Genomic DNA, 115,343 nt, shown 5'->3' with positions numbered 1-115,343 from the left:
AGAGAATGCCTCAAATCCAGAGTATTTAAAGACCTGGTAATGGGTTAGTGATCTGTTACACTATTTCGATTGTTTTAATATGCCGGCATTTGGGAAAGCTGCTGCAGCCGTAGAATTAACCCTTTGAGAACCCTGTTGGATTTCGCCAGATCATACGCAGTCGCTGTATAATCGCTGATCGATACAACCCAAGCTTCCGACGCTCCATAATGCACTCTGGTTGCGGCACTTTTGCTCAGCATCCAACACAAGCCATCTTGGTTGGACAAACTGAATCAATAGTGCACATTCCTCCAACCACTTTGGACATAGTTCCACCTTTTCACGGTTATCATTATTTTTTTCTTTAAGTTCACCTGCTCGCTCCTCAAGAATTCAATGAATTAATTGTTCTGATACCTGCCTGAGTTGTGGGAGCTGAATGATAAAAAGTCACTTCAATATCCTTTTAATGTTAAAGCGTTTTAACAATATCAACAGATATTTTCTCTGTTTGAACTGCATGTGTGGCAAATCCATGTTTTAACAAATGGGGCCTTTTATAATAACTTAGCTACCCTTTGAAGGCTGAACAACCAACCCGTGTAAAAGAAAACGGAGGATTACATTAACGGAAAACACATTAATGTGTTTCAGGCTGTCGAGAAAGTCTCGACAGCTGAATATATTAATTTAAGATGACACCGCGTTAATGCCATACAATCTATTCATAGAACGGACGATAGAGCGAAGCTTCGCGGATGCTAAAGAGCTCCATAGGTTTCGCTATTGGTGTTTATTTTTATATTGAAAAATGTATTTTCCATTTAAAAGCAATTGTTTTCTTGCTTCTACATCATACTTTACTTCTGGATTAGTGTCTGACCAATATGATTCTTTTAACGATGTGCTGCTTTTTCAGAAATAAGTATGCAGTTAAAATTTTGTTTATATTCCTGCGACTGCATGGGAATATACGTATCCCACATTAGTATAAAATCCAATGCGTCGGAAAATCTAAGGTTGAAGAATAAGGAGGTGATAATATCTCAATGAATACGCCAACACTAGCGCCGCACGAATCGATGGAACTTCATGAAGCCTTAAACTTTAAAACACTCTGCCTCGCTAAGTCAAAACTTATGCAAGGCTTGGTCTTTGACCAAGAGCTAAAAGCCTTAATGCAGAAAGATGTAATTCAATCCATACAACAGATCGCCGAGCTGCAAACAATCTATGCAAGAGCTCCTTTCCAAGCGCCTGTTCCTAATAGCCCGACACCTATAACACATTAAAGGGGAACGCCAATGAATGCTGATTATTTAGACCCGATTAATTCATTAAATATGCCGGAAATGGCAGACATGACTTTTGCAATGGACTTCCTTCTTCGTGCCAAGGAAGGTGTGCGGAATTTGTCCATCGCCCTGACAGAAACGGCTTCTCCGGATGTAAGAGCGCTGCTGCACAATCATCTTAAGCAGGGGATTGCAATGCACCAAGAAATCACAGAGCTCATGATTCGTAAAAAATGGTTCCATCCTTACAAGCTTAACGAACAGTACCAGCTCGACCAGCTTTCAGCGAAAAATACGGTGATGATCGGTCAGATGAATTTGTTCCCGGATGATACATCACGTAAAGGGATGTTTGATCGGACCCCAGATGAACATATTGGAGGACATAAAGCATGAAAGCTGTAACGTATCAAGGGATTAAAAATGTCGTGGTCAAAGAGGTACCGGATCCGAAGATTGAGAAATCGGACGATATGATCGTAAAGATCACCAGTACCGCCATTTGCGGTTCTGACCTTCACCTTATTCACGGGATGATCCCTAACCTTCAGGAGAACTATGTCATCGGGCATGAACCGATGGGGATCGTAGAAGAAGTAGGCCCCGGCGTGACAAAGGTAAAGAAGGGTGATCGCGTCATTATCCCATTCAACATCGCTTGCGGAGAATGTTTTTTTTGCAAAAATCATCTTGAAAGCCAATGTGACAACTCAAACGAACACGGGGATATGGGCGCATATTTCGGCTACTCCGGAACGACCGGCGGATACCCTGGCGGGCAAGCCGAGTATTTACGGGTTCCGTTTGCAAATTTTACCCACTTCAAAATTCCCGAAAGCTGCGAACAACCGGACGAGAAGCTAAGCTTGATCGCTGATGCCATGACGACGGCATTCTGGAGCGTAGATAATGCCGGCGTAAAGAATGGAGATACGGTCATCGTGCTCGGCTGCGGTCCGGTTGGACTTCTGGCCCAGAAATTCTGCTGGCTGAAAGGAGCAAAGCGGGTCATTGCTGTCGACTATGTCGATTACCGCTTACAGCATGCGAAGAGAACGAACAATGTGGAAATCGTAAACTTCGAACAGGATAAGAATATCGGCAACACTCTCAAAGAAATGACCAAAGGCGGAGCCGATGTCGTAATTGATGCTGTAGGGATGGACGGTAAGATGAGCGATCTTGAATTTCTAGCCAGCGGTTTGAAACTGCAGGGCGGCACTATGAGCGCATTTATCATTGCATCTCAGGCTGTCCGCAAAGGCGGGACCATCCAAGTCACTGGGGTATACGGCGGACGCTATAACGGATTCCCGCTCGGCGATATCATGCAGCGCAACGTGAATATCCGTTCTGGACAAGCTCCGGTCATTCACTACATGCCGTATATGTACGAGTTGGTTACTTCGGGCAAAGTGGACCCTGGAGACATTGTTACGCACGTCATTCCGCTCAGCGAAGCCAAGCGCGGCTATGAAGTGTTCGATACGAAAATGGACGATTGCATCAAAGTCGTCTTAAAGCCTTGAATATGGAGAGATACATGGGAGGACAATCCAAATGAATTTCAATTATGCTTTGCATGAGATGCTGGAGGTTCATGAAATAGCTGCGTTCAAGACCGTTTGTATGACCAAATCTAAAACCATGCAAGCTCTGGTAACCGACCCAGGGCTCTTACAAATTTTGCAGCAAGATGTGCAATTATCACAGCAGCAGCTTCAAGAGCTCGGTGGAGTGCTTTCTAAAGTGAACCCATAGGAGATGATAACATGAACCCAATCTTAGAACACGTGACAGGGCTTCATACGTTAACCGACGACGTGATCGCAATGGATTTTCTGATGAACGCAAAGAGCGGGGTCAGAAACTACGCCATGGCCGTGACCGAATGTGCCACCCCAGAAATCAAGCAAATCTTGATGAAACAGCTCGACGAAGCCATAGACTCCCATGAAAAGATAACAATCTACATGATGCAGCGGGACCTTTATCATCCCTACCATATTCCAGAGCAAATTCAGCTCGATCTGAAAAACATTCAGACCGCTATGAACATTCCGTCCTGACACCGTATTTCGTTCCGACAAAACGCGCAAAACCACCATGGTTCAGGCGCGTTTTTGATTTATCCGGAGACTTGGCAGAACAGAATGCTCCCCGTATAGTCTAACAGGATCACGTCAAAGACTGGTGCACCCGCCAAGGTATCAAACTGGAGATAGATGCCAAATTACATTTTATTTTGAAATGGTCCCTATCACAGGTATGCGGAAGGGGCTGTTGTGTGTGGATTGTGCTTTAATCAGCTTCAATCTATAACGGATTTAATGAAAATCAAATTAACCATCTAATAAATAAATATTCCCGACGCAGCTATTGATCGTGGATCACAGTTTACAGTTGTATCCAAAACAAAGGGTAGTGTATGGTCATGGGGAGCAAACATTAAGGTCAATTAGGGGATGGAACTACATCACAACGGGGAACCCGGGTTCAGATTCCCGTTAAGCGGATCTTCCCGGTAAAGATGTCATCTATCGTTTTTTGAATCAAGCTTTTTTTGCTTGGCGGTGCTTTTTGCAGACCTTAAGTCTTCAAACTGTGCAGGGCTTTTTGAATTGTTGGGTGACATGTTAGGCTACTACAATTCCAGTCGTCGATTACAGATGATACATATCAATAACACTGCCTCTCAGCAGGATCAACGTTTCACTTGTGCTCATGAATTAGGGCATGTCATTTTACATCCGAACGTGAACACTCCTTTTCTCCGAAGACTCACTCTTATTCTGTGGATCGGATTGAACGGGAAGCCAATCAATTTGCAGTGGAGTTGTTAATGCCGGTTTGAACATTTAAAGAAAATTCCTGATTTTGAATTATAAATATATCTAATTGTTATCACCGAGAAAGAAATACTTTTTTAATAGAACAGGCCACGGCATGCGACTTCCGTCACATACCATGGTCTTTTTTTTAGAAAATCATACCTAAAATCCAGAGAATTCAAAGAACCTGGAAAACTTCTACATCCATAGAATTGACCCTTAGAGCTACCACACTTTGCAACCCCCATGGTTTGCACACGCCAAATTAAAATTCATATTATCTATAATAATATCTTAGGGCACTATCACTTACATAATAAGGACATGTGGTATAGTAATGTTGAACAAGTCCCAATTGCCCCCATTTAGAAGTCACATAATATCCAGTTTTTCTTCCTAAACTGGTTACTACACCTGAATGTTCATTTCCAGCTGTACTATAATAGACTTTGCCTCCCACGGATGGAGAAGAACTTTGATCATAGCTCCCATCAGTCATATAAGAATTCGGATAATTCATCCAATATGGATTACTTGTCGATTGGCTATACCATGCGTAGGAGTGGCAGTTATAAATTGATGTAGCAGAGCTTAATAGGGTAGCGCTTGAATAATTAGTTGCCACATAATTATTAGCCGCTTTTTTTTCAGCAGAAGACAATTGCTCAGCATTCTTATCAACCTGTACTGCCGTACCTTTTGGTGTATACACAGTATAACTTGACATTGTACCTTCGCTTATTCCTTGTTTTTCTGCCATTACCGAATAGGAACTTGCTGCAGTCAAGCCATAAATATTCTTTTGGGATTGTTTTTGGAAATATTTATTCTCCACTTCTTTTTCTAACTTTTCAGTCTCAGATGTGTTGAGTTTTTGTTGTATTTCATCTTGTCTTAAAATTATTTCCATATTAGATAAATCAAATATTTGTTTTGAAGTAACTGTTTTCGCATCATTTGCTACAGGCATTTGTTGATACTTTTCAATAAGTTTATTAGGTGCATCCTCTCTTTGGTATAACTCTTGAATTCCGTTAAACGTTTTCGATACCGCATCAATACCTTGTTGAAGAGTATCATACGCATAAATATCCATTAAAAGCGGATAGTTCAATACTGTTTCTATTAACTCGTTTGTTGTTAATTTCTTCAGAGTATCATCGGGAATTTGAGATACCTCTATCATTTTTGTGTGATCAGTTAATTCATTCCATGAACTTGTTCCAGGTTTTATAGGATAATCATAACCTATTGCTGCTGTATGTAATTCATTGGTCTCGTTGGCATAGGCAGGAATTGAAAACAAACTAACACAAACTAAAACAGATAGAATTACAGAAAGGAAAGAAATAGATTTTTCTTTAATTTTCATTTGAATCCCCTCTCAAATTGTTAGTTTTTCGTGATTTGTTATTACAGCATGACAAGAATGTTAATTATCTCTATAGCTAAACTCTAATTTCTTATGTTTCCCACCTCCCTCAGTTAATAGCTGATTATTCTTCGCTATACCGTATGATAGATATGGTTTGATAGGGTATTGGCACAATTGACATTGAGAGCTCAGATTGCAGTGGTATTCTCAAAATCCAAGAAAAACAAGGATTTTGCATCACCGGATTACTTCTCCCCCTTGCCCTTCCTAAATTTCACGTAATAAAACAGCCTTCTTAGAGCGCGTTTGATTCGATAACAAATGCGTATTTATATTCACCATTCCCCCAGAATGCATCTATTATAAAACCTCTAAATACAGTTTTATCTTTCTTATAGTAGGAACTCAATCGAGATGCAATGTGTGTTTCTAATTTAAAGCTATAAATTCCTTTCTTTTTGACGTATGGAACCTCGACTATTTCTTTAGGAGTATATAAATAATCTCCATTCGAATTAATTAATCCATCACTTATGGAAAGTTTGTCAGGTGGATTCGATCCAAAATCCAGCGAAATTTCATCACCACTTTTTAAAAATTTAATTTTTTTTGAATTCCCTCCCTCAAAGGCAAATAAAAATATTTTTTTTGTGTCGTTTAATGAAGAACCTTTTTCGGTATTATTCAATGTTTTAAATTCAATTTTCTCTTTCCCACCCATGATCTCAACAATTCCAGTATGACTGTCATCACACCCGCTAAATGTTATAAACATTGAAAGTAAGAATATATTCAATAATATTTTTTTATTTTTATTAATAATGATCATTCCCCTCTTTATGTTCATACAAAATATGCTTTAAATATCACCACATCAAAATCGTACAACAATTATCTATTTATGTAAATATTTTCTTTTTAAAAGGATATAATTTGAATATAGCCCATTTTATTCATAATTTTAGGATGGTATTATAGATGGCTATCACAAAATCCACGCATGGAGCAAATTACATTCGAGCCTTTTGACTTATCCAATGGTTTAAAAAGCCAATGGTCCCACCTGTGAGAAGATGCACACCACAACAAAAAGACCTAACAGCACTGACTGCCCAGCATGCGGATCTGAATATAGAGCAAGAGTTGCTTACTGCGGGATAAGTTTCGAATTGTCTAACACACAGGTGTAGACGATTGTAACGAAGCCGCTCATTGACTACAATATGCGAAATAAAAAACTAATCAAAACCAAAAAAGAACACTTCCGGCCATTATGCACCATGCGTCCGTGGAAGAAAGATGGCTGTCAGAAAGTATTCAAGATTAAAGAACGATACGGACTGACTTAAGTACACGTTCCCGACTAGAGGAAGCCGGGGCTACAAAGAGCTGTATAAACAACGAACAGCGGTGGTGCTGGTGAATGCATATACATAAGATTTTTATCAGTTAAACAACATTCGCCATGTAGGTTGGATGTTAGCCAAGGAAGATTCAAATGTCATCACTGAGAAAGACATGCTATTGCAAAAAACAACACCTCAAATCCAGAGAATTAAAATAACTTGGCAACAGGATTACTGCTCTGTTATACTACTTCGATTGTTTTAATATGCCGACATTTGGGAAAACTGCTGCAGCCATAGAATTGACCCTTTGAATATCCTCACCTTCACCTTTATCGGGTGTCTAAGATAAACGTAGCTCATAGACGTGATTGCTGCGAATGGTGTGAGCGATGTATCTTCAGAAGCCTTAACGAGTCTACATTCTGCGGTGATGGCACAGTTTGAGCGGCAGGAGAATTATAACCGCACGCTCATAGAAACCATGCAACGTGAGCGAGAGGATAATCAAAAGCAACGTGAGCTGGGATCGCCAAAAGTTCGAACGTCTCAGGGGGAAGTTAGCTGATGCACGAGGCGAGGCGGCCTCTACTAATGAGAGGCTCAGTGATGAGATCCGGAAAGGCCAGCAGGAGACGAGCAAACAGCTGAGCGAGATTCTCTCTCGCATGGATACATATGGAAAACGTAAGTCGTTTTTTTGAAATATTTGTTATTGATACGTCCAACCCCATTGGGGGTACCGTGACAGGAGGCGCAGTTGTACCAAAAACCTTTACTATAAATGAGGGATATGGCCATATTAAACTGCTTATGAAAAACTATAGTAGCAGTTCAGTTACTGTTAGCCTAACACACAAAAATTCAGGTTGGGTATATTTTTCCGAGGTGATTCCAGGAGATGGATCTATTACATGGAAAAATTCCCAACATGTTTACGAACAAGGCATGCTTGGTGGAGACTATACGCTTCAATGGAGTGGTGGCGGTAGTAACGTTAATGGAGAATTTTTCGGAAAAACTAGTTCATCTATTTCCGATGTTACAAATTAATTCAAGTTTTGCTGTTGAGAAGCTCCCGATTCCCGGGGGTTTTTTTATGCTATAGCACCTCCTGCTAGAGATCGTCTGAGAACGCTAAATTAGTACATTTTCAAAACTCCCTGTTTTTATGATTGTTCCACGAAACTCTAATCCGTTGTTATGCGCTAAAAAGATGGCCGATTTTGAAGATCAAAAGCTCAGACCTTCACAAATGCAACATGGGTGATCTATATTCACCCTTTATTTACGCATGCCCAATTCTCCATCTCCCGGCCACCGGCTCCTTCATCATCCTCTTCTTCTCTTTAACTACAGGATGAAATCCTGCCAATTCATGAGTCAGAGTGAGAAAACTGAATCATTTCGAGGGAGTGTAACAGAAATTGCTTGATTATTGGCAAATCGGGTGGATTTATCTCAAAAGGAATTTCCTTATAATTAAAAAAAACGTAATTCTATCACTTCTTCTCTATTCTTTTCTAAAGTGCCGATATAATCATTACATAAATAAGCAGTCACAACATTATACACTTCGTCTCCATGAGGATATTTGTAATAAAACTCGTCGCCTGAAACACATCAAACAATGTTAATGAATTTGCGATTAAACCTGTCTCCTCTAATAGTTCTCTCTTAGCTACCTCTGGGAGGGTCTCTCCTAACTCTAATGAGCCACCAGGTAACCCCCATAAGCCATTGTCGGTTCTGCGTTGTAATAAATGCATCCGCATCACAAAAAGCCGCCATAGGATTCAAGATCAAGCTGACCGTTTCCTGTCAGCAAGGCAACGATATTTCTATTCTCATATTGACGACACATTTTTTTAATCGCATTTATTGTATAAGAGCTTTCCGGTGAAGCGATGATCCCTTCATTCCTAGCGAGTTCAATAGCCGAAGCCATGGCCTCCGTTTCATCAAAGGCTTGAGCCTCAATGATGCCTTGATTGACAAAGTGGGATACGATCGGAGCCGCAGCATGATAGCGCAAACCAGAAGCGTGCATTGCTGGTGGTCTAAAATCATACCCCAAGGAATACATCAGCAGTTTACTGCCCCCTCCTTCTCCATCTGCATAATCGTAACCATATTCACCTTTGGTAAGCGTTGGAATGGCTGTAGATTCAGTACAAATCACACGTTCCAACCGTTCTCCATAATAATCTACAAGTGGTAGGGCAAAGCCGCCAAAAGAACTGCCACCGCCTACACAGCCAATCACGATATCCGGTTCTATATTGTGACTGGTAAGCTGGTCTATTACCTCTAATCCAATTACAGTATTGTAGGTAAGCACGAAATCAAATAATGAGCCTGCAATGTTAATACTACCATTCGCTTGTGCAATTTCTTCCAGTACCTCAGATGTTGCAAATGCGATAGAACCGTTTCTTTCACCTCTAGCCAGAAATACCCTTCCTGCCTCTGTTTGATCACTTGGCGAAGCTATAACGTCCGCTCCGTACATTTTCATCATAAGGACCCTTAGCTTCTTTAATTCATAAGAACTGCGGACCATATAGACTTTACAATTTAAACCAGTCAGTTTTGCAGCAAGTGCCGCTGCAACACCTGTTTGACCTGCACCCGTTTCGGTAATTACAGCCGTTTTACCCTCCACTGAACCATAGTAAGCTTGCGGTAAAGCTGAAGTGATCTTAAAGCTCCCATTGCTTAAAGTATCTTCACGTTTGATATATATCCGATTAGTTGTCCCCCAAGCTTTTTCTAAGCGGTATGCACGCTGCAATGGCGTTTGGCGGCCAACCATACGGTAGCTTTGTTTAACTGGTTCTGGGATGCCGATCCAACGCTCCTTAGATATAGCATGTTCGATAACCTGAGCCGGGTGATATTTCCGGTACTCTTCGACCTCTTCATATTTATATATTTTCTGTAACTGTTCTTCCGTGAGCAAACTCCTTACATTAAGCCACTGATTGATCATTAGACATGAGCTCCTTTTAATGAACCCGCACAAGCGCACCTGCATTGTTCGGGTTCGATTTTAGTCAGTACAACTCCCAGAACTGCAGTCATTCTTTCTACGGAGGCTGCAAAGTTGTTAACAACGTCTTCATGTGTAGTGGGAAGATCTGGATGGTCCTGACTATTCAGCACACAGGCCATATCTGTAACAACTCCAAGTGACATATAGCATATTCCACGTTCACGGGCCAATACTGCTTCTGGATATCCAGTCATAGAGATGACATCATTTCCTTCGTGATAATAAATCCGGTTCTCAGCACGCGTGTTGAAACGCGGCCCTTGTATAACCAGCATTACCGCTTCATTGTGAAAACGGTATTTAGATGATATGAGGCTCTCTTCCGCAATAACTCTCAAATCTTCACAAAAAGGGTCACTGGCTGAAACATGAACCGTTTCCGGACCGTCAAAAAAGGTATCCTGTCGTCCCCATGTTCTGTTCACAAACTGATGGGATAGCACAAAATCTCCTGAGACCATAGCAGGATTCAAGCTACCCACTGCGTGTGTCGCTATCAATTTTCGTACACCAAGGTTATAAAATGCCTGGATATTGGCTCTGTAATTAACTTTGTGCGGGGGAATCTCATGCTTTATTCCATGCCTGGCAATGAAATATACCTGTTTGCCAGCAATAACACCAGACTGAATGGCCGAGGATGGATCTCCATATGGTGTTGTCATCATAAAAGAGTCATGATGCTCCAATAATTGATAGAGCCCGCTTCCCCCAATAATCCCAACTGCATTATCCATTATGTGTTAACTCCTTAATATTCACCGATTAAAACAAGCGGAAGCCATTCTACGCCGAATTGTTCGCGCAAATTGTGACCAGCCTGTTCTTGACGGTCAACGATTGATGAATACCCTTCCACTTCTATGCCCAGTTCGTGTAATATTTCACAACATCTTGCCGCAGCTGAACCTGCACCCGTCACATCGTCAATCAGCAGCACTCGACTGCCTGAAGGTAGATTTCCTTCAATAATGCTGGATTTTCCGAAAGGTTTAAGTTCTTTGCGAATCATGAAGCCGTGCAGGCCCTTTCCTCTTAAAAAGCTCAAAGTCATAATCGCGCCAATAAGCGGTAGGGCAGCGCTGCAAGGGTAATTAACTCAGGCTGGTACAGCAAACATGCGGTTCCACATAGACATCGCAAGTCCCACCTGATCGACGACATTTGTAGAGCAGGCTCAATAATCTCTCTATAATGCTGCAAGCGGTCTGCGAACATGTACATTTGCAGGGCGTTGTAATCAACCAGATGACGTTTTTCAGGTTCATAAATAAAAGTTTTAAAAATATGAAGCTGACGCATTTCTGGCGTTGGCTACATAGTTAAAAGAACCTCCTTCCCTTCATTACGTAACTTTTCCGCAAGCATTTCTATCATTGTGGTTTTGCCTACACCATTATTCCTAGTTTTTTATTCATAGCCAGACCGATCCCTGCAATCCGATTGTATCCATTAAAATCTCCTGTAAAGAAGCATTGGAAGCTCCAAGAGTACAAAATTTTTGCTGAAGAGTAATTTCGGTGATATTTCCTTGTGTAGTCAGTAGTGTGATGGAAGTCCCCTTCTCAGTAGTAACCCAACCTCCCGCTTCCTCAAGAATCAGGGATGAAGCAAGAACATCAACCAGTTTCGCCGTATAGCTGATATCAACAAAAACCGAAGCAGCACCACTCGCCAAACAGCAGAGATCCAGTGCCGCACATCCCATAGCCCTGTAGCTCTTAAGCTGAAGAATTACCCTTTTCATGGCTTGCAGCCCCCATTCCGTCTTTGCTAATCCAACAAATATGCCGTCTCCCTGATTCAGCCGTTGCTGCATCAAAGTATGGATCGGCTGTCCGTTTCGAAATGCGCCTTTTCCTTTGATAGCAGTGTATTCATGACCATTAGCTAAATTAATTACATATGCCCCACATACTTCGCCATTCTCGTCCAAAATAGCTATTGAACAGGCGTAGTAAGATAAACCCATAGTAAAATTTTTAGTACCGTCCAGAGGATCAAGGATTACAGTAAACCTCCCCCGGTTAAAGTCCAGATAACCACTTTCTTCACTGATAATATTACGGACAGCCGGAATACCCTTAAAAAAGTTTAGACAAAGTTCTTCAAGTACGAGATCAATCATCAAACTTCTTTCACCATAAGCATTAACCTCTTGAACGCTAAATAATGTTTTTTGATTTAGACAAGCCACTTGTTTGAGTGCATAACCCAATTTCGTACATTCCCTTATAATCTCATGAACTTGTTCAATGCTGTCAGCCATGATCTCACCTTCTTTTATTAATGTAAGAAACACCTTTCCTTTGAGAAAAGAAGGGTACAGTCAGTTTCCACCGCTAACAATTACTGTACAATTAGTCTTTACTGAGCATGCGATATGCCAAGCCATAAGTACATCCTCTTCCAGCAATTTGGCATGATGATGGCAGAACCATGGATGTCCAGCAACTATGATTCCGAAAAGAAACTAACTTTATTAGTTGTTATAAGAATTATATAAATTTTATAACTCTAATAAATCACAGATAATGTCCTCATCAAAACGCATAAAAGCGGAATTCCATAAGGAATCCCGCTCAATAAAATTCATAGCCTAAATTTAGACACAAGAACATGATGAAAGCACACTGAAGAAAATCTCGTGAACAAACAAAGCATGGTTTTATATTGAAGTTAGATCCCCCATAGTCAGATAATCCGGTAGAAATGCTCAGGCCTTATTTCTGAGCATATATGAGAGCTATTGAATTTATTTACATTATATTAGCACTATATTCTTTCATTTGTAAATAGATTCCACTCATTGTACAATTTTACCTATCGTAACAAACGCCGGGCATCCTTCATCAAAGATCATCCGTACTTGTTTCACTCTGAAAGAAGTGGCTCACTTGAACTTCTGAAAACCGTACATGGGACGTGGTCATCTAAGCAATTGGCGAAGCCGCCGCGTAACATGATTACACTATTGTAGGATTGGGTGATATAAGGGATAGTATGAATAGCGCACCTACCCATCCTAACAAAGCACCGCTGACTCTATCAATACTCATGATTCATGACTCTTTTCCATTCTATTCAAACGTGAATTCTCAAAAGACCACTCTACGACTTGATCTTCAAACTGTCTAAATACGTCCTCCTGCAATCCCATATGAAAAAAGCTCTGGAAATACATGGGCTTTAACTATTCATCCTTTCTGTCCTTTAGTTGAGATCTATTAAAGTCCTGAACCGTCTCTAGATAATCCGTAAGGACTGAGCCAGAAATCCGTTCCACTTTTTCATCGCAAGCACTGAAAGATGATTTACCCGTTTTCTCCAAGTGCTCCCTAATGATCATCAGTTCTTGTTCTACGGCAGCTGTTATTTTCGTTGATTTCTTCAACTTCCGGTACACCATATCCTCCTTCATTTGCTCTTGCTTTAAGTACATACATTCAAGCCTTTTAAACTCCATTTTGTAATGCATTTGAATGATTTGCTCTTCATTGGCTTCTATTTTTTGAAAACAACGAATGTCGCTCTTCTTTAATTGCGTCAATTTCTCGTGCCTTTTTCACCAGACGCTGGGCAATGCTTAATAATTTCCCCATTCCACTTGCTCCTATCTTCTTTCTAATGACTTCCAGACTCTGCTTCAGAATATTTCAATTTGAATGAGTTCAGATTATGAATTTGTTCCTTATATACAATTTATAAAGGCTATAATGATAATGTTTGCTTCATTCCAGATCTACTTTGTCTTGTAGGCATGCCCAAGCAGCATCAGCAATCGCAATTTCTACTCTCTCCCGTTCATCCGGGTCTGTAACAAGATGGTCATCGCAGATATGAACCTTTGTCTCACCAAATGTATAGGTTGCAACAATCATGCCAGCACCCCCCTGGCCTTATGTGTATGCCGGGATGATCGAGGGACAACCATGATTTCTCACCCCCTTTTTTTAATTTTTTGAATAACAATAATTCAAAATTAAATTGTTCATTTTACGAACATCTTAATGAAGACGGTTGGGCAGTGGTGAGCTGATCGACCAAGTAAAAAAAAGGAGAGTGAAGAAGAAAGCCTAAGTAAGAACAGCGCTAAGGCTTACTACAATCTCACTGCCAAGACGAAAAAGACATCGGCAAAGACCTTGAACGCATGCTTACTGATCTCGAATCAAACGAGGCATTAGCTTTTAACGGGGAACCAATGGATGAAGAAACCAAGCGGTTAGTTGCGATTACACAGCCCCTCAGCAGGATCAACGTTTCACTTGTGCTCATGAATTAGGGCATGTCATTTTACATCCGAACGTGAAGACTCCTTTTCTCCGAAGACACTAAGGCATTAAATTGACTACAATATAAAAAACCAAAAGCAGTCTTGAACTGAAAAAAGTCCTAGACTACCTTTGGTTTATTGAACTAACGTTTCCCGTTAGAGTGCAACAGGAATTGCTTGATTATTGGCAAATCGGGTGGACTTATTTCAAAAGGAATTTCCTTAAAATCAAAAAAGCGTAATTCTATCACTTCTTCTCTATTCTTTTCTAAAGTGCTCATTGGGGAATTCTGCAACAATTGGATTAATCCCTTTTATTAATTTTGAAGCTAAGAATCCTCCGCTATCCTGCTCGTTAGATTAATACCCTCGACAGTCTAGGGCTTTATTTCCCCAGTCTACAACTTCATTTTCTTTCTGCACAATCCACGAAAATCAGTAATTTTTTATACTCATCCCCGTATAATACATCCATAAATATTTTCCTATAACTCAAAGGGGATGTACATAATGGATGTAGCTCTCTACTTGCGAAAATCCAGAGCAGATGAAGATGCTGAGCGGCGCGGCGAAGGCGAGACTCTGGCTAAACATAAGACAGCTTTACTTAAACTTGCCAAACATATGAAAGTAAATATCATTCGGATTCGGGAAGAGATTGTCAGCGGTGAGACCCTAGTCCACCGTCCCGAAATGCTGCAGCTGTTAAAAGAGGTCGAATCAGGTGAGTATGATGCTGTACTGGCTATGGATATTGACCGTTTTGGACGCGGCAATATGCAAGAGCAAGGATTAATCCTGGAGACGTTCCGCTCATCCAAGACTAAAATAATAACTCCACGGAAAACGTATGATCTAATGGATGAATTTGATGAAGAATACAGCGAATTCGAAGCCTTTATGGCCCGTAAAGAACTTAAGATTATTACCCGCCGGATGCAGGGAGGCCGGAAGCGTGCTGCTGAGGAAGGGAATTTCTTGGGGACTCGCCCTCCTTTCGGATACCTGGTCGAGAATCTCCCGGATAGCCGTGGCCGTACTTTAACCCCTCATCCGGAACAGGCTGATATCGTAAGACAAATTTTCTCCTGGTACACCCATGAAGATCCGGAGCAACAGAAAGGCGGCAGTAAAATCGCCTCGGAATTAGAACGTCTTAAGATACCCTCATATAAGGGTGGTAGTTGGTCAGCTTCTTCCGTCTTAACTATTCTTAAGAACGAAGTTTACATTGGAAGAATTCAATGGGGAAAGAAAGAACAAATGAAAAGCAAGGATGGAAGCAAACACCGAACCTCACGCCGTAGGAGCCGCGAAGAGTGGGTTGATGTTCAAGGGAAGCACCAACCCATTATCGACAACGAAACCTTTCTGAAGGCAAATCGGAGGCTCTCAGAACACCACCATTCTCCGCACCAGTTCAACATCGACGGCAAACCACGAATGACTTCAGCACTGGCCGGACTGGTAAAGTGTTCCGAATGCGGAATGACAATAGTTTACCGGTCGTACACCAAACAACCAGCTCATTTCCGCTGCAGTACGGTCGGTTGTCCTACACGCAGCAGCCGTTATGATTCTGTTGAGGCCAGGATTGTCGAAGGACTTGAGGTATGGCTGAACGATTACAAGATCAAGTGGGGTAAGCGCAAGCTTGAAGGTTGTTTCTGGTGTAATCCGGACTTCTCAGACCTAACCTTTTGTTTTTCCTTTTCCTCCTTTATTGTAGTTCGAGGAGATTTTTTTCACGATCAACCCAACAACCTTCATAATTTTATATAGAGACGTAAAATATACATATCATTACAGAAAGCAGAAACGAAACAATACAGTAAAGATAATACTTCGACCAAATTAACGATGAAATGAATAACATTAAACTTATTATTGATATCCCTAAGCTGATCATCCTTGCTTCATCATTACCTGAAAGATACCCATTTAAATTGTATCCTAGAAATCCAGCGCAACTGAAAAATCCCGAAATAAGATTAACTAAAATAGAAATAATAACCTTTATGTATTTCCTAATTTCAAACACCCTTTCACATATATATTGAACATTCATATAGGGAGTTTGATCGTGATAGCGGAAAATGCTTGTACTTTCATTCACGTCTCCAAAGAACCATAGTGAGTTACTTTGAATAAGTTACCTCCACCAATTGAAATTTCCACCTATAACTAAAAACCTGCGTACCTACTCTAATTGGGCTTAAAGCAATAAAAAATATAGTTAGTTTACACCTCCAAATAAACTTTACTTCTTCCCTTGTATCTATCAGCAGATTGAAAATATAGGGATTTATTTCAAATATCACCTATAAATAGGATCATCGGATTTTCACCTTGCTTTATGTATATCTGTTCAGTTTAATTCATATTAATCCATCCTGATAACCATTTTGATTGCATTGGCTGGAACACCGACTTTGTAGCTCCAAAGATCAGATACACGGCCCTCGTCTACAATGGAAAAGCGGAACATGGTCGCACAAGTGGCGCTCCCTTTCGAATATGATCTATGACCGCTGCCGGATCTAGCGCAGCCAGCGGTTCCAGCAGCTGTATCCAGCTCAATTCATAGCTACATTTAGTAATTAGTAGAGATAAAGAAACAAAATAATTATACTGATCGAAAAAATCCTTTTCTAGTACTAATTCCCCCAGGAAGCAGAATAAACATTTCTGCATAATATTCCGGAAAAAGTTCAATAGAAACAACAACCAACAAAGATCAGATTCACGGAGTTGTTCCAAATTCAATAATGATTCTATCACCCAGCTTAAGGACTCTACGGCAATTACCCCTTTTTGGGCCGGCGGGCAATGAGCCTTACCAGCTCCAGCAGAAGGATCGGCAGCGAAACCGAAGAAGGATACGCGAGATAGCGGGGCTCCCAGACTGGAGAGAACTTTTCTTTGTATTTTCTAAGGCCCAGGAATCCATACCAATGGCCTCCATGCTTAAAAACTAAATGGGCAAGCTTCTCTTCCCGGATGGCGGACTGAGTTTGCCCTACGCTTGATAGCGGGGCCATGCCTAAATTAAAGTATGCATACCCCTGTTCCTTTGCCCATTTTAATAGGCTGACAAATAAATGATCCATGGTTCCGTTAGGCGTAACCGGGAGATGGCGCATGAGATCCACTGACAGTGTGTCGCCATTATCATAGCTGGGTGCCAAAGAGGCAAACGCAATGATCTCACCACTTGGACTATACAATAAACTGAGTGTGGATTGCTGCAAGTAGTCCGCATCGAACCAGCCGAGCGAAAATCCCTTTTCCTTTTTTCCATCCAGCCACTTTTGCGAAATTTCATACAGCTGTTTCATTAAATCCTCTGGATGAGGAGGTTGTACGACCTCAAAGCGGAAGCCCTCACGTTCGAACCGGTTAGTAACGCTACGCAGATTTGCGCTTGGTTTACCGCTAAGGGTAAAGTGTTCCAAAGAAACCAAAGCCTCTTCACCCAATTTAAAGAAACGGTAGCCATTCTCATGATAAATTGGAAGGTAATGCGGAGAAACCTGGTAGAACACAACCGTTAAATCATAAAGATCTGCAAAGCGCTGACTTTCCTGAATGGCTTCACTGACCAAATTCTCTTTACCTATGGGATCACCAAGAACGACGAATTCCCTGCGGACAATGGCATAGGGGATCAACACCTGATCGTTGCATGCCCAAAAAAAGCTTTTATCTCCGGCAAATAATACGTGGGTCAGCAGGTTGCCTTGTTCGTGCTCAAGGAATCTGTGCAATCTGGCCCGTTCTGCAGCAGAAGCCCCTTTATTGGCTAACCGGTTTGGCCTAAGAATGAAAAAAAGTGTGATCAGCAGCCAAGCCATTACCAGACCTGCAATTGCAGCCGCAGCATGCTGTTTCGGATTAATAAGCCACATTAGCTTCGCACTCGAAGACCAATGCTTAAGGATCGCAGGCGGAATCCCCGTAGCAATCAAATCGTAGACATAGGCAGCCAGAAGCGTTACAAGCCCCCAAAGGGCTGCTTTTCCTTGATCAAAGGGTGTAGCGACTCTGAAAAACCGGTTTCGTGATATCCAAAGCAGCAATGCCACGATGAGCAGGAAGATCGCTTCCTCAAAATCAAACGCCTTGGTAAATGTGAACAGTGCACCGGCACAAAGAAAGAATAGAGTCAGCCGGTACGCCCGCTTTACCCGATGCGAAATCCCCCAGGAAAGTACGAGCAGCAATAGGCCAATGATTACACTTAATTGATGGGACAACCTCATCAGTGGAGCCGACAGCAGCTCCTCGGTAAATTGCAGCCGATTGAGCAGACCGGGTGTAGCGGCAGAGAGTAAAAGCACGATGCCACTTGCAAATACAAGCTTGCCCAGCGACCAAGCCCCGATCTCCCCGACAACTCCGAGCCGGGTTGGAAATTGCCATATCTTTTGCCAGTTGTTCAACACGCTCTCGAAGCCCACATTGTCCCGCCCGCTCTCTCCTTCACGCTCCCTGGCAAAATCAAATGCAGCTAGAATAAGACCGATCACCCAAGGGAAAAGGTAGTACAGCAAACGGAATAGAACAAGGACGGCAGCCGTCTTGTCGGATGGGTAACCCAATTGTTGGAGTCCCAGCAGAGCGGTTAAATCGAAGCCGCCGATACCGCCCGGAGCCATACTGAGCAGGCCGGTAATCGCTGAGAGTGTATAGATGCCAAGTGCCTGAGCAAGAGAAAGTGCAGGAAGAAAGCAGGAGCCGATGAGCCAGAAGGAAATTCCCGCAAAAGCCCACTCCAATAAGGAAGCGCCAACAGAGGCTACGATTGTAGCTGCATTCATCCGGGGCAGGTTCCGGTTCAACCACTTTGCGTAAAATGACGTACGCTGCAATATCAAGTACCCAGGTAAATACAAGGCGGTTGCCCATACCGCATAGATCGTCCAGGGATGCGATTGTAGGACAGGCTTCATAGGCAATACGCCGAGAATGCCAGCCCATGAGAGTACAGAAAGTCCGGTTATTGTAATTGTGGAGAGGAAAGCGATGGATGCAGTAATGGTCTTCGCAGGAATTTTCCGCTTTCGGTATAGGAATGTCCGCAAAGCGGCTCCGGCAATCCCGGAGAAGCCGATGACACTATTGGAGGTATTAGCGATCCATGAATATCGAAAGGTCTCCCAGAAACGGAGTGGAATACAGAAATGACGCCGGAGAACAAAATCGTATAGACTAACCGCCGCAACCGAGATCAGCGCAAATCCAAACAGTAGAAGTACAGTCGCCGGCTTCATACGGTGAAGAATGTGAAGAGTGCCGACCCAGTCAATTCTTCGGAATTCCTTCTTCCCCTCCCAGTAAATGAACAGAATCACCGCTGCAGGAATAATGATCTGAACCAGCTTATAGCGGTAAAGAGCTGAGAAAAGCTGTACAATCTGCAATCGTCGAAGAATTTCCCCGAACCTTTTCATAGGCACCCCTCGCTTTCTCCACCTATGCTTCCCATTTTTATAGTGCTTAATCCACATTACCAGGCAGCTTCAGCCGCAGATCAGCGGTGAAGAACAGCCGGTAGATCAGCATGCTCAGCAGCATGCTCGTAATTGCCGCAGACGCGGTGAAGGAGAACACAATAAGAATCTGGTAACGCACGGCTATTACCGGATCGGCTCCGGCAATAATCATCCCGGTCATCATTCCGGGGAGCTGAACAAGGCCCACCGTCTTCATGCCGTCAATCGTAGGGATCATACTGAATTTCACGGCTCTCGCCCTAACCTTCTGCATGGCCTGCTGAGCCGTGGCTCCAAGCGACAGCAGCGTTTCGATTTCTCCCTTGTTCTGCTGCATTTCATGCTTGAGGTGGTTGATGAACAGCCCGGAGACGACCATTGCACTGCCGATGGTCATTCCGCTGATTGGAATGATATACTGCGGTGTGGCTTTGATAATATGCAGGCCAAGCAGTATCCCCATCATCAAAAGCTCCATAGCTAAAATCGCCACAGCAATTCTCCAGACCAGTCCGGGCAATCCCTTCCCTCTCTTGGCTGCATTCCATGAGGCGACACCGATCATAAAGACAATAATCAAGACGACATAAATCATATGCTCAGCCTGGAAAATAAACTGCAGCACGTAACCAACTGCCAGGAGCTGAATCGCTGACCGTATGGTTCCAACGGCAATATCTTTTTCCAGGCCGAGCTTTTGCCAGATGGAGACCAGCATGGTTCCCATAACAAACAGAAGGGTAAAGCTTAGTGCGGTTAGTGTCATGAATGCACGGCTCCTCCCACGGGCTGATCAAAGAAAGCAGCACTGCTGTATTCCTGCATCCCGCCTTTGTCTATAACCCAGGTTCGATTGCTGATTCTATGGGCCTGCTCCAGATCATGGGTGACCCAAATCAGGGTTGTTCCTTCTTCCTTATGCCGGTTCATCAACAGTGCTTCGACCTTCCTTGTACTGTCTATATCCAGTGAGGCTGTGGCCTCATCCAGCAAAAGAATGCTTGGCCGAAGCAGCAGCGTGCGGATCAATGAGATGCGTTGTTTCTCCCCGCCGGAGCAATCCTCTGCTTTTTTGGCAAGGTCCAAGTGGTCAAGTCCAAGCTGTTCCATAAGCTGTGTACCAAGTGCAGCATCATAGGGCTGTCCATGCAGTCTGCTGATCGTACGCAAATTATCCTCGATGCTGCCTGGCAGCATTACCGCTTGTTGGGCCACATAAGCAACCGCCATTCGCCATTCACGCGGATTTGAATTTTTAAATGAAGCGCCGTTCAGCAGCAAATCTCCTTCATCTGGTATGTCCAGCAAGGCCAATATCCGCAGCAGTGTGCTTTTCCCCTGTCCAGAAGCGCCGATAAGCGCAACCCGCTCCGGCTTGGTGATTTCAGCAGAGATACGTGAGAACAAATACCTGCTCTCCCCCTGCGCTCCAGCCTCCCAATTGAATTTGGCCAGATTATGTATTTCAAATACAGCACTCACAGTGCATCTCTCCTCTCATTAAATCTATCAATAATCAGCACCCTATATTATAAGCATTCAGTCCATCACATACATGAGGCTAGTTAATAAAGTTTTAATAAATGGAGTTTAGTATGAAGAGTATTCCAGTAGGCTGCCCAGAAAAGAGGAGGAAATATGTTTAAATCGAAATTAATCATAGCTTCAATAGCTTTATGTACTTTGGGAGCGAGTTCCCTCGTTCATCCCAGATCAGCAACTGCTGCCCAGCCGGTCCCGGCTTCAAAATCTGCGTATGATCATATTGTCATAGTAATCGAAGAAAATCATTCCTCACGGAAAATTCTGAATAACTCTTCAGCTCCATATATGAACAGCTTGGCTAAACAAGGATTGAGCCTCACCAATCACTATGCCATCACGCATCCAAGTCAGCCGAATTATATTGAGCTGTTCTCCGGCTCCAATCAGGGTGTAACAGACGACTTGTCCCATCCCCCGACGAACCATGCCAATTTGGCTTCTGAGCTTATTAGTCACGGGTATACCTTTGGCGGCTATTCAGAAGGCCTGCCCGAGGTGGGATATACCGGTCCTTATGACCTGAGAACAAAATATGCAAGAAAACATAACCCTTGGGTCAATTTCTCCAATCTGCCGTCCAGCATCAACATGCCGTTAACCAGCTTTCCCAAGGATTTCAATCAGCTCCCGACCGTTTCTTTTGTCATACCGAATCTAAATAATGACATGCATGACGGCAGCATTAAGACTGCGGACCAGTGGCTCAAGAGTCATCTGTCTGCCTATGCCGGCTGGGCCGCTAACAACAATAGTCTTCTTATCGTTACCTGGGATGAAGATGATATGAGTGAGCATAACAAAATACCAACCTTTATAGTTGGCGCTAAGGTCAAGAAAGGCTCTTATACCATAAAAACTAATCATTACTCATTGCTCCGCACCCTTGAAGATATGTATGGACTGAACACCCTTGGGAAAAGCAAAGATGCCCAGCCCATCAAAATAAGGTAAGAATGCAGAACAAACCTTAAATTATTTGCTGATCAGATAGATTAAAAATACTGCAGCAAGCACAAACCGGTAGTACGCAAACGGTGCGAGCTTCAGCCGTTCAAGCAGCTTCAGGAAGGTAATCACGGCGAGTAGGGCAAGGGCAAAGGCGACAATAAATCCGGTGATAAAAAATCCGGCGTCGGCTGCCGTTAGGGTATGGTAGCTTTTTAGCAGCTCATAACCGCTTGCGGCTACCATCATCGGAATGGCAATGAGGAAGGAGAAATTGGTTGCCGCTTTGTAGCCCGCACCTGCCAGCAGGCCCCCGGCAATCGTTGCTCCCGAACGGGAGAAGCCCGGCCATAAGGACAGGCACTGGAACAAACCGATGGTGATCGCTTGCTTGTAGGATAGCTGATCAATATTCTCTGCCTGTACTGCAGTGCGTTTGTATTGACCAAGCAGCATGAACAAGCCTCCCATAACAAGTCCTGCGAGCACTGTATAGGGAGAGAACAAATACGTTTTGATGAAGGAATGCAGGACGAGTCCCAGCACCATAGCAGGCAAGCAGGCCAGGATAACATGGATCAGGTTCAATTTCTGCTTCGCATTCGTATTTCCATTCTCGGAATCCACTTTTACTAATCCCAGCAAGCCAAGAATCCGCCGCCAGTAAATGACTGCCACGGCAAGAATGGCTCCAAGCTGAATAATGATTTCGAAGGTCTCTGCTTTTTCTCCTTTGAATCCAAGGAGCTCTCCGCTTAAGATGAGATGGCCTGTGGAGGATACCGGCAGAAATTCTGTAATCCCCTCGACAATGCCTTGAATGATAGCAATGATGTAATCATGCATGTATAGCTGGCTCCTCTCTGCTGTAATTATTGATAGGGCTATTCATAGAAGCGCGGATAAGAACAATACTGCTCTTATCCGCGTCTTTCTAATATTTTCACAAAAAAGTTGTCAGCTACTCCGGCTTATTCGTGATGTCTGCCCTCATGATCGTCCTTCACCTGCACCACTTGCTTACCTGTTAAGTCAACCGAATCAGGAGTTGTTCCATTAATAGCAGACAACTGGACATCCAGGCTAGCAGTTAATGTATGTGAAGCTCCTTGGGCATCCTGTCCGGTAAAAGTGATGTCAAATTGCTGGCGCTGAATTTCATTGGCAGGACTAATTACCGCATGCAAGCTGAGGCTTTGAATCTGGACGCCATTTGTCAGAGCAATATCCTTGGCGTTAAACAGACTTTGCCGAAACAGCTTCTCAGGATCGCTTGGCTTCGCTGCTCTACCGCTCTCAGTGGAACGCTCCCATTTGGACTGTTCCGAAAGATGTTTGAAAGCAACCGGTGCGAGGGCTTGCACCACAGCCGGGATTTGTGCGTTGTCTAGCTGGAGTGAAATATCCTTGGAACCGTCCTCTCCCGTAGTGGATGTGATCTCATTCTTCAAATTTCCGATCAATGCATCAATGACCGTCTCTGCCTGGGAGCTGAACCAAGCCTTGTCCTTGGTCTCCATCCCTGCTTTCCGATGATCCTCCCTATCCTTGTCCTGCTTCACATAATAAATATCCGAAGCATCGCTCTTCCAGACTTGCCCGTCAGGCTGACTGTAAAGACTGATAGTCTGGGCATTTGTTTTCCCGCTGATCTTGACGGTTCCGCTCACGGCTTCATTTTGCCGACTTGCCTTCAAGTTGCTCTGGGCCTGGCTAATCAGGGAACCATTGTCCTTAAGAACCGCATCTGCCTGAACCGTAACACTTGTCAGATTCTGCGTGGTATTCTTGAGCGCAGCCTTGTAATCATCATAACCCGAGGTCCCTGCAAACGCAGTAAGTCCAGTAGCTAACATTACAGCACCGCTAATCCCAACTGCACTTCCGGTCAATAGCCACTTCTTCTTCATTCTTGAACCTTCCTTCCAATGCTGAATTTTCTTGCAATCCAAGCCTAAGCGATAATCCTAAATTCGCAATGAAGAGACTATTAAATAAATCTTAAATTATTAGGCACTACAGGATTCAGATTGGAATTCTTAATTCCATATGAACTCTGAGAATCTATAGTAAAACCTGGTCTTTCTTGGTTTTCGTCAAGTAAAGGACCAGTCCCAGGATGATTGCGATAAAGATGATACTGGTACCGGTAGTACCCAGCTGGAGTCCGCCTTCGCTGCGGGGCTGCGACAGATAATCACCCAGCGACGCTCCCAAAGGGCGGGTCAGTATATAAGCCATCCAGAAGGCTGTGACAGCGTTCAGCTTGAGGCGAAAGTGCGCCAGCGTTACGGCACCAATCAGTGCGGCAAAAATGACTGCCGAAATCCAGTACCCGAGATCCAGACTTTCGGCAACAAGATCTCCGGCTGCGGTACCCAGGGCAAACGTAAAGAGAATGGCCAGCCAGTAAAAGGCTTCCCGTTTTTTTGTGGTAATCGAATGGATCGACAGGGTCTTCTCATTGGCGTACCAAGCCACAAAGGTTACAACCAGCGCCAGTGAGAAGTAAATTGTCGTTGATTCCAGTGGCACTCCGAGATTGTCTACAAGGTTGTCAGTAATCAGTGTCCCCACTACGCTGATCAGTACGACGGCCAGCCAATATAACGAGGGTACGTATTTGGTAGAGGACATCTGAAAGAAGAGTGAGATGATCAGCAGGCCGGTGATCACCAGGGTGGTGAGCGTTAAGCCCCAATTCAGGTTGAAATTCAGAAAGTCTGCTGCTGTTTCTCCCACCGTGGTGGCCATAATTTTAATGATCCAGAAAAAAATCGTAACCTGTGGAACCTTGCTCCATATTTGGCGTTCATTCATATCCAATGCTTCTGCTCCTATCATTGAAGGACTCCCCTTTCATTTGTAACCTGAATTGTGGTATTTCCACCTGCGCAACTTCCTGGCTATACCTCCTTCCGGTCAAAAAAGATATAGCCCAGCGTTACAAACAAAAACAAGCCGGACAATAAGAATAAGGTGGTGGTGGCAAGTCTGCCCGTGGAAACGGTATGGCTTAACCATAGTGAATACCAGTCTGTATAGGATGTTATTGAAAAAAAAGCGAAGCCGTTAATCAAGTAAGGAACCGTTTTGGCCCCGGTGTATAACAGAATGGAAAAAACAAGAAATCCTGCGGCACTGCGGAAAAATTGAGCCGTAAATACGAACAAGGCTGCAAGAGACCACATAGACAGGAACGCAGCAGCGTAGGCTTTCAACAGACTGAAGATATGGAGACTGCCCGTACCCGGAGTCCCGAACAGCAGGTTGCACAGTGTGCTTGCCGTTCCCAAGAGCAATAGCAGAATGCCGATGGCTATGCCAAGAACAAGAAATTTGGCAGTGTATACTCCGAGTCTTGTGACTGGCCGCAGCAGCGCCAGCTTCAAGGTACGTGATGAAATTTCCTGTGGGAATAAATCAGCAATCTCCACCATCATGAACAAGGGGATCAAGAAGACGGTGTATATCTCCAGCATTTGAACCGGATAGGAAGGACTGACGGCAACAATCCCCAATATCGGCTGCAGAGAATGGAAAAGTAAAATCAGCAGTACTGGAAGGATGACGGATACCAAGATGAAGATGATAGTTTTTTTGCGGTAGATCATGAGCTGCAGTTCGTTTCTAATTGCTGCTGTTAAGCCCTCCATTATCCATCAGCTCCTTTCCCTTTTGCAGCTCGGCAATGTAATATTGCTCGAGAGAAATATTGTCCGCAAGCAGTTCATGCACATTCCCTTCACGTACCAGCACGCCTTGATGCAGAATGCCCACTCTGTTGCAGAGCTGTTCCAATTCATGAATCATGTGGCTGGAAATCAGAAAGGTGATTCCCTGTTCAGCCGATAATTGCTTAACCAGAGCACGAAAATGAACTACGCCTTCAATATCCAGTCCATTGGTTGGCTCATCCCAGATCACAAATTCCGGGTAGTGCAGGATGGATGAGGCCATGGCCAGCTTTTGCTTCATACCAGTGGAGAAGTGTCTTATTTTCTCTTTGGCAAAAGCGGCCAGACCCACGGCTTCCAGCACTTCATCCAGCCGCTGGGGCGGCAGCTCCGGATAGAAGCTTGCATTCAGCTTTAAATATTGGCGTGCTGTGACATAATCGTAAAAATCGGCGGATTCGATCATGCAGCCTACCTTCCTCATACTCGATGCGAAGGATTGATCCAGATCTTGTCCAAACAATGAAATGCTCCCAAAGCTCGGAGTAAGCAGTCCGGTCAGCATTTTCAGAAGCGTAGTTTTACCTGCACCATTGGGTCCGAGTAATCCGTAGATATCTCCCTTGCTCAGTGTCAAATTCACACCGCTAATCCCTCTACCGCTATGGAATTCTTTGCTCACTCCTGTCAGCTTGGCTATGCTTTCCATGCCTTCTCCCCCTTGGCGTAACCTTTTATCCTTTTCCAGTAAGCTTTCACGCTAATTTAGAGTAAAGGATAAATCTAAAATACCTGTGAACAGACCCTTAAATAATTCTTAACTCCGGAGCACACAAAAAAAGCCAAAGCATCCCGAAGGCTTTGGCTTTTTTGCTTATATTCAGGAGCGGAACCGATATCCGGCGCCCCAAAGTGTTTCGATGTATAGCGGATTGGCAGAATCCTCTTCGATTTTCTCGCGGAGCTTGCGGATATGCACGGTTACCGTCTGGGTATCTCCGAGAGAGTCAACTCCCCATAGCCGCTCAAAGAGCTGATCCTTGCTGAATACATGATTGGGATGTAATGCAAGAAAGTAGAGCAGATCGAATTCCTTCGTGGTGAGCGACACCTCCTCATCCCGGACAAAAGCACGGCGGGAGTCCGGATTCAGTCTGAGCCCCCTGATTTCCAGCTCACTCGTGGATGATCCCCGGCCCTTGAGGCGGTCATATCGGGACAAATGGGCTTTTACTCTGGCAACCAGTTCAGCGGGTTTAAAGGGCTTGGTCATATAATCATCCGCTCCAAGACCCAGCCCGCGCACAATGTCGATATCCTCCCGTCTGGCGGTGACCATCAGGATAGGAATATCAAGCTCGCCGCGAATCCTTTTGCATACCTCGAAACCGTTCAGCTTGGGCAGCATGACATCCAGCACAATGAGCTCGAACTTCCCGCTAAGGCTGAGCTCCAGGCCTTGTTCTCCGTTTACGGCGATTTCGGTCTGATATCCATTCATCTCCAGATAATCCCGCTGAAGCTCGGCAATCGAAGGCTCATCTTCCACAATCAATATCGTCCGCTTCATTCTCCTGCGCCTCCTTCTTCGATCGGTAAAACAATGCGGATCTCCGTCCCTGCGCCTTCCTTACTGTCCGCATGAATCGTTCCCCCATGCTCCAGAATAATCTGTCTGGCGATGGCAAGGCCCAGTCCGCTGCCGCCGGTATTCGTATTCCTGGACTGTTCCGCCCGGTAAAACCGTTCAAAGATATGCCCGGCCGCTTCCGGGGGAATGCCCGGCCCATTATCACCAATGGCCAACGTAAAGTTCTTTCCCTCAACCAGAGTCTGCACCGTGATTCTTTTCTCAGGCTTATCCATATACTTTAGACTGTTCTGAATGATGTTGCCTAGCACACGCTTGAATGAGTCACGGTCTACCGATATCCGTGCCGCTTCCCCGCCGTTCATATCAATTTGCAGATCAACCTCCTGTTTCTCCAGCTCCACCTCTAGCTCCTCAGCCCAGTCCTTCAGGAAGGGCAGAATGGGTACAGATTCAAAAGAAAAGGGCAGCTTCTGCATATCCAGCTTCGAGTACAGAAACAATTCATCAATCAGATGATCCATTTCACCGGCCTTGGCGGCAATCGTACGCATGTATTTTTCATTTTTTTCCGGCGAATCCGCCACGCCTTCCAATATTCCGTCCACATAGCCTTTAATGGCAGTGATGGGTGTCTTTAAATCATGGGAAATATTCGTGATCAGCTCTTTGCGATTGGATTCATATTGCTGCTGCATGAGAAGTGATTGCTGAAGTCTTGATCTCATTTCTTCAAAAGCCATCCCAAGCTGACCCAGCTCATCCTTGCTGTCAATTTTCACCCTGAAGTCCAAATTCCCCTCAGTCACTAGCCCCGCCGCTTCGCGCAGTTCCAGTAAGGGACGGATAATCTTTCTGGACATATAGGTGGTCAACAGCGTATGCGTCAGCAGCAAGATGACTACGGTAGAAAGGAACAGAATCGGAAAAAAAGTCCTCACGAAGTGAACCAGAGGATCCGTTTTGTTGATCAGAAAAATACTTACGGGCTCTGATGCTTTCGATAATAAGTCAAATTGAGCGATTTGATACCAGTCATTATTATACTTCTTCCGAAAAGGTTCTTCATGAACCCCTGCATTCTTGAAAGCTGGCAGTTCATCCAACAACCCCTGTTCAAGCAGAAGACCCTTTGAAGCATACAGTGTCTTCTGGTCAGAGCGGATGAATAGTGAAGTGTTCTTCTTGAGCATATCCGCTGACAAATCGTCCAAAAAAGCGGTGTCCGTAAGCAAATCTGTATTTTGCATAAAGGTGTGCTTGATCAGATTGCGGGTATCCCTCTCTTCAATACCTTCAAATTTATTCTCATATGTGCTTTTCAGGCTTTGTACATCACCATGATAGACGATTGTCAGCAGCGAGGCCGTCAGGAGAAGCAGGAGCAGCGGAACGATCAGCATTGCCGCATAAGACAGCCGAAATTTCAAACGAATGGACATATCCGGTAATCACCCTGTCTCTTATAGTTCCAGAATGTACTTATCATACGACATTTCATGCAGCATACGAAAGTACAAGTCGGAAACCTATGCCGCCCGTTCCTTTTTTCTGCGCAACAGCCACCATGCCAGCAGCAGCACCACAACTCCGCATATAGCATAGCTCACCGGATGTAAATACTGCTCTACAATGCTCCAGTTCCCTCCCAGCCGGTATCCGAGATATACAAGGGCGATGTTCCAGGGAATACAGCCAAGAAAAGTGAATACTACAAATTTCCAGGATTTCATGCCGGCAACCCCTGCAGGTAAAGAGATAAACGTCCTTATAAAAGGCAGCATCCGTGTGAAAAATACAGTTCCCTCCCCAAATCGCGCAAACCAGCGTTCCGCCTGTTCCAGATGATGTGCATTCAAAAGAATATATTTACCGTACTTATCGAGCAGCCTCCTGCCCCCGGCTCTGCCGACATAATAGGCAAGGATTGACCCGATGAGATTCCCAACGACTCCGGCAACAACAACTTCTGCAAACGATAGTGATCCCTGGGCAACCAGAAAACCGCCGCTGAGCATAATCACCTCACTGGGAATGGGAATGCAGGCGCTCTCCAGGATCATTCCGATCCAAATTCCCCAGATTCCCATTGTATCCACAAGGTGGAGCGCCGTTTCAGATATTGAGGCCAGCAGTTGCTGCATTGTTTCCCCTCCGTTTCATTTAGAAAATAGTATTCAATATAAAGCTGATTGCGACCCCCAGCACCAATCCGGCCAACACTTCAAGCGGTTGATGGCCGAGAAGCTCCTTGAGTTGTACTCCTGGCGTCTCATCTTTCGTGATCTGCGAAAGATTATTGCTTATCCGATTTAATAGAGCAGCATGCATCCCTGCATGACGGCGGACACCCGCGGCATCATACATTGTGATTGCGCATACGACCGAGGCAATGGCAAACAGAGAAGAATCAAAACCGTTAATAATCCCTACAGACGCTGCCAGAGATGCCGCCGCTGCAGAATGCGAGCTTGGCATTCCTCCTGTACTAAAAGCCAGAGCCGAATTCCAGGTTCCGTTACGAAAAAGGTTCAAGGGGACCTTGATAACCTGGGCCAGGATCATAGAGATTAAGGCGGATACAAGGGGGAAATTATAGATCGTATTCGTATGCAATGTCGGTAAACCTCCTGTTATCAACTGGGTCCGCTTAATCGAAGTGTAATGCCTATGTATAAACTGGTCATGAAACAAATCTTAAGCGTTTATTAACTTATTCATAACGGAAAATCCACCCTATGCTAAGAAGTATCTGTTATAGTGGAACAAAAAAATAAAGGGAGTTCAACCATGCTGAAGTTTAATGTACCCAAATGGTTATACTGCATATGTATTATTGGTATCGTACTGCTGATGATCCCCAAGTTTTCTTTTAATGATCCAGATACCTTCTGGCATATAGAGGTTGGCCGTTACATGATTGATCACGGACAGATTCTGCACTATGCAATCCATACTTTTTACGGAGACAAGCTGCCTTATGTGCCGCATGAATTCGGATTTCAAATTCTGGTAGCCCCGCTTTATTCAGCGTTTGGCTGGCCGGGGGTATACCTCTTGACTGCAGTTTGTTTGTTCTTTCTAGTGCTTGGACTATACCGGCTTGGCAAAGTATCGCGTAAAGAGCTAGGGCTCAGGAAGAGCATGTTCTCTTGCTTCCATTTGCATTACTGATCTCCATCTGGATTTATTACAATTATTTTAAGGGCCGTCCGCAAATGATCTCTTCATTTATGATCGTCTGGTTTTTCGTTTATTTAAGGGAATACCAGCTGAAAGCCAAAGGGAAGTATGCCACTGCCATGATCATCCTTTCATGGATGACGGCCAATTTTCATGCGGGAGTATGGCTTGTTATTGCTGTATTTACAGGGATGGCGCTGTTTGAATCCTTACTAGATCAAACGATAAATTTGTCGTATTGGGCTGGACGGCCTTTGAGCGCTCTATGTATGGTTTTTCTGAATACCTTCCCGAAATTGTTGCTTATGATCATCCGGATTATGTGATTGTAAGCAATGGAATCTCTCGAAAGCTTTTCGAAGGATGGGTGAACCAATTTGGACAGCCTGTTTATAAAGGAGAAAATGGCAGTGTATTCGATTTCACAAAAACCACTGCCGGATCTGCTCAGTAAGGGTAGATCAATGTCCGAATATGTCAATAAGAACCTGATGTGAAAATTCTCATCATACTCTAATAAAAGGCGGAAAACCCTTACGACCACAGTTATCCATCAACGCTTAGCAATTTATGTTAAATTCAAGTGTGATAATGTTGGTTCAGGTGATCACCCAAACACAACAATGGGAGGTAACAGATGAACACAACTTACAAAAAAAACCGTTTCCGCAACTTTGGTATTGGAGTCAGCTTAGGTATAGCTTTACTTTCTGCCGGTACGGGCTTTTTGGATAACACGAATACAGCCTATGCTGCCACTGCTGCAACTACTGCAACTACTGCAGATCAAGTCATCTCAACTGGCCTGAAATATCAGGGGGTTCCTTATCAATTCGGTGCCAAAACAGGAAGAACCGATGCTTTCGACTGCTCCTCTTTTACACAGTTTGCCTTTAAACAAAATGGGATATCCATTCCCCGCTCTTCCAGACAGCAGTCCACAGTCGGAACATTCGTACCAAGAGATCAGCTCCAGCCTGGAGATCTGGTTTTCTTCTATTCCCCTATTCATCATGTTGCCATTTATATGGGCGATGGAAAATTGCTACACACGTTCGGAAAAGGGGGAGTTACAATTACTCCACTGAATACAGGCTGGTGGAATTCCCACTATAGAACAGCACGCCGGGTTTTGCCTTCGAATGGACAAACCGTTGTGAGCCCTGTTACGGACAGCAGCTTAGCAGCAGCTCTACCAGCCGCCCCTGCTTCAACACCTAATGTTCATCCTTCCTTCGATGATGAAGGCGGGCCGAACGAAAATTAATAGTACAACAAACAAGCCGTTTCTGAACCTCAGAGACGGCTTGTTTGTTTAGCGAATAACAATTCTATCCGAATACCTGTCTCTTGCAGTCAAGTATTCCGGATGGATAGAGCCGTCGGTAGTTTCACTATAACCTCAGTTCCTGCACCCTCGTGGCTCTCAATCCGGATTTCCCCATGATGCTCTTCCACTATTGATTTTGCAATGGGCAGCCCAAGGCCGGTTCCGCCCGTCTTTCTGTGACGTGAGCTGTCGATACGGTAAAAGCGTTCAAACACTTGCTTTACCTCCCCTTGGGGGATCCCGATTCCGTAATCTTTAATAATGAATTGAACATATTCCTCTTGCTTGGTTAGATGTAATTCCACCTGGGCTGTGCTGTATTTCAAGGCATTGTCCAGTAAAATAATCAGCAGTTGTTTTATTTTACTGTGATCCGCTTGTATAACATTGTCCTTCTCCTTAGAATGTAGAATGATTTTCCTCGTGCTTAACTGGCTGAAGTGGGCGATCACCAGTTTACAGGTTTGTATCAGATTCACAGACTCTGGTGTAAATTGTCCGCCTTGCTGCGAGGAAGCCAGATTAAGCAACTGCTGTGTCATTATTCGCATGCGTTTGGTTTCCTCATATATGGACTTCACAGCTTCCTCTTGCACCTTCTTATCATGAGCTCCCCAGCGTCTCAGCATGTTCGAGTACCCCTCTATGATCATCAGGGTCGTATTGAGCTCATGGGAGGCATCGGAGACAAACTGCTGCTGATTCCAGAAGCTCTCCTCCAGCCTTTCCATCATCCGGTTAAACGTCTCTGTCATTTCATAGAGCTCATCACGGTTTTTCCCCTTGTAGGAAATCTTCATGAAGGCGAGGCTGCGTTCAATCTCCCTCATCGTTCTTATGCTGCTTGTAATCGGCCGGACAACGGTGCGCGAAAGCATGCTTCCACCCAGCATACAGAGCAGGACAGCTCCGAAGGTGGTTGAGGTCAGGATCGTCACAAGGATTTTAAGATTAGTCTCCAAATCATCCATTTTCTCTGCAATCTCAAAGCCTCCCATGTCTCCGCTCGCGGTCTCCACTGGAATATAGACCATGAGTATCCGTTCGTCATCCTTTTGTAAAAGCTTGGTGCCTTTAGTTCTGTTATCGGTAACTGGCACCTCGTTCAAATCAAAATCTGCGCCGTTCGTAATCGTACGGACAGAACCAGGGATGGATATTCGAATGAGCGTATCTTCCGTTAGTGACTTGTATAGCAGAACATCTTGAGCCTCCGTGCTCATCGATTCCCCCTGTTCGATAAAGGGCTCCCATTTGCTCAGGAGAATTTCACCCGCATTTTGGGTGGCACTCTTGATAAAAAGCGAATACACAGCAATATCCACGCATAATAAAATGCCGATAAGCAAAAGTGAGGTCAATAAGGTGATTTTCGTTCTAAGCTTCACCCCTCTTCCTCCTTGATGCAATAACCGATGCCGCGTATGGTTTTGATTAGCTTGTTCTTAAAGCCTGAATCGATTTTCTTTCTAACATAAAGAATATACACATCCACTACATTGGTATCTCCGACAAAGTCAAAACCCCAAACATGATTAATGATTTGTTCCCGGTTCAGTACATGGTTCTTGTTCTCTGTCAAAAAAACCAATAGGTCGAACTCTTTAGGGGTGAGCTCAATCTTTTGTCCTTCACGGACCACATCTCTTGTCTGTTTGTTGATCATCAGATTATCGATTTGGAGAAGATTAGACTCTTCTGCTGGATTCGGCAGGTTGCCGTGAAGCCTGATGTTTGCTCTAATTCTGGCCAGCAGCTCCTCTATTTCAAACGGCTTGGTAATATAATCATTTGCTCCCTGATCTAACCCTGTTACTTTCTCAGAAGTGGTATTTCGTGCGGTTACCATAATGACCGGAGTGAATGCATCCACTTTCCGTAGTCTTCTCAAAACTTCCACACCATTAAGTTCCGGAAGCATGATATCCAGGATGATGAGATTCCAGGCTTGTCCGAGCGCTTTATCCAACCCCTCCCTGCCGGTTTTGGCAACCTCAACATGGTAACCCTCATGAGTCAGCTCCAGTTCCAAGAGCCGGGAGATTTTTGCTTCATCATCTATAACCAGTATAGACTGCTCCACATTCATTTCTCCTTTTCCGCTGCGCTAAACCTAAAAAATGGACAGGAACTATCCACTTGGGAGTAGTATCCTGTCCAATATTATTTATTATTCATCAGCGGTTTCTGTATCTTCCGCTTGATTGCTGTCCGAATCCGAAGCGTCGGCTTTCTCTACTTTTACGATTTTCCCGGTTACCGCATCTACCTTCACCTCAGTGACTTCCTTCTTGTTGTTCGTAATTTCCACACTGTAGACAATAGCACCATTTTCGTCTTCAAGCTCTGTCTGGTTTACCGTTCCCTTCACCTGTTCGAGCGCAAGAGCATTACTTTTCTCTTTTGAAATTTTAGCCTGCTTCGCCAAGCCAGCTTCTTCCTTAGCGTCAGCTACCTCACCGTCTCCATCGGATACTTCCTGATCATCAAGTTAAAGTCTTATTAGAGACACATTAGAAATCAGTTAGTATCCATTTTTAAGATTTATTTAAGAGATCATTAATAATTTCAGATTATAATTTTAAAATAAAAATAGAAAAGCGAGGATGAGAACCTTAATGAACTATCAGTTATTTCAAATCATAAATCACTTTGCTGGGAAATGGGATCTTATTGATGATTTAATGGAGTTTTTTGCACAGGATATTATATGGCTAATGATCGCTATGATCGGTGTTTTATGGTTCACTCATAAGGAACAACAGCAGCAGTCGGCATTCTATGCTCTTCTGTCCGCAGTAGTTGCTCTAGGAATAGCAACTGTATGGATATCTCCTGATGTCAATCAACCTCGTCCATTTGTACTCCATGTTGTACACCAGTTGATCCCACACAATGCGGATGCTTCATTTCCAAGCGATCATTCCACGCTCGCTTTTTCGCTTGCGTTCAGTCTCTTGTTCACAAACCGGAAATGGGGAACTGTAGCCTTGGTACTGGCATGCTTAACTGGATTTGCTCGTGTGTATGTGGGAGTACACTACCCCGGAGATATTGCAGGCTCAGCAGCACTCGCCGCATTAATCAGCTTTTTGGTGTATACAATGCGCGCCCGCTTGAATCCTGTTCCAAACCTGTTAATCCGAATTTACAACAAAATCATTTCTTCTCTACCTATAGTATCCCGTAAATAAACGGCGAAAAACAAACGGCATGACTCCTGGATTGGACCCATGCCGTTTTTCAATTATGAATTGGATTGATGTTAACTATCCTTTTCCCTTCTTCGTTTTGTCACCTCATTAATCCGGCAATGGATTCTCTTTGAATAACGTCGTGATATATTTTTAAATAATTGTCAGTCATCTTCTTATTTGTGAAACGCTGAAGTACATACTTCCTCAACACGTTCGGGGATGGATATTTCTTCTCTCTAACTTTTAGTGCCATCTCCCTGACGTTGTCACAGATCAGATTTGGAAAACCCGATAGCACTTCCGGCACAGCACCCCTTCTGAACGCCAGCACCGGTGTGCCGCAGGCCATACTTTCTACCATGACAAGTCCGAATGGTTCGTCCCATAGGATCGGGAATAGTACGCATTCCGCATGTTTGATCAGCCGTTGCTTCACTTTCCCTCCTACGGGTCCAATATAATGAATATGAGGATTTTTCTGAATGAGCGGCTTTACCTCTCTCTGAAAAAACTGAGGAGCTTTAACGGGTCCGGCGATAATCAGCGTTTTCCCGGTCTTTTTAGCAACTTCAATGGCTTGCAGAATCCCCTTGTTGCGAATGATTCTGCCTATAAACAACAAGTATGAATGTTTCACTGCGCTAAATTCATATTCATTCGTATTTATCCCATTATAAACGCAGGTGCCTCTGTTATTCCCCATCTTTTGGCGGGCACGTTTACTTACATATACAGGGTATTTGACTCGCCGCTTGACCGGAATATGCACGGTACATACGGTTGGAATCTTTGGATTAGTTACGCCAAGTGCGGAACGGAATGTATGATCATGGATAATGTCAGTACTGTCGGGTAATTTATTCAGTACATATCTTGCCAGGTTCTCGTGCCGAAGCCCCTTGGGATAGGTGATAAGCTTTGCCTTGCTCCTGCTTCCCAAAGCTGCATATAAAAAGACTCTATGTCCTCGTCTAACCAGTTCTTCCGTCAGCTCATACACAATTTTCTCAGTCCCCCCTTTAATGGACGGTACGGGCTGAGCCTTTGGGTAGTTCGAAATCACTTGTACAATTGTTAATTTTTTTCTTTTTGCAGGGATACTCAACTTTTTCATATAACCACGGTCCCTCCAACTCTTACTTTTTATCATATCTGGTTATCGAACAGAACATCGTTTTTTTCATAATATAGCTTGTCATTTAACTTATTCACAGGGTAAGACCAGAGATACAATAAGTTATGCCATAAAAACAAATAAGGAGTGGGCACAAACAGACATTAAACTTCGAGGAGCATGTTTCATACAACAGACCATGTACCTGTATTGAATATATAAAATGACCGAATATTTCACTTGGGGAACCGATTCCTTGATCTCCAGAATCTTTGGCTTTTCTGACGGAGCTGGCGGCCCTTTTTCTCATATGTAGAAAAGAAAGAGGGAGAAGTGATTCGCCCTCTTTCATCCTTCTATTCCGTTTGTTCACTTGCACCGCCAAAACCGGATTTTGGCAGTTCGGTTGCTTTTGTTTTAGTTCCCTTTGCTTTCAGGCTTTTTTCCTTAATGATTTTCCCCTCAGAGCTTTTCGCTTTGATTCCTTTGGACTCATGTTGCTTCATGTGCAATTTCTTTTCATGCTCTTTATGCATTTTTTCCTTATGAAGGTTCTCAGCATGGAGCTTCTTTTCATGTTTAACCTGGGTTTCACTAGGTGCTGCTTGTACCGCCGAGGCAACAGATAGCATGAGACATACCGACATAATCGTTACTGAAATTTTTTTCAATTGACATCCTCCTTAAAATGTTTTCCTCGAATGATAATATCTCCATAATGATTGTTTTTAATGAAGTAAATTCATCCCATACTTATAAAATTTTCACTTTGGTATCGAATCCATGTAAAAACGGCTAGGCCGCGTGGTCTTCACCCGCTCCAGAGGAAAAAAAAAGTGGCTGGACATTCTGCAGAAGTCCACCCACTTGTATTTCATTTTTTAACAAAAATTCCTTACAGCGATGCAATTGGGTTACGGAGGAAGATCGGCAACGGACCGGGAATCAAGGATTTCATCATGTCTGGCGTACGGGTAACCTGATGATCATCGTCGTTCCCTCTCCAATCGCACCGTCCACCTCAATACTCCCCTGATGCAGGGAGACCATTTTTTTAACGATCGCAAGTCCGAGACCGTTCCCATTGTTACTTGTGTTTCGCGACTTGTCTATTTTGTAAAATCTTTGGAATACGGCGGTGAACTCTTCCGGGGAAATCCCGATGCCATTATCGCTGATGGTGACAAGTACTTCTGCTGCACTGTTGACTATACTGATGTGGATCTTCCCGCCTTCAGGCGTGAACTTAATGCTGTTGCTGAACAGATTCATCCATACTTGCTTCAGCTGATCTTCATCGGTTTGGCTTTATCATAGCGGTGAATGATCTCCTTACCCACTGCGATCATTTCGTTCTGTCCCTTATCACTGATTTGTTGCTGGAAAACATACAAGCCAATGAAAAAGGAACAGATTATAGTAGATCTAGCTTCCAATTCAGGATTAGAACTTTATTCAGCCTTTTGAATTCCGCTTATGCAGATAAACTCAAGTAAAGCTGAACAAGTTCACGTTAGATAATTATCTTTCACCTCAGTTATGTACTACTTACATTGCTTCTTCATCTATGTGTATAATGCACGTGTTATTATGTTCACCCCGTCAATGTGCTCGTCAGCAAAGATCAGATTCACGCCCATATCTATGATGTTATAAGCGGAGCATGGTCGCCCAAATGGCGCCCGTTCCAAAGATCTATGACCACTGACGTATTTAGCGACGGTTGAGGTGTAGCGCGTGTTCCTCACAGAACAACAGCCCCTCCACAGGTAAGTGGAAGGGGCTGTTGTTCTGGGGATAATACTATCAACCTTTAACTAAATATTGCGATGTTGCCCTTATTCATTTCTTCTGTTGAGCCAATAATTTCAACAGAACCGTCACCGCCTCAGCTCTTGTAGCAGAGTCTTGAGGAGCAAACGCATTCTCCCCTTTCCCTTGCACGATTTCCGCTTCCTTCACGAAATCCACGCTGGATTTCGCCCACGCTGGAATATCCTTATCGTCGGCGAAGCCCGTTACAGTCTTGAGTTCGGTAGTCACACCCAATGCTTTGGCGAGGATAACCGCCATCTCAGCACGGGTAATTTCTGCATTCGGACGGAAACCGCCATCCTCATACCCTGTAATGATGCCTGCTTGCACCGCCTGAGCAATTGCACTCTGCGCCCATGGTCCGATTGTTGCTGTATCCGTGAAGGTCAATCGCGCTCCTGCGCCTTGTGGCTTCAGCACATTCATCAGCATCACCGCGAATTCCGCACGCGTCACCGAATGGTTCGGCCGGAATGTTCCGTCCAGGTAACCCTTAACCATTCCCATGCTTAGCGCTTGCTGGATACTTGCTGCTGCCCAATGTCCAGCGACATCCCTCAGGGTAATTTCCGTAGGACTCTCCGTGACCGGAGCTCTCACTGGCAATCCCGTCACTTTATCCACACTGAGTACAGTATATTTTCCTACCCGATTAACCTCTACAATAATGTGGTTTCCTTCGATCTTGCCACCTACGACTTCAATCCAGGCTTTCTTCACTTCATCATAGTAGAATACCGCTGCTTGTTGGTTGCTTGTCACAAGGGCTGGATCAAACGCAATGTTCAATGTGACCGGTTTACTGAAGTCCTCCGCAAAGTTTTTCGTAATCTCGTACACGGGACTGAGCAGGATTTCTTTATTCGGGAAAAGCTTTTGTGGCTCCAGCACCTTTTCGATCGATACGGTCAGTTCCTTGGCTGCTGCTCCGGCGGGGATCGAAATCTTGACCCCATCCTCGAAGCTAACCTCGCCCGCCTGGTTTACCGGAAGCGTTATTTTACCATTTGTGCTGGTAATGATGTTGTTGGTCGATGGTGTAAAAGCAGTGCCAGTTCCCGTGCCCATGTCGGTGATCACAGGCGCTGTCGCCGGGAATTCGGCGGTTACCACACCTGAATTCGCTGTATTCGTGGTGCTTGCTCCGGGTACGGTGAAAAAGTAGGCTGGCACTCCCCTTAAGGTATAACCCGGCTTGGGCGTGATTGTAATCGTTGCCGTATACGCCGTGCTTGGAACAAATACGGTTGTCGCTGGCGACCAGCTAACCGTGGCCGTATATTCTGGCGAGTAGGTCGCCGTTGTTACTGGAACGGCACCGATAACTGGAACAGTTACACCCGCTACCCTTGCTGCTGTGATAGGAATAGCTGTCACAGGGGGTTCCGTGTCGGGCACGGTTGCTGTTGCCGGGAATTCGGCGGTTACTACACCGGAATCTGCTGTATTCGTGGTGTTTGCGCCTGCGACGGTGAAGAAGTTGGCAGGCACTCCCGTTAAGCTAAATCCTAGTTTGGGCGTAACTGTGATCGTTGCCGTATACGCCGTACCTGGGGCAAATACGGTTGTCGCTGGCGACCAGCTAACCGTCGCGGTATATTCTGGCGAGTAGGTCGCTGTTGTTACCGGCGTAGCCCCGGTTACCGGTAACGTTACACCCTCAATCCCTGCTGCCGTGATGGGAACGGCTGTCGCTGGTATTATTGCCGTCGCCGGAAATTGGGCGATTACTACACCGGAATCTGCTGTATTCGTCGTGATTGCTCCAGGTACGCTGAAGAAGTATTCAGGCACTCCGGCTAAGGTGTAACCCGGTTTGGGCGTAAGGGTAATCGTTGCGTTGTAGGCTATTCCTCCAGCAAAGGTTGCGTCTGCCGGGGTCCAGGCTACTGAGGCTGTATACTCTGCCGTCTCTGGCAAAGTTGCGACTGGTGTTCCCCCTGCTACCGGCAACACCACTCCGGCTATCACTGCGGTTGAAATAGACGCCGCTGCCGTTGCAGGGAATACAGCGGTCACAACACCTGAATCCGCTGCATTTGTCGTTGTCGCTCCCGCTACCTTGAAGAAGTCTTTAGCCACTCCGGCTAAGGTATAGCCCGGCTTGGGCATGAGGCTAATCGTTGCCGTATAGCTGGCTGCTGCCGCAAACTTCACGTCTGCCGGGGTCCAGGCTATCGCCGCAGTATACTCTGCCGTGTCCGCTATCGATGTTTTCGGCGCTGCACCGGCTACTGGCGGAATCACTCCATCAATCGCCGCCGTCGTGATAGGCACCGCTGATGTCGCAGGGAATACGGCGGTCACAACGCCCGAATCCGCTGCATTTGTCGTTGTCGCTCCCGCTACCTTGAAGAAGTCTTTTGCCACTCCGGCTAAAGTATAGCCCGGCTTGGGCGTGAGGGTAACTTTCGCTGTATAGCTTACTTCCCCGGCAAACTTCACATCTGCCGGGGTCCAGGCTATCGCCGCTGTATATTCTGTTGTGTCCGCTATCGATGTTTTCGGCGCTGCACCGGCTACCGGCGCTATCACTCCATCAATCGCCGACGTCGTGATAGGCACGGCTGCCGTCGCCGGGAATACCGCAGTCACAACGCCCGAATCCGCTGCATTTGTCGTTGTTGCTCCGGCTACCTTGAAGAAGTCTTTAGCCACTCCGGCTAAAGTATAACCCGGCTTGGGCGTGAGCGTAATCTTCGCAATGTACATCGTTGCTCCTGCAAACTTCACATCTGCCGGAGACCAGGCTATCGCCGCCGTATACTCTGGAGCGGGTGCTAGAGCTGTAACCGGTGCTCCCCCTGCTACTGGCACTGTAACTCCCGCTATCGTTGCGGTTGAGATAGGCACCGCTGCCGTCGCCGGGAATACGGCGGTCACAATGCCTGAATCCGCTGCATTTGTCGTTGTTGCTCCGGCTACCTTGAAGAAATCTTTAGTCACTCCCGCTAAGGTGTACCCCAGCTTGGGTGTGAGGCTGATTTTCGCGGTATAGATTTCTGCCCCTGCAAACTTCGCATCAGCCGGGGTCCAATCTATCGCCGCTGTATACTCTGTTGTGTCCGCTAGTACCGCAACCGGAGCTTCTCCGGCTACCGGCACGGTCACTCCCGCTATCGCTGCGGTTGAGATAGGCACGGCTGCCGTCGCCGGGAATACGGCGGTCACAACACCTGAATCCGCTGCATTTGTCGTTGTCGCTCCCGCTACCTTGAAGAAGTCCTTTGCTACTCCCGTTAAGGTGTACCCCTGTTTGGGCGTCAGGCTAATCGTTGCCGTATAGCTGGCTGCTCCAGCAAATTTCGCAGCTGCCGGAGACCAGGCTATCGCCGCCGTATACTCTAGAGCGGGTGCTAGAGCCGCAACTGGAGCTTCCCCTGCTACTGGCGCTATCACTCCATCAATCGCCGCCGTCGTGATAGGCGCTGCTGCCGTCGCCGGGAATACGGCAGTCACAACGCCCGAATCCGCTGCATTTGTCGTTGTTGCTCCGGCTACAGTGAAGAAATTCGCTGGTACTCCCTTTAAGGTATACCCTGCTTTTGGAGTAATTGTAACCGTCGCCGTATAACTGACTGCTCCGGCAAAGGTCACATCTGACGGGTTCCAAGCTATTGCCGCTGTGTACTCTGGTGTGTCCGCTATTGCCGCAACTGGCGTTGCCCCTGTTACCGGCACTGTCACTCTATCAATTGCTGCTGATTGGATAGTTACAATCTTGATATCCTGAGCACTTACGCTCCGCGTTTGTTCAGCGGAGGCCGGTTGAGCACTTCCCTTGACTCGAACATAAATCTTATCGCCTACTCCGACTACAATGTTGTCCACACTTGTATCCACTATCGGCGTGTACGAGCCTGTGTTGACTTTATACTCCATCCCACTTGCTACGCCGGTTAACTTCGTTGTTCCAGCATTCGCTCCTGGTGTCAAAGCAATAAACGCCCATAATTGAGGATATTGACCTGAAAGCATATACCAATCTCTGCTGAAATCCCAATCACTAAATGTGGCTGGATCTTGCATTTCTGCGGTTGTTTTACCCGTACCTTTCCCGGTATCTGTCTGTCCTGTGGTGTTGATATCGTAGAAGTTACTTCCGCTTAGGTTTGAACTGTAACCAACCAAGCCACCCATTAGATAATTTCTAGTTCCACTCACATTTCCTGTGGCGTAACTATTGATAATGGTTCCATCGTTTCTACCAACCAGTCCACCTGTTATTCCAGCTCCAGTAACACTTCCTGTGGCATAACTGTTGCTGATGCTTCCGCTGCTATTATTATTACCAACCAGTCCACCTATTGTTCCAGCTCCAGCAACACTTACCAACGCGTAGCTGTTGCTGATGGTTCCGTAGTTTTCATTAACTAAACCGCCTGAATTAATTCCATTCACGATTCTTCCGGTGACGTAAGTGTTGCTGATGGTTCCGTAGTTTACAGATAACAAGCCACCCGATGCCAATGGGTTAGTTCCTTTCACCTCAATATCTTCCAGAATCATATTGGTAATATTCCCTGAAGACCTCCCAAACAATCCGACATCAGTAACAATAACAGGTTGATCAATTTTCAGATTTGTGATCTTATATCCATTACCGTCCATGTTCCCACGAAACGTAAACCCGCCGGAGCTATTAGCAGTATAAATTTCCACTCCTATCGGCATCCAATTTGCATAACTACTCAAATCAATATCAGCTATCAATTTAAAATATAGACCTGGGTCTAAATGATTTCTAACCTCATTCAGCTGATCCGCCGTTGCGATCTGATAAGGATCGCTTGCTGAACCATCTCCTCCAGCGAAACTCCCCGCAGCATGAGCCGTCCCCCCGCTAGGTACAATAACTCCTGAGATTCCACCCCATACCATTAACAACACCAGGAAAATCGACAATCCTTTTTGATACACCCTATCCATCGCATTCTCTCCTCCAACGCTTCTCAACTTCATATATTTCTCACAAATACTTCCGTTCTCCAAGCTCCACTGTGTCATTATTCATTGCGTTCTTCCCACTATAAGCCTTTCTATGCAAAAAAGTACCTCCCCATTTGGGGAGGTACGGGCAAAAAATATAGGATAATTAATCCATTATACTCAATTCTTTGGCACGCTGCAGCGCTTGTATCCGATTGTTCGCCTCAAGCTTTCTGTACACATTCCGAATATGGAACTTTACGGTTTCACCTGTGATGTTAAGATCTGACGCGATCTGCTTATTCGTCAATCCGCCCGCAATCAATAATAGGACCTTCGTTTCCTGATCGGTCAGTAATTCTTTACGAGGCTGTTCAGCGGGTAAGACGACCTGGCTCGTGACCTGTATAACCTGGAGCAGTTGCTGTACATAACCAAGAGAAACAAGGGTGGCGTCTCGCAAGTGACTGACTTGCAGCCTCTTCGCATAAACCGCCAGCAGTTCAGCCATCGCAGGGCCTTCATCTATAAAACTGCGGATATACCCCTCCGGCTCTGCCAAATGCAGGGCTGTCTCTAACTGAAGCAACGCTTCCTCCAATTGACCAGAGCGTTGAAGTACCATACTGCGCAGAATGAGGACCTGAATCCGATCCCGCAGACGGTCTTCCTTATCCAACATGCGAATTAACTGTTCCAGCAGGTACAGTGCATCCTCCATCCGTTCACAAGCAGCCAGTATTCTGGCAAAAGCAAGATACTCTGAGACCCGGTTCAGCGAAACCTCATCCGTATGGGCCATACCGCATCTATGCAGCCAAGCCTCAGCATCTTGCACCGAGCCTTGCCGTAGGGACAGACAAGCCTGTTCCGCTTCGATTCTGTACATAAATAATTCGTTATCCGGAGAGTTAATCTGCGATTTCAACTCGGTTAACAGCGCTGTGGCCCGTTTCGGATTCCCAGTGGCTTGCTGGATTCTTGAAGCACTAATGGATATTTGGATCAAAATCCGCGCAAAAGGCAACATATCCTGGCGCCCAAGCACCATAGCAGCAACCCGCTCCGCCTCTTCCAGCCGGTTCCACTCATACAATAACTTGCTGTAAGAGGCACATAAGAAGCCGAGAAAAGGGTATTCCTGCTTGCTCTGCCACAGTGTAATCCATCTCAACAGAAAAGCATCCGCTGCCTGAAGATCGCTGATATGTGAGAGCAGATTGTCGAATGAATCATAGCCCTGGTATCTGTTGCGGCCCACCGTTTGAAAGAAACTTCCCTCCGGCATATACTGTTCAACCAACCCGAAATAGGCTGACGTTTGTTCCAAGTCTTTTTGAAGATAAGCGGTGATCGCATGGAAAAAGTAGATATTGCCCATGGCCTGCTTCCATTCCACCTCAGCCAGTTTTCCCTCCAAAGCTTGGAACCGGATGGTAGCTTGTTTCACTCTGAGGAATGCTGCTGTCCATTCTCCAACGCCCAATAAGACGGATATCACAAACAATTCGATCATCGGCTTCTCTGCAAAGGAGTTTTCTGGTAACACGGAGACCCAGCGGATCAATACCACACTTTTTGTCTGTACTAGCATATGTAAATTTTTCTCAATTAACCGGACGGCATCCTGAAACTGTTGTCCCTCTAAATAATGCTCTACCGCTTCTTCGTCAAATCCCAGATGCTCCAGCTCGTTTGCTGCGCGGATATGCACCTGCACCCATCGGTCCGGGTCCATTCGGAACAATTGCTGCTGCAGAAAATCAGAGAGCAAATGATGATACCGGTACCATTTCCTATGATCATCCAAAGGGACAATGAATAGATTCATTTGCTCCAGTCTTTCCAATTGTGCCTGAGCATCCAGTTGACCGCTTACCGCCCCGCATAATGAAGCGTTCATACGGTTTAAAATCGAAGTATCCAATAAAAAGTCACGTGTCTGCTGCGGCAGATGTTCAAATACCTCTTGCAGCAAATAATCAGAAATATGATGCTGATGACCGCTGAATTGCTGAAGGGTATCCGCAATATTCTCACTTTGTTTCAAAGAAAGAGCTGCCAGCTGTAAGCCGCTGATCCAGCCTTCCGTCTGCTGGAACAGCATCTTCACTTGCTCCGGGGATAAGCCTAAATCCGTTGTTTCGCGAAAAAAGATAAGTCCCTCGTCCAATTGAAAACGCAAATCCTGCATTTGAATCTGATGTAATTCACCTTTGGCCAGAAGCCTCGCGGTCGGTATGGACAGATCTGTACGGCTGGCAATATAGAGATGAATATGAGGTGGTAAATGCTCTAGCAGATAGATCATGGACCGATGGATAGCTGGAAGTTCAATCACATGATAATCATCGAGAATAATAACCAGATCGTGGGGATAGCCGTTCAATTCATTCAGCAGTTCTATGATTGCAGGCTCAGAAGACGTTGATGGCCCTATCTCAAGCAGGGATTGAACCCCCAAGCCAAACCCCGGCTCTCTCTCCTGAATGGAGGCGTTGAAATAACTCCAGAACTGAATCCAATCATTATCCTGCGGGTCCAGCGACACCCAGGCCACAACGCTGCGGCATTGTTTGACCCATTCACTTAACGCTGTGGTTTTCCCATATCCAGCCTGCGCGGAAACCAGTGTCAATTTGGCCGTTCTTCCTTCATTCAGCTTATGAATCAGCCTCGGCCGGGATACCAGAGATTTACGCACATGGGGGATATGAAGTTTTGTGCTCACCAACAATAAATATCCCTCCGTAATATGTATAGTAAATTGAATTTGTACAAGTAATGCTGATATTTGCTATGCGTTAGCGCTGTCTCTCCAATCTCATTATTATACCAGACACGATACTTTTAAAATATGGAAAAGACTCTCCGAAGCAAAAAGGAACCGTGTAAAAACACGGTTCCCCCACATGCAAAGTCTATTATTGAACCCCTTTTTTCTTCATATCCTCCAAATGGCGCTGGTACATGACTTTTTCGGCCTTCTCCGCCCCCACCTTATCCATCTGTCCGATGAAATCGTTGTAGGTGTTGTCGAATTCAACATCTGTCTCCGAAAGGATCAGCTTGGGAATCGTTTTATTCCAGAGATCCTTCACTTTTCCGTTAATGACTCCTTCAGGTGTGGATCCGTCAGGCTCCAGGTTGTCCATGCCCAGGGAGTAGCTGTCGAAGTTATACTTCTCGAGCAATTTGGCTGCGGCAAATTGTTCAGGCTGCTGTGCCTGGAAGTCACGGGCAGATGCATCGTCCCATACTTTACCAGCCCGCATCAAGAGTGTCGAATCATTGAATCCGTACTGAGCGTTAAAGGCGTTGTTGTCCTTCAGCGACAAATCCATGATCTCCTGCTTGTATTTCGGCAGTCCGTCAACCATGTCATACGTCTCGCCTTCCTTGCCGTAGCGCGCACATGGAATTCAATTATTTATCTGGCAGCCATTGCAGGGATTGACCCCTATATGCCTCAACTCCACCCCATCGTAACACCGGCTCTCCAAATAGTAAATTGTTCTAACTGTTCATTTTCATGATAACGGCTTAACTCTCTTTCTGAAAATCCACTGTACACTAATGCCAATTGAGATCATCAGGAGAAGTACGAAAAGAATAAAGCCAACAAAAGGGATATTAACGAACGCAGTTAAGATAGCTGCACCAACCAGTACTTTCATCCAATCTGACATTTGTCCAGCTCCGTGAAACAGCTCACCGATCCGGAAACTAACTACTGTCGATCCAAATGCCAGGGCAATCACCATCACCAGCAGGAGCAGAATAATAACCGGGATGCCAATTACGGTGACCAGCAGCAGTGCACTTAACGCTGCGAGGATCAAAGTGCCCAAGAATCCGATTACCAGCAATCGTCTGACGGAGGATAGAGGGTATCGATCTGTAAATGCGGCTATTTTTTGTTTACCGGCCAACCTGAGCAAGATAGGGATCAAGACCATCAGCAGACTGGCGCCGAGCTGCAGCACCCACAAACCCAGTGCAATCCCCCCTCCGATCAACAGGCTGTTTTGAGTGGAGGTATCCAGTGAAATGTTATAGATATCATCTCCCAGCACCGCTCCCTGATCCTGCTTGACCAGACCGCCTATCACTACAACCAGCCCTTTAATGTCAGCAGTACTGCCCAGATGGAGATCTCCGTTCACGACAACCGTCACACCCGTCACTTGGCCAAAAATCTCGGCATTGCCCCCGACGACGTACACATCATCTACGGTTTGCCCTACAGGTACGGATATATTCTGATGCTCAAAGATCCCCCTTGCAGACGCCATACCGGGAATGAGGAGCATGAGGAGCGCAAAACAACATAACGTATAAAGAGTCCTTCTCAAGTTTTTCATCCCTTTCAACTGGTTGACGTTTGAAGCAGGCGCCGCAGTGAGTATACAGAAGCCGTAATGATAAGTAAGGACAGTAGAACCGTCAATCCGGATAAGACAGGCACGCCCGACAGGAGATGCGACCCCATATATACCAAGGCGATCATTAATTTCAAGAATCCATGCAGCACTTTTGCGAATATAGCACCGGCGGCGAACCAGAGAATAACAAGGGAAACGAAAGCTGCAAGCGGAACTAAAAGCCAGCCCTTTTCTGCTGTTGCCCGTTCCTTTTTGTCTGAGAGCGCCTGTAATACCCGTATTTCCAGATCCTCCGGTTCTTGAATCCTCCCGAATGCATGGATGACGGTACTCTGTACCGATAATAATTCTTCCAACAGGACCTGACAGGACTCGCAGCTTTCCAGATGGGATTCGACCTGTTGTCTCTCCTCTACTGTTAATTCACCATCCATGTAAGCTGACAGCTGATCCTCCAAATGGTAGGTCATTCCTGGTCCTCCTTTGCTAATTCTTTACGCAATGACATCCGTGCCGTGAATAATCTTGACTTGACCGTCCCGATGGGAACATTCAGCAGCTTGGCGATTTCTTCATACTGGTAACCTTGTACATCATGTAACAGGATGACCTCCCGGTGATCAACGGACAGCCTGGCCAAGCTCTCCTCTACAGACAACTTGGCAAGCGGGTCGGATACGCTTGAATCGGCTATACACTCATCGGGCTCATCTCTGAAGTCCTGCTCTTTATTTCTCTTTTTCAGCCGATCCTTGCACAGGTTAGATACAATGGTCATCATCCACGATGAGAACGCATATTCATTATCCAAGCCGGACAAGGAATAAAAAGCTTTGACAAATGCCTCCTGGGAGACATCCTCAGCATCCATCCGACTGTTTAACATCCCTACCGCATAACGATAAACATGACCCTTGTAACGGCGGACAAGTTCAGCGAAAGCTTCCTGATTCCCGTCCTTGGCTCCGTGGATAATATGATAAAGCTCAGCATCTACCACTTATGTTCAACTCCTACCGGAACGGCAGCTTTGTCACTATCATGCCATAACTGAATTCGATTCGTAAATCATTCCCTTCCCCTCAGGCGGCAAACCTTTTATTCGCGGAAAGCATCCTGAGGATCTCAAGCAGCAGTACGTTCAGACTGATCCAGACGCCGCCGAATACATAGCCAGCGACCACGTCACTGGGAAATTGTACTTGAAGATAGATCCGGCTGACTCCAATCAGTAGACAGATGAAGATTACGGCTGCAACTACCAGTACCCGAACGAGTCCATTCTTATAATGCCGAAGGATTAAGAACGCAGAAAACCCGCATACCGTGATGGAGGTCAAGGTCTCTTCACTGGGGAAGGTATTAAAGAGTTGGAATCCGGCGGCAACAGGACCCGGACGGTGAAAAAGCAGACGCAAGCCATCGTCAAGCCATTCCCCGCCAATGACGACCCAGAACAAAAAGGAGAGCTCCAGCAGCTTTTCGCGCGCGCCCACAACGATCCAAATAGCAGCTGTGGCAATCAAAGGACCGTACAGATAGATCGAGCCGAGCTGGGTGAGATGATTCATAAGATTGTGCCAATCCGGCCCAAAAAGAGATCGGACGATGTAAGTGGTCACTTCATCAAATTGATTAAATTCATGGGCGAAGAAGTCCTGAATCAAGCCCAGCATCAAGGAAACAAACAGGACAAGGGCTGCAAACGCAGACAGCACCAGGAATCTGACTTTGCCCAGCGAGTGAAAATGATGTATGCCCTTGGTAAGCAGAACGATAGAACCTGACAGCAGTCGTTGTCTGTATTTCTTCAGAACATAAATCATCACGGTCAGCAAAGCTGAAGCTATCGCAAAAATGATCATATAGCGATTTACACTTTGGTGATAAATTTCCCATTTGGGTCCCAGGACTCTACCGAGTGAAATGAACAGGCAGACCCAAAAAATGGCTCCTGAGTAGGCATATATCGCATATTTTCGGAAGGGCATACGGGTTGCGCCACAGAAGTATCCTGTAATATGTCTGACTCCGGGTATGAAATAGGCAAAAAACAGCAGCTTGTCGCCATATTTCCCAAACCACACATTCATTCTTGCCAGCTGTTCTTCCCCCAAATGAACACGATGTCCATACTTGCGCAGGAAAGGCTGACCCAGCTTATAGCCGATCCAGTAAGAAAGTGTAACGCCGGCAGTTACACCGGCACTCGCTGAGATCATACTAAGCACTAAATTCAGTTTTCCTTCATACACGAACAAACCCGTATAGCTCATCATCATTTCACCCGGAAGAGGCAAGGCAAGCATTTCAAGAAACAAGGCCATAAAAATCAGGCCATATCCATACTGCTCAAGCCATGTAGTTATGCCCATTGAAACCCCTCCTCTTCTTTATAGTGTTTACGTACAGCTATAGAATTACACTATTTCTCCATTCAGGGAGTGATCGGCATTCTTGGCCGCTTTGCCCTGCATCCATTCATAGATAATCGGGATGACCACATAGCTGTTGAGTGTGGAGGTAACCATCCCGCCGATCACCACAATACCCAGCACCTGTGAAATGACGGTATCGGCGCTATGGGATAAGGCAAGGGGAATCAAGGTAAGCACTGTAGTGCCTGCTGTCATCATAATCGGCCGTACCCGTGACAGGCTTCCCTGAACAACCGAGTCCCGGAGACTCATTCCCTCTTTACGGTTGCGTTCAATTTTATCAATGAGAACTATTCCATTGGTTACTACGATACCGGTAAGCATCAATATCCCAATCAATGCGGCAAGATTCCATTGACCATGGACCCCGTACAAGGCGATCACCACACCGGATAAAGCCAGAGGAATGCTGATCAATACGGCAAAGGGTGCTTTCCAGCCCTTGAAGACAAAGCTGGTAATAAGCAGAACGAGAAGTATGGATACAACTACTGCTATAGCCATCTCGAGAATCATTTGCTTGACTTGCTGCGTAATGCCCCCCAGGGAGTAGGTCACCCCGTCCGGAAGCTGCAGCTCCTTCAAAGTCTGATTTACGGTACCCGACACTTTGCTCATGTCACTGGAAATGATCTGCGCACTCACCACAGCGAAAGGCTGACCGTCTCGTTCCTGGATGGACGACACCGCATCGCTTTTCTGAATGGAGGCCAATTGATCAAGCCGGTACGTTTGACCGCCCCTGCCGGTAAAGGTCTCCGCAGACAGAGAAGCAAGCACCTCTTCCGGTGTATAGACGGGTAATGTCTTATCATTGACAGATTTCGTTTGAACAGGATCGATGTATACGTCAACCGGAATGATACCTGTTCCTGTTGATGTCATAATATCAAAATCCTTCCCCTTGGTCGTGTACCGTTTCAGCAGGTTGTTCATATCAGCCTCTTTAATGCCTGCCTGCTGCACTTTTTCCCGATCCATAACGATGGCGAACTTGGGAATGCCATTGGTCATATCCGTTTTACCGGAAACGCTTAGTCCCTGGATATCGACCAGTTTGGTTCGGACCTGATCAGCGGCCTTCTCCAGGGTTTGCTCATCTGCGCCCATCAGCATGATTTTGATCGTCGAATCATCGCCTGCGATGTTCTGGTTGGTTACCGTAATAGCAGCCAGTTCAGACAGGCTGGATAAATCCGATTGCAAAGCGGGTATGAACGTATTGACCGCCTTTACGTTTTTTAATTGGATGGAAAGATTGGCTATGTTGGGCTGCTGAATAAATCCACCGCCTTGGTCAAATACATCATCTGCCTGCGGCGTGAACGAAGAGCCGAAGGTAGCGGAATAAGAAGCGATTCCGGCGTTATTATGGAGAACATCTTCCACCTTTTTGACTTCCTTATCCACCTCCGAAAGCGGCGTTCCTTTCGGCAGCTCCACTTTGACCGCTACCTGACCGCTGGCCGTGCTTGGCAGCAGGCTGAACGGAAGCCGTGCAGCGAACAGCCCGGCGACGACAAAGAGGAGAAGTGAGAGGCTGATCACTGTTTTTTTGTGCTTCAATGCGGACATAAGAAATGGCTTCATCAAGGGTTCGAGCGTGACCGCCTGATTCTTCGGCTCTCTCCAGCCGATAAAGGCGAAGGACGGAATGACCAGCATAGCAACCAGGAACGATACCCCTAGCGCGATGACTACGGACCAGGCAAAGCCTGAATAGGAAGCGCCGATGATGCCGCCAACCAAGGCAATCGGAACATAGACGGCAACGGTAGTCGCCGTAGAAGCGAATATGGCCGGCAGCATTTCTACTACTGCAGAAGCCAAGACATGAAGTACAGGCTTGTCTTTATTTTCCTGCACGCGGCGGTAGATGTTATCCAGAATCACAATCGCATCGTCCACAATCCGTCCCATGGCCACAATCAGGCCGGAAACCGTCAAGATGTTGAGCGTAACGCCCATCCATTTGAGCACAGCCACCGTAGCCAGCAGCGAAATAGGAAGCGATACGGCAATCAGAAGCGTAGACCGCACATTACGGAAAAAGAACAGCACACAGAGCATGGAGAACAGGCAGCCCAGTAGACCCTCGCGAATTAGCCCCTTTAGGGAGTTGTTCAAGTCATGCGCACGGTCCGTCAGCAAATTCATCGATACATCACCGTTTTTCACAGCGGAAATTCCGGAGACACGATCTCTCACATGCTTGGCCACATCCGTGATGGTTGCCGTAGGCGTCTTGATGACATTAATAAGCACACTGGCTTTCCCATTGGTCCGTGAGACGGTTTTGACATCGGTCAGCGACTGGGATACTGATGCAACAGCCGATAAGGGGACGCTGTCCCCATCTTTATTTTTAATCGCCAGGCCGTTCAACTGCTGTTCCGTGAGATCCCAGCCTTCTACTCGAATGGGAAAGGAAGCTTTGACATTGGCAATGTTGCCTTGCAGGGTGGGGAGATCCAGTAGAATAGATTTGTTAAAATCGTCCACAGACATGCCGTTAGCCACCAGATCCTTCATCCGAAGCGCAACGACGTATCCTTTATTCGCCCCGCCGACTGTCTGCACATCCGCCACTCCGGGAACGGATTTCAACTGGTTAACAATATCCGTTTGCAGGGAGGATTGCAGGGTCAGATCATCGACTTGGCCACTCGCAGCTGTCAGGCTGTAGCTCAGAATCGGGAAGGTACTGGAGGTCAAGCGGGTGACCACCGGCTTGTTAACGCCGTCCGGCAAGGCTGCATCATTCAACGCTTGTTTTAGCGCATTCTCCGCTTGTTCCATATTGTAATCCATCGGGTAATACAGATTCATCAGGAGCCCGCCATCGTACGAGGTGGTCTCCAGATTGGTAAGTCCATTCGTCTTGCGGATGGCTTCCTCCAGAGGGGTTGTAATATCGCGTCTGACTTGATCTGCCTGGTAGGAGGATGCCCGCAGGGATACCATTAACGTGGTGTTATTGATGCCGGGGAGATAATCTCTTTGCATTTGATAGGCGGATACCGCTCCCCAAGCCAAGATGAGCAGGACGCAAACCAGAATAATCGTCGCGCGCTGCATAACAGATTCTATGATACGTTTCATTGTAAGTCTCCTCTCAAGTCTATATAGAGAAAAGACTATGAAATAGGCAGGATTGTTCATTCAATAAAAAATAAATTTACAGCGCGGATGCACCTTGTCCTAGTACATCAGATCAGTGTACAGATGCAGTGTCCCTCTCCCTTCCTGAGAGTACAACGCAAAATCCGCTGCACCGCTGAAATTTCGGGATTTATCCGAAAATCTGTATTCGAAGGGATATCCCTTAGACGTCAACACGGGTGCCCTTAACGCCGGTTATACGGCGATAATGACACCCGTGTGGATTTGCCTTTGACTATTTGGACTGTCTTGCCAGCTGGATGGATTACTTAGCTTACTCCGTGCTGTTATCGTAAAGTCCGATCAGCTCATCGAATGCGGAGATAATGACATCTGAGCCATTCAGCTCACCCTGGCCTCCGAACCCTGCGTAGGCGCAGCCGATGACCGTCTGCCCGTTGCCTTTGCCGGCCTCCACATCCGAGGAGCGGTCCCCGACCATCCAGGCTTCTTTAATACCATGTTCCTCCAGCAGGATGCGCAGCAGATCGGTTTTGGTAGCGGTACCTTGTCCGCCTGCACTGTAGAGACCCTCAAACAGCTCTTTCAGCTTATGCACCACAACAACGTTGTGAATATAATCCTCCAGCCCGTTGCTCGCTACGAACAGCTTGACTCCACGCTCATGCAGTGCCGTAAGCGTCTCGGTTACCTTGGGGTACAGAAGGGTGCTGCCTGCCTTAAGTCCCTCAATTTCCTGTTGCAGCAGCAGCTCATCTGCGCGTCGGTGAACAGCCTCATCGGCATCCGGCATCACATTCTTCCAGATCTGTGACAGCACCATGCCCAGGCTGCTTAGCATTAGCTCTTCTGGTGGAGTAGGCCCGGAATATAGCCCCTCTGCCCGCAAAACATCAAACATTTTATGATAAGCGGGTAACAGCAAACTTTCGGTCTGAAACAACGTTCCATCCATATCAAAAATGATCGCTTCCGGTTTCTTCAATTTCGTACTCATGAGATGACCCAACCCTTCTCTATGGTTCAGTAGTTGCTGCCTTCTGCAGGCAGTATGCTTCCATCTTACACCCTATAATATAGGATAGCAGAAGGTATTGTCTATGTACATGCCAGTACAGCTTGTGATAAGTATATCAATATGTTATATTTCGTTTTGATATATAATTCAGATCCTCGTCAATGGATTCCAACAGGGGGGCGGCAGATATTCATGAATATACAAGATGTAATACTCGGAATTCTATGCAAACAGCCACACTCAGGCTATGAGATCAAGCGGCATTTCGAGGAGTACTTTTCCTTTTTCTTCGATGCCAGCTTTGGCACCATCTATCCTACACTCAGCAAGCTTGAAGGGCTGAACCTGATTACTAAGGAAGCCGTACGGCAGGAAGGCAAGCCGGATAAAAATGTGTACACCATCACAGAGGCAGGTAAAGAGCATTTCCGGAGCTATTTGGTTCAACCTGCGGAAAAAGAAGTGCTGCGCTCGGACTTTCTGATGCATCTCTACTTCGGGGATATGGCGGATGAAGAAACCATGGATACGTTGCTCCGCGAAGGCCTCCAAAACAAGCGGGACATGTACACCGATCTGGAACAGAAGATGAACCAGCTGGACGGCAAACTCAGTCCCCACCAGAAGCTGTGCATTGAGCTGGGTTTGGTGCAATACAAGGCCTTCATAATGAAGCTGGAACATGTGCTGGAATCCAGTGGAGAGGGCCCCGCCCCTAGCTGATTTACGAGAAAGCCACAGGGCTTGCGGGAGGCCGTCTTCTTGCTGTACCAATCAAAAGGGACCGTAGGGCAAGCCACCATTATGGTGTACGCCCTACGGTCCCTTTTGTCTAAAATGTAATGCTGCTGGTTACTGGTTTATATGTGGTCGAAGCTGGCAATCAATTCGTCAAGCACATCTTTGCTGACCATTTTGCCTTTGAAGTTAATGAGGTTTTCCGCACTGCCGGAGAAGATGCAGGTAGGCTCATATTTTCTGAGAATGATCTTTTCCCCATCAACGAAAATCTCGAGCGGGTCCTTTATGTCAATTCCCATCGTTCTGCGTAGTTCAATTGGAATCACGATTCTTCCCAGTTCATCCACTTTTCTTACAATTCCTGTTGCTTTCATCACTATGCATCCTCCCTTGAAATAACACTTAATAATCATTGGTGTTAAAAGCTATCAAAGCTTCTAAATAGTAGAAATGATTAACCTATATCTGCATTGTAAAGTGCTACTTCTTTCCTGTCAATTTTATTTCTACATCTTTTGATATATATCGACAAAATATTCGACAAAGTTTAGAGCGAATTCGACAAAATATTAGGTTAAGCACTATTTTTTCCAAAATTCATAGCAATAAACAGTTTTTTATTTTACAAAATTAATATATCCGCTTATAAAACTAAATAGACGCGTTTACAAAACAAAAAACCTCCATCAGCAGAAAGACGGTCTCTGCTAATGGAGGGCTGATTTGGATTTCATAATATTAGTTCATGTCAGAGTATCAGACGTGAATTTCGAATAGGCGGGCGGTCTTGCCCTGCGGGATCGAGACAGTCAGCACGCCAACTAGCTTGTCCCAGCTCCATTCCGAATGATGCTGCTTCGGATAAGCACAGCGTACTTCTGCAGCCTGGCCCTGCAGCCCGGGAATCGGAAGCTTAACCTCTGCTTCTTCTCCGGCAATCCGCCAGACCGCGAGATAGCGTGTATCGCCATGGCGCAGCCCCAAGCTGACCCATTCGCCTTCACTGTCAGGCAGGCCCAGCGGCCAGAACGGCGTCGCCTGCGGGATGTAGGCACGGATGGACTTGTAATAATCCAAGGCTTCCTTCACCAGTTCTCTGCGCCGGGGCTCAAGCTCCGCCAGATGTCCGCTCTGGTGCACACGGAGCAGCAGTGCATTGACCATGTTGAAGATGACTTCTTCATCATCACCTTCACGCAGCGGGTAGGACCAGACGGCCGATTGCTCCGGCGTGAGTGCTGCCGGTGAACCTGCAGCAATGGCCGCGTACTGCACATAGTCCTCCTGATCGCTGGTGGACTGGATGCTGTGCCGGCTGAGCATGGCATAGTCCATTCGCATGCCGCCGCTGGAGCAGTTCTCGATCACCAGATCCGGGTAACGGGTGAAAATGCTGTCCAGCCAGGCCAGATAAGCCCGGTTATGCTGTAGCAGTCCATCGCCGAAGCTGTCAGCATCCGTCTCCGTCCCTATGCCTGCATTGATGTTATAGTCCATCTTGATATAGCCGACACCATACTGCTCCACCAATCTGGCGATGACTCCGTCAGCGTGCGCAATAACCTTAGGACTCCGGTAATCCAGCTGATAGCGGCTGCGGTCCTTCACCCGTTTGCCATGGCGCATGAAGAACCAGCTGTCATCGGTCTCAGCCAGCTTCGGACTGTTGATCCCCATCACCTCGAGCTCCAGCCAGAGGCCGGGAATCATCCCTTTGCTGCGGATATAATCCAGCACATATTTAATTCCCTCCGGGAAGCGCTCAGCGGAGGGCTCCCACTGCCCGACGCCATCCCACCATTCTCCCGGTGCATACCAGCCGGCGTCGATGCAGAAATATTCACAGCCGACATCGGCGGCGGCATCAATCAGGGGCAACAGCTTCTCCGTCGTCGGACTGCCCCACAAACAGTTCATATAGTCATTGAAAATAACCCGCAGCAGCTCGTTATCCTCATTCGGACGGCGGATTATGCGCCGGTAGGCGGTAAGCTGCTCCGCTGCTCCCTGAAAGCCACCCTGCACTGCACCGACGGCTACTGGAACCGAGGTGAATTCCTCGCCCGGCTCAAGCTTCAGCCACCAGTGGTTGTCATGCTCGGTCGGTCCGCTGACCAGCAGTGTGAGCTGGTCCACTTGATCGGTCAGCTCCCAGTGCCAGGAGCCGTTATGCTCAATCTGCCAGAACAGGCTTGTCCCGCTCTCCTTGTTGTGCAGGACAGCCATGGGGAGCAGTTCTGCTGCCGACCAGGAGCCGGTGTTGCTGGCGGCGATACGCCTGGAGCCACGGTCCGCCAGATGGGACATGCCCAGCTCCGGCAGGCGGTAGGTCCGCCATTGCAGCTCACTCTGCCATCCGCTGTGGGCAAGGGTGACCTCTATTTTGTCGTTACGGTCTCCGCTCCCTTCCTTATCTAATCCAGTAAGCGCAAAAGTCGAAAGATATTCAACAGCGGCCATTTCCGTGCCTTCGTTCTTCAGCACCGTCCAGCAGCGGACCGTCTGTACGCCGGTATAAAACTGAATATGCTGTTCAGCTCTAATTCTGGTAACCGGGTCAACCAGACCGATCTCCAGCTTGCGGCCAAGGGCATTTACGCTATCCTTATGGCCTGCATATTCCATCCGCAGCCCCGGGTAGGAAGCGCGGTGCGTGCGCCCGTGATACTCATCCCGGTCCTCCCCTGAGAGCTGTAATTCCAGTAGCCGGAACCCCGGTTTGTTCTTCTCTGCAATCACTCCATCCTGCAAGGGCGCTGCGCCAAAATGCAGCAGCCGGACATCCTGCTGCTCCGTAATTTCAATCGTAAGATAAAGTCCGTTTTCGGCAATTTCAATGAGCTTGCTGTCCATATATCATTTGGCCTCCTGACAAATGTGGTTGTCTCTACCCTGTTTTGTGTCTCCTATAATTATAAGGTCTTCCTTTGTATTCGTAACTCTTGATTTCTAGCGTGCCGCAGAAGTGGCGAAGTAACGAAGGGGAGGTTTGGAACTGGAAGAGCGATAGCGATCGCCTTTATGGTTGGATTTCCACTGCGAACAGCAGATTAAATCAAGAAATCCAACCATAACAGCGGCTGGAAGTCCAAACATTCCCCGCAGTTACGTCAAGCCACTGGTGCTTCCCGCCCCGAAATCTGTGTTACATAAAAAAGACGGCTTATCCGGTAAATGAAATCTTACCTTCAAGAGCCGTCCCGGGATGGAAGCGATTCAAATCTTATTGTTCAGCCGATCCGAATTGAATCCAGGCTTTTTGAATTTCATCGATGGCCTGATCCTTGGATTTGCTGCCGCCGATGTATGCCTGCATCAGCTCGCCGAATTTCTGGTGGAAGGTATCCAGAGAGTAGTTAACCGACAAGTCGCCGGATTTTTCGGTTTTAAGGATTTCTACCATTTCCTTAGGCATTTGCAGGTCAGGCATTGGGGCATCCTTGATTGGCGGAATTACTTTTGCCACCGTGGAGAACCAGTTTTTACCGTACTCGGAGGTATACAGCCAGTTGAAGAATTCAATGGTTTCCTTAGCTACAGCGGAATCCTTGTTAATGCGCAGCGCCTGGTCAGCACCGGTAATAATCTGTGCCTGCTCTGGCTTGTCGCTAACCGGATATCCGGCGATGCCGAGATCAAAGTCAGGGGTAATCTTTTTGATGGCTTCTTCATCCCATGCGCCTTTACCCGTCATAAACGCTGCTTTGCCAAGAGCGAAGTCACTGACTTCTGCATTACTATCGCGTTCCAGCGGCTTGTCCGTTCCGTGTTTGACCGTGGTGTCAATGAAGTTGAAGAAGTTGTTGTACAGTACAGGATGATCCTTGAAGGTAGTATCTCCGGCGATGAATTTGCCTACCAGCGTCTTGGCATCCATGCCGGCATCCGTAGCGGCCGCATCCACGAAGTGTTGGAAGATGTGTTTCCAGACCCACCACTCTTTATAAGCGTTGGCAAAAGGGGTGATTTTTTTGGCTTCGAGCTTGGTGATGGCATCATCCAGCTGGGCTGTAGTTTTTGGAACTTCGGTAATGCCTGCATCAGCAAGCAGCTTTTTGTTGTACATCAGGACGAACAGGTTGCCTTTGACCGGAAGTCCAAGTACCTTGCCATCTGAGGAGGTCATGTTGGAGCGGACCGCATCCGTCATCGCGCCTGCCAACGGTTCATTGGTCAGATCGGCACTGTATTCAGCAAAAGTGTCGATATCTCCGCCGGCTGTAGTCTGGAAGACGTCCGGTGTGCTGCCTGCGGCAATTTTCGATTTGAGGACCGTATTATAGTCGGCCTGCATAATTTCCAGGTTGATGGTAACGTTCGGCTTTACCTTTTTGTATTCGGCAATGTAAGCATTGAAAGCATCAGTGTATTCAGGAGATGCGGTGAACATATTAATCGTGACAGGCTTAGATGAATCTGTAGCCGTATTAGCTGGCGCATTGGTTGCACCTGTGTTGTTAGCGGCATTATTGGTATTATTCCCGCCACAGCCGGCCAGCAGTCCTCCTGCGAGCAGCAGACTCGCGGATAGCGCCATAAATCTTTTTACCTTCATGATGTGTTGCCCCCTTTTCCTCATGTTTCTTGTGGTCTTGGTGTTATTTTAAATAAAAAGAAAAAGGATAAGAATGTACATAAGTGATCTTATGAGGGTAAAAAAGTGTGCTGATGTAACCGGTTCACTTTTCTCCCTCTGTGAGCAGCAGCCGAAATTCAGAAGGTGAACATTCATAGTAATTCCGGAACGCCTTGCTGAAATAGTTCTTGTCCTTATACCCCAGCCTCTCCGAAATATCCTGGATTTTGAGAGCAGGGTCCGACAGCAGATCTTTGGCTTTGTCCATTCTCACCTTTTGCACATACTCATGAATGCCATATCCATATTGGCCCTTGAACAGCTTCATTAAGTATTCTCTGCTCAGGAAGTACTTATCCGTGAACATCGATATTTTAATATTCTCGAAATAATGGTTATCAATGTATGCTTTAATATTTTCCAGCACACTGCCCCGGTCTCCGGCAAGCGATCTGCTGATTTCTCCGGCATACACATCCAGAATTCGGCTAAGCACGGCCTCGAACTCTCCAAAGGTGGCAAAATCACTGCCAATCCCAAGCCCCCGCAGCCCTTGGCGCTTTGTACTAAGCAAACGCTCCGGGACCGCATTCAGCTCCTGGGCGATATCCCCCAGTAAAATAATAAATTCCTGAATGGTCCGGTCCGCTTCGCCCAGGCTGAACTTCTCCGAGGTTTTCCATTTGCGTGTAAAATCGCTGAGGATGCTCTTCGCATGGCCCGTATTTCCGCTCTCCAGGCTGCTTCGGATCAGCGGCATCCGCCCTGTCAGGGAAGGGCTGTCCTTGGCGGCTGGTTTCGTATATCCCACATTCGAGACTACGCTGCTCTTCAGGCTCAGCAGATCGATCCCATCCAGTGCAGCCGTAGCCAGCTCATAGGACTGCGCAATGTCCAGACAATCACTGTAAGGCTGTCCAAGCCCGCTCGCACAAATCATCCCGAACAGTTCCTTCAGCGTGGATACCGCCTTCTTCATATGATGAAGCGAGAGAAACGCCGCATCTTCCCCATAGCTGCCTTTCAGGGTGAAAATGACGATGAATTCCCGCTCGCTTCGGGGACTGGCAAAGCTAAAGGCCTCAAAATGGCCGTCACTGTTCTCGCTCATGACATTAGTGACGGCAAAATGCAGCAAATCCCGGTCCTCATGGAACCGGTGATGACGCACCTGCTCCAGATTGAGCATCCGAAGAACGCCTACAGCGAAATGATTGCCGGGCTTGTCCGCGCCGATCAGCGGCAGAAATGCCTCATTGGACTGGTTCTTGAAGCTGCGTTCAATGATCGACAGATACATCTTCTCCTTCAGCTTCGGAAGGGACATATTCAGTGTGATATTACGGTTAATGAACTCGCTCTCCTTCTTACGTTTGGCCTCGAGCACATCGACAGCCTTCCGCAGCGCACTGTTCAGATCCGTACGGTTGACCGGCTTCAGCAGATAATCCACAACCTTGGAACGGATAGCCTGCCGGGTGTATTCAAAATCGTTGTAGCCGCTAATTACAATCAGCAGCAGATCGGGGAATTCACTTTCAGCGATTCTAAGCAGCTCGCTTCCGTTCAGCTCCGGCATCTTCATATCCACCAGGGCCAGATCAATCTTATGCCCGCGAAGCATTTCCAGCCCCATTTTTCCGTCTGTTGCCTCAAGCACCTGGTCAACGCCCAGGCCCTTCCAATCGCCAAGAATATTGATCGCTTCGCGCAGCGGCTCTTCGTCGTCTATGATCAGAACTTTATACATGTTGTCCCAGCCCTCCCCGCGGTAACCGCATATCCATTTGTGTTCCGTGCTCATTGCTGGCAATAGTAAGCCCCGCTTCGTCACCGTATAAAAGCTTCAGGCGGGTATTCAGATTCTTAAGGCCGATGCTCTCCACATCCCCTTCTTCTGCTGAGCCTCCGCCGCGGTCATCCCACTGAATCTGTAAGGTGCTAATTACCTGCTGCAGCCGCTCTTCCGTTATACCCGGTCCGTCATCCAGTACAGAGATCACGCTATATTCGGGTGTAATATGAGCTTCAATCCGGATAGTAACCGTACTGGATACCTTCTCCAATGCATGCTTGATACAGTTCTCCACCAGGGTCTGAATCGACAGCTTGGGAATTCTCAGCTCCAGGAGACTGTCATCCCAGGCGTATTCCACCTGCATGCGGCTGCCGAAGCGGGCTTTTTGCAGGGCCAGATAACGTTCAATATGCTTCAGCTCCTCCCGCGCCTGCACCACATCTCTGCCGCTGATGCAGTACCTCAGGGTGAGTGCCAGATTATCAACCATCTCGACAATATCATCATTATTGTTTTTGAGTGCCTTGGTGGAAATGGCCTGCAGCGCATTATAGAGGAAATGCGGATTAATCTCCGCCTCCAGTGCCTTGAGCACAGCGTTTTTCTCGACAATTTTCATTTTATAACGCTCATTGATCAGCTCATTAGTTTTTTCCACCATCTTGTTGAAATGGCGTGACAGGTAAGCGATCTCATCACTGCCCTCCACGGTTGCTTCGGCATCAAAGCTCCCGGTACTGAAGCGTTTCATCTGCAGCGACAGGTTCTTCAGGGGACTGGTGATCTTATTGGAAGTGAAGCTGACGAGAATGACGGACACCATCAAAAAGAGCAGACCAATCGAATAGCTCAGTTTACGCGTCGTCGTCGCCGCTTCATAGATCTGCTTGTAGGGAATCGGCTTAATGAGCTTCCAGCCTTCCTTTTGGCTGATGTCATACATGACCAGATACTTCTGCCCGCTGTCAGACCAGGTCAAACGTCCGCCTTGGGCCGGAGTCAGCTTCTCCAGCAGCCCCGCTTTTTCACTTTTGAGAACAAATTCACGGTCATCTACCACAAACGGTTGATTGTCGGGACTGACATACATCAGATGCTCCCCCTCATTAAAGGGAATATCCTTCATAATCTCATCCGTCACACTGGAATTGAAATACAGGGACAGTACAGCCTGCGGCTCCCGGGTCACAATGGAACGCAGCAGCCGGTGATAACCCATGAAGCTTTTCTCAGTATTGATAGGGTAATCGCCACTACTCTCCTCAGGCGACCGATCCATCACGAAGGACTGGTACGAGCGGTTGAAGGGGCTGGCCAGCGCACGCTTGTACCACGACAGATTCTCGATCGGCGGATGCGGTGCCACCCGGACGGTAATATTATAGTTCTCCTTGGTCACATAATAATATTTGTGCTCCTTGATGACGTACAGGTAAATCGCTTCCAGATCATTGCGCGAAAAATATAGATTCTTCAAATAATCCTCTACATACATCTTGGACGCATAGTCCCCGGATTCATGCAGGATCGCGTAGTTGAACTCATCATAGGAGATCTGCGGCAGTGACAGCTGGCTGATCCCGTCCAGATAACTCTCCAGATTACGCCCCACCAAAAGCAGGTTGTTACGGGTGCTGGAAATGCTGCTGTTCACCGATTCTTTGCGCAGCATACCGTAGGAAATGAACGTCAGTGAGGTCACAACCAGAATAATGATGATTGTGAACAGCAGGATCAGCTTGTTCGCCAAACGCCGGGAAATCCGCTCCAGCAAAGGCTCAAACAGCTTATATAGGGTTCTCTTGATGATGCCATCCTCCTTCTTGCACGGACTTTGCGGGGAAATGTTCAGTTCACCTTTTTACCCCTAACTGTACTCTTAAATCCATTTTTGAGTATAGGGGTCTGCTCTATAATACACAATATAGACTAACCGGAATGGTTATGTGTGGCAAGCCAGTACAAGACTCCCACCCTATAAATCAAGAAGAGGTGCTTCCATGTTAAAAACACTCGGCAGAAGATGGCGCGAGAAATTAGACTTTGGGCTGTTCACACTCCCCGTTCTAATCTGTATCGCTGTTGCGTTCTACATTCCATTTGTCATGACCATCCGGTATTCCATGACGAAATGGAACGGAATATCCAAACATCCCAAATTCGTCGGCCTGGACAATTTCAAAATGATCTTCTCCGGCGATACTAACTTTTCCAATGCGGCCTGGTTCACGATCAAATATGCAGTGCTCTATATCGTAATCGTCAATGTCTTGGCGATACTGCTGGCCGTACTGCTCGATATGAAGCTGAAGTCCACCTCATGGCTGAGAGCGGCCTTCTTCATCCCTTACATTCTCAGCCTTGTTATCGTCGGCTTCATCTGGAAATTCATCTTCATGCAGGGCTTCAACTCGCTGGGTGACAGTACAGGCTGGTCGATCTTCGGACTGAGCTGGCTGGGAACGCCGGGGCTGGCATTTATCTCGATTCTGGGCGTTTCAATCTGGCAGTCCATCGGGTTCTACCTGGTAATATATATCGCTGGTCTACAGTCTGTCCCTGAGGATCTTAAGGAAGCAGCCACAGTTGACGGTGCAGGCGCCATGAGAAGATTCTTCAGCATCACACTGCCGCTGCTCGCTCCATCCATAACGATTTCAGTATTTATGGCGCTGACGAACTCGATCAAGGTGTTCGATGTGATTCTGTCGCTGACCGGCGGCGGTCCCGGAGGAACTACCTACAGTATCGCTTACGATATTTACCGGGATACCTTCCAGAATAATCTGTACGGATACGGAACAGCGAAAGCGCTTATCCTGTTCTTGGCTGTACTGGTCGTTACGATCATCCAGCTGACAGTCTTCAAACGAAGAGAGGTTGAGGCATAATGAAAACAAACAACAATAGAGCAGGCCGGATCATTCTCGAAGTGGTTCTGGTTATCCTCTCTCTTCTGTTCCTGTATCCGCTGTTCCTGACCATTATCAACTCGTTAAAAAACTTCAGTGAGGTCATGACCGACGTAATCGCACTTCCGAAGCATCTGACGCTCAGCAACTACTCGTATGTCTGGAAGTTTATCAACTATCCGAGATTGTTCCTGAATAACTTCGTGATTACCGGCCTTGGTCTGCTAGGCATCGTATTCGTCTCATCCATTGCCGCTTATAAGCTGGCACGGACCAAATCCAGACTGAGCGGAATCATCTACTTCCTATGTATCATGCCGATGCTGATCCCTTTCCAGTCCATCATGCTAACCGTGCTGCAAACCGCCAAGAACCTGAACCTCTCTGAGAGCACCTGGGGACTGGGACTGCTGTACTGGGGATTCGGCGCACCGCTGGCTGTGTTCATCTATCATGGTTTTGTAAAAGGAATTCCGCTGGAAATCGATGAGAGCGCCACAATCGACGGAGCCTCCAGCTTCCGGCTGTTCTTCAGTGTCATTTTCCCGCTGCTGAAATCCGTAACGACAACCATCGTCATCATTGACGTGATGTGGATCTGGAATGACTTCCTGCTCCCGCTCCTGATGGTCAATGGTTCACCGGATACAAAGACCCTGACGCTCGCTGCCTACACCTTCGTTGGACAATATACCTCGGACTGGCAGTATGCGATGACAGCGATGGTAATGGCCGTACTGCCTTCCATCATCGTGTTCATCTTCCTGCAAAAGTATATCGTCAAAGGCGTTGTAGCCGGAGCCGTGAAAGGCTGATTCGGATTCAACCTGGAAGCTGCTGCTGACAGACAAAAGCCCCGCCCAACAGAGAAATCTGCTTGGGCGGGGCTTTTGTGGTTCTTTTTTGCTTGATGAGTGGTTGAAGCGGACACAGATGACTTTATTTCATGCCGCCGGGCTTAGAATGGGGCGAATCAGGCTGGCCTACTACTGCATAGCAGAAAATTGACCCACTCTAACGTCCGCCTATTTCCGTAGTGCCACCCGGTACACCGGAATCGCTGTAATGCTGTGGAACACAGCGGTCGCTTCCCCGGTAAACTGCTTCTCGACCGCCATCGCGGCATCTGCCGCCACAGTCGTGACCCCCTTACGTAGCGGTGTAGTCTCGAGGATGATCTCTCCGCTTCTCAGCGTATCCCTGAAGCGGGACAAGCCGATCTCCCATGGCGCGCCGTTATAGAAATGATCGTGGAAGAGTTGGCCGGCCGCAAAGGCATAGCCGACATTACCGGTGTAATCGATGCTTAACAGCACCTCTTCCACACCCTCCAGGAGGTCCGGAGCAAGTTGAAGCGCGATTTTGTGGTCATGAATCCGGTGGATACCCAGCCGGATCTCCTTGGCCGGGAGTTCCAGATCGAAGCTGTGGAACCACTCCCCTCTATGCTGCGCAATCGAGCAGGCGGCGTGCGCCGTTGTCCACCGGGCAGGCGCCGCCGGACCGCCGGCATATTCCCGGAAGGAGAAGCTGCTCTGGCCGCTGCTGAAGAATTCAATGCCATCCTGCGTCTGTACAGGCGGAACCTCCGAGAAAATAATCCGCTGCTGCCCTTCATCCTCCATCTCCCACAGCATGGCGGCTTCTCTGGCATTCATGGCGTATATCCGGATCTCCCGGGCTCCGTCCTGTATAATCCGGATCATTCCCGGGCGGTCATGCGGAATAAGAACCGAGTACTCATTCCCCGCACCCTTTTCGACCGTTCCGGTGTCTGCTGATATGCCGGTAATGGCCGCATGTGCATCAATCAGAAACTCCCCGTCCACACCCTCCGGCATCGAGAAAAAGTAAGTAGACGCTTCCGCAGACTCCACCCGCGTCACCGGCTGGGCTGTAGCAAAGCGCAGGTTCAGTCCGTCCAGTGCAAAGTTGAAGGGAAAGATGAACGACGCGTTTTTGCGGACGGTTAGCGAGCTTTTTCTTGGGAATTCAATGGATTCGTCAGCCAGCAGAATGGCGAACCGGACACCCTCATGCGTATCCATCACTACATGATCCTGATAGTTGTTCACGAACAGGAACCCGGCTTTGCCGTCTGTGCGGACGGCATACCGCAGCGTATGTGCGTCTTCAGGAGTAATGGTCTCCGCACCATCCGGCAGGACGGTGGCCATTGGCGCAAGCCGTTCCCCGAACCGGTGCAGGAAATAATGCAATGGCCGCAGCAGATGGCCCGAATCCCGGATCTGCCCGAACTCTCCGATCGGTGCCTGGAAATCATACGTGATTCTTGGCGTGGTGCTCTCATTCAGGTAGCCCGTTTTCCCTATTGGATTCGTACCGCCATGGAACATATAATAGCCGACAAAATTGCACCCGCCCCCAATCTTCATCAGGCTCATTGCCATCACACTTTCCGGCTCCACCTGGAACCGCGACAGATACCAGGTCTGCATCCCTCCGCCCATTTCACAGCAGGCAAACGGATATTTAGTCTTGGGATAGGGAGGATTGAATTCACCCGTCTCAGCAGCTTCATTATGATAATTCACAAATACATACTCCGGTGTCGGCTTCTGGTCAGGATTCTGCTCGCTGATGCTCCACGGCGTATAGGCATAGCCGCCGTACAGCGGTAGCACCTCATCCTCCAAAAATGGCGCAGCGCCCCAGCCTGTACTGGTATAGAAAGGCGCAACCATTCCTGCCTCCTCTGCATACTGCTTAAGCAGACGCATATGCTCGGAGCCGGCTTCGCCGCCAAGTCCGCCGCTCAGGTATTCATCCCCTTGCTTCGCAGTCAATTCCCACAAGGCGGCAGCAGCATTGAATTCGTTCTCCAGCTGAATGCCAACCACCGGCCCTCCGTCTTTGAACATCTGCCCTGCGACCTGTATTCCAATCTCATGGAACAGCCTGTGGACATAATGCAGATAACCTTCATCGTTGGAACGCACATCGAAGGAACGCCCGAACAGCCAGTCCGGCAGCCCGCCGTTGCGGACTTCCCCATGGCAGAAGGGACCCACGCGCAGGATGACATATATTCCATTCTGTGCGCACAGCTCCACGAATTTCCGCACATTACGGTTGCCCTGCCACTCGAAGACCCCTTCGATTTCCTCATGATGATTCCAGAAGATGTAGGTAGCCACAATATTGATTCCGGAACTTTTCATCTTACGGATCTCCGTCTCCCAGCAGTCTTCCGGGTAACGGGAATAATGGAATTCGCCGCAGATGGCAAAATACGGCTTGCCGTTCAGTTCCATATAGTAGTTGGTGAAGCTGATGTGATCTCCCTGCGGATGGGTTCCGCCCAGCCGTAAGGTCGCCGGATAAATGTCTTTCGGGGCAATGCCCGCATGAATGGTATAACTCATATTTTGCAGCTCCTTTTCTATATAAATAAGGGCTGCCCCAAAGCAAATGCTTTGGAGCAGCCCGGAAGCCGTTACATAAGCTTCACTCTTATTCAGCTATTATTTTTTTGCAGCCAGGAAAGCATCGATTTGGGCTTGCATTTCCGTCTGAACCTTGTCAATACCAGCGGCTTTCAACTGCTTGATCAGGTCAGCCCGGCCTTTATCGATATCATCAATCAAACCATATTCCAATGGAATAGCGTAGCGCAGCATTACGTTTCCGATATTCGCCACTTCGTTCTTCACTTTTGCGGAGTCGAAGACAAAGGTTTCCAGCGGGAAGTGGTACACGCTTGACTGCCAAGTGTTGAACATATCGTCAGCTTCTTTCGGATAAGCCGCATCTTGACGGTTCAGCGGGGAATTCCAGCCCCAGTTCGAGAAGCCTGTGTAATTCGCAGCCGCAGGGCCGGCAGTGAACTTGTCATCGCCCTGAGGAACATAGTTGGTTCCGGCAATACCGTACATCGTCAGATCGTGGATTTCCTTGTCATTCTGCAGCAGATCAATCAGCATCAGGGAACGTTCAGCGTTCTTCGAGGTCGCATGAATGGACATCCCGTTCTGGGTTGCGATGGCAGCAATTTTCTTCTTATCTGGAGTAAGGTCGGCAATGGCCAGCTCCACATCCGGTTTGTCACGGCGCATTTCAGCAAGGTTAGCTGCTACAGTACCCAGGTTGTGGGCATAAGAGGAAACCTTCTCTGCTTTGACATCCTGCCATACATCATTTTTGTTACTCACTACGTTTTTGGACCATGCACCATTGTCGGCCAGATCTTTATAGTATTTCAGCAATGATGTGAATTCTGGAGTGTCATAAATGTCGAATACTTTGCCGGTTGCATCATCCAGCTTGTAAGCCAGTGGCAGCAGGTTCGCATCCACCAGGTTGAAGTTGTTGTTCTGCTCCAGCAGAATTTGATCCAACTCATGGAACTTCCAGCCATCGGCAGGTTTTGCTCCGAACGCATTCATGCCTTTTTCATTCTTAGCAATCGTTTTCAAGTAATTGGCATAGGTTTCAGGACTGTTGATTGCCGGAAGATTGTATTTCTTGCGCAGGTCTTCACGATACAGGACAACTTTGTCGGTAACTTCCACATTATTGTTCGGAACCATGTATAGCTTGCCGTCCACTTTCGCTTGTTCCCAGTTCACTTTAGGCATCGCTTCCCAGGTTTTTGGCATATATTTGGACAGCATATCATCCGTCAGCTCCAGAAACCCGCCTTTGAGTGCCTGATCGTTATAGAAGGCCCAGTTCGCTGTATACACGAGGTCAAAATCCTCATTCGCTGCGAATTTCAGCGGGTACTTCTGGGTCCAGTCCGACCAGTCCAGGAATTCTGTTTCAACCGTGGCATTGATTTTTTCTTTCAATTTGGTGTTGAGCTCTCCGAATACCTTGTCGTAATCGCCAGGCTGGCCGCCTATCAGAAGCATTTTGAGCTTGACCTCTTTGGAAGTGTCAGGAGCGCCGGAATTCGTGGCTGCCCCTTCTGTAGCTTTTGCTCCGGCGTTTGTGGCTTCCGCAGCTGTATTGTTGTTGTTGCCGCCTCCGCATGCACTGAGGATTGTACCCAGTGTCATCATCGTTGCCAGCGTAACTGTAAGTTTCTTTTTCTTGTTTGTCATGGCAGATAGTGCCCCCTAATGAATTAGTATTGGGTTTATATTGTATTGATAACCGGGTTGCCCCGGAATTATCCTTTGACAGCACCAACAGTGAGCCCTTGCACAAAATACTTTTGAATGAATGGATAAGCAAGCAGGATAGGTCCTGTAGCTACAATCGTCATGGCCATCTTCAAGCTTTCTGTAGGCAGATCGGAATTTACTACCGCACCCGAAGCCATCATGGCCTTACGCATGCCATCCATGTTACCCAGCATTTTGTAGAGATAATATTGCAGCGGCATAAGCTCGGACTTGGAAATAAAGAGCAATGCATTATACCAGTCATTCCAGTAGGCCAGTGCGATGAACAGGCCGATGGTCGCCAGCGCAGGCTTGGACAAAGGCACTATCAGCTGCATGAAAATCCGGAAGTCACCCGCTCCGTCAATTTTGGCAGATTCCGTAATGGCATCCGGGATGCTGCTCATGAACGACTTCATTACGATAATGTAGAATACATTCATCATCATGGGCAGAATCAGTACGAGCAGCGTGTCTTTCAGATGCAGGTAGTTGACGATCATCAGATACCAGGGCACCAGACCCCCGCTGAACAATGTGGTGAAGAAGAAGAAAAATGAGAAGCGTCCACGCCATTTAAAATCTCTCCGCGACAGCACGTAAGCTGTCATTGAAGTCAGGAACAGTCCGAACAAGGTGCCGATTAAGGTTACAGAGATCGTTACGCCGTAAGCTCTGAGCATATCAGCCGGATACTTAAACAGCAGGCTGTAGGCATCTGTGGAAAAATCAGTCGGGATTAGCTGGAAGCCTTTCTCGATAATCGTACTCTCCTCGCTAAGAGAGGAGGACACCACCAGAATGAAGGGAAAGATACAGAATATTGCAAGCAAGGTAAGTGACACATATCCGATAATCGACAATAGCAGACGGTCCGTATTAACACGCTTGCGCACCTTTGTGGTTTGAATCTTTGCAGTAGTACTCATGGCATTACCTCCTTTTCTTAGAATAGGGCACGGTCTTTATCGTATTTGCGTACAGCATAGTTGGCCAGCATGATCGTTACAAAACCGAGCAGGGATTGATAGAAGCCTGCCGCAGCGGACATTCCAATCTCATTCGAGGTTGTGAGCGACCGGAAGACGAAGGTATCAATAACGTCCGTGGACGAGAACAGCAGCCCGTTGTTACCGACCATGTTGTAGAACATCCCGAAGTCACCCCGGAAGATGTTGCCGATAGCCAGCAGAACCAGAATGATCACTGTAGGCATCAGGTTCGGAACCGTAATCTTCATAATCCGCTGGAAAATATTCGCACCATCAATTTCGGCTGCTTCGTACATTTCTGTATCAATGCCTGTGATCGCCGCCAGATACATGATCGTTCCATACCCCAGTGTCTTCCAGGCAGACACAACCACGAGAATAACCGGCCAATAAGAGGCAGTATTGTAAATGTCCACCGGCTGCATACCGAGACCCTTCAGCAATACGTTCACGGTACCCACATCGAAGTTGAACAGGTTGTATGCGATGGCTCCAACCACAACCCAAGAAATGAAGTAAGGCAGGAATAGCATCGTTTGGGTAATTTTCCGGAACCATTTGCCGGCGACCTCAAACAGCAGGATGCCCGCAAAAATTTGAAGCACGTTGTTCACAACGATAAATGCAATATTGTACAGCGCCGTGTTTCGGGTTACACGCCAGGCGTCACCAGAGCCAAAGAAGAATTTAAAGTTATCCAGTCCGTTCCACGGGCTGCCGAAGACACCACCCGTGTAGTTAAATTGCTTAAACGCCAGTACAATACCCGCCATGGGCACGTAAGCGAATAACAGGAAGAACAATACCGCAGGAGTCAGCATAAGTAGCAAAGCTTTGTACTTCTTGACATCATCCCAGAATCCGTGTTGTTTCTGTTTCATCTCGAATCCCCTTTCCATGTCACTTTTCTCTATAGCTTTATTATAGAGAACCGCTTACCTGGTGTGGATTCAGCCCATCAACTAAAAGTAATACTTTTTCAACGATCGGTTGAAACCGTTGCTTTTCTAAAAATGAAAAAACGTTGCCCGGGGTCTGAAAACGGCCGGGGCAACGTTTTTGCGGTTATATTTTATGCTTTTTGCGGTACTCACCCGGCGTCATGCCCGTGATCTGCTTAAACTGCCGGTTGAAATAGATAATGTTCTTGTAGCCCATGCGTTCGGCGATCTCATATATCTTGAGAGTCGGATCGCTAAGCAGCTCGGATACCCGGTTCGTCTTGCGTTCATTCACGTATTCACTGAAGGGAAGCCCATATTCCTCCTTGAACAGATAGCCCAAATAATTAGGAGTGAAGTCGAAATGGGCCGCCACCTCTTTTAATGTAATCTTCTTCTCCAGATTCTCCTCCACATAGCGCATAATCTCATCAATCAGCTTGCGCTTCTGCCGCTGCCGCTTCACGTACAGCAGCTCCGATAGCTCGAAGAATCTGCGCCGCATCCAGGAGAGGATATCATGGATGGTCTCGAACTGGAACAGGATATCCGGCTGATGGGATTCCCATTGCAGCAGCTCGTACAGATTCTCGTTCTGCTGCTGAAGGTCGGCATGAAGCTTAGAGGTAATGCGGATGATCAGCTCATAGACCTCCTTCCTTCCGGCGCCGGGAAGGTCCTTCGTGAACAAAACCATCAGATGATCATCTATCGCTACGAGATCATACTGGATGATGGCCTCCAGCAGCTGATCTACCGTTTGTTCAATTTGCCCGCCGGGTGTTCCCCTTGGTGAAGATTGTATGGTGTCTCGAATCAGGCGGTTCTTGCCCAGCAGCCACTTCGCACTCAGCGCCGCCTGCGCTTGCTGATAGGACCCGTGCAATCCTGCCTCTTCTGCGGCATACTGTCCTACACCTACAGTTACCGTGCAGGGGGATGAATCTGCTACTTTGCGGATCAATTCCTCCAGCAGACTCAGAAAGCTGTCCTGGGGGAGTGAAGACAGAATGACAAACCGGGTATGATGGACAGCAATCCAGATGCCCAGCTTAGCATCCTCGGCAAAGGCTTTAATCACCTCGGCAATTTGCCGCGTAATGCTCCGGGTGTCTTCCTCGGACCAATCACGCATTTTCCACTCCAGATCATCGATCTCCACAACCGCCGCCGCTGCGCCTTTCTGCAGCAAGGGATTGAGGAGACTCCGCAGATGCGGCTCTGCTGGCTCAGGCGAGGCCTCATCGAACCAGCGCAGAAGCAGCTCCTTGTTCACCAGGGACAAGGCTTCGGTGAAGGAGCGGTCCTGCTCTCTTTCCTGCTCCATGTTGGTGCAAAGTGTCCGCAGCATTTCGTACAGGTCCTTATCTTGAACAGGCTTCAGCAGATATCCCGAGGCATTGATCTCAATCGCCTCCTTGGCATAACTGAAATCCTCATGTCCGCTGATGAACACAATTTTGGTCTTAGGACTCAGCGCCTTGGCCTTGCGCGCAAATTCAGTACCAGTCATAATCGGCATCCGGATGTCAGATAAAATAATATCGACCTGTACTTCCTCCATAATTTTCAGCGCATTAAAGCCGCTGCTCGCGGTGCCCACTACGGTAATATTCAATCCGCTGGTCAGCACTCTTCGGCGCATCCACTCCAGATCAATGGCTTCGTCGTCCACCAGCAATACGTTAATGCTCATATCTTAATGTTCCTCCTGTGTCAGTACAAGCTGCAAATTATGGGGCAAATTCTACATCCTGTTCCTCGTTGTCCTTCATCCCGGCGGGAAGCAGCAGTTGAACCGTTGTGCCTGCGCCATAATAGCTCGCAATGGTCACTCCGTAGTTGTCCCCGTATCTAAGCTTGATCCGCTCATTCACGTTCTTCACTCCATAGCCCCCGGCCTGGCTCGGTCCTTGCATCATTCGTTTGATGTCCGCAGGGCGCATGCCAATTCCATTGTCGATGATTTTCAGTTCAAGATTACTGCCTATCCGCCGCCCGGTCAGACGAATCGCTATCGTCTCCCCAAACCAAGCATGCTTGAAGATATTCTCAACAAAAGGCTGCAGTACCAGCTTGATAACCTGCATGTGCAGAATTTCCTCGTCTACATCCACATATACCGTGAACGCATCCGCATATTTGACCCGCTGGATTTCAAGGTACGTAGCGACCTGCTCCAGTTCCTTCTCCAGTTCAATATAGACATTACCCTGATTCAACGTTAACCGGTAAAAGCGCGAGAGTCCCTGTACCATCCCTGTGACTTTGTCAATCTCCCCGAGATTTGCCAGGCTGCTTATCGTTGAAAGTGTATTATACAAAAAATGCGGATTGATCTGCGCCTGCAGCGCTTCCAGTTCCGCTTGCTTCTTTTGGATGCCCTGCACATACACGCTGTTGATCAGCTCCTGGATATTGGTTGCCATCACATTGAAGGAATCCGCAATCTGTACAAATTCATCATTGCCCGAGAAGCGGATACGCTTCTGGAAGTTCCCTTCCTGGAAGGACCGCACCAGTCCCACGATCCGGCTCATCTTGCGTCCGGACAGCCGTGCCACCACATAGCCAATCAATGTCATCACCAGGAAGCTGAGTGCACATACTGCAAAAATCACACGGCGCAGCCTGCCGGCATCCTTTGTCAAATACGTATAGGGCACCAGAGATTCGATAACGAAGCTGCTGCCGGGGATCTTTTCATGCAGACTCAGGAAATTGCTGCCCGGTTCATCATAATTCGCCGTTCCGCGCTGGAACAGAATATCGCCGGTGGTCTCTTCCACAAGCCGGAGGGTAATTCCCTCCTCCAGCGGGAAGGTGTCAAAGCCCCCGAACAGATCCTCAAGGGATACGGTGATCCGAACATAGCCGATCACTGTTTTATAATCGCTGAAGTTGACCAGTCTGCGGACATGCGAAATATTGCCCAGCTTCTGGTCCGTATCAATCTGCAGCCAGAGATTGTCCCGTTTCGAATCTTTGAGGGACTTGTACCACTCGCTATCAGCGATATCCTTAAGCGGCAGAATATAATAATCACTGTCTAAGATCGGCTCGTTCAGATTGTCACCGGATACAATGTTCAGATCACTGTTCGGCGTATAGAGCATGAAGCGGATCTTGTTCCCGAACAGCTGCAGCGGAGCGGTGATCTGCGGAACAATCTGGTCGATCATGGCGAGATAGATATCAAACGGCGTACCTTTGAGCTCAAGAGCGCGCTGAAACGGCTGGCTGCCAAACAGGTTGTCCGACATTCGCTGAATTTCATCCATTTGGTAGCGGATATTGTTCCTTGACTGCTCCATTCCCGTCCGGATGTTCGACTCGGCCATCTCCGTCCGTGAATCAGTAAGCATGGAATAAGAGATATAGCCGATCGTTACATCGGTCAAAAGAACCAGCAGCAGATAGGGAACCATCATTTTATAGGTGAAGGGCATATATTTCTTCAGCTTGGGCATCAGTTGCAGAACATCCTTTTGTATGGATTTCAATATGTCTATATTAACGTCCCCATCCCCAGAAATAAATAGGCATCAGAAGAAATGGCTTCGCCGTCCTCTGAAGGAGGCGGCATCCGTTTCAGTCGAGAAACACAGCAAAAGCGCCGGAATTCCTTCCGTCGCTGGTTTCTTTCTATTTTAGAGCCGTTAATGCATGTAATACTACTTCTGCCGGTGCAAGTTCTGTTGATACTGCCCGCACGGTAATCGGACCTGCTTCGGCGGTAGACTGGATCAAGGCCAGGCACCAGCCATTGAATGCCCGGCGGACGGGTGCCTTATCCGGCTCATGGCTGCTGGGATTGCCGTTGCCTACCCCAAGAAGAATTCCGGCACCTTCCACTTCGAAGCGGATTTCAGGGTCTGCGGTTGGAACAATATGCCCCCTGTCATCCACTACAGCCACGCGGACCGGAATCGTATCCGAGCCGTCTGCTCCAACCTCAGTCCGGTCAGGGTACAGGCAGATCTGATGCGGCTGGCCTGCCGTAACCACCGCTTTCTCAGCGACGATCCGGCCATCGCGTGTTCCAAGCGCTTTTAACTCTCCGGGTTCATAGATGACTTCCCATGACAAATACCCTGCCCGGTCAACCTGCTGTTCACCCAGACTTCTGCCATTCAGAATCAGTTCAACTGTAGCGGTATTGGAGAACACCCTCACTTCTACCGGCTGTCCCTCAGAACCCGGCCAATTCCAATGCGGCAGCAGATGAACCATAGGCTCGTCCTTCCAGACGGCCTGCATGTAGTAATAGCTGTCCTTAGGGAAACCGCAGGTGTCCATCAGCCCGAAATGGGAATTCACACATGGCCACAGGTAAGGGGTGGGCTCTCCGCGGTAGTCGAACCCGGTCCACATAAATACCCCGGTAAGAAAACGGTTGTTCAGAGCATCGCTCCACGCCTGCTGCGGGGTGCAGCCCCACGAAGGAATATTCGTGCCGTATTCGGAGCAATAGCCGCGCACCGGATCATCCGCGTAGATGCCCCTGGTAACCGTATAGCTCGCGCATTCACTGCCGATCATAGGATGCTCCGGATGCAGCTCATGGTCCCGGATATCCAGATGATCCCGGTGTCCGTAATTATAGCCTGTAATATCAACAACCTCATTGTATCCATTCTCATACCAGCCATGATTCATAGCCGCTGAGGTCGGGCGTGTTGGATCAATCCGGCGGACGGTATCCGCGAGCGTCTTCAGAATACGTCTGCCGGTTACGGTGCCTTCCAGAACCTCCTCATTCTCCAGATTCCAGATCATGACAGATGGATGATTACGGTCCCGGTATAGCATCCGCTTCAGCTGGGCTATGCCATTCGGGCTGCTGTCGAGCTTGCGGTTCTCATCCATCACCAGTAGTCCCATCCGGTCACAGAGATCCAGCAGTTCAGGGGTAGGCGGATGATGCGCACTGCGGTAGCTGTTAGAGCCCATCTCTTTAAGCAGCTTCAGCTTATATTCAATGATACTGTCAGGCAGCGCCACTCCCACTCCCGCAAAATCCTGATGATTGCAGGTGCCTTTGATCAGCAGCGGTTCTCCATTCAGGAAAAAACCCTGCTCCGGATCAAACCGGATGATGCGGATGCCAAAAGATGTCTCATACCGGTCCACTACAGTTCCCTCATGTTCTAGGATGGATATGGCTTTATAGAGGTACGGGTACTCCGGCGACCACAGCGAAGGCTGCTCCACTGTGCAAATCTGCTCAAGCTCCGTCTCCCCGTACCCGTCCACAACGGCTTGCGCCGCAGAAGCAGCTACCTGTCTGCCGGCAGCATCATATATTTCTGTGTGCAGCGAGACCGCCCGGCCTTCTGTATATTCATTGCAGATACGGGTGCTGACATGCACCCTGGCCTGCTGCTCCCCCACATCCGGTGTCGTGATATAGGTTCCATACTCCGCTACATGGAGGCGGTCCGTCTCTTCGAGCCACACATGGCGGTAGATGCCGCAGCCCTCATACCACCATCCCTCATTCTCCAGCGCGTCTACCTTGACTAATATGACATTCTTGCCTTCCCCGCCATAACGAAGCACATCGGACAGATCATAGGAATATCCGGTGTATCCTCCCCGATGCTCGCCAATGAAATGTCCATTGACCCATACGGTGCTCACGCCCGAAACTCCGTCGAAGGATACCGTCCATTTACGCGCTGCACCTTCTGCCGGCAGCTCGAAGCTTTTGCGGTAAAACCCGATTCCACCCGGCAAATAGCCATGGCTGCCATCCCTCGAGCCAAGCGATGCATCCTGGACATACTGCTGCTCTACACACCAGTCATGCGGCAGCGATACTCGCACCCACTCCAGCTGCTGATGGCCCATCCCTTTATCGTTAAAAGCAATATCCAGCCATTCTCCCTCCTGCAAGGAACCACAGTCGGTAATCCCGCCTGTCATTCCGGCCTTGACTGCATACGGAATGCGGATATCCCCTTTGTAAAAACTCCACTCCTCATCAAACCGGCTTCTGCATCTCCCTGCTGCCACACTCACTAACGACCGCCTCCTTACTAGACTATATTCACATTGTAGAGTAGATTATTAGAATATAGTTAGCACAATGCTAATATGAAACAGCACAAATTGAAGGTGAGGGATACGCATGCTTCTGCCTTTCCGCCTGTGCGCGGATGATCTGAACCCACGGCTGCCGCTGGCCCTGTACAATATTGGTTGCCATGTGCAGCATCCTATCTACCGCCCGTCCGGTTATCTTGTGCCGCAGTGTTTCATCGCATTCAGAGGCAAAGGCCAGGTACGCTTCAAGGATGGGAAAAGCCTGACTATCGGCGCCGGTCAGGCGCTGATCCTGCCGACGGGGCAGCCTCATGAATACTATGCGCTCCCTGGTGAACCCTGGCTGATTGGGTATATCGGGTTCAAGGGCAGGATTGCGGAAGAACTGGTAACCGGCTGCGGCTTGCCTTTCAGCACAGTGATCCGTCTGACAGACGCGGAGGCCCTGATGAACCCTCTGAAACAGCTATGGGAGCTTGCGGATCAATCCGAAACCGCGCGGGCCGCATATATCTCCGGTAGGCTCTATGAATTTGTCCTGTTGCTGTCGGAGATGGCTGAGCTCTCCTCTGGTCCTGATTCTCTTCCGGCTAGCAGCCCTGCACAGGAAGCATTGCGCCGCGCCGCCGGGTATATGCAGGAACACTTCACCGAAACGCTGCAAATGTCCAACATAGCCCATGTTGTGGGATACTCGGTACAGCACTTCATGCGGATTTTCCGTGAGGCCTACGGCATTACTCCACATGCATATTTACAGGGCCTGCGTCTGAATCAAGCCGTGAGGTGGATGGAGGAGCATCCGGACATGCCCATCAAAGAAATCGCCGGCCGCCTGGGGCTGGAGCCCAATTATTTTATCCGTGCCTTCAAGAAGGCTTACGGGACAGCACCGGGAATGTACCGGGGGAATCTATCGAGTAAGGCTGACTTTAACACAAACCAAGACTTTTAGATTGGTGCCTGATGCAACTTGAATGATTGCCCAACCATTCCTTTCCCCATAATGCCTGCTTCGCCGAATTCAGAGGTATTTCTACCTCACATTTCCCCATATTGCCTGTCTGTGCCGAATTCAAAGGTACTTGTACCCCACATTTCCCCATATTGCCTGTCTGTGCCGAATTCAAAGGTACTTATACCTCACATTTCCCCATATTGCCTGTCTGCGCCGAATTCAAAGGTATTTCTACCTCACACTTCCCCATATTGCCTGCCTGCGCGGAATTCAGAGGTACTTGTACCTCTGATCTCTTAAGCAGCAAAAAAAGCCCAAGCGATGATCCAGCTAATCGCTCGGGCTTTGGGGCGGATATTCTGTTCTGTTCAGTAGTGTTTGGTTCAGCTCTTCGGTTCAGCTCTTCGGTTCAGCTCTTCGGTTCAACTCTTCGGCTCAGAGCTTTTCGCTAACCGCTCCATTCGCCGCTACACGGGCATTGAACGAGAGCTGGTTCATCCGATTGATCGTATCTTTGTTATAGGCTTCCCCCATAAAATTGGGCTGTCCGCCGATGATCTTGACCGGAGTGATTCTGCCGTTTACACCGCTGTCACTGATCTCAAAGTTAACCAGCATAGAGTGAAGTGTCTTGTCACCGCCGCGTGTTGAACGGTTGAACACAAAATTACCCAGCGAATAATAGATCGGCTTGTGCTTGTAGTATTCAATCCCCATCAGGCAGTGGCTATGAGCACCAATAATGATATCCGCACCGCTGTCGATCATCTGCTTCGCGAGCTTGCGGGCGTAATTCTCAGGGTAATCCTTGAACTCATTGTTCCAGTGGATGTATACAATAGTGTAGTCATTCTCTTTGGCCGATTTCTGGATGGCGCTCATCAGCGGTTCAGGCGTATAGGCCGAAGCTGCGCCCGGACGGTTCTTGCCTGCATACCACGAAGGGCTGGAGAGCACGCGGCTTACACCGAGCATGGCGATCTTTTTTCCTTTTACCGTCTGGGTGAAGGGTCTAAAAGCCTCATTAATGTTCTTGCCTGCGCCGGTATGCCCGATCTTGTATTTGTCGAGATGAACGAGTGTATCCAGCATAGCGTCCTGTCCGAAATCCAGAATATGATTGTTCGCAACGGTCACACCGTCAATCCCCGCATAATTCAGTCCCGCAAGAGCTGTTGGCTTGGAACGGAATGCAAAGGTCTTCTCGGCTACCTTCCCTCTCACCGATACCGGTGTCTCCAGGTTGGCAAAGGCAATATCGGCTTTCTTCAGAACAGGCGCTACCTTGGCAAAAGGAAAGTTCACTCCGTACTTGGCGATCTGGTCGCCGACAAAACCATCCAGCAGGATGTCTCCTGCAAAAACAAGATTAACCTTATCATCTGCGGAAGCAGCTTGACTGAAAACAGCCGGTGCAGGAATCAGCAAAAGTACTATTAATGTTAATATGATGACTGTAAATCTGCACAAAATCTTTTGACCCCTCTCTATTGGTTAACCTCCCGTTATTCTACTATATTAAAAGAGGGATATCCAAATAAAGGGTAGATCCTAGAGTCTCGCCTTTTTAAGCACGGCCCGAAAACAGCTCAGCCCGCCCCACTGCTCCGTACGCACGGCATCCGCCGGAAGCTTGAAATCCGTCTCCCCCCAGTACTCAAATCCGGCCTGCAGCAGCACTTCATTTATCCGCAAAAGATTTACGGTCGGATAGTCAAAAGTTAATACCAGCAGACCCTCTTCATTCAACGTGCGGTGAAATTCCCTAACGGCTCGTACAGAATCCTCCAAAGAGAGGTGCTCCAGAACCGAGATGCAGAAGATCGTATCAAAGAACTCGTTCTCATAAGGCAGTGAAGTCAGATTGGCCTGGGCCAGGTGGAGGCGGTTCGTCCGCGCTGCTCCCGCCAGCAGTGCCGCTTCCTCCCCGATATCGCCTGAAATTTCTTCCATGATGGCATCTCTGGACAGAATTCTTGCATCCATGTCACAGGCATGAACCTCCGCACTGTAACTGGCAAGATAGAACTTGAGCGGATGGGAGATCCCGCAGGCGGCATCCAGCACCACATCATGCGGGGAAACGAAATTCGTGCACCATTCATATTCATAGGGCCGGCTCCACCAGGATTCCGGCAAATCGTAAACAAGCTTATCGCGGCGGGCATCGGCATTGACAAAAAAACGGGAAACATACGGATGTGTAGGCATAGGCCAGGACTCCTTTAGAGGAAATTCGGTAGTGAGAGTATATTCAGGAATCCCCGTTTCATGCCATCATACGTAAAAGGAGAGCGGCTTCGCTTCAACACCATGCTTCGCAATCAGGTTATCCACCATAGTACCCCATTCAGTGTCGATGGTGCACAGCTCCGGATGCTGTTCGAACCATTCCACAGACCGCTTGATGCCTTCGGCAAAAGGAACGGTTGCGGCAAATTCCGGCACCAATCGCTTAATTTTGCTGTTGTCGAATACACTGCTCACCGCCTGGTCACCGATCAGTCCATCTGCTGTTCCCGGCGGGGTAAAGGCCGTGATAAAATCGGTGGAAATATGCACAACCTGTGGTTCATGTCCAGCCGCCTTCCCGATAGCCGCATAGATCTGGTTCCAGTTCAGCGACTCATCGGAAGTAATATGAACCGCTTCTCCGATCGTTCCCGGTTGCCCCAGCAGGCCGACAAAGCCCTTGGCGAAATCTGTGTTATGGGTCAGGGTCCACAGCGATGTTCCATCTCCATGAATCACGACCGGCAGACCTTTGCGGATTCGGTCGACCAGCGACCAGGGATGCGCCCAGCTAGTTAGGGCTGCCGGTATCGCCGTTACCCCGTAAGTATGGGAGGGACGGACGATAGTAGCTGGAAAACCGCTATTTGTATAGGCTTTCAGCAGTAGCTGCTCACAAGCGATTTTGTCGCGTGAATACTGCCAATAAGGATTCGCAAGCGGGGTCTCCTCGGTGATCAGATAATTCTGCTGCGGCTTCTGATAAGCTGAAGCGGAGCTGATAAAGATATACTGCTTCGTCTTGCCTGTGAACAGTTGTATATCATTCTGTACATGCTCAGGAGTAAAAGCGATCCAGTCCACCACCACGTCGAACTCATAGCTGTCCAGTACCTCAGCGGCTTCCTGCGGATGGCGGATATCGCCTTGAATCACTTTAGCCCCCTCCGGTACGAATTCGTCCCGCTGGCCGCGGTTGAACAGATACAGCTCTATGCCCCGCTCTACTGCCAGCTTGGAGACCGCCTCGCTGATTAGTCCTGTACCGCCGATAAATAGTACCTTCACCGGTCACCCTCCTTTTCCTTAGCTGATTATGGCTTCAATCGCTGTCAGAACATCATCGGATAGTTCGATGCCGGAAGCCTGCACATTCTCTTCCACCTGCTCTGGTCGGCTGGCGCCTACCAGGGCGCTCGCGACATTCGGCTGCCGCAGAATCCAGGCCAGGGCCAGATTGCCGACAGAAATATTCAGCTCAGCGGCGATTGCACCCAGTTCGCGGACCTTGGCAATCTTCTCCTCGGTAATCCCCTTACGCATCCAGTCCAGCTTCGCCGCGCGGCTGTCCTCCGGAATGTCGGAGACCGAGCTGTATTTTCCGGTCAACAGGCCTTGGGCCAGCGGGGAGAACACGACCTGTCCGATGCCCTTACGCAGCCCCAGCGGAATTATCTCTTTTTCGATATAACGTTCGAACATATTGTAGACCGGCTGATTGACCACGATGTGGTCCAGCAGATAACGGTCGGCAACGGCCAGTGCTTCCGCCATTTGTGCGGCCGTCCATTCACTTACACCCACATAGAGTACCTTGCCCTGACGGACCAGATCATCCAGCGCGCGCAGCGTTTCCTCAATAGGTGTCTCCGGATCATAACGGTGGCAGTACAGCAGATCCACGTAATCTTCTCCCAGCCGTTTCAGACTGGCATGGCACTGCTCTGTAATGTGCTTGCGGGACAAGCCGCGGTCATTGGGCCCGTCTCCCATGACACCGAACACTTTGGTAGCCAGCACGTAGGATTCACGGGGAAAACCGCGCAGCGTTTCACCCAGCACCTTTTCGGCCGCGCCTTTCTCATACACATTTGCCGTATCAAAAAAATTAACGCCCAAACCGTAAGCGGTCTCAATAGCTTTAACAGCATTGTCCCGCTCTACATAACCCCCATAGGTCAGCCAGCTTCCCAAGCTGATCTCACTCACCTTAAGTCCGGTTCCACCCAATCTGCGGTATTTCATCTTGTACATGCTCCTCTCGATATCCGGCTCTTGTCCGGCTAAATAGCGCTTCATATCCATTTTAAAATAGTTTGTATGGAATATATAGCTCCCAATATTTTTGAGTTATGGGCATATGCCGTGATCACAATAGGTTACAGTCCATAGACTGTTGTCGAGATATGATTTGAGGAGGCTATCCATGGATACAAACTATCAGCAACTCGCTTGGAACTGCATGAATAAATACGTCGGTATCACTACTACTGACGGACAGAATTTTGACGGGTTTATTGCTCATATTGATCAGGACTATGTTACACTGGCCATTCCTTCGAACGAAATGATGGGACAAATGAACGGAATGCCTGCCAATGCGTCTACTTACAGACAATTTGGATACTACCCGGGCTTCTATCCACGCCGCCGCTTTTATCCGAGACGCGTACCTTTTGGTGCCATCACCGCATTGTTCCTGCTTCCATTTTTCATCTAATGATGCAGCGGGCATAGCTTCTGTATAGGTTATACGAGTATAAACAGCCAACTCAAAAACGGCGCGCCAATGGAGTACCGGCGCGCCCTTTCGTCACTCTACTTGTCCTATTCTACAGCTCCGACCAGTTCAGCGTAAGTTCAATAACACCCTTCTGCGAGGTCAATGGCCCGCCGATTAGCGACCATTCTTCCTGCTTCCCGGTATTCGTTCCCTGGATAATCAGGTTCTTCTCATCCATAGTTTGGCTGGCATCGGTCAGATTCTGAGTTCCTGTAAGGTATCAAACAGCAGCAATACCGCATTCATGTACAATTCTTTCTATTATAAGTTCTTAACCATAAGCACATGAGGGATTCCATCTTCCATGAAAACGGGTGAACCCGTCTCATACCCCAGCTTCTGATAAAAGCCTTCGGCCTGCTTCTGGCCATGCAGCTTGGCTTGCCGAAGCCCCTGTTCCGCCGCCATTTTCTCCAGTGTTGCGATAAGAACAGAACCCAGACCGCTTTTGCGGTATGGGGCAAGGAGACAGATCCGTTCCAGCTTGGCCCAACCGTCTACATTCCGGAGTCTGGCTGTTCCCACAGCTGTCTCTTCCTGATAGATCAATATATGCTGAGCAGCCTGCTCATGTTGATCAAATTCATCGGCCAGCGGCACACCCTGCTCCTCCACAAACACTTCCCGCCTAATCCTAAAAGCTTCCTGCAGCCCTTCTTCGGTGACAACCCGGTCTACCCGCATATTCTCAATCCACTCCTTCTTCACGTTTGCTTAATGCCCGCCCAGAAAATCTCCCAGATATCCTTCAAGCGCCGCTCGAATTCTTCGTGATTGTAAAAAAACATCTGCATGGAAATCCCATCCTGCAAACAATAATAAGCCGATAGCAGACTTTCCGTGTGCTGCCGCCGAATCTGTCCGGTATTCATGCCTTCCTCAAAAATAGCCCGGTAAAAGGCGGAGGACTGCTTCTCCATCATTGATATCTGCTGCTCCAGCATCTCCTGAAAGAAAGGCGCCGGAAATTGAACACTTCTTTTGTAAAAAGAGGTCAGTGTGGGATGCTCCACCCTATAATAGTAGGTCCGGTACACAATCCCGCGCAGCCTCGCCTCCACAGGTGTACCCGGAATGCCCTTGAACAACTGGTCCAAAAACTCAATATAGTGCCGGGCCATTTCCTGAAAAGCTGCTAGAAACAAATCTTCTTTTTTAGGAAAATAGGTTGCAATGGACTGTTTTTTAATGCCAACAGCCTGGGCAATCCCAGCCAGTGATGCACCCTCAAAGCCTTTTTCGGCAAATTGTGCTATAGCGGCTTGCAAAATAGCATTAGCAGTCATAATGACTCACCTCCCTGACAACCGTCAGGCAATTATCACATGCTCCTTCTTTTTTGTCAATGAAACCACATCTCAAAAAAGCTGTTAACCGGTTTATAAATGAACATTACCAGATACAGCGGGCTGGGGACTTTGATTTTGTATAACGAACAGTAGACCGCAGCAATGCCAAGGATCCAGAACAGCACCCAGACCAGACGGTCACGGGGTCTGCCTTTCTGCTTCAGCAAAGGGAGATCGATGACAACACAGCCTGCCGCAATCACCAGAAAGAACAGCAACATCATTACGCTCACTCCTTGATATCACCAATAAAAGACTTGTCCGTAACGCCGATCCGGGTAATCGAAACGCTGGCACTGTAATGAATAGGCAGCGACTTCAGGTAATCGTCTCCCTTTTGCTGCCGCAGTCTGGCCCAGACCTTCGGTTTAGCACGGTAGATCAGCTGGCCAAAGCCCATGATATCCGCATTGTAATCCTCATTGATCTGCTCAACAGCAGATTTCATCCGCGAGATAATCCGCTCTTCCGTTTTCTTCACCAGCTTTGTGATTACCTTCTCCGACTCCAGATTATCTCGGCTCTCCACCTCTTCAATGTTGCACTCCGCTTTTACATGAATGTAGATATGCGGCTCGCCGCCGATTACTTTTACTTTACGTTTCGTGGATGTGTGCAGCGCCTCAATAACAATCGGCCGGCCATCGTCTCCTGGTATTGGCCCCGAGGATTTGACAACTTTGTTAGTGATGTAATTATAGCCAATCGCCTCATTATCGCTTAACCACCCGATCATCTTGTCCCTCTTGAATACAGCTACACTGTGGTAACGCAATATGGTTTTTGGGGTACTCTCATCGAGATTGCTTTTCTTGCTACCCTCATTAGCACTGCCAGACACCTCGACGCCGGCCAATACCGGATTTACTCCCTCATAGATCATGTCTTCAATAAATTGGTACAGCGGGACAGCGACGGTCTTCGCGGATTCCTTATAGGCTTTGTCCATGGCACTAAACAATTTATTCGCCGGTATTTTGTCCAGCGGGGTAAGAACCTTCAGGACCTCTTCTGCGGTAGTACCTTTCGCGACCATAACATAGTAATCATTTCGCGGTTCCCGGCTTCTGTTCAGCACATCAAGTGTTTCGGCAATACCTGCCCGGGCGAGTTCCTCTCCGATCACCAGTACGCGGATATGCCCTTTGTAGCCTGATCTCGAACTGATAAGACTGTGCTTTCGGTCTGCTTCATAAATGGTCGGTACTGTGAAGCTGGATACAACCACTGGCACCCCGCCGCCTCCTGATCCTCCAACCGTCTGTGAGGAAATCGCAGAAGGAATAACCTCCTGCATGGTGACCTTGTAGCCGGATTCAGCCTTGTCCAGCCCCATCGCCAGTATAAAAGCCATTTCATTCAACTCCTTTCTTTCCCAGCAGCCGCTGAGCAGCAGGGGTCCGAGAAGAGCAAACAGCAGCAAAGAAAAAGTTCTACCTTTTTTAGGGTCCATAAACAGTCCTCACTTGGTTGTGTCTTGACGGTTAAGGTTTTGAATTTTACTGTTTGCCGGTCTGGTCTTCAAGAGCGGCCAGGGGAAGCGGAAGAGCGAATCCTTGAGATTATTGGATTGGTATGGAGCAATTGGACTCATATACGGCATCCCGAAGGAACGCAGGCTTGCCAAATGCATCACGACGATAAAGACACCGCACAAAATGCCATACAATCCGATAAAGCCAGCCAGAACGATAAATGCAAAACGCATGATTCTCGCCGCAATGGCCATTCCCGTTTCAGGGATGACAAAGCTGGAAATAGCTGTAATGGATACAATAATGACCATCGCCGAGGAGATAAAGCCCGCCGAAACTGCCGCCTGGCCGATTACCAGCGTACCGACAATCGAGATCGCCTGACCTATGTTCTTCGGAATTCTCACCCCCGCTTCCCGTAAAATCTCATAAATCAATTCCATCAGCAATGCCTCCACGAACGCCGGAAAGGGAACGCTCTCCCTTTGTGCGGCAAGGCTGATGACAAGAGTAGTAGGGATCATCTCCTGATGATAAGTAGTAACTGCCACATAAAGCGATGGCGCAAGCATGGTAATGAAAAAGGATAAGAATCGGATGAAACGCAGCAAGGAACCAATATCCGCCCGCTGATAGTAATCTTCTGCAGATTGAAAAAAGGCAACAAAAAAAGTGGGCACCAGCAGAACAAACGGCGTACCGTCAACAAGAATCGCCACTTTGCCCTCAAGGATTCCTGCCGCGATCGTATCCGGGCGGTCACTGTTATAAATGGTCGGGAAAGGTGTGGCCACTGTATCCTGAATCAATTCCTCGATATATCCGCTCTCCAGAATGCCGTCTATATCAATTTTGCCCAACCGGCGTTTTACCTCCTGTACCAGATCAGGGCTTGCAATGTGAGTGAGATACATAATGGACACACTGGTCTGGGTCACCCTGCCAATCTCAACAGTCTCCAGCCATAGCTGACTGTCTTTGATTTTCCTCCGGATCAGCGCCGTGTTCGTCCGTAAATTCTCCGTGAATCCTTCCATCGGACCCCGTACAACCGTCTGTGAGCTTGGTTCGCTTACATTGCGGTCCTCCCACCCGGGCAGCCCGATCCGCAGAGCACTTGAAATTCCATCCACCATCACCATCACATTGCCTGACAACAACTGATGAACGAATGGTTTCAAGTCATGGGTGACGGACATATCTCCTGCCATCAGTATGCGTTTGTGCAGAAGATCAAGTTTCTGCCCCGCATCCAGATCTTTCAGCCGATCCGGGGTACAGCCTTCCTGAAGCGAAAAGAGTATGGAATTATGCAGCACCTGGGTATCCACAAGACCGTCTATATATATCACGGCGATTTGCGTATAAGGATCCGGCTGCAGTTCTTTAATCAACAGATCGGTGCTTTTCCCGAGAAGCTGAACCAACTGCATCTGATTATCCTTAAGACAAGGTGACAATGTGCCAGAGTTCATATCTTTCAATTCGCATCCTCCACTTTCCACGAATAAGTGTACATAGTATGATTCGGAAATTGATAATTATCCCTGTCTATCATTATTTATGTCTGGGATGCATAATTGTGGAAGATATTTGCATGCTAAGGAAAGGAAAAAAAGTGGCTGAAGGACCGTTTGCAGCCGATACGGAGGAATCTCATGAGTCTTGAAAAGGACCGGATCAGTACGGCTCAATTGATCATTCTAGGGCTTTTTACGCTTATTGGGGATATGGCGCTTGTCTATCCTTCAATCATGACCACAGGAGCCCACGAGGATGCATGGATTGCCGGACTGATCAGTATTCCGCTGGGACTGGCAACCGTTAAAATAATGATATCCGCCGCAAATATCAATCCAAATAAAACCATTATCGAGCTATCCACGCAAATTTTGGGGAGATGGGCGGGCGGAGCAGTAGCGGTGAGTTATTTATTCTTTTTCCTGATGGCAGCATCCACTTATGTCAGGGAAATTGAAGACTTCATGTGTACACAAATTTACGAGGGTACACCCGGCGGAGTGATCCGCTTCATGGCAATTGTTCTGCTGGTGTACGGCATCAGGCTGGGTTTGGAAAATCTGGGCCGGTCCGCGCAGATTTTCCTTCCATTTTTTGCGGTTTTTTTAATCTGCCTAATCGTCCTGCTGTTTCCCGATGTCGAAATGGAGCGGATTCATCCTGTTTTGCATACACCTCTTCCTGACATGTTGCATACCATTTTGTTCGGCATCTTTTACCCGTTCGGGGAACTGTGTGTGTTCTTCATGATCTATCCGTTTGCCCAAAAACATAGTAAAACCAGCCGGGACATTTTTATAACCTTATTCATCGCATCTATTAGTCTTAACCTGATTTTGTTTCTCTCTCTGACGATACTTGGGGTTTATTTTTCCGAGCATGTATTCTATGCAGCTTATGTTCTTGCCCAAAGAGTCAACATTGGCAATTTTCTGCAGCGGATTGAAGCGCTGATGGCCACCACATGGATTATAAGCACATACTTCAAAACAGCGCTTTACTTCTACGCCTTTGTCCTGGGGACAGCGCAACTGCTGAAACTGAAAACCTACAAGCCCCTGATCTTTCCTGTAGGATTTCTGATTTACGGCATGTCAAATCTGCTGGCCAAAGATATTATTTTCTACATTAAGGAAGTCACCCCTAGCTGGTTGGATTGGGACATCACCTACGCTTTGGTCTTCCCGTCACTCCTGCTCATTGTTTATCATATCAGGAAGCGCTTCGGCCACAACGCCAGGCAGTAGCAGCCCTCATGTTGAAATACAGGATACGATGACCGATGGGAGTACCTTGGGTAAACTAGAGACTTTTTGTAATAACTAAATACAAATTTCTAATGCTCGTTGAGCTGATCCTACGTCCATGTCTATAATATAAGTTAATGTGAACGCATTCATACTTATAAAAAGCGAGGCTGGTCGAAGTGAAAGACAATAACAGGATCATTGCTGCCGACAATAACGAAGGCCCTACGGCTCCTAAAGACCCGGTGGAGAATAGAAGCGGCTTTTTCATACTATTTGAAACAGCTATTGAGGCGACTGCCAGGGCCGAAGGCCGGCCTTCGCAGGAAATCTATCTGGACGGCAGCTATTTGATTGACAAGGCCAAATATATTGGCGGCGTTACGGATGAAGAGATGCTGGCTCTACTGGGCAGTTGGGCAGGATTTCGCAAATTAGTCCACAGTATCGGTGTCTCCGTCAAGGCGAACAGCGGGGAGGCAGCAGTTTCTTTTCTTCTGCAGAACTGGGGCAGAACGAGCAAGTATGAGACAGGCACCCGCCTGCTTGTTCCATGCCCGAATGACGGAACAGAAATGGTGCTCAGGCTGGAGGATATCGAGTGGGCAGAGGAGGATGACATCCCCGGCAAATTCGCCTTTGAGTTCAGCCACGAAGGCGAGCTGGCAACGGCAAGCATTATGTTCTATCTGAACGACGGATATACTGCGCCTGAGCTTATAGCCGAGCCGCCGGTTGCATACGGTTCCAAGGAATACCGGGACATGATCGCGAAGTCCTTCATGCATTCAGGAAATAATAAAAGATTGAAATCCGCCATAGATAAAGCATTACGGGGTGAGGATGTTACGATCGCTTTCATCGGAGGGTCCATTACTCAGGGTGCGGGGGCGAAGCCGATACATACCGAATGTTATGCCTATCAATCTTATGTAAGATTCAAGGAACTGTTCGGCCGGGACGGGGGAGAGAACATTCACTATGTAAAAGCCGGTGTAGGGGGTACACCCTCGGAACTTGGAGTGATCCGCTATGACAGGGACATTCTTAGAGACGGCGCCGTAATGCCGGACATCGTGGTGGTTGAATTTGCAGTCAATGACGAGGGGGATGAAACGAAGGGCAATTGCTACGAAAGCCTCTGCCTGAAAATTCTTTCTGCGCGTAACCAGCCTGCCGTAATTCTGCTGTTCAGCGTGTTTGTGAATGACTGGAACCTGCAGGAACGGCTTTCACCTGTAGGCCTGCACTATAATCTTCCCATGGTGAGCGTAAAGGACGCGGTGACCGGGCAGTTCCGCCTGAGCAAGGTTGAGGGCAACATCATATCGAAACGGCAATTTTTCTATGACATCTACCATCCTACTAATGATGGTCACCGGGTCATGGCGGATTGTCTCGCCTACTTGTTCTCTGAAACCTATAAATCGGATATGGACGATGAGGATATCACGTTGGATCAACAGCCGGTTCTCGGGAATGATTTTGCCGGGACCCGTTTGCTGGACCGCAAGAGCCACACAGGCGCTGTCATCGAAGCGGGTGGATTTACGGGTACGGATACAGAACTGCAGATGGTCGAAATGGATCTGAGCCCGGTTGGGACTCCCGAATTCCCCTATAACTGGATGCATACGGCAGCGTCCGGGCCGGACAGCTTCAAGCTGAGTATAACCAGTAGAAACCTTATCCTGGTATACAAGGATTCGGGCAGCTCCGAGTTCGGTAAAGCGGAGATTTTCGTAGATGGCAAGCTGGCAGTCACCGCTGATCCGCATGAGAACAACTGGACACACTGCAATCCGGTGATTCTCTATCAGAATGAGCATAGCCAGGAGCATGTAATCGAAATCCAAATGGCGCCTGAAGATCAGGATAAATGCTTTACTATTCTGGGTTTTGGATATAACGCTTAGACCTCCCTCAATGGGGAGTCAACCAACGGTAAACCCTTAAATAAATTCCTTTTCCCGGTGGTCATTCTGCTGGGGAAGGGAATTTTTTATTACCAGCTTACTAGGATTATGAACGGGGGCAAACTATCGATTCCGTAATTTTATCAGATATGCTATAATTTCCCTGCCTCTATTCTATCTATATAATAGGAGATGATCCATTTAATGTTTGCCATCCCGACCAATCGCCTTGTACTGCCTGCTGTCCAATCTATCCTTATTGAAATGACATCCATGCAGCAACGGGGAATCGATCCGGAAGAGTTAATCATCCTAGATAATGGACCTTCCCATGTAGTGATAAAAAACAAGAAAGACATTATAGCACTTCAGAAGACCACTTCCATTCCGATCATTCACCATGATCTCAATGACCAATTAGAGTGGATTCGAGACCTCGCTGGGCATGGACAATGGGATCTCGCTGAATTAACCCGATTGCTCTATCCTCATCCGGAGGAAGTCGATTATGGTAAGGTTTTTAATATGCTCTATCTCGTTGCTGTCAGGTACGGGCGGAAGGTGATTCATCGCAGAGATTCGGATTGTTTTACCCCTCTGGGTGATGAGACCTTGTATCCCGTTTCGGGGGAAATGCAGTTTATCGGTAAAAAAGTTGCCGAGGTACTTCCTATGATGGATACCTGCGAGAGCCTTACTGATGAATTACTGCAAGAAGAAATCTGGATCGCAGGCAGCGATTACATCGGAGATTGGAATGTGACTCTGGAGCTGCTTCAGCAGCATAATACACAGACACTAAATGAATTTCTGACCCTATTAAGCATACCCGAAGCCCGGATACCTGCTTACATTGACGCCAAATACAGTGATGGCGAGCTGAACTTCCGCACTCGGCCGTTATTGATCACCTGTGAGCAGCTTCCCGATATCCCTGAGATTGTCCCCAATTATCCTGAATGCGGAAATATCGCGATGATGGAGATTTTTAAGTGGATTCCCAATTTTATCGGCTCCCGCTGTATCGGATTCGATTATCACACTTATATATTGGGCTCCCTGTTAAAAGTCCCCGCAGTCTATCATACCCAGCGGATTATTCATGCCCATGAATACACCCGTAAGCAGCAGGACGGGACCTTGAACTATTGGAAAGGCATCGCGAAGCTGGCGGATTACAATTTTTTCATAACGGAATTCCGCTGCAATTATTTGCATCGGCTAGCCCTTCCTGAAGAGAACGGTTTTCATATTCTCCGGGATACAGGACCCTCCACTTTGGTGAATCTGCTATCCGAATGCCAGATGAACTTGGACAGGAAGACAAGATTAGGCTTGGTTCATGACCTGGCACACAGAATTCTACTGCCCTCCGGGCTGGACGAATATCGCCAAGTTGCAGAGGAACTGGAACGTGGTGCAAGCCTTCTGATTGACGAACTCGATGATGATTATACTAGAAGCATTAAGCTGCAAAATATCTGGAGAGAGTTAATCCATCTTTCTGAGCAGATAGGAAGCGAATCCAGATGCAACGCATATTGAATCAACTACTAGCCGATTTAGCGGAATCTAGAGGTATCCCGGCATATCTGCCTGCCTTGGCTTGCACCTTTCTTATGGGTGTCGGTTTCTCCTTGACCATGACATTCATGCCATTGTTCGGAATGCAGCAAATTGGAATGAGCTCTTGGATGCTGGGGATATTTTTGACCGTCTCCTCTATGTTCGAGGTGGGGGTGTCCAGCTGGATCGGCAGGTTATCTGATAGACGGCTTAATCGAAAAACCATACTACTCGCCGCATCAGCAGCTGCAATCATCGGCTATTCTCTTTTTGCTGTTTTTGAGAATTATTACACTTTACTGATCGTATCCATTACATTCATTGCTCTGGCGACTTCTGTATTCCCGCAAATATTTGCCTATGTGAGGGATGCAGCCACTGCGGTGAACAAGGACGCAGCCATTGCGATATCTCTGCAAAGAACCTTATTTTCCCTTTCGTGGGTAGTAGGCCCCCTGCTTGCCCCCTTGTTGATCAGAAATCGGGATTATAGCGCGTTATTCCTATTTGTTGCGGGTCTATATGCTGTAATAGCATTGATTGTATTTGTATATCTGGTTAGATATGACCGTCCTTCCGTGACTGACACGGACCTAACTTTGGCGCGGACAAAGACTACCAAACAAACGGGACGCTGGCTGCTGTGGGTCTCCATCTCTGCCTTCATGATTTTCGAGACCAGTAATGCTATGTCAGGAATTGCCTTACCTTTGCTTACTACGGTTAATCTTCGCGCTACAGACCAAACCGTCGGTTGGCTGGTTGGGCTGGGCGCTCTGCTACAAATCCCGTTTATGCTTGGATTCGGTCTATTGGCTAAAAGGTACGGCAATACGTTCATTATGAAAGCCGCTGGTGTGTTTGGCGTTCTTTATTTTGTTGTATCGTCTGGAGCGGATACAACCTGGCAACTGGCAGCTTGCCAGATTCTGAATGCTGCCTACGTGTCTATTGTACTGGGCGTTGGCCTCAATTATTGTCAGGAGCTAATTCCAGAATCCCCTGGAACCGCGACAACAATGTATTCCAATGCTACAACCATCGGACTTATGCTTGGCGGATTCATGGCTGGGAGTATTGGGGAGTGGATGGGGAACCGCGCGATATTCATCGCCTGTGCCACCCTGGCTGGCCTTGGACTCGTGCTTATTAACAGCACAAGCTTACTAAGCAATAAGAAAGATTCCATGAAGCAGGCTGAAACGTTAACATAACCACTGACTAATCACGAAACCTGCAGGTATGAATACCGTACTACAGGGGTAATTAAGTAATAAGACCGCACTAAGCGGCCTATATAACCCTAGAGGAGGAAACATGATGCTAAAAAAAATTCTCGGCAAAGTCCTGCACTCCATGGAACACTCCCAACATGGAAGGCGAAGCAGATCTTCAAGCGGTCATAAAGAGAGGCCTGTGTACGGCAGACATTCTAGCAGTAATCACGGATACAAACGCCACTCATCTTCGGACGCGCACCATGGAGGAAATGGACATAAATATTATAAGAATCGCTACGGCAGCTCAAGCTAATCTTTGCCCGTTTGGGCACTGTTCCAAAATCACAAGGCGCCTTTCATCTTTTGGATGAAGGCGCCTTTTTGTGCGGAAATCAATATGACTGCAGACTCTCATGCAAAGCTTCGGCTTCACGGACAAAAACAGCTGTATCCGGGTAGGCTTCCTGTTCTCCGAGAAGCCGGGATACGATACGCAGCATTCCTGGCGACAAGTCCAGTTCTTCCCGCCAGCTCCGCTCTCTCCCTCCCGGTTCGGGTCTGTAACCGGAATACAGCATGAACAGCATGAATTGCCCGATATCATACAAATCCGAGGCAATAACCGGCGGCTTCCGTTTCGGTATCTCCTCCACCTTCGGGCTCCGCCTCTCCAGCACCGTATCCGCCTCTCCGATCCGCCTTGCCAACCCGAAATCAATCAAGTATACTTCTTCATTATTCTGGAGAATCACATTAGGAATCCGTAGATCAAGGTGAACATATCCTCGCGAATGGACATGGGCTACCAATTCCATCAGTCTCAGGGTTGTGGCCAGGCACTCCCGCTCCCCGTAGACCATGTGCTCATCGAAGATCAGATCCTCCAGCGTTTTACCCTCTATATAATCGGTCACCAGCCAGTTTGTACCCCTCTGCTCAAAGTAACCGCGGCACTTAGGAATATGGGGATGATTCATGGCCTGTAAGATATCCCGCTCCTTGGCCAGCATACTCCGTCCCACCGCTTTCTTGCTCGGTCTGGACTGCTTGACAGCTAGAAGAGCTCCATCCCTGGAGTCGAAGCACCGGTAAGTAAGCCCGTAGCTCCCTTCCCCTAATAGGGATTCTATCGTATACCATTCACCGATCCGGCTCCCTTCCGGAAGCGGGTAATCCCGCCAGGCCTGAACAAATCCTCGCCACCGTTCAAATACCATTACTCTTCCACCCCACATTCTCTATAGGCATATAGAACACTAGTAATGTTATTATCTCATAGATGACGATATTCAGCGGCTGATTGAAGCCATTTCTGCCAGGATACTTTCTCCTCTTCCAATGAATTTAAGCAAATAGATGGATGCGAATTAAAACTCAGAGATGATCGGATAGATTTGACTTCTCAGATTGAAGTCATAGTTCTGGTCCACAATACCTACCACATCGTTGCTATCATATAGCTCTACCATGAAACCCGCCATTTGTTCGGCAGTGTGGTACTTAGGCATGTTTGCTTTGTAATCAAATTCTTCAGCATCGATTGATTTCTTCACAAATTCTGTTTCAGTTATTGCGGGTGCTAACACTTTTGCTTTTAATTTCGCACCTTTAAGCTCCAGTTCTTTGGCAAGCCCTTCGGTGAAGGCACTGACATAATATTTAGATGCAGAATAAGCCACACTCCCCACAGCAATCGCATATCCGAGTGCCGATGATACGTTAATCAACTGAGTTCCTTCTACATCAGCATAATCCCGCACAAATAGTGTGGACAGGATCGTCAAGGATTCAATGTTAACACGAAGCATGGTTTCAACTTTGTCTAAATTCTGTTCTGCTACAAAAGAACCTTCACCAAGCCCGGCATTATTAATCCAGGTTTCAATTTGGTATTCCTTCAAAGTGTTATACAGTGTGTAGGCCTGCTCTGTATCCGACAGGTCACTTGTATGAACAATAACATCTACATTCGGATCCATAACCTGGATTGCTGATTTAAGCTCTTCTAATTTATCTAATCGTCTGGCTACCAAAATTAAGTTTTTACCGCGTGCAGCAAACGCCAAAGCTGTTTTATATCCAATTCCTGAGCTTGCCCCTGTGATCACTGTGTACTTCATCCTGATTCTCTCCCTTTTAATAAGTATTTTTAGATAATTGAAGAATGATCGTTCTACTTTAGTTAAAATAAAACGGTCACTCTAACTTGGTCTAGCATATCATTTCTAGAACGTTCAGTAAAGAATTATCTTTCCAGATATTCTCGCATTATTTTGCTTTCAGAATCATTTGACCCCAAGTATGTGTGATGAAATCCGGGGCGAACTTCATGGAAAAACGCATTACTTTAGTAAAACCTGCGTTCACGCGTAGTTTGTTTTTTTCCATCCCAGTAATACCAGCATTAACAAGCTTCGCCAATGGCAAAGAGATCATTTTATTCAGGAACCCTTCGTCATACGTGTCTGTGAGATTGGTTTCAGAAATAACAGGTGGACAAAGTTCCATCACATGAATCTTTTTTCCTTTGGCACGGATTTGCTCACGTAATGCATCACTGAACATGTGGACGCCAGCCTTCGTTGCAGAATAAGCCGGTGCGTTAGCAACTGTAATATTTGCAAGCAGTGAGCTCACATTAACAATCATGGCCTCCTGTTGTTTGGCTAACAGTGGCAACAAAGCCTTAGTGACATAGATGGTACCGTTCAAGTTCGTGTTAATTTCTGCGGCAAGATGCTCATAGGTGATATTTTCATCAAACAAGTCAAATTCGTGCATTATACCAGCATTATTAAAAACAATATCCAGTTTCGGATAGTGAATAGCGAGTTCTTGGGCAAGCTGATCAACGCTTATGGGATCACTAACGTCTGCCGCCAGCCCAATGAGTCCGGGATTGTTTTTTACTGCCTGGTCGATGCGCTCTTGTGAACGCCCCGTAATGATCACGGTATTTCCCATTTCAAGAAAACGTTTAGCAAAAGCAAAGCCAATCCCGGATGTCCCGCCTGTCACCAGTATCGTTCTATTTATTAAATTCATTGTTATCGTCTACTCTCCTTAGAATCGGATAATGACTTTTCCTTTGGGATGACCTGTAGCCACAAAATTTAGTGCTTCGTTAATATCTTCAATGTGGAATTCTGTGGGGTCCACCGCTGGGACAATCCCGTTATCTTCAATAATCTTCGTAATTATTTTTAACTGTTCGCCATCACTCCGTACAAAAATAAAATGATATTGAATGTTCTTTTTCTTCGCTTTGTAATCATACTTAGCCCCGGCAATGGCGAAGAGCTTTTGCTTCCAGCCTGACAAGCCTATATCTTCGGCAAAACGTTTGTTAGGACCCGTACGCAGAGAAAGAAGGCGACCGCCTGCTTTAATAATTGCAAGTTCATGATCAAATTCGCTTGGTCCCAAGGTATCCATCACATAATCCACATCACGAAGTTGTTCCCAGTAGTTCTCCGTCGTGTAATCAATATATTGGTCTGCTCCAGCCGCCATTGTCCGTTCACGAGCTTGCGGGTTTCCGCTGACGATGACCTTAAGCCCCATGCTTTTGGCGATAGGAATGGCCATTTGGCCAAATGAACCCGAACCCCCGGGGATAAACACGCTTTCGCCAGCTTTAGCAGCTAGTTCTTCATGTAATCCTTGATAGGCAGTCAAGCCTGTTAATGGCGCAGCAGCACCGGTCACAAAATCCAGATTAGCGGGTAAGTGCCCGATAGCATCTGCACGAATCGCCGCGTACTCAGCAAAAGCACCAATTTTGTGAAGTGGCAGGCGTGAATAAATGGCATCACCCACTTTATATTCATGGACGTTCTTACCGACCTTCTCAATAACACCCGTCAGCTCGTTACCAAGTACCAGTGGAAATTCATAATCCTGGATCAGCTTCACGCTTCCGGTAGCGATAAGCAATTCCAAATGATTAACTGCTGCTGCCTTCACCTTGACCAAAACTTCGTGATCACTTATTTCTGGAACTGGAATATCGTTGACTTCTACTATGAACTTTTTTGAATATTTGGTGATCTGTGCTGCTTTCATAATGGATGGCCTCCTTTGCCCTGAATAAAAAGTAACATTTATCGTATTTTGTAACTTGCACAACAAGCATAAATCCGCAGGTTACAAAAGTCAACAATTGTTACTGACTGTTGTATATGCTAAAATACAGACAGGTATATAAACGATGATTGAGGATTTTATTGATGAAGAAAGGGTTGGCAGCAGGATGGCTAAAATCACACAAGAGCTCATTATTGAAACAGCCGAGGCATTAATGGAGCGCACGGAAAAATCCGAAGTGACGCTCTCCCAAATTGCGGATGAATTAAGTATCACCCACGCAGCGCTCTATAAACATTATAAAAATAAGCAAGAGCTCTGGGCAGCCGTCTCTAAGAACTGGTTCAACCGGATGATTTCAGAACAAATCCAAATCGATATGACTCATTCGGCTAATCCTAAGGAATGGCTCCATGATTGGCTCTGGGCCTTTGCGAATGCCAAAAAACGCGCCTATAACGAGAATCCCAAGATGTTCGCCCTGAATACGCAATACGTTGATAGCAATCCACTGGTATTACGCGACGTTCTATGGGATTCCTACCAGATTATTGACGGCTTCATGGACTATCATGATCCCCACCTAGAAAGGGCGGAGGCGATTCTATCTGCATTTGCGGTATTTAGCCTCCCATCCTTCAAAGAATCCTGGAATTACCCAGACTACCAAGACAGATTCGAACGGATATGGAATTTGATCAAACAGGGGCTGTGAATCCAAAAAAACCGCTCTCTTATCGAAGAGAATTTGCAAAAATAAACACACCGGCAGAAAATGACGGTGTGTGTGAAGTAGTTCCTAAATGAACAATTAGATATTATTTGAAAGTGTTGGCGGCTTGCCCATCCAGCAGGATAATCAAGATAGCATTCCCTTCCGCATCATAGGCTGTTGATACCAGTTGTTTGGCTCTAAGCGCTTCCCCCGAGAGCGAATTCAACTTTATTGCAGATCCTTCCACAAGTTGCTTCGCTTCTGTATCGTAGTAATACTCCATATATTTCTCACTACTCTCAAACGCATATTTCTCTCCATATAACTCTTTAATCTTCGCTTTCGTCATGCCGGTTTCAGCCCCCCGGGCAGTTCTATATGTCCCCTGGGATTCTCTTTTCAGCGTTATGGCTACGGCCTTATCATCCCTGTAGAGCACGCTTACTCCAGACTCATATGTATACGAATTGGTAATCCCTACACTTCCGGTCCCTAGCACCTTCTCCGCATCCTTGCGGTGCATGCCGTAGCTGACCCTTTCTTTGCTGTTATCTACTTTGTAGATGGCCATATCCTGCTCCGAGAACGTATCCGGCTCCATCTTGGCGGCCTTGGAATTACTGGCCCCTGAACTACCGCTGCAACCTGCCAGTACAAAAAGTAGAAGAGTTGATGTCAATAAGATATAAAATCTTTTAAAACCCAATGATTTTCCTCCTCTGGTTTATTATTCAATTATATTAACACAGCGTAAGTTAACCAACCAAGCGTCTGACTACTATCGATCTTTTGTTGTTATCCCGAGCGCAGTTTGCGTAGTTGCCGAACATACTTTCCATGAATCCACTATTGTGGAAATAACATAAAAAAAGCCAGCCTCCTAGGAGACTAGCAAATTGGCCTTCATCCCGGTACGATTTCCTGGGGCAGTGTTTGGAATCAGCCATGTACCGGAGGTTATCGTTTGGCTTAGACGGCAATAGCCTTTAAGGTAGGCGAGACCAGTAGCTCGGCGCCGGTTGCCTTTTGAACGTCTTCCACCGATAGACCCGGCGCAATTTCACTCAGCATCAGCCCTTTGCCTGGAATCACATCGATGACAGCCATTTCGGTTACAATGGTTTTTACAACATTTACAGCAGTCAGGGGCAGCTTGCAATTTTTTAGTATTTTCGGTTCCCCATCTTTATTCACATGCTCCATGGCTATAATGACACGCTTGGCCCCGACCACCAAGTCCATAGCTCCCCCCATGCCCGGCACTTTTTTCCCTGGAATCATCCAGCTTGCAAGATTGCCGTTCTCATCAACCTCCAGGGCACCCAAAACGGTGATGTCCACATGCCCTCCACGGATGATGGAGAATGAAACCGCACTGTCAAAATAGCAAGCTCCTGTCATGGTTGTAACGTAACTTCCGCCAGAATCGATACAATCGATACTTTCTTGTACCTTTGTGGCTTTGGGTCCCACACCGAGGATTCCGTTCTCAGCCTGCAGCATAATATGAACATTATCGGGAATATAGTCTACCGCCATGGTAGGCATGCCAACCCCCAGGTTGACCACATCGCCGTCTTTGAATTCCTGGGCGATTCTTCTCACAATGAATTCTCGGTTATTCATGGGTATCCCCTACCTTTACAATGGCATCAATAAATATTCCAGGTACGTTAACATGATTGGGATCGATCTCCCCGAGCTTTACATATGCATCTGTCTCGGCTATTACATAATCTGCCGCCATAGCCATAACGAAATTGAAGTTGCGTGAAGAGCCGTTGATCACAAGATTCCCCGCTTCATCTGCCTTATGGGCTCTGATTAGCGCCACGTCTGCTTTGAGTGGCAGTTCGAGCAGATATTCCCTTCCGTCAATATCTATTTTCCTTTTGCCTTCCTCTACAATGGTACCTACACCTACAGGTGTTAAAACACCGCCCAGGCCCGCTCCTCCTGCACGTATTTTTTCTGCTAACGTGCCTTGCGGGAAGAGGCTCACCTCCGCTTCTTTGGTCATAAGGAGTCTTCCTGTTTCCGGATTGGAACCGATATAGGATGCATAAATCCGCTTGACTCTGCCGCTTTTTACAAGCTTATATATAGATAATTCCGTGGTACCCGTATCATTGGAAATAATGGAGAGATTATCGGCGGAGTGGGTCTCGACAAGCGCTCGTACCAACTGTTCCGGGTGGCCTCCGGCCAGAAAACCGCCGACCATCACCGTGTCTCCGTCTTTGACCTTCTTAACGGCGTCTTCTGCGGAGATTAATTTGTTATTCATGGTTTCTGACTCCTTGTATATTTTTTTTGAGAATATAAGAATTTTTTACTGGAGATAGTCATGAATGACTCTTGCATATGGCAGCGTTAAATCGGCAATAAAGTGTTTGCCGCCGATATACGCTTTAACTGGAAAATCTGCCACAGGAGCATTGACATGGGGGATCAGGCTTAATCGGGCCGGCCCTGACCAAGCGCCTTTTACGTTAATATTTTCGAGATTATACGCAACTAGCTGTGCAATTTTAGGGGTACCGTCAACATCGGGAATTAATTTTAAATTCACTTGGGTTTTTGCGATGGCTCTAGCCGTATCCTCTTCATCGAGAATGTTATGTTTGAAAGGCATGGTACCCATGGCCACCTGAACATGGTTATAATGCAAAGTACCGGTCAGCGTCTCCGTGCCTTCAACACTGAGGCGGGGATTCGCCCACTTTTTGGGAAACCCCCAAATTTCACGTCCTCCAAGAATAGCAGGCGCGTTATCCAAATACATTTGGGCAACAAAATTGCAGGATTCCCCATGAAAGGTACACGGGATAACAATACCGCTCTCCTCATAATTTCCTAAACCGGATGAATCAGGCATCTTGATCCATTCATAAGAAACGGTATTGCTTCCATCCGGCTGTAGAGGTTCCGGGACCGCCTGTCTGATCGCAGCGGGATCGGATTCATAAGTAATTATAAAAAATTCCCGGTCGATAAAGCGGTAGGGGGGACGCCCGTAACTGGAGCTGGCCGCAGGCATGGATTGCAGTGAAAGAACCTCTTTTGGATTCATAATTGATCTTAATCTCCCTTTCTGTTAGATATGTGTTAGATGAGTGCATTCTCAACCAGCATCGCGATTCCCATCCCTGTTCCGATGCATAAACTGGCTATGCCGTAACGCGAAGAGCTTCGTACCATTTCATGCACCAACGTAACCAATATCCTAGCTCCGCTTGCACCGACAGGATGTCCGATCGCAATTGCGCCGCCGTTGACATTCACCTTCTCCGGGTTGATCCCAAGCTCTTTCAATACCGCTAATGCTTGTGCAGCGAAGGCTTCATTAATCTCAAACAAATCGATGGCATCAAGAGGGATTCCCTGGTCCTTAAGAAGTGACGAAATGGCTCTCACCGGACCCATTCCCATGTATGCAGGGTCAACGCCAACAAGGGAATAACCCTTGATATAGGCTAACGGTTGTACCGCATGTTCCTTGCATTTGTCTTCCGACATAACAAGTACAGCCGCCGCTCCATCATTGATCCCCGAGGCATTTCCGGCAGTAACCGATCCGTTTTCCTTAAATGCAGGTTTTAAATTGGAAAGTTTTTCTTTGCTCACATCTCCTCTTACATGTTCGTCCTCTGAGAACCAAACACTCGCTTTTTTGGTTTTGGTCATAACGGGAACAATTTGCTCTGCAAAAACCTGCTTGTTTTTTGCTTCTATAGCCTTGATCTGGCTTCCATAGGCAAATTCATCCTGCTCAAGTCTTGAAATGTTATATTTCCCGGCAATGTTTTCCGCAGTAATCCCCATATGATATTTATTGATGGGACACGTAAGGCCGTCGGTTACTACAGTGTCTATCAATTCACTATTGCCAAGCTTGTAGCCATTTCGTGCATTCCTTAGCACATAAGGGGCGTTCGACATGCTCTCCATACCTCCAGCCAAGAGGACGCTGCCTTGTTCTGCCAAAATAGAGTTGTAAGCTAAAGCGACGGCATGAAGCCCTGAACCGCAAACTGTGTTTATTGTTGATGCAGGCACATCAATGGGGATGCCAGCTTTTAGTGCCGCCTGTCTGGCAGGATTTTGGCCAATACCCGCTTGTAGGACATTTCCCAAATAAATTTGATCAATCAATCCAGGCTCTAATTGGCTTTGCTGAAGGCAGGCAGTCATCACGTTTGCTCCCAATTCTGTAGCGCTTAATGTTGAAAGTCCGTTGTTAAAAGAACCCACAGCTGTTCTTAATGGGCTTACTAATGCAACTTTTTTCACAAAACCTCACATTCCTTTCCATTGGTTTAAGAAACCATACTTACATGCGGGTATATATCACGGTGTATGAGAGAGTGAGCGTTACGGTTTGATCACCTTCCTCCTTCATCCTTCCTCCGTCCTTTTATTTGGAATTTTTTAACACATTTATCGTAAATCTAATATTCATTTTACTCAATGTTCAAATAAATACATAAATTCCCATATCAATATGTATGAGGCCTTGTATACTCACATAATGTAATTGTTCTACCATTTCCTTTGAATTTCTGGTTATTAATGGTTATTTCTGATTGTTTCTGAAAAAATGTATGAAAAGAGACAAAAAAGTTCACATCGATAAGCGCTCCGGCAGTTCATCTGGGCTGGAGGCATCCTCGATCCTCCGCTGCATAATCTTGCCTGTTTTGTCCATGTATACGCTTTCAATGGTTTGGCCAACGCTCATTCTCATGTGATCGCTCCTCATGAAATAAGAGCCGTGCTTCAAGCTCGGCTCTTACCTGCAATATCTTTAGTTCAGTCTTCCTGTTCCAAGCGCTCAGAATACTCGCTTCTTATCCCTCTCCTCAATTAAGATCTGCACTGACTCCTTGAACCGGAGCGCATGCACAATCTCCCGCTCCCGCAGGAACTTCAGGCTGTCCTGTAAGTCCACATCATCGGTCATGTCGATCAGCCACTGGTATGTAGCCCGGGCCTTCTCTTCGGCGGCAATGTCTTCGTAGAGATCGGCAAGCGGATCTCCTTTGGCCTGGATATACGTTGCTGTCCACGGGACCCCTGCTGCATTCTGGTAGAACAGCGCATGATCCCGTGTCGCATAGTTCGGACCCAGTCCGGCGGCTTCCAGTTGATCTATGGTGGCATCCTTGGTCAGCTTGTAGATCATTGTTGCGATCATCTCAAGGTGGGCAAACTCTTCGGTTGAAATATCCGTCAACACGCCTATCACTTTGTCCGGAATGGCATACCGCTGATTCATATATCGCAGCGCAGCCGCCAGTTCCCCGTCCGCTCCCCCGTACTGCTCCATTAGATAACGCGCCATCCGTACGTCGCATTTGCCGACACGTACCGGATATTGCAGCTTTTTCTCATATATCCACATTTGGGAACTATCCCTCCTCAAAGTTTTGTGAGCATATGCCTCCTTCAATCCGCTTCGTACAAAACTCACTCCGGAAGCATACGCTTAGTTGTGTGAGCATAGCGTCAAGCCAGCTAGACCTGCCAGGGCCAGGGGGTCTGGTTCCATTCCCATGGACATTTCGAATAGGCACGGCCGAAGTTCTGCAGCGGACCATACAGCTCCTGGAACTGGTTCGCCAGCCGGGTGCGCTCCTGGGTCAGCTGGTTGAACTGCTCGATTGCTTTTAAATCCTCAGGATGAGTATTCAGATACAAATTCAGCTCCACCAATGCAAAATCGAGAACCTGAAGTTGCTCCAGCATCTCATAGTAACGGGGATCGCAAGGACTTGCTTCCATGTCTACTTGCCTCCTTTGCTCTTGGATTCATATGGACTGAATAGGGCAGGCCACAGCGTACCCGCTTTTAGAGCTTCGGGTAAGGTAAACTGCGGCAAGTTAGGCGGCTGGAAATTGATAAATTGATTCGGGGGAACTACGTACGTCTTGAATGGCACCGGCGGGCAAGGATCAAACGGGCCCCGGTACGGTGTCCATACACGCTCCTGGGAATTCATACTTTTCTCCTCCTCTGTTTACTTTCAGCTTCTTACCGGAGTAAACACAGTACTTTGTAATAAATCTATGACCCATAGCCAGCCAGTAGACCAAGGAAAGTTCTTATCCGCTCAACCGAAACGGCCATCAGATATAGACTTACGCAAAAAAGTGTCCCAAGAACCGCTATACGGTCCTTGGGACACTTTGCCCACACTGCTATCCACTTCATTTTTTATAAGCTCTACAGATCCCTCATATTCCAATAGACCTGTTCTCCATTGGCCTTGACATCCAGTCTGTGGCTGCCACAGATCAATGTAAGGGTTACCGTCTGCTCCGTACGATTCAGATCCAACTGTTCAAGCCGCCACTCTTCTCCATCTGCCGGGAGCCTCAAATCTTGAGGTAGCACGACCGCCGCTATTCCCGAGTTTTCCCCGGTCACCAGCTTGGCAACAAGGCTCACACTCTCCTGCTTAGAGCCGTAAATCTCCGATACCCAGCTGGGTACCAGCTCTATCTGCGGATGCTCCGGCTGTGAGTCCTGCCCACAGGCTGCCCAACAGATCTGCATGCTAAGCGCATTGGCGGGATAATCAATTTTCACCGCCGGATAAAGCTTTTCGTTCACAGTCCCTGAGACTGCCGCATCCGGGTGAAGCTGAAAACGCTGTTCCACCTCATGTCTTCCCTCGCCTTCCAGCCAGTCGATAATCAGCAGCAGAGTTACGCTTTTCCCCATCAGCAGCCACCGGCGGTGCAGCAGCGGCTGCTCCAGCCGCATATAGCCATTATGCGAGGCATCGATGAAGTCATAATCCTCTTTTTGTGGTTATAAGAATGAAGAAAGCTGTCTCAGTCATAGAAATCTACTTATGGGACAGCCCCGTACTTCCAGTCAGAACACTCATGGCTTACAACAGGCCTTTACCTGGACTGGGTATTTCGCCTATTACAGGCCTTCCTCATCTTCCCCAGCCTCATCGTCATCCACTGCCAACGGTGTTTCCCGGTGGATGTTGATTCTGGTAATCCGCAGACGCGTAGATTCTTCCACCTCAAAGATGACATCTCCAACGATTACCCGCTTGCCTTTGGATGGATTCCCTTCCAGCTCCTTAAACAGCCAGCCCCCGATCGAATCCACTTCGTCGTCTTCAATCACTACACCGGTGAGGTCGTTTACATCCTCGATCAGCATCCGGCCCTCAACAGAAATGTAATCTCCGTTGCGTTCCACACTTGGACGTTCATCCTCGAACTCGTCATGCAGGTCACCTACGATCTCTTCAAGGATTTCTTCGGCTGTGAGCAGTCCGGCTGTCCCGCCATATTCGTCCACCACCAGCGTAAGCTGGGCCTTGTTCTTCTGCATAAGCCGCAGCACATGGCTGATCTCCATGGATTCCGGCACATTAAGGATAGGGCGGACCAGCGATGCCAGATCATTCTGCTGCGCAGCCTCTGCAAATAGCAGGTCGGTGATATGAATGAAGCCGATGATCCGGTCCTTGTCCTCAAAAGCCACGGGATAGCGGGAATGCTTCGTTTCTGTAATAATCCGCATATTTTCTTCCAAAGAAAGATTGCTGTATAACACATCCATATCCGTACGCGGGAGCATGACCTCACGGGCCAGCAGGTCGGAGAATTCAAAGATGTTGTCCATCAGCTTCATCTCATCCTTATCGATGACCCCGCTTTTGGCACTTTGATTCATCAGGATACGGATTTCTTCTTCCGAGTGGGCCGCCTCTGCCTCACTAGCCGGCTCTACGCCTACCAGCCTCAGGAGCGCATTGGCCGATGCGTTCAGCACCCAGATAAACGGCAGAAACACATTATAGAAGAACATCAGCGGCGCGGACAGCAGCAGCGCAGAGCCTTCTGTTTTTTGAATGGCCAGGGACTTCGGTGCAAGCTCCCCCAGCACAATATGTAAAAACGTAATGATCGAGAATCCGACAATCACGGACACTGTGGAGATCAGAGTATGGTCAGTAACCCCAATCTGAACCATCAGCGGCTCGACGAGCAATTCAGAAATGGCCGGTTCCCCGACCCAACCGAGCCCCAGCGAGGCGAGTGTAATCCCGAACTGGGTAGCCGACAGATAGGAGTCCAGTTTTTTGTTAACCTTCAGCGCATACCCGGCCATCTTGTTGCCTTCACTGACCAGCTGCGTAAGGCGCGACTGCCTCACCTTCACAAGCGAGAACTCTGCTGCCACAAAGATGCCGTTCAACAATACGAGCACCAGAACCAGCAAAAGATTAAGCAGCAATCTCCCTACTTCAAATTCCGCATGCACTATAACAACGCCTCATTTCTACAGAGTGATCGCTTTTCTTGTTTTGAAATCAACCTTCGGATAATACATATCAGCTACGAGAAGATTGGGACCACAGCAGCCGGCTTCATCACAGTGGCAGTTCACCTTCTGATTCATCGGATGCTTCATCTGCCACTCGGCAAAGATATCATCCAGTTTGCCGCTGCCAATGTTACCGAAGGCGGATATATCGGCAAAATCCGTCACAAACACATCCCCTGTGAACAAATTGACATTCACCCGGTTTCTGCCGTCCGGATCATTGCGGAGGGTAACGTTTTTCTCCTCACGCAACCGGCGGAGAAGCTTCTGGTCTTCTTCCAGAAAGCTGCAGGCAAAGAAAGGAAGTGTGCCGAACAGCATCCACATTTCCGGATTGCGGTGGTCCAGCAGATCATGGATCGCTGCTCCCATTTCCTTCAGGGACAGCACAGGGAGCTTCGATGCAAAACTGGACGCATACATCGGATGCACCTCATGCCGTTTTGCCCCCATATCACCAATCAGCTTATGAATGGCCGGCAGCTTGTTATGCGTCCGGTAATTGATCATTGATTCCGCTGATATCAGCATACCGTCATTACTGAGCCGGCGGGAATTTTCCAGCATCGTATCATAGAGCCGGTAAGCCGCTTCCTTAGAAACCGGATGGCCGCTGTTCGCGAAGCCCACCTCATGGAAGTCATCTCCATTCACATAGTTGAAAGAGATATGCATGACATCCAAGTACGGCAGCAGCTGCTCATACCGGGAGTAAGGCATAGTGAGATTGGAATTGATCTGTGAACGGACGCCCCGTTCACGGGCATATTTGAGCAGCGGCACGATGGTATTCTCCACAGTACTGGCACGGAACATCGGCTCGCCGCCTGTAATACTGATCGTCTGCAGATGTTCAACCTCTTCCAGACGATCCAGCATATTTTTTAAAGGCAGCATTTCTCCTTCTCTGGTGGTCAAGCTGTCGCCAACCGCGCAGTGCTCACAGCGCATGTTGCACAGATTGGTAACCGTCATCTCCACACTGGTCAGCACATGACGCCCATGCTGGCGGAGTGAAGTGATCGGGTCCCAGGGATCGTAGCTTGGCGACAGCTCCCGTATTGGTGATGAAGATGGCTCTAATATACTCATTTTCATGGTACTCCTTCGATACGTATTCCTTATTATTAACCCAAAAGAAGTGAAAAAGAACGGTAACTTACCCTATATCATACCACGACTTTGCAAAAAACTGCAGAAAGGGCTTAACACAAGCCGCTTATGCCGCCCATCTGTAAAATAAAAAAGCGGGACGGCAACGATGCTCCGCACTCCTGCGGCATGCCCGTTTCCCGTCCTCGCTTCGAACCGGGGCTCAGGTGGTTCTCACCACAACCCCGTCTTCATCGGTCACATCCACAATTACTACAGAAAGCTTGCTGCCCAAATCAAGCTCAAACGGAACGACTGGTTCGCCTTCAGGTCCGTTCAGCACACGCACAACCGGTCTGTGCGGCGTTGACGGGTCTATTTTGACTACGACACCGCTCTCCCCCGTACTAAGCTTGACGGTTAATCCAAGCGGATAGATGGCCACACGGTCTCTGAACAGCTCCAGCTGCTTCTGTTCATACAGTGTTCCTGAACCGACATACAGCGCTTCTACCGCCTGATGCGGCAACATAGCCTTCTTGTAGATCCGGTTCGAGGTCATCGCATCGTAGGAGTCTGCAACGCCCAGCCACTTGGCATATTCATGAATTTGCGGACCGGTCAGGCCGCGCGGATACCCCGAGCCATCGATGCGCTCATGGTGCTGCAGTGCGCAGTGCGCTGCAAGCAGCGGGATATTCGGCTCTTCCTTAAGGATCCGGTAACCGATTTCTGTATGAGCCTGCATATGGCGAAACTCCTCGTCGCTGAGCATGCCGGGCTTCTGCACGATTTTGACGGGAATTTGCGTTTTACCGATATCATGCAGCAGCGCGCCCAGTCCGATTACCCGCAGCTCTTCCCTGCTGTAGCCGTAAGCAATACCAAGCACCAGCGTATACAGGCATACATTCAGAGAGTGAGCATACAGGTAGTTGTCGGCTGTGTGCATATCAAGGAGCATGATCATGGGATCTTCCTGCGTAGCCAAATCATCCAGAATAGAATCCATCACCTTAGAGAATTTCTTATCCAGATGATAAAAGCCCTTAGTAATTCCGGATGCTCCTGACATCTGCTGGAACTGGTTCCTGACGACTTTGAGCGCCTGATTGCGTGTCTCGTCCTGCAGCATGCCGGTAATCTCAACATCTTCCGTGAGGGAATCCTCTATATAGATATAGCCGATGTCAATCTTGGCCAGACGCTTGATCAATGCATCAGTAAGCTCTACTCCATCCGATAGGAGAACCAGCCCTTCATCATTATATATTTTTTTACCCAGCTTCATTCCCGCCTGAAGCCGATTCACGGATACTAGACGCACCTTGGCTCACTCCTGCCTTTAACGGTAAATTGCTATACTGTTTCAAATCCCCAGGTGACCTCTGTGTGTATACCGTTACCTTGAGTGATTAGTCATGAGCTTGTGAATTAACGCATAATAAACAGCCAGAACACAGCTGCCAGAATAAAGCGGTAGATTGCGAAATGGGTGGGTCTGATCTTCTGAATCATCTTCATGAACGCTACCACAACCACATATGCAACCACAAATGAAATCACAAACCCGATTGCGAAATCCATAATCGTATCTTTCGTAAAATATTGATAGGAATCGAGCAGTTCATAACCTGATGCCGCGCACATAATCGGGATTGCAATCAGGAACGAAAAGTCTGCGGAAGCCTTATAGCTGACCCCGCTTAGCATACCGCCCGAGATGGTCGATCCGGAGCGTGAAAATCCCGGCCACAGCACAGAGATAATCTGATAAAGACCAATGGCCAGCGCCTGGCCGTAAGATATATCATCCAGCTCGTGAGCCGTGATCCGGATCTTCCGCCGGTTCACCCATTCCGCAACAATCATCAGAATCCCGCCGGCGACAAGCGCCCAGAGTACAGTGGGGGCTCCAAAGAGACTTTTGATAAAATCACGGGCTATGAAGGCTACCGCAAGCGCCGGTACAATTCCTAGAAGAACATGGATCAGGTTCAGCCTTGAAGCCGGCATGACTCCGCCTCTGCTTGTGCGGCGGCGCCCGATGCCCAGCAAGTTCAAAATCCGTTGGCGGTACACCAGCGCAATAGCCAAAATGGCTCCAAGCTGAATGACAATCTCATACGTCTTCATAATCGGTGACTGCTCATCAAATCCGAGCAGCTTGGTTGTTAAAATCATGTGTCCCGTGGATGATACCGGGATAAATTCGGTTATTCCTTCTACAATTGCCAGAATAATTGCTGTAATAGTATCCATATAATCCTCCTGATTCATAGAAAATGAAACCTAATGCGGCTTGTGATCCTAGTACTCATACACAATAAAGTCAGTACCTATACAGACCTATTCTCCCAGCGGAGAGACTCGCTTTCTTCAAGGCTTCCCGGACGCTGCAGTTCCATCCGCAGCAAATCCCTCAGGAAATGAGGCAACAGATACAACGGTTCGGTTCCGTTTGCAATGCTCTCATACCCTGTGCGGAACGTGAACATATCCAGTGTTCCTACTGAATATATGGCATCGTCCTCCAGCGGTTCCCCGGCAACAAAAACGGCAATACCGTTATCATAAGGCATGACTCTTGGATCGTACAGGATTTTTAATCCATCCACAGCCAGGCTGCCCAGTACCTTTCCCCGGAATCCGTAGCCGAAAATCGCCTTGGTCCGATACTCTTCCGTAAGGCTCTGCTCAAGAGCCTTGCGAATGTCCTCACCCTTAAGCTGAACAACACAGGCATTAATCGGAGAGGGACACAGCGCATGCAGTATGCCTGCAGTAATGTTGCCTGCTGGCAGAGATTCAAGCAGTTGACCGCTATTGACGATTGATACAGGTGCTCCTGTATAGCGCCTTACAGCCTGCGCCAGAAGGTTGCCGAAAGGAGATTCTCCCTGCGTATCCAGCACAAGCTCGCGGTCGGTCATGGCTACTGTCTCGTTAAGAACCTCCCGCCCATGCTGTAAATGCAGTGCCGCCGCAGGGAATATCACATCCTCGGTAAGTGACGGGTCTACGGGAAAACATTGGCCACTTGCCAGCACAAAGGGATTACCGGCAGACGCCCGCTCAAAAATAAGACGTCCCACATAACGGCCGAACTTACCGGCACCGCAGACCGCAGTTCCGTTAATGATCTGCGGCGTCTCCAGCATATGATGGGTATGGCCGCCAAGAATAGCATGAACCCCCTTCAGATTCTCAGCCAGCCGTTGATCTGCCGGAAGTCCCAGATGGGAAAGAATAATCAGAAGATCTACCTGCGGAGCCAGCAGTTCACATTGTTCACGAAGCGCTTTCTCCGGGTCCAGTGCATCCCAACCCAGCAGTGAATAAAAAGAAGCAAAAGCCGCGGTAGCTCCAGTAACCCCTATCCTGATACCGCCCTTCTCCAGGATCGCATGGCGCTTCATCCAGCCGGGAGGCTCTCCGGTAGTGCTCTCCAGAATGTTGCAGCATACCACCGGACACTGGATACCTGCATACAGGGCAGAGAGTATCTCCCGGGAAAAGGTCAGCCCTTCATTGTTGCCTATAGTTACGGCATCGTAACCAGTCAGGTTAATCATATCGATATTCGCCTGTCCCATGGTCCCCTCAGTCTCTATGGAGAACCGGTCCATATGATCGCCAATATCCATTACCAGCACAGGCTCGTCCCCTGCTATTGCCTTCAGCTTGGCTATTTCAGCAGCAACGGGGCTCATCATTTCAAAGTGGCTATGTATATCATTGGTGTGAATTAGGGTCAACCTTTGCAATGCCCGCTCCATATGCTTCTCTTTTCTCCCACCTGTAAAGCCGTTTTATGATTAGCGGCAGGCTTGTAATCTTATAGAGCCTAGCATAACATTTTCAGGCTCAATATGGTATATTGGAAACATTATTGAAAGTTCCATAATCCATACATTCCGAGGTGAATTAAGCATGCATATGACTATTCGTCTGTTCGCCGGTCTGGCCGAAATCATCGGTTCCTCCTCGCTGGCCTTCCATTCCCATGAGACTCCGCTTACTGCCGGAAGACTCAAGGAACTGCTCTCTGCCTCCTATCCGGATGCCGCCCCCCAGATCAAAGTGTCCCTGGTGGCCATTGATCATGAGTATGCGCCGGAGGACTCCGTCATTTCCGAATCTTCCGAGGTAGCGCTTATCCCTCCCGTGTCTGGAGGAGAACCGGCTGAAGAAGACCTGGGAACACCGGATGGACGGTTCAGCATTACGGGCCAGCCCCTTAACGGAGAAGCTCTGCTGGACAAAGTGCTGGATGAAGGTCATGGTGCCTCCCTGCTCTTCGTCGGCACAACCCGTGAGATGACCGGCACCCAGCGTACAACAGCATTGTACTATGAAGCATATGTCCCTATGGCCCTCTCCAAGCTGCAGGAAATCGGCAGGGAGGTCGAGGAGAAGTGGAATGCCCGCTGTGCCATTGCACACCGGACCGGACTTGTAGGCCTTAAGGAAGCAAGCGTGATGATCGCCGTATCTGCCCCTCATCGTGATACCTGTTATGAGGCGAGCCGATATGCTATTGAGAAGCTGAAAGCAATAGTACCCGTATGGAAAAAAGACATTGGCGACACCGGAGAACAGTGGCTTGGGTCGGATTCCAATGCTATGAATTACCGCACTCTGTAACCGCCTATGAATAACTTTTCCACCTATTGAATAATCTTAACTTTGTTGCTATGCTGGAAAAAATCGCTATAGTAAGGTGGCATAGTCATTGAGAGTACACGTGACGGATCTGAAACCGGGGGATTCCCTCCGGATGGATACCTTTAGCTCAAAAGGGCTGCATGTTTTGCCCAAAGGAACACAACTCCAAATAGAAGAGATCAGTAAACTGATGCAGCTTGGAGTAGATTACGTTGATATCGAATCCATTCAGGAGAATCCGGCGCCTTCCATTAGATCGTCTGTCATCGAGGCAGCTTCCAGTAATTTCGATTCCATGATTGACGGTTTTGAATCGGTGTATATGGAAGCGTTAACCAAGGGCAGCTTCAATCAGACGGTGGTGGATGATATCCTTCAGCCTTCGCTGAAATCCCTGGACAAACACAAGGATGTGGTTTCCTTACTGTTATTGCTTGACCGGGAAGACAATTATACTTATAACCACTCGTTGCAGGTGGGCATGCTTTCTTATTATATAGCAACATGGCTTGGATATTCCAAGAAGGAATGTTATGAGATCGGCCGGGCCGGCTATCTCATTGATATCGGCAAATGCCGGATTTCCCCAGACATTCTGAACAAACCAGGCAAGCTGACTGCAGCAGAATTTGACGAAGTCAAACTACATACGATTTATGGCTATGAAATAATCCGCAATTCCATGGATGACCCCAGCACCGCCCTTGTGGCACTTCAGCATCATGAACGTGAAGACGGTACCGGGTATCCCCATCAGTTGACCAAAGATGATATTCACCCTTATTCCCAGATCGCTGCTGTGGCCGACATCTATAGCGCCATGACCTCTCACCGGATATATCAATCTAAGCAGGAACTGATTTCCGTTCTTCGTGAGATCAATACCCTCAGCTTCGGCAAGCTGAACGGGAAACCGGTTCAAGCCTTTATCCAGCATCTGATGCCCAATTTCATTGGCAAACACGTGCTGCTGAACACAGGGGACATGGGTGTGATCATCATGAACAATCCACTCGACGTCTTCCGTCCGCTCGTGCAGAGCGGTGGCAAATTTCTGGACCTGTCCCGCGAACGCAAGATTACGGTGGTGGAGATTTATATGGAATAGGAGGCGATCCCTCCCATACGGATTTCCGATCCCTCCCGATCCTTCCCAAGCCCTCCCTTAGCCAAGGGAGGGCCTTCAAGGGTTCACCCCCTGGGCACCCGGAGCCGATCGAAGTCTGGGGCTGTAGCAGACGAAAGGAATGTTCGGCGCACCAGTCCGCTTTGAAGCTCCATGCTTAACTGTGCAATGGACTGAAGCCTCAGAGCTATACTGGCGTAACTGGCTTGACCTACAGGGAGTCCCCATTAGAAGTCCCCATTAGGACCAGAAATATTCTAATTGTGTCCTGGATTTACAGAGTATGTGTTCAGTTATCCGGCCCGGCAGTGAGCTCAATTGGAAAAAGTGAACTTAAATTACTTCTTCCTGCTTCCCGGCAAGTTATAGTTGGAGAAAAGGAACCTAATTCGGCCGTTTTCCATCGTTTTGGTTGAATTTCCTTCAATTAAGTCTACTTTTTCCCACTTTACCCTCGTTATAACGATTTTCCATCTATTTAAGTGGACTAATTCCACTTCACGTAACTTTAGTTCTTACACGCTACTCTTTTGCCTTCTGCGCCCACCGTCCCTCCTGCACAGCAGAACACTTTAGCTCCAAACCCCCTCGCTCTAAGAAACTATTCCCAATTTTACATAATTATCTATAACAAAAGGTAATTCTATCTCCTAAATCATAAGCAAAACAGGAGGCTCCCTCACCGGACGGTTTGGGAATCTCCTGTTTGTATCATAAGCTTGGTTTCTGCATGTTTCGTGTGTTTCAGCTTAACCACAGGCCGTAGCTGCTTGCAGCCCCCTCCTACAGTTCCTCACCATTGCTGGCGATGACTTTTTTGTACCAATGAAAAGAATCCTTCTTCGAACGGTCCAAGGTTCCGTTGCCTTCGTCATCCAGATCCACATAGATAAACCCGTAGCGCTTCGACATCTCCGAAGTGGACATGCTCACCAGGTCAATGGGTCCCCAGCTGGTATAGCCGATCAGCTCTACTCCGTCTTGGATAGCTTCCTTCATCTGCGCGATGTGCTGGCGAAGGTAGTCAATCCGGTAGGTATCATGAATAGATCCGTCTGCTTCCACCTTGTCATAAGCGCCCAGGCCGTTTTCTACAATAAACAAAGGTTTCTGGTAACGGTCGTACATCGTGTTCAGCATGATCCGCAGCCCGATGGGGTCAATCTGCCAGCCCCATTCGGAAGCCTTCAGATACGGGTTCTTCACACCGCCGAACAGGTTGCCTTGTGCCCGCTCGCCTTCCGGACTGGCCGATACGGTCAGCGTCATATAGTAGCTGAATGCCACATAATCCACTGTGTGAAGCTTGAGAATCTCATCGTCACCCGGTTCTTTCAGGAGAACCACATGATTCTCTGAGAAGTAACGCTCCATATATTTGGGGTACTCGCCACGCGCATGCACATCCGTAAAGTACAGATTCATCTGATTCTCATGCTGATTGAGACGCACATCCTCAGGGTTGCAGGTATTGGCGTAACTCTCCATCCGTGCCAGCATACAGCCCATTTGCGAGCCGGGAATGATCTCATGCACCAGCTTGGTTGCCAGCGCGCTTGCTACAAATTGGTGATGAAGCGCCTGATAGATCGTCTGAAGCTTGTTCTCCGCCCGGTCAATCACAACTCCGCCTCCAGTAAAAGGGCTCAGAGTCATCATATTAATCTCATTGAAGGTAATCCAGTATTTCACCTTTTCCTTGTAACGACGGAAGACAGTCTCTGCATAACGGGTATAGCAGGTGATGACTTCGCGTGAAGCCCAGCCGTTATATTTCTGTGTCAGGCCCAGCGGCGTCTCGTAATGGGCCAGTGTTACCAGGGGCTCGATGCCGTATTTATGCAGTTCATCAAATACATTGTCATAGAACTGCAAACCGGCTTCATTCGGCGCCGCATCATCACCATTCGGGAAGATCCGCGCCCAGTTGATCGACAGGCGGAAGACCTTGAATCCCATTTCGGCAAAAAGAGCAATATCCTCTTTATACCGGTGATAGAAATCCACCCCTTCACGCTTCGGAAACCGTGCGGTGAACTCCCCGGACAGGATCTGATCGATCCGCTCGGATGTAATTTCAATAGCATGATCATTGCTGCGCTCGGCCTTAGGCACATAAGCGACCATATCCGCACTGGACAAGCCTTTGCCGTCTGCATCATATGCAC

105 protein-coding genes, 3 pseudogenes and 1 riboswitch (1 of these 109 only partly in view) are annotated in these 115,343 nt (G+C 47.6%); of the genes and pseudogenes, 27 read left to right on the top strand and 81 right to left on the bottom strand.

Annotated features, from left to right (window positions below; all coding sequences use genetic code 11):
• Positions 1-74: 74 nt before the first annotated feature.
• Positions 75-242 carry a restriction endonuclease gene (locus tag A3848_RS31620; protein WP_143192064.1) on the bottom strand — a complete coding sequence of 56 codons (168 nt, stop codon included), beginning with the start codon at positions 240-242 and terminating at the stop codon, positions 75-77.
• Positions 243-1,031: 789 nt separating this feature from the next.
• Between A3848_RS31620 and A3848_RS05735 the strand changes: the two genes are divergently transcribed.
• The 6 genes from A3848_RS05735 to A3848_RS05710 all read left to right on the top strand — a co-directional run bounded on the left by A3848_RS05735 (position 1,032) and on the right by A3848_RS05710 (position 4,120).
• On the top strand, positions 1,032-1,274 hold the full coding sequence (locus A3848_RS05735; protein ID WP_074083998.1) for a spore gernimation protein GerQ: 243 nt from the start codon (positions 1,032-1,034) through the stop codon (positions 1,272-1,274).
• Between the two features lie 12 nt (positions 1,275-1,286).
• On the top strand, positions 1,287-1,673 hold the full coding sequence (locus A3848_RS05730; RefSeq protein WP_074083997.1) for a spore coat protein: 387 nt from the start codon (positions 1,287-1,289) through the stop codon (positions 1,671-1,673).
• On the top strand, positions 1,670-2,806 hold the full coding sequence (locus tag A3848_RS05725; protein ID WP_074083996.1) for a zinc-dependent alcohol dehydrogenase: 1,137 nt from the start codon (positions 1,670-1,672) through the stop codon (positions 2,804-2,806). The genes A3848_RS05730 and A3848_RS05725 overlap by 4 nt, the downstream gene beginning before the upstream one ends.
• Before the next feature lie 31 nt (positions 2,807-2,837).
• Entirely contained in the window at positions 2,838-3,038 is a 201-nt protein-coding gene (locus A3848_RS05720; protein ID WP_074083995.1) for a hypothetical protein, read from the top strand.
• An 11-nt stretch (positions 3,039-3,049) separates the two neighbouring features.
• Positions 3,050-3,346: a spore coat protein gene (locus A3848_RS05715; protein WP_074083994.1), complete on the top strand. Its 297-nt coding sequence runs from the start codon at positions 3,050-3,052 to the stop codon at positions 3,344-3,346.
• 564 nt (positions 3,347-3,910) lie between these two features.
• The gene (locus A3848_RS05710; protein WP_371916012.1) at positions 3,911-4,120 is read left to right on the top strand and encodes an ImmA/IrrE family metallo-endopeptidase; all 210 of its coding nucleotides are present in this window, start codon (positions 3,911-3,913) and stop codon (positions 4,118-4,120) included.
• 265 nt (positions 4,121-4,385) lie between these two features.
• Here A3848_RS05710 and A3848_RS05705 read toward each other — a convergent pair whose 3' ends face one another.
• The gene (locus tag A3848_RS05705) at positions 4,386-5,480 is read right to left on the bottom strand and encodes a hypothetical protein (protein WP_074083992.1); all 1,095 of its coding nucleotides are present in this window, start codon (positions 5,478-5,480) and stop codon (positions 4,386-4,388) included.
• A 298-nt stretch (positions 5,481-5,778) separates the two neighbouring features.
• Complete coding sequence (locus A3848_RS05700) at positions 5,779-6,330, bottom strand: hypothetical protein (RefSeq protein ID WP_143192063.1); 552 nt, start codon at positions 6,328-6,330, stop codon at positions 5,779-5,781.
• 990 nt (positions 6,331-7,320) lie between these two features.
• Here A3848_RS05700 and A3848_RS32155 point away from each other — a divergent pair.
• Together A3848_RS32155 and A3848_RS31610 are read left to right on the top strand one after the other, a co-directional pair.
• On the top strand, positions 7,321-7,533 hold the full coding sequence (locus tag A3848_RS32155) for a hypothetical protein (RefSeq protein WP_074083990.1): 213 nt from the start codon (positions 7,321-7,323) through the stop codon (positions 7,531-7,533).
• Entirely contained in the window at positions 7,508-7,882 is a 375-nt protein-coding gene (locus A3848_RS31610; RefSeq protein ID WP_143192062.1) for a hypothetical protein, read from the top strand. Before A3848_RS32155 ends, A3848_RS31610 begins: the two co-directional genes overlap by 26 nt.
• 506 nt (positions 7,883-8,388) lie before the next feature.
• Here the strand turns inward: A3848_RS31610 and A3848_RS32800 are convergent.
• The 8 genes from A3848_RS32800 to A3848_RS32145 all read right to left on the bottom strand — a co-directional run bounded on the left by A3848_RS32800 (position 8,389) and on the right by A3848_RS32145 (position 13,765).
• Positions 8,389-8,598 (bottom strand): NUDIX domain-containing protein, encoded by a 210-nt coding sequence (locus tag A3848_RS32800; protein ID WP_244169747.1) that lies wholly within the window; start codon positions 8,596-8,598, stop codon positions 8,389-8,391.
• A 5-nt stretch (positions 8,599-8,603) separates the two neighbouring features.
• Complete coding sequence (locus A3848_RS05675) at positions 8,604-9,821, bottom strand: TrpB-like pyridoxal phosphate-dependent enzyme (RefSeq protein WP_074083987.1); 1,218 nt, start codon at positions 9,819-9,821, stop codon at positions 8,604-8,606.
• Positions 9,821-10,621 (bottom strand): MTAP family purine nucleoside phosphorylase, encoded by an 801-nt coding sequence (locus tag A3848_RS05670; protein ID WP_074083986.1) that lies wholly within the window; start codon positions 10,619-10,621, stop codon positions 9,821-9,823. Before A3848_RS05670 ends, A3848_RS05675 begins: the two co-directional genes overlap by 1 nt.
• Before the next feature lie 14 nt (positions 10,622-10,635).
• A complete protein-coding gene (locus A3848_RS05665) occupies positions 10,636-10,932 on the bottom strand; it encodes a hypothetical protein (RefSeq protein WP_178381913.1) in 297 nt (98 codons plus the stop codon).
• Between the two features lie 2 nt (positions 10,933-10,934).
• The gene (locus tag A3848_RS32150) at positions 10,935-11,186 is read right to left on the bottom strand and encodes a hypothetical protein (RefSeq protein WP_074083984.1); all 252 of its coding nucleotides are present in this window, start codon (positions 11,184-11,186) and stop codon (positions 10,935-10,937) included.
• 112 nt (positions 11,187-11,298) lie between these two features.
• Entirely contained in the window at positions 11,299-12,153 is an 855-nt protein-coding gene (locus tag A3848_RS05655) for an inositol monophosphatase family protein (RefSeq protein ID WP_074083983.1), read from the bottom strand.
• Between the two features lie 402 nt (positions 12,154-12,555).
• A riboswitch (purine riboswitch) is annotated at positions 12,556-12,647 on the bottom strand.
• Positions 12,648-13,077: 430 nt separating this feature from the next.
• The gene (locus tag A3848_RS05650) at positions 13,078-13,434 is read right to left on the bottom strand and encodes a hypothetical protein (RefSeq protein ID WP_074083982.1); all 357 of its coding nucleotides are present in this window, start codon (positions 13,432-13,434) and stop codon (positions 13,078-13,080) included.
• Positions 13,435-13,615: 181 nt separating this feature from the next.
• Positions 13,616-13,765 carry a hypothetical protein gene (locus A3848_RS32145; RefSeq protein ID WP_178381912.1) on the bottom strand — a complete coding sequence of 50 codons (150 nt, stop codon included), beginning with the start codon at positions 13,763-13,765 and terminating at the stop codon, positions 13,616-13,618.
• A gap of 367 nt (positions 13,766-14,132) precedes the next feature.
• Between A3848_RS32145 and A3848_RS33395 the strand changes: the two are divergent.
• Together A3848_RS33395 and A3848_RS05640 are read left to right on the top strand one after the other, a co-directional pair.
• A pseudogene (locus tag A3848_RS33395) lies at positions 14,133-14,222 on the top strand (ImmA/IrrE family metallo-endopeptidase); the annotation flags it as partial.
• Positions 14,223-14,670: 448 nt separating this feature from the next.
• Complete coding sequence (locus tag A3848_RS05640; protein WP_074083981.1) at positions 14,671-15,942, top strand: recombinase family protein; 1,272 nt, start codon at positions 14,671-14,673, stop codon at positions 15,940-15,942.
• 1,022 nt (positions 15,943-16,964) lie between these two features.
• On the opposite strand, the gene mprF is transcribed toward A3848_RS05640, so the two are convergent.
• From mprF to A3848_RS05625, 3 genes are read right to left on the bottom strand one after another with little or no spacing between them, the layout of a single operon-like run.
• Positions 16,965-19,613: a bifunctional lysylphosphatidylglycerol flippase/synthetase MprF gene (gene mprF / locus A3848_RS05635; RefSeq protein ID WP_074084058.1), complete on the bottom strand. Its 2,649-nt coding sequence runs from the start codon at positions 19,611-19,613 to the stop codon at positions 16,965-16,967.
• 46 nt (positions 19,614-19,659) lie between these two features.
• Positions 19,660-20,421, bottom strand: a complete 762-nt coding sequence (locus tag A3848_RS05630; protein ID WP_074083980.1) for an ABC transporter permease — start codon at positions 20,419-20,421, stop codon at positions 19,660-19,662.
• Positions 20,418-21,137, bottom strand: a complete 720-nt coding sequence (locus A3848_RS05625) for an ABC transporter ATP-binding protein (RefSeq protein WP_074083979.1) — start codon at positions 21,135-21,137, stop codon at positions 20,418-20,420. Before A3848_RS05625 ends, A3848_RS05630 begins: the two co-directional genes overlap by 4 nt.
• Before the next feature lie 156 nt (positions 21,138-21,293).
• Between A3848_RS05625 and A3848_RS05620 the strand changes: the two genes are divergently transcribed.
• Positions 21,294-22,151, top strand: a complete 858-nt coding sequence (locus A3848_RS05620) for an alkaline phosphatase family protein (protein WP_074083978.1) — start codon at positions 21,294-21,296, stop codon at positions 22,149-22,151.
• Positions 22,152-22,172: 21 nt separating this feature from the next.
• Here the strand turns inward: A3848_RS05620 and bacA are convergent, their stop codons facing one another.
• From bacA to A3848_RS05575, 9 genes are all read right to left on the bottom strand, one after another.
• Complete coding sequence (gene bacA / locus A3848_RS05615) at positions 22,173-22,991, bottom strand: undecaprenyl-diphosphate phosphatase (RefSeq protein WP_074083977.1); 819 nt, start codon at positions 22,989-22,991, stop codon at positions 22,173-22,175.
• 125 nt (positions 22,992-23,116) lie between these two features.
• On the bottom strand, positions 23,117-24,055 hold the full coding sequence (locus A3848_RS05610) for a hypothetical protein (protein ID WP_074083976.1): 939 nt from the start codon (positions 24,053-24,055) through the stop codon (positions 23,117-23,119).
• A 154-nt stretch (positions 24,056-24,209) separates the two neighbouring features.
• Positions 24,210-24,989, bottom strand: coding sequence for a COG4705 family protein (locus A3848_RS05605; protein ID WP_074083975.1), 780 nt, complete (start codon positions 24,987-24,989; stop codon positions 24,210-24,212).
• Between the two features lie 62 nt (positions 24,990-25,051).
• Positions 25,052-25,801, bottom strand: a complete 750-nt coding sequence (locus A3848_RS05600) for an ABC transporter permease (protein WP_074083974.1) — start codon at positions 25,799-25,801, stop codon at positions 25,052-25,054.
• Entirely contained in the window at positions 25,776-26,531 is a 756-nt protein-coding gene (locus A3848_RS05595; RefSeq protein WP_074083973.1) for an ABC transporter ATP-binding protein, read from the bottom strand. Before A3848_RS05595 ends, A3848_RS05600 begins: the two co-directional genes overlap by 26 nt.
• Positions 26,532-26,702: 171 nt before the next feature.
• The gene (locus A3848_RS05590) at positions 26,703-27,392 is read right to left on the bottom strand and encodes a response regulator transcription factor (protein WP_074083972.1); all 690 of its coding nucleotides are present in this window, start codon (positions 27,390-27,392) and stop codon (positions 26,703-26,705) included.
• Positions 27,389-28,855, bottom strand: a complete 1,467-nt coding sequence (locus A3848_RS05585) for a sensor histidine kinase (RefSeq protein WP_074083971.1) — start codon at positions 28,853-28,855, stop codon at positions 27,389-27,391. The genes A3848_RS05590 and A3848_RS05585 overlap by 4 nt, the downstream gene beginning before the upstream one ends.
• Before the next feature lie 87 nt (positions 28,856-28,942).
• Positions 28,943-29,557, bottom strand: a complete 615-nt coding sequence (locus tag A3848_RS05580) for a DedA family protein (RefSeq protein ID WP_074083970.1) — start codon at positions 29,555-29,557, stop codon at positions 28,943-28,945.
• Positions 29,558-29,576: 19 nt separating this feature from the next.
• Positions 29,577-30,029: a divergent PAP2 family protein gene (locus A3848_RS05575; RefSeq protein WP_244169744.1), complete on the bottom strand. Its 453-nt coding sequence runs from the start codon at positions 30,027-30,029 to the stop codon at positions 29,577-29,579.
• A gap of 174 nt (positions 30,030-30,203) precedes the next feature.
• Here A3848_RS05575 and A3848_RS05570 point away from each other — a divergent pair, with 174 nt between their 5' ends.
• The 3 genes and pseudogenes from A3848_RS05570 to A3848_RS05560 all read left to right on the top strand — a co-directional run.
• Complete coding sequence (locus tag A3848_RS05570; protein WP_074083969.1) at positions 30,204-30,587, top strand: hypothetical protein; 384 nt, start codon at positions 30,204-30,206, stop codon at positions 30,585-30,587.
• A 247-nt stretch (positions 30,588-30,834) separates the two neighbouring features.
• Positions 30,835-31,050: a hypothetical protein gene (locus A3848_RS32140; protein ID WP_178381911.1), complete on the top strand. Its 216-nt coding sequence runs from the start codon at positions 30,835-30,837 to the stop codon at positions 31,048-31,050.
• A gap of 183 nt (positions 31,051-31,233) precedes the next feature.
• Positions 31,234-31,731 (top strand): annotated as a pseudogene (locus A3848_RS05560) (C40 family peptidase); the annotation flags it as partial.
• A 221-nt stretch (positions 31,732-31,952) separates the two neighbouring features.
• Here A3848_RS05560 and A3848_RS05555 read toward each other — a convergent pair.
• The 3 genes from A3848_RS05555 to A3848_RS05545 form a co-directional block, all read right to left on the bottom strand.
• On the bottom strand, positions 31,953-33,314 hold the full coding sequence (locus A3848_RS05555; RefSeq protein ID WP_074083967.1) for a HAMP domain-containing sensor histidine kinase: 1,362 nt from the start codon (positions 33,312-33,314) through the stop codon (positions 31,953-31,955).
• Positions 33,311-34,015, bottom strand: coding sequence for a response regulator transcription factor (locus A3848_RS05550; RefSeq protein ID WP_074083966.1), 705 nt, complete (start codon positions 34,013-34,015; stop codon positions 33,311-33,313). Before A3848_RS05550 ends, A3848_RS05555 begins: the two co-directional genes overlap by 4 nt.
• Positions 34,016-34,096: 81 nt before the next feature.
• Complete coding sequence (locus tag A3848_RS05545; protein WP_074083965.1) at positions 34,097-34,354, bottom strand: PepSY domain-containing protein; 258 nt, start codon at positions 34,352-34,354, stop codon at positions 34,097-34,099.
• Positions 34,355-34,544: 190 nt separating this feature from the next.
• On the opposite strand from A3848_RS05545, the gene A3848_RS05540 reads away from it, so the two are divergent.
• Complete coding sequence (locus A3848_RS05540) at positions 34,545-35,120, top strand: undecaprenyl-diphosphatase (protein ID WP_074083964.1); 576 nt, start codon at positions 34,545-34,547, stop codon at positions 35,118-35,120.
• A 100-nt stretch (positions 35,121-35,220) separates the two neighbouring features.
• Here the strand turns inward: A3848_RS05540 and A3848_RS05535 are convergent, their stop codons facing one another.
• The 13 genes from A3848_RS05535 to A3848_RS05480 form a co-directional block, all read right to left on the bottom strand.
• On the bottom strand, positions 35,221-36,237 hold the full coding sequence (locus A3848_RS05535) for a glycosyltransferase (protein WP_074083963.1): 1,017 nt from the start codon (positions 36,235-36,237) through the stop codon (positions 35,221-35,223).
• 356 nt (positions 36,238-36,593) lie between these two features.
• On the bottom strand, positions 36,594-36,908 hold the full coding sequence (locus A3848_RS05530) for a hypothetical protein (protein ID WP_074083962.1): 315 nt from the start codon (positions 36,906-36,908) through the stop codon (positions 36,594-36,596).
• Between the two features lie 286 nt (positions 36,909-37,194).
• Positions 37,195-37,509, bottom strand: a complete 315-nt coding sequence (locus A3848_RS05525; protein WP_074083961.1) for a sensor histidine kinase — start codon at positions 37,507-37,509, stop codon at positions 37,195-37,197.
• Positions 37,510-37,520: 11 nt separating this feature from the next.
• Positions 37,521-37,673 (bottom strand): hypothetical protein, encoded by a 153-nt coding sequence (locus A3848_RS32135; protein WP_178381910.1) that lies wholly within the window; start codon positions 37,671-37,673, stop codon positions 37,521-37,523.
• A 406-nt stretch (positions 37,674-38,079) separates the two neighbouring features.
• Entirely contained in the window at positions 38,080-42,981 is a 4,902-nt protein-coding gene (locus tag A3848_RS05520) for an S-layer homology domain-containing protein (RefSeq protein ID WP_074083960.1), read from the bottom strand.
• 166 nt (positions 42,982-43,147) lie between these two features.
• Positions 43,148-45,712 (bottom strand): winged helix-turn-helix domain-containing protein, encoded by a 2,565-nt coding sequence (locus tag A3848_RS05515; RefSeq protein WP_256702172.1) that lies wholly within the window; start codon positions 45,710-45,712, stop codon positions 43,148-43,150.
• A 193-nt stretch (positions 45,713-45,905) separates the two neighbouring features.
• Complete coding sequence (locus tag A3848_RS05510; RefSeq protein ID WP_074083958.1) at positions 45,906-46,361, bottom strand: hypothetical protein; 456 nt, start codon at positions 46,359-46,361, stop codon at positions 45,906-45,908.
• Between the two features lie 150 nt (positions 46,362-46,511).
• The gene (locus tag A3848_RS05505; protein ID WP_074083957.1) at positions 46,512-47,294 is read right to left on the bottom strand and encodes a hypothetical protein; all 783 of its coding nucleotides are present in this window, start codon (positions 47,292-47,294) and stop codon (positions 46,512-46,514) included.
• A 56-nt stretch (positions 47,295-47,350) separates the two neighbouring features.
• Positions 47,351-47,836, bottom strand: a complete 486-nt coding sequence (locus tag A3848_RS05500; RefSeq protein ID WP_074083956.1) for an anti-sigma factor family protein — start codon at positions 47,834-47,836, stop codon at positions 47,351-47,353.
• Positions 47,833-48,366: an RNA polymerase sigma factor gene (locus A3848_RS05495; protein ID WP_074083955.1), complete on the bottom strand. Its 534-nt coding sequence runs from the start codon at positions 48,364-48,366 to the stop codon at positions 47,833-47,835. The genes A3848_RS05500 and A3848_RS05495 overlap by 4 nt, the downstream gene beginning before the upstream one ends.
• 82 nt (positions 48,367-48,448) lie before the next feature.
• Positions 48,449-49,741: a VTT domain-containing protein gene (locus tag A3848_RS05490; RefSeq protein ID WP_074083954.1), complete on the bottom strand. Its 1,293-nt coding sequence runs from the start codon at positions 49,739-49,741 to the stop codon at positions 48,449-48,451.
• Between the two features lie 45 nt (positions 49,742-49,786).
• On the bottom strand, positions 49,787-52,906 hold the full coding sequence (locus tag A3848_RS05485) for an efflux RND transporter permease subunit (RefSeq protein ID WP_074083953.1): 3,120 nt from the start codon (positions 52,904-52,906) through the stop codon (positions 49,787-49,789).
• A gap of 334 nt (positions 52,907-53,240) precedes the next feature.
• Positions 53,241-53,924, bottom strand: a complete 684-nt coding sequence (locus tag A3848_RS05480) for an HAD hydrolase-like protein (RefSeq protein ID WP_074083952.1) — start codon at positions 53,922-53,924, stop codon at positions 53,241-53,243.
• A gap of 213 nt (positions 53,925-54,137) precedes the next feature.
• Between A3848_RS05480 and A3848_RS05475 the strand changes: the two genes are divergently transcribed.
• Positions 54,138-54,668 carry a PadR family transcriptional regulator gene (locus tag A3848_RS05475; protein WP_074083951.1) on the top strand — a complete coding sequence of 177 codons (531 nt, stop codon included), beginning with the start codon at positions 54,138-54,140 and terminating at the stop codon, positions 54,666-54,668.
• 137 nt (positions 54,669-54,805) lie between these two features.
• Here A3848_RS05475 and A3848_RS05470 read toward each other — a convergent pair whose 3' ends face one another.
• The 5 genes from A3848_RS05470 to A3848_RS05450 all read right to left on the bottom strand — a co-directional run bounded on the left by A3848_RS05470 (position 54,806) and on the right by A3848_RS05450 (position 62,834).
• Positions 54,806-55,063 carry an AbrB/MazE/SpoVT family DNA-binding domain-containing protein gene (locus A3848_RS05470; RefSeq protein WP_042211697.1) on the bottom strand — a complete coding sequence of 86 codons (258 nt, stop codon included), beginning with the start codon at positions 55,061-55,063 and terminating at the stop codon, positions 54,806-54,808.
• A 379-nt stretch (positions 55,064-55,442) separates the two neighbouring features.
• Positions 55,443-57,539 carry a glycoside hydrolase family 36 protein gene (locus tag A3848_RS05465; RefSeq protein ID WP_074083950.1) on the bottom strand — a complete coding sequence of 699 codons (2,097 nt, stop codon included), beginning with the start codon at positions 57,537-57,539 and terminating at the stop codon, positions 55,443-55,445.
• Between the two features lie 370 nt (positions 57,540-57,909).
• Positions 57,910-59,241 carry an ABC transporter substrate-binding protein gene (locus tag A3848_RS05460; protein WP_074083949.1) on the bottom strand — a complete coding sequence of 444 codons (1,332 nt, stop codon included), beginning with the start codon at positions 59,239-59,241 and terminating at the stop codon, positions 57,910-57,912.
• 124 nt (positions 59,242-59,365) lie between these two features.
• Positions 59,366-61,012, bottom strand: coding sequence for a response regulator transcription factor (locus A3848_RS05455; protein ID WP_074083948.1), 1,647 nt, complete (start codon positions 61,010-61,012; stop codon positions 59,366-59,368).
• Positions 61,005-62,834, bottom strand: a complete 1,830-nt coding sequence (locus A3848_RS05450; RefSeq protein WP_256701720.1) for a sensor histidine kinase — start codon at positions 62,832-62,834, stop codon at positions 61,005-61,007. Before A3848_RS05450 ends, A3848_RS05455 begins: the two co-directional genes overlap by 8 nt.
• Before the next feature lie 226 nt (positions 62,835-63,060).
• Between A3848_RS05450 and A3848_RS05445 the strand changes: the two genes are divergently transcribed.
• Entirely contained in the window at positions 63,061-63,951 is an 891-nt protein-coding gene (locus A3848_RS05445; RefSeq protein ID WP_074083946.1) for a carbohydrate ABC transporter permease, read from the top strand.
• Complete coding sequence (locus tag A3848_RS05440; protein ID WP_074083945.1) at positions 63,951-64,787, top strand: carbohydrate ABC transporter permease; 837 nt, start codon at positions 63,951-63,953, stop codon at positions 64,785-64,787. The genes A3848_RS05445 and A3848_RS05440 overlap by 1 nt, the downstream gene beginning before the upstream one ends.
• Positions 64,788-64,997: 210 nt before the next feature.
• Here the strand turns inward: A3848_RS05440 and A3848_RS05435 are convergent, their stop codons facing one another.
• The 7 genes from A3848_RS05435 to galA form a co-directional block, all read right to left on the bottom strand.
• The gene (locus A3848_RS05435) at positions 64,998-67,358 is read right to left on the bottom strand and encodes a beta-galactosidase (protein ID WP_074083944.1); all 2,361 of its coding nucleotides are present in this window, start codon (positions 67,356-67,358) and stop codon (positions 64,998-65,000) included.
• A gap of 99 nt (positions 67,359-67,457) precedes the next feature.
• Positions 67,458-69,038 (bottom strand): ABC transporter substrate-binding protein, encoded by a 1,581-nt coding sequence (locus tag A3848_RS05430; protein WP_074083943.1) that lies wholly within the window; start codon positions 69,036-69,038, stop codon positions 67,458-67,460.
• Between the two features lie 68 nt (positions 69,039-69,106).
• Entirely contained in the window at positions 69,107-70,030 is a 924-nt protein-coding gene (locus A3848_RS05425; RefSeq protein ID WP_083609612.1) for a carbohydrate ABC transporter permease, read from the bottom strand.
• A 17-nt stretch (positions 70,031-70,047) separates the two neighbouring features.
• Positions 70,048-70,974: an ABC transporter permease gene (locus A3848_RS05420; protein ID WP_074083942.1), complete on the bottom strand. Its 927-nt coding sequence runs from the start codon at positions 70,972-70,974 to the stop codon at positions 70,048-70,050.
• A 184-nt stretch (positions 70,975-71,158) separates the two neighbouring features.
• Entirely contained in the window at positions 71,159-72,730 is a 1,572-nt protein-coding gene (locus A3848_RS05415) for a response regulator (protein ID WP_074083941.1), read from the bottom strand.
• A gap of 37 nt (positions 72,731-72,767) precedes the next feature.
• Entirely contained in the window at positions 72,768-74,537 is a 1,770-nt protein-coding gene (locus A3848_RS05410) for a sensor histidine kinase (RefSeq protein WP_256702166.1), read from the bottom strand.
• Between the two features lie 142 nt (positions 74,538-74,679).
• Positions 74,680-77,058 carry a beta-galactosidase GalA gene (gene galA, locus A3848_RS05405; RefSeq protein WP_074083939.1) on the bottom strand — a complete coding sequence of 793 codons (2,379 nt, stop codon included), beginning with the start codon at positions 77,056-77,058 and terminating at the stop codon, positions 74,680-74,682.
• A gap of 109 nt (positions 77,059-77,167) precedes the next feature.
• On the opposite strand from galA, the gene A3848_RS05400 reads away from it, so the two are divergent.
• Entirely contained in the window at positions 77,168-78,037 is an 870-nt protein-coding gene (locus A3848_RS05400; protein ID WP_083606786.1) for an AraC family transcriptional regulator, read from the top strand.
• Positions 78,038-78,475: 438 nt separating this feature from the next.
• Here A3848_RS05400 and A3848_RS05395 read toward each other — a convergent pair whose 3' ends face one another.
• From A3848_RS05395 to A3848_RS05380, 4 genes are all read right to left on the bottom strand, one after another.
• Positions 78,476-79,468, bottom strand: a complete 993-nt coding sequence (locus A3848_RS05395) for a CapA family protein (protein WP_425270599.1) — start codon at positions 79,466-79,468, stop codon at positions 78,476-78,478.
• A 123-nt stretch (positions 79,469-79,591) separates the two neighbouring features.
• The gene (locus A3848_RS05390) at positions 79,592-80,251 is read right to left on the bottom strand and encodes a class I SAM-dependent methyltransferase (RefSeq protein WP_074083937.1); all 660 of its coding nucleotides are present in this window, start codon (positions 80,249-80,251) and stop codon (positions 79,592-79,594) included.
• A 66-nt stretch (positions 80,252-80,317) separates the two neighbouring features.
• On the bottom strand, positions 80,318-81,340 hold the full coding sequence (locus A3848_RS05385) for an SDR family oxidoreductase (RefSeq protein ID WP_074083936.1): 1,023 nt from the start codon (positions 81,338-81,340) through the stop codon (positions 80,318-80,320).
• 18 nt (positions 81,341-81,358) lie between these two features.
• Entirely contained in the window at positions 81,359-82,297 is a 939-nt protein-coding gene (locus tag A3848_RS05380) for an aldo/keto reductase family protein (RefSeq protein ID WP_074084054.1), read from the bottom strand.
• A 181-nt stretch (positions 82,298-82,478) separates the two neighbouring features.
• Here A3848_RS05380 and A3848_RS05375 point away from each other — a divergent pair, with 181 nt between their 5' ends.
• Complete coding sequence (locus A3848_RS05375; protein ID WP_074083935.1) at positions 82,479-82,772, top strand: phosphatidylinositol kinase; 294 nt, start codon at positions 82,479-82,481, stop codon at positions 82,770-82,772.
• Positions 82,773-82,884: 112 nt separating this feature from the next.
• Here A3848_RS05375 and A3848_RS32795 read toward each other — a convergent pair whose 3' ends face one another.
• The 6 genes from A3848_RS32795 to A3848_RS05350 form a co-directional block, all read right to left on the bottom strand.
• Positions 82,885-83,013, bottom strand: a complete 129-nt coding sequence (locus A3848_RS32795) for a hypothetical protein (protein ID WP_256701716.1) — start codon at positions 83,011-83,013, stop codon at positions 82,885-82,887.
• An 83-nt stretch (positions 83,014-83,096) separates the two neighbouring features.
• Positions 83,097-83,519 carry a GNAT family N-acetyltransferase gene (locus tag A3848_RS05370; protein ID WP_074083934.1) on the bottom strand — a complete coding sequence of 141 codons (423 nt, stop codon included), beginning with the start codon at positions 83,517-83,519 and terminating at the stop codon, positions 83,097-83,099.
• Between the two features lie 20 nt (positions 83,520-83,539).
• Positions 83,540-84,121, bottom strand: a complete 582-nt coding sequence (locus tag A3848_RS05365) for a TetR/AcrR family transcriptional regulator (protein WP_074083933.1) — start codon at positions 84,119-84,121, stop codon at positions 83,540-83,542.
• Between the two features lie 56 nt (positions 84,122-84,177).
• Positions 84,178-84,408 (bottom strand): hypothetical protein, encoded by a 231-nt coding sequence (locus A3848_RS05360; RefSeq protein ID WP_074083932.1) that lies wholly within the window; start codon positions 84,406-84,408, stop codon positions 84,178-84,180.
• Positions 84,409-84,413: 5 nt separating this feature from the next.
• Positions 84,414-85,637 carry a Ger(x)C family spore germination protein gene (locus A3848_RS05355; RefSeq protein WP_074083931.1) on the bottom strand — a complete coding sequence of 408 codons (1,224 nt, stop codon included), beginning with the start codon at positions 85,635-85,637 and terminating at the stop codon, positions 84,414-84,416.
• Between the two features lie 9 nt (positions 85,638-85,646).
• Complete coding sequence (locus A3848_RS05350) at positions 85,647-87,134, bottom strand: spore germination protein (protein WP_074084053.1); 1,488 nt, start codon at positions 87,132-87,134, stop codon at positions 85,647-85,649.
• A gap of 183 nt (positions 87,135-87,317) precedes the next feature.
• Between A3848_RS05350 and A3848_RS05345 the strand changes: the two genes are divergently transcribed.
• From A3848_RS05345 to A3848_RS05330, 4 genes are all read left to right on the top strand, one after another.
• Positions 87,318-88,427, top strand: a complete 1,110-nt coding sequence (locus A3848_RS05345) for a GerAB/ArcD/ProY family transporter (protein WP_074083930.1) — start codon at positions 87,318-87,320, stop codon at positions 88,425-88,427.
• A 179-nt stretch (positions 88,428-88,606) separates the two neighbouring features.
• Complete coding sequence (locus tag A3848_RS05340; RefSeq protein WP_083611927.1) at positions 88,607-90,343, top strand: SGNH/GDSL hydrolase family protein; 1,737 nt, start codon at positions 88,607-88,609, stop codon at positions 90,341-90,343.
• Positions 90,344-90,547: 204 nt separating this feature from the next.
• On the top strand, positions 90,548-91,888 hold the full coding sequence (locus A3848_RS05335; protein ID WP_074083929.1) for a DUF6271 family protein: 1,341 nt from the start codon (positions 90,548-90,550) through the stop codon (positions 91,886-91,888).
• Positions 91,873-93,123: a sugar efflux transporter gene (locus A3848_RS05330; protein WP_074083928.1), complete on the top strand. Its 1,251-nt coding sequence runs from the start codon at positions 91,873-91,875 to the stop codon at positions 93,121-93,123. Before A3848_RS05335 ends, A3848_RS05330 begins: the two co-directional genes overlap by 16 nt.
• Before the next feature lie 398 nt (positions 93,124-93,521).
• Here the strand turns inward: A3848_RS05330 and A3848_RS05320 are convergent, their stop codons facing one another.
• From A3848_RS05320 to A3848_RS05305, 4 genes are all read right to left on the bottom strand, one after another.
• Complete coding sequence (locus A3848_RS05320) at positions 93,522-94,346, bottom strand: serine/threonine protein kinase (RefSeq protein ID WP_074083926.1); 825 nt, start codon at positions 94,344-94,346, stop codon at positions 93,522-93,524.
• A gap of 150 nt (positions 94,347-94,496) precedes the next feature.
• Positions 94,497-95,249 carry an SDR family NAD(P)-dependent oxidoreductase gene (locus A3848_RS05315; RefSeq protein ID WP_074083925.1) on the bottom strand — a complete coding sequence of 251 codons (753 nt, stop codon included), beginning with the start codon at positions 95,247-95,249 and terminating at the stop codon, positions 94,497-94,499.
• Between the two features lie 148 nt (positions 95,250-95,397).
• A complete protein-coding gene (locus A3848_RS05310) occupies positions 95,398-96,174 on the bottom strand; it encodes an SDR family oxidoreductase (RefSeq protein ID WP_074083924.1) in 777 nt (258 codons plus the stop codon).
• 18 nt (positions 96,175-96,192) lie between these two features.
• Positions 96,193-97,194 carry an NADP-dependent oxidoreductase gene (locus tag A3848_RS05305; protein WP_074083923.1) on the bottom strand — a complete coding sequence of 334 codons (1,002 nt, stop codon included), beginning with the start codon at positions 97,192-97,194 and terminating at the stop codon, positions 96,193-96,195.
• A 145-nt stretch (positions 97,195-97,339) separates the two neighbouring features.
• Between A3848_RS05305 and A3848_RS05300 the strand changes: the two genes are divergently transcribed.
• Positions 97,340-97,930, top strand: a complete 591-nt coding sequence (locus A3848_RS05300; RefSeq protein ID WP_208619411.1) for a TetR/AcrR family transcriptional regulator — start codon at positions 97,340-97,342, stop codon at positions 97,928-97,930.
• A gap of 103 nt (positions 97,931-98,033) precedes the next feature.
• On the opposite strand, the gene A3848_RS05295 is transcribed toward A3848_RS05300, so the two are convergent.
• The 15 genes and pseudogenes from A3848_RS05295 to A3848_RS05230 all read right to left on the bottom strand — a co-directional run bounded on the left by A3848_RS05295 (position 98,034) and on the right by A3848_RS05230 (position 111,160).
• Positions 98,034-98,636 carry a hypothetical protein gene (locus tag A3848_RS05295; RefSeq protein ID WP_074083922.1) on the bottom strand — a complete coding sequence of 201 codons (603 nt, stop codon included), beginning with the start codon at positions 98,634-98,636 and terminating at the stop codon, positions 98,034-98,036.
• 263 nt (positions 98,637-98,899) lie between these two features.
• A complete protein-coding gene (locus A3848_RS05290; RefSeq protein ID WP_074083921.1) occupies positions 98,900-99,556 on the bottom strand; it encodes a 3-oxoacid CoA-transferase subunit B in 657 nt (218 codons plus the stop codon).
• Positions 99,549-100,217 carry a CoA transferase subunit A gene (locus A3848_RS05285; protein WP_074083920.1) on the bottom strand — a complete coding sequence of 223 codons (669 nt, stop codon included), beginning with the start codon at positions 100,215-100,217 and terminating at the stop codon, positions 99,549-99,551. The genes A3848_RS05290 and A3848_RS05285 overlap by 8 nt, the downstream gene beginning before the upstream one ends.
• A gap of 45 nt (positions 100,218-100,262) precedes the next feature.
• Positions 100,263-101,003, bottom strand: coding sequence for an acetoacetate decarboxylase (locus A3848_RS05280; protein ID WP_074083919.1), 741 nt, complete (start codon positions 101,001-101,003; stop codon positions 100,263-100,265).
• A gap of 35 nt (positions 101,004-101,038) precedes the next feature.
• Positions 101,039-102,223, bottom strand: a complete 1,185-nt coding sequence (locus A3848_RS05275; protein WP_074083918.1) for an acetyl-CoA C-acetyltransferase — start codon at positions 102,221-102,223, stop codon at positions 101,039-101,041.
• Between the two features lie 331 nt (positions 102,224-102,554).
• Positions 102,555-102,677, bottom strand: a complete 123-nt coding sequence (locus tag A3848_RS32790) for a hypothetical protein (RefSeq protein ID WP_256702163.1) — start codon at positions 102,675-102,677, stop codon at positions 102,555-102,557.
• 87 nt (positions 102,678-102,764) lie between these two features.
• Positions 102,765-103,334, bottom strand: coding sequence for a manganese catalase family protein (locus A3848_RS05270; RefSeq protein WP_074083917.1), 570 nt, complete (start codon positions 103,332-103,334; stop codon positions 102,765-102,767).
• 113 nt (positions 103,335-103,447) lie between these two features.
• The gene (locus A3848_RS05265) at positions 103,448-103,714 is read right to left on the bottom strand and encodes a spore coat protein CotJB (RefSeq protein WP_074083916.1); all 267 of its coding nucleotides are present in this window, start codon (positions 103,712-103,714) and stop codon (positions 103,448-103,450) included.
• Positions 103,715-103,716: 2 nt separating this feature from the next.
• The gene (locus A3848_RS05260; RefSeq protein WP_074083915.1) at positions 103,717-103,932 is read right to left on the bottom strand and encodes a spore coat associated protein CotJA; all 216 of its coding nucleotides are present in this window, start codon (positions 103,930-103,932) and stop codon (positions 103,717-103,719) included.
• A 224-nt stretch (positions 103,933-104,156) separates the two neighbouring features.
• Positions 104,157-104,726: pseudogene (locus tag A3848_RS05255) on the bottom strand (heparinase II/III domain-containing protein); the annotation flags it as partial.
• Between the two features lie 141 nt (positions 104,727-104,867).
• Complete coding sequence (locus tag A3848_RS05250) at positions 104,868-106,226, bottom strand: hemolysin family protein (protein ID WP_074083913.1); 1,359 nt, start codon at positions 106,224-106,226, stop codon at positions 104,868-104,870.
• Positions 106,227-106,244: 18 nt separating this feature from the next.
• A complete protein-coding gene (gene yfkAB, locus A3848_RS05245) occupies positions 106,245-107,381 on the bottom strand; it encodes a radical SAM/CxCxxxxC motif protein YfkAB (protein ID WP_074083912.1) in 1,137 nt (378 codons plus the stop codon).
• Between the two features lie 223 nt (positions 107,382-107,604).
• A complete protein-coding gene (locus A3848_RS05240) occupies positions 107,605-108,708 on the bottom strand; it encodes an HD-GYP domain-containing protein (RefSeq protein ID WP_074083911.1) in 1,104 nt (367 codons plus the stop codon).
• A 107-nt stretch (positions 108,709-108,815) separates the two neighbouring features.
• The gene (locus tag A3848_RS05235) at positions 108,816-109,643 is read right to left on the bottom strand and encodes an undecaprenyl-diphosphate phosphatase (RefSeq protein WP_074083910.1); all 828 of its coding nucleotides are present in this window, start codon (positions 109,641-109,643) and stop codon (positions 108,816-108,818) included.
• A gap of 77 nt (positions 109,644-109,720) precedes the next feature.
• Positions 109,721-111,160 (bottom strand): bifunctional metallophosphatase/5'-nucleotidase, encoded by a 1,440-nt coding sequence (locus A3848_RS05230; protein WP_074083909.1) that lies wholly within the window; start codon positions 111,158-111,160, stop codon positions 109,721-109,723.
• 154 nt (positions 111,161-111,314) lie between these two features.
• On the opposite strand from A3848_RS05230, the gene A3848_RS05225 reads away from it, so the two are divergent.
• Entirely contained in the window at positions 111,315-112,028 is a 714-nt protein-coding gene (locus A3848_RS05225; RefSeq protein ID WP_074083908.1) for a molybdenum cofactor biosynthesis protein, read from the top strand.
• An 88-nt stretch (positions 112,029-112,116) separates the two neighbouring features.
• Entirely contained in the window at positions 112,117-113,157 is a 1,041-nt protein-coding gene (locus A3848_RS05220; protein ID WP_074083907.1) for an HD-GYP domain-containing protein, read from the top strand.
• An 801-nt stretch (positions 113,158-113,958) separates the two neighbouring features.
• Here A3848_RS05220 and A3848_RS05215 read toward each other — a convergent pair.
• Positions 113,959-115,343, bottom strand: partial view of a glycoside hydrolase family 1 protein gene (locus A3848_RS05215; protein WP_074083906.1) — the 3' portion only. It continues 73 nt past the right edge of the window; only the last 1,385 of its 1,458 coding nucleotides appear in the window; the start codon falls outside the window, past its right edge — the gene reads right to left on this strand; it ends in the stop codon at positions 113,959-113,961.

Origin of the sequence: Paenibacillus sp. P32E (assembly GCF_001909085.1) — a bacterium.
Lineage (GTDB): Bacteria > Bacillota > Bacilli > Paenibacillales > Paenibacillaceae > Paenibacillus_AQ > Paenibacillus_AQ helianthi.
The sequence above is the reverse complement of the archived record's forward strand: the minus strand, read 5'-3'. Positions and strand labels throughout refer to the sequence as shown.

Coding starts and splice junctions, on each gene's coding strand:
- A3848_RS31620 (WP_143192064.1), bottom strand. CDS start 242: ATGCTGAGCAAAAGTGCCGCAACCAGAGTGCATTATGGAGCGTCGGAA.
- A3848_RS05735 (WP_074083998.1), top strand. CDS start 1,032: ATGAATACGCCAACACTAGCGCCGCACGAATCGATGGAACTTCATGAA.
- A3848_RS05730 (WP_074083997.1), top strand. CDS start 1,287: ATGAATGCTGATTATTTAGACCCGATTAATTCATTAAATATGCCGGAA.
- A3848_RS05725 (WP_074083996.1), top strand. CDS start 1,670: ATGAAAGCTGTAACGTATCAAGGGATTAAAAATGTCGTGGTCAAAGAG.
- A3848_RS05720 (WP_074083995.1), top strand. CDS start 2,838: ATGAATTTCAATTATGCTTTGCATGAGATGCTGGAGGTTCATGAAATA.
- A3848_RS05715 (WP_074083994.1), top strand. CDS start 3,050: ATGAACCCAATCTTAGAACACGTGACAGGGCTTCATACGTTAACCGAC.
- A3848_RS05710 (WP_371916012.1), top strand. CDS start 3,911: ATGTTAGGCTACTACAATTCCAGTCGTCGATTACAGATGATACATATC.
- A3848_RS05705 (WP_074083992.1), bottom strand. CDS start 5,480: ATGAAAATTAAAGAAAAATCTATTTCTTTCCTTTCTGTAATTCTATCT.
- A3848_RS05700 (WP_143192063.1), bottom strand. CDS start 6,330: ATGAACATAAAGAGGGGAATGATCATTATTAATAAAAATAAAAAAATA.
- A3848_RS31610 (WP_143192062.1), top strand. CDS start 7,508: ATGGAAAACGTAAGTCGTTTTTTTGAAATATTTGTTATTGATACGTCC.
- A3848_RS32800 (WP_244169747.1), bottom strand. CDS start 8,598: ATGCATTTATTACAACGCAGAACCGACAATGGCTTATGGGGGTTACCT.
- A3848_RS05675 (WP_074083987.1), bottom strand. CDS start 9,821: ATGATCAATCAGTGGCTTAATGTAAGGAGTTTGCTCACGGAAGAACAG.
- A3848_RS05670 (WP_074083986.1), bottom strand. CDS start 10,621: ATGGATAATGCAGTTGGGATTATTGGGGGAAGCGGGCTCTATCAATTA.
- A3848_RS32150 (WP_074083984.1), bottom strand. CDS start 11,186: ATGCGTCAGCTTCATATTTTTAAAACTTTTATTTATGAACCTGAAAAA.
- A3848_RS05655 (WP_074083983.1), bottom strand. CDS start 12,153: ATGGCTGACAGCATTGAACAAGTTCATGAGATTATAAGGGAATGTACG.
- A3848_RS32145 (WP_178381912.1), bottom strand. CDS start 13,765: ATGATTGTTGCAACCTATACATTTGGTGAGACAAAGGTTCATATCTGC.
- A3848_RS05640 (WP_074083981.1), top strand. CDS start 14,671: ATGGATGTAGCTCTCTACTTGCGAAAATCCAGAGCAGATGAAGATGCT.
- mprF (WP_074084058.1), bottom strand. CDS start 19,613: ATGAAAAGGTTCGGGGAAATTCTTCGACGATTGCAGATTGTACAGCTT.
- A3848_RS05630 (WP_074083980.1), bottom strand. CDS start 20,421: ATGACACTAACCGCACTAAGCTTTACCCTTCTGTTTGTTATGGGAACC.
- A3848_RS05620 (WP_074083978.1), top strand. CDS start 21,294: ATGTTTAAATCGAAATTAATCATAGCTTCAATAGCTTTATGTACTTTG.
- bacA (WP_074083977.1), bottom strand. CDS start 22,991: ATGCATGATTACATCATTGCTATCATTCAAGGCATTGTCGAGGGGATT.
- A3848_RS05610 (WP_074083976.1), bottom strand. CDS start 24,055: ATGAAGAAGAAGTGGCTATTGACCGGAAGTGCAGTTGGGATTAGCGGT.
- A3848_RS05605 (WP_074083975.1), bottom strand. CDS start 24,989: ATGATAGGAGCAGAAGCATTGGATATGAATGAACGCCAAATATGGAGC.
- A3848_RS05600 (WP_074083974.1), bottom strand. CDS start 25,801: ATGGAGGGCTTAACAGCAGCAATTAGAAACGAACTGCAGCTCATGATC.
- A3848_RS05595 (WP_074083973.1), bottom strand. CDS start 26,531: ATGGAAAGCATAGCCAAGCTGACAGGAGTGAGCAAAGAATTCCATAGC.
- A3848_RS05590 (WP_074083972.1), bottom strand. CDS start 27,392: ATGAAGCGGACGATATTGATTGTGGAAGATGAGCCTTCGATTGCCGAG.
- A3848_RS05585 (WP_074083971.1), bottom strand. CDS start 28,855: ATGTCCATTCGTTTGAAATTTCGGCTGTCTTATGCGGCAATGCTGATC.
- A3848_RS05580 (WP_074083970.1), bottom strand. CDS start 29,557: ATGCAGCAACTGCTGGCCTCAATATCTGAAACGGCGCTCCACCTTGTG.
- A3848_RS05570 (WP_074083969.1), top strand. CDS start 30,204: ATGCTGAAGTTTAATGTACCCAAATGGTTATACTGCATATGTATTATT.
- A3848_RS05550 (WP_074083966.1), bottom strand. CDS start 34,015: ATGAATGTGGAGCAGTCTATACTGGTTATAGATGATGAAGCAAAAATC.
- A3848_RS05540 (WP_074083964.1), top strand. CDS start 34,545: ATGAACTATCAGTTATTTCAAATCATAAATCACTTTGCTGGGAAATGG.
- A3848_RS05535 (WP_074083963.1), bottom strand. CDS start 36,237: ATGAAAAAGTTGAGTATCCCTGCAAAAAGAAAAAAATTAACAATTGTA.
- A3848_RS05525 (WP_074083961.1), bottom strand. CDS start 37,509: ATGAATCTGTTCAGCAACAGCATTAAGTTCACGCCTGAAGGCGGGAAG.
- A3848_RS05520 (WP_074083960.1), bottom strand. CDS start 42,981: ATGGATAGGGTGTATCAAAAAGGATTGTCGATTTTCCTGGTGTTGTTA.
- A3848_RS05510 (WP_074083958.1), bottom strand. CDS start 46,361: ATGGTTGACGGACTGCCGAAATACAAGCAGGAGATCATGGATTTGTCG.
- A3848_RS05505 (WP_074083957.1), bottom strand. CDS start 47,294: ATGCTCCTCATTCCCGGTATGGCGTCTGCAAGGGGGATCTTTGAGCAT.
- A3848_RS05500 (WP_074083956.1), bottom strand. CDS start 47,836: ATGACCTACCATTTGGAGGATCAGCTGTCAGCTTACATGGATGGTGAA.
- A3848_RS05490 (WP_074083954.1), bottom strand. CDS start 49,741: ATGGGCATAACTACATGGCTTGAGCAGTATGGATATGGCCTGATTTTT.
- A3848_RS05485 (WP_074083953.1), bottom strand. CDS start 52,906: ATGAAACGTATCATAGAATCTGTTATGCAGCGCGCGACGATTATTCTG.
- A3848_RS05480 (WP_074083952.1), bottom strand. CDS start 53,924: ATGAGTACGAAATTGAAGAAACCGGAAGCGATCATTTTTGATATGGAT.
- A3848_RS05475 (WP_074083951.1), top strand. CDS start 54,138: ATGAATATACAAGATGTAATACTCGGAATTCTATGCAAACAGCCACAC.
- A3848_RS05465 (WP_074083950.1), bottom strand. CDS start 57,539: ATGGACAGCAAGCTCATTGAAATTGCCGAAAACGGACTTTATCTTACG.
- A3848_RS05460 (WP_074083949.1), bottom strand. CDS start 59,241: ATGAAGGTAAAAAGATTTATGGCGCTATCCGCGAGTCTGCTGCTCGCA.
- A3848_RS05455 (WP_074083948.1), bottom strand. CDS start 61,012: ATGTATAAAGTTCTGATCATAGACGACGAAGAGCCGCTGCGCGAAGCG.
- A3848_RS05445 (WP_074083946.1), top strand. CDS start 63,061: ATGTTAAAAACACTCGGCAGAAGATGGCGCGAGAAATTAGACTTTGGG.
- A3848_RS05440 (WP_074083945.1), top strand. CDS start 63,951: ATGAAAACAAACAACAATAGAGCAGGCCGGATCATTCTCGAAGTGGTT.
- A3848_RS05435 (WP_074083944.1), bottom strand. CDS start 67,358: ATGAGTTATACCATTCATGCGGGCATTGCCCCGAAAGACATTTATCCG.
- A3848_RS05430 (WP_074083943.1), bottom strand. CDS start 69,038: ATGACAAACAAGAAAAAGAAACTTACAGTTACGCTGGCAACGATGATG.
- A3848_RS05425 (WP_083609612.1), bottom strand. CDS start 70,030: ATGAGTACTACTGCAAAGATTCAAACCACAAAGGTGCGCAAGCGTGTT.
- A3848_RS05420 (WP_074083942.1), bottom strand. CDS start 70,974: ATGAAACAGAAACAACACGGATTCTGGGATGATGTCAAGAAGTACAAA.
- A3848_RS05415 (WP_074083941.1), bottom strand. CDS start 72,730: ATGAGCATTAACGTATTGCTGGTGGACGACGAAGCCATTGATCTGGAG.
- A3848_RS05400 (WP_083606786.1), top strand. CDS start 77,168: ATGCTTCTGCCTTTCCGCCTGTGCGCGGATGATCTGAACCCACGGCTG.
- A3848_RS05390 (WP_074083937.1), bottom strand. CDS start 80,251: ATGCCTACACATCCGTATGTTTCCCGTTTTTTTGTCAATGCCGATGCC.
- A3848_RS05380 (WP_074084054.1), bottom strand. CDS start 82,297: ATGAAATACCGCAGATTGGGTGGAACCGGACTTAAGGTGAGTGAGATC.
- A3848_RS05375 (WP_074083935.1), top strand. CDS start 82,479: ATGGATACAAACTATCAGCAACTCGCTTGGAACTGCATGAATAAATAC.
- A3848_RS32795 (WP_256701716.1), bottom strand. CDS start 83,013: ATGGATGAGAAGAACCTGATTATCCAGGGAACGAATACCGGGAAGCAG.
- A3848_RS05370 (WP_074083934.1), bottom strand. CDS start 83,519: ATGCGGGTAGACCGGGTTGTCACCGAAGAAGGGCTGCAGGAAGCTTTT.
- A3848_RS05365 (WP_074083933.1), bottom strand. CDS start 84,121: ATGACTGCTAATGCTATTTTGCAAGCCGCTATAGCACAATTTGCCGAA.
- A3848_RS05360 (WP_074083932.1), bottom strand. CDS start 84,408: ATGATGTTGCTGTTCTTTCTGGTGATTGCGGCAGGCTGTGTTGTCATC.
- A3848_RS05355 (WP_074083931.1), bottom strand. CDS start 85,637: ATGGACCCTAAAAAAGGTAGAACTTTTTCTTTGCTGCTGTTTGCTCTT.
- A3848_RS05350 (WP_074084053.1), bottom strand. CDS start 87,134: ATGAACTCTGGCACATTGTCACCTTGTCTTAAGGATAATCAGATGCAG.
- A3848_RS05345 (WP_074083930.1), top strand. CDS start 87,318: ATGAGTCTTGAAAAGGACCGGATCAGTACGGCTCAATTGATCATTCTA.
- A3848_RS05335 (WP_074083929.1), top strand. CDS start 90,548: ATGTTTGCCATCCCGACCAATCGCCTTGTACTGCCTGCTGTCCAATCT.
- A3848_RS05330 (WP_074083928.1), top strand. CDS start 91,873: ATGCAACGCATATTGAATCAACTACTAGCCGATTTAGCGGAATCTAGA.
- A3848_RS05320 (WP_074083926.1), bottom strand. CDS start 94,346: ATGGTATTTGAACGGTGGCGAGGATTTGTTCAGGCCTGGCGGGATTAC.
- A3848_RS05315 (WP_074083925.1), bottom strand. CDS start 95,249: ATGAAGTACACAGTGATCACAGGGGCAAGCTCAGGAATTGGATATAAA.
- A3848_RS05310 (WP_074083924.1), bottom strand. CDS start 96,174: ATGAATTTAATAAATAGAACGATACTGGTGACAGGCGGGACATCCGGG.
- A3848_RS05305 (WP_074083923.1), bottom strand. CDS start 97,194: ATGAAAGCAGCACAGATCACCAAATATTCAAAAAAGTTCATAGTAGAA.
- A3848_RS05300 (WP_208619411.1), top strand. CDS start 97,340: ATGATTGAGGATTTTATTGATGAAGAAAGGGTTGGCAGCAGGATGGCT.
- A3848_RS05290 (WP_074083921.1), bottom strand. CDS start 99,556: ATGAATAACCGAGAATTCATTGTGAGAAGAATCGCCCAGGAATTCAAA.
- A3848_RS05285 (WP_074083920.1), bottom strand. CDS start 100,217: ATGAATAACAAATTAATCTCCGCAGAAGACGCCGTTAAGAAGGTCAAA.
- A3848_RS05280 (WP_074083919.1), bottom strand. CDS start 101,003: ATGAATCCAAAAGAGGTTCTTTCACTGCAATCCATGCCTGCGGCCAGC.
- A3848_RS32790 (WP_256702163.1), bottom strand. CDS start 102,677: ATGAGAATGAGCGTTGGCCAAACCATTGAAAGCGTATACATGGACAAA.
- A3848_RS05270 (WP_074083917.1), bottom strand. CDS start 103,334: ATGTGGATATATGAGAAAAAGCTGCAATATCCGGTACGTGTCGGCAAA.
- A3848_RS05265 (WP_074083916.1), bottom strand. CDS start 103,714: ATGGAAGCAAGTCCTTGCGATCCCCGTTACTATGAGATGCTGGAGCAA.
- A3848_RS05260 (WP_074083915.1), bottom strand. CDS start 103,932: ATGAATTCCCAGGAGCGTGTATGGACACCGTACCGGGGCCCGTTTGAT.
- yfkAB (WP_074083912.1), bottom strand. CDS start 107,381: ATGAGTATATTAGAGCCATCTTCATCACCAATACGGGAGCTGTCGCCA.
- A3848_RS05235 (WP_074083910.1), bottom strand. CDS start 109,643: ATGGATACTATTACAGCAATTATTCTGGCAATTGTAGAAGGAATAACC.
- A3848_RS05230 (WP_074083909.1), bottom strand. CDS start 111,160: ATGGAGCGGGCATTGCAAAGGTTGACCCTAATTCACACCAATGATATA.
- A3848_RS05225 (WP_074083908.1), top strand. CDS start 111,315: ATGCATATGACTATTCGTCTGTTCGCCGGTCTGGCCGAAATCATCGGT.